We start from the raw sequence: 88,107 nt of genomic DNA, 5'->3' as shown, positions 1-88,107 counted from the left end.
GGTTAAGGCCCCCAGCTAGACCACTGGGTTGATAGGCCGGAGATGGAAGCCTTGTAAGGGGTGGAGTCGACCGGTACTAATAGGCCGAGGGCTTACAACAAACATGCTACGCATCCACTGTACGGTATCTGAGACACCGACCACGATCTGATGGTGGTTGGATTGTTTCATAGTGTTACGGCGGTCATAGCGGTGGGGAAACGCCCGGTCCCATCCCGAACCCGGAAGCTAAGCCCACCAGCGCCGATGGTACTGCACTCGTGAGGGTGTGGGAGAGTAGGACGCCGCCGGACTTTACATTCCCGAAAGGGCCTGTGGTGGGGCACGTACAACGTGCCCCAGACCACAGGCCCTTTCGGTGTCGGTAGTGTATGTCGCGGGTATCCCCGCACGCGGGAGGATCAACAGTGTCGGAGTTCGGGCGACGCGGCGGCACTGACCGCGGCGACAACGAGAGCGGCGGTCGCCGTCGCGACGGCGACCAGGACCGCGGCCACCGCGGCCAGGGCCGCGACACCCCCCGCGCCAACTCTTCGGACCGCGGCTACCGCCCCTCCCCGGACCGGGGTGGCTACCGAGCAGGCTCCGACCGCGACGGTTCCCGTTCCGGCTACCGCCCCCGCGACACCGGCGACCGCTCCCGCGATGACCGAGGCTCCCGCTCCGGCGGCTTCCGCTCGGACTCGAATCGCTCGGACTCCGATCGCGGTGGCTCCCGGTCGAGCTCCACCGGCGGCTACCGGTCCTCCGATCGTGGCGGCTCCGGCTCAGGTTCGTCCGGCGGTTACCGTTCCGGCTCCGACCGCGGTGGTTCCCGCTCGGGCTCGTCCGGCTATCGCTCTGATTCCGACCGCGGCGGTTCGCGCTCGGGCTCGTCCGGTGGGTTCCGTTCCGACTCCGACCGCGGTGGTTCGCGCTCGGGTTCGACCGGCGGCAACCGGGGTGGCTCCCGCTCGGATTCCGCGGGCGGCTACCGCTCCGATTCCGGCGGCTACCGCTCGAACTCGAACCGCTCGGACTCCGATCGCGGCGGCTTCCGCTCGCGCGACGACCGCCCGCGCGGCAAGTCCGACCGCGGCGGCGACTTCCGCGCGAACTCCGGCGGTTACAAGTCGGACTCCGACCGTGGCGGCTACCGTTCCGGCTCGACTCAGGGTCGCCGTGACGACCGCTCGGACTCGGGCCGCGGTGGCTTCCGCGACGATCGAGGAGACCGCGGCAGCTTCAGATCGGGCGGCGACTCCCGTACCCGCGACGACCGCGGCGGCTTCCGCGGGAACCGCGACGCTTCCGATCGCTCCGGGTCACGTGAAGGCCGCGGCGACTTCCGTTCTCGTGGTGACTCCGATCGCGGCAGCTTCCGTCCCCGTGACGATCGCGGCTCCGACCGCGGCGGTTTCCGCCCTCGTGACGACCGCCCCCGTGGCGATTCGGACCGCGGTGGCTTCCGCCCGCGCGATGACCGAGGCCCGCGCGGCGATTCCGATCGCGGCGGTTTCCGTCCTCGTGACGACCGTGGCCCGCGTGACTCCGGTGGCTTCCGTCCTCGTGACGACCGCCCCCGTGGCGATTCGGACCGCGGCGGTTTCCGCCCGCGCGACGATCGCGGCTCCGATCGCGGTGGTTTCCGGCCTCGCGATGACCGCTCGCGCGACGATCGCGGCGGTTTCCGTCCCCGTGACGACCGTGGCTCGCGTGACTCCGACCGAGGTGGCTTCCGCCCGCGTGACGGAGGTGGCTTCCGCTCGCGTGACGACCGCCCCCGTGGCGGCTTCCAATCCCGCGACGACCGTGGCTCCGACCGCTCGCGCGACGACCGCACTCGTGGTGGCTCCGACCGCGGCGGTTTTCGTCCCCGTGACGATCGCCCCGGTGGCGGCTCGGACCGTGGCGGTTTCCGCTCGCGTGACGGCGGCGAGCGCGGATCGTGGTCCCGCGACGCCGATCAGCAGGACGGCAAGGCCGACGCTCGGACTGACGCCCAGGCGGACGAGTTCCAGGTCGAGGACTTCCTGGCCGAGGGCAAGCAGGCCCGGTCCGAGGAAACCGCTTCCCGACCCGACGCTTCCGACCTGACCCGCTCCGCGAACTTCACCGAGGTCACCGCCACCGACCGCCGGACCACCCGCGACGACGACGCCCGTGACGGCGACGACCTTGCGCGCGACGGCCGGTCCGACCGTGGCGGCGACGCACACGGCAGGCCCGACGCCGATGACCGCGATGACGCCGACGACCGGGATGACCGGGACGGCGATGACCTCCGCCGTGGTGGTCAGGCCGAGCGCGATGGCACCGACCGTGGCGTCCGTGGGACCGATGCCCGGGACCGCGATGACCGCGACCGCGATGACCGCGACCGCGATGACCGCGACCGCGATGACCGCGACCGCGATGACCGCGACCGCGATGACCGCGACGGTGATGACGCCGGGCGCGGTGGCCGTGAACGCGGCGGGTCCGGCGGTCGGGATCGCGATGGTGACGACATCCGGTCCGGCGGCCGGGATGACCGGTACCGCCGGGACGAGCGCGGTGGCCGCGAGCGTGGTGCGGATGGCCGTGGCCGGGATGAGCGCCCCAGCCACCGGGACGAGCGTGACGACGCCGGGCGTGGTGACCGTGATCGGGATGACCGCGGCTTCCGGCGCGACGACCGCGAGGTGTCTCCCGTCGAGGGCGGCGGTCCGCGTGTGCCCGAGGGCGCCGACTACTCCGCGCTGGATGTCGAGGCGCGGGCCGGGTTGCGGAGCCTGCCCAAGTCGCTGGCCGAGCTGGTCGGCAAGCACCTGGTGGCGGCGGGCATGCTGATCGACGAGGAGCCCGAGCTGGCGCTGGCGCACGCGAGGTACGCCCGGGAGCGGGCGTCGCGGGTGGCCGTGGTGCGGGAGGCTGCCGGGCTGACCGCGTACCACGCGGGCGAGTGGTCCGAGGCGTTGTCCGAGCTGCGGGCCGTGCGCCGGATGAGCGGCGGCAACGCCCACATCGCCGTCATGGCCGACTGCGAGCGCGCCCTGGGCCGCCCGGAGCGCGCCCTCGAACTGGCCAAGGAAGCGGGCCGCGACCTGCCCACGGACGTCGCCGTCGAGCTGCGCATCGTCGCCGCGGGCGCCCGGCGCGACATGGGTCAGCTGGAGGCCGCCGTCGTCGGCCTCCAGGGCCCCGACCTGGACCCGAAGCGCCGCGACCCATGGAGCGCCCGCCTCTTCTACGCCTACGCCGACAACCTCGCCGCCGCGGGCCGCACCGAGGAATCCATCCAGTGGTTCCTGCACGCCGCCCAGGCCGACGACGACGAAGAGACCGACGCCGCCGAACGAGCCTTCGACCTCGGCGCCGACGAGTCCGAGGTCGCCGCCGCCCTCCCCGGCGAAACCCTGGAAATCGAGGACGCCCCGGCAGACGACGACTACTCCACTGTGGACACTCAAGCCGAGTCCACCGTGGAACCGTCGCCGAACTCCCCGGCAGAACCGGATTCCGCCGACACTCCGTCCACTGTCGAATCGCAGACCGAAGCGTCCACACCGGACGCAACCGATCGCCCCGATGCCTGACCGACTGCCCGGAGCCCGTACCGCCTTGCTGTCCCACCACGACAGCAAGGCGCCCCACGGCCTCCGGGCAGTCACCGTTCGGCCACTCAAGCCCGACACCACCACACCCCGGCGAGCCGTGCGCGGCGGGAGCCCCGGCAGACTCGATTGGACGGTGTGATGGCCGACCGCCTACTGGATGCCTACGACGCGCTGCTGTTCGACCTCGACGGCACCATCTACCGCGGCGGCCAGGTCATCCCCTCCGCCGTCGACGCCGTCCAAGCGGCCCGCGACAACCACACCACCATCCGCTTCGTCACCAACAACGCTTCCCGTTCCCCCAAGGAAGTGGCCACCCACCTCACGAACCTGGGCATCCACACGGACCCGGAGGAGGTCAGCACCAGCGCCCAAGCGGGCGCCGCGGTCCTGGCCGACAAGCTGCCCAAGGACACCGAGGTACTCGTCCTGGGCACCGCCGCCCTGGCCGCCGAGGTCACCGCCGTCGGCCTCACCCCGGTGCGCCGGACCGGCCCCGACACCAAGGCCGTCGTCCAGGGCCTCTCGCAGACCCTCGACTGGGCCGATCTCGCCGAAGCCGCGATCGCCATCCGCGCGGGCGCGTTCTGGGTCGCCTGCAACGTCGACCGGACCCTCCCCACCGAGCGCGGTCTCCTGCCGGGCAACGGTTCCCTCGTCCACGCCCTCAGGGTCGCCACCGACCACGAGCCCGTCGTGGCGGGGAAGCCCGCGATCCCGCTCATGGCCGAGTCCGTCAAGGCCGCGCACGCGCGCAAGCCCCTGGTCGTCGGCGACCGCCTGGACACCGACATCGAGGGTGCCGTCGCCGCCGGGATCGACTCGCTGCTCGTGCTCACCGGCGTCTCCACCGCCGCCGACCTGATCGACGCGGGCGAGCACGAGCGCCCCACCTACGTCGCCGCCGACGCGGGTGCCGTCACCCGGCCCGCGGCCGAGCTGGAGTTCGGGCCCAAGCCGGGCTGGGACCTCAGGGTCGACGGCGACCGGGTCGCGGTGCGCGGTGCAGGCGACCCGCTGGACCTGCTGCGTGCCCTGTGCGCCGTATGCTGGGCTGCCCCCGCCCGGCTCACCGTCACCGGGGAGCACGCCGCCCTGGGGGAGCTCGGACTCACCGGCTCGCGGTGAGCCCGCGCGGGCGCGCCGATCGGATAGCGTGGAGGAGTGCAGGTGGAGTTCACCCCCGTCCCCGGTCCGCCCCGGGAGCCCGCCCGGGACGAGGCGATCGCCGCGGCGGTCGCGGGTCTCGACGGGCTCGACGAGGTGCCGGTGGCCGAGCACGTGGCGCGGTTCGACGAGGTGCACGTGGCCCTGACGGCCGCGCTGGCCACCATCGACAAGGTCTGACGCGGTGCCCAGGAGGGCGCGGCTGGACGCCGAACTGGTCCGGCGGGGCCTGGCCCGGTCGCGTGAGCACGCCAGTGAGCTGATCGCGGACGGGCGGGTCACCGTGCGCGGCACCGTCGCCACCAAGCCCGCCACCGGGGTCGAGACCGACGCGCCGGTGGTGGTCCGGGAGCTGGTCGACGACCCGAACTGGGCCTCGCGCGGCGCGCACAAGGTCATCGGCGCGCTGGACGCGTTCGACGTCCCGGTCGACGGCAGGCGCTGCCTGGACGCGGGGGCCTCGACCGGCGGGTTCACCGACGTGCTGCTGCGGCGTGGCGCCCGGCAGGTGGTGGCCGCCGACGTCGGCCGCGGCCAGCTGGTGTGGCGGCTGCAGAACGATGAGCGCGTGGTCGTGCTGGACAAGACCAACGTCCGGTCGCTGACCCGCGAGGACATCGGCGGTCCCGTCGACCTCGTGGTGGCCGACCTGTCGTTCATCTCGCTGCGTCTCGTGCTGCCCGCGCTGGCTGCCTGCGCCGGTCGGGACGCCGACCTGCTGCCCATGGTCAAGCCGCAGTTCGAGGTCGGCAAGGAGCGGCTCGGCGCGGGCGGCGTGGTGCGCGACCCGGCGTTGCGGGTCGAGGTCGTCGCCCGGGTGCTCAAGGCCGCGGGCGAGCTGGGCCTGCGCGCGCACGGCGTGGTGGCCAGCCCGCTGCCCGGCCCCGCAGGCAACGTCGAGTACTTCGCCTGGCTGCGGCGGGGCGAACCCCTGCCGGACGACGAGGTGACGGCACTGGTGGAGTCCGCCGTGGAGGAGGGGCCGCGATGACCGCACCCAGGGAGATCCTGCTGGTCGTGCACACCGGCCGGGGCGCCAACCGGCGCGTCGCGGAGAAGGTGGCGAGCTGGTTCGCGGCCGCGGGCGTGCGGCTGCGGGTCCTTGAGGACGAGGCCCCGGACCTCGACCCGTCCTGCTACCGGCGGGTCGTGCCGCTGGGCCCGGACGCGGCGGCGGGCACGGAGCTGGTGTTCGTGCTCGGCGGCGACGGCACGCTGCTGCGCGCGGCCGAGCTGGCGCACCCGGTGGGAGTGCCGGTGCTGGGCGTCAACCTGGGCCGGGTCGGGTTCCTCGCCGAGGCCGAGTCGGACGCGCTGGCCGAGGCGGTCGAGCTGGTCGTGGAGCAGGGCTACCTGGTCGAGGACCGGATGACCGTGGACGTCACCGCGACCCTGGACGGGCAGGTGCTGGCCGACACGTGGGCGCTCAACGAGGCCAGCGTGGAGAAGAGCACCCGGGAGCGGATCCTGGACGTGACCATCGACGTGGACGGCCACCCGGTGTCGTCCTTCGGCTGCGACGGCGTGCTCTGCGCCACACCCACCGGGTCGACCGCGTACGCGTTCTCCGCGGGCGGGCCGATCGTGTGGCCGGACGTGCAGGCGCTGTTGGTGGTGCCGAGCAACGCGCACGCCATGTTCTCCCGGCCGCTGGTGGTGTCGCCGCGCTCGGTGGTGAGCGTGACGATCGACCCCGACGGCCAGCCCGGGGTCCTGTGCTGCGACGGCAGGCGCACCTACGAGACCCCGCCCGGCACGCACGTGGAGGTGCGCGGCGGCAGGCTGCCGCTGCGGCTGGCCCGGTTGCGTGACGATCCGTTCACCGACCGTCTTGTCGACAAGTTCGCGCTACCCGTGCACGGCTGGCGGTCGCGGTGATCCGGTGGGCGGGCGCTGACCGCTGTCGGCACCAGACGCTAGGGTGCGCCCTGTGCTAGCCGAGATGCGCATCCAGGACCTCGGCGTCATCGACGAGGCCACGTTGGAGCTCCACCGCGGCTTCACGGTGGTGACCGGGGAGACCGGTGCGGGCAAGACGATGGTCGTCACCGGGCTGCACCTGCTGTCCGGCGGCAGGGGCGAGGCGTCGCGGGTCCGCAGTGGCAAGACCAAGGCCGTGGTCGAGGGCCGGTTCGAGGGGCTGGACGGCTCCCCGGCCGCCCGGGTCGCCACCGAGGCCGGGGCCGAGCCGGAGGACGACGGGACGCTGATCGCGCTGCGCAGCGTCAGCACCGACGGCCGCTCCCGCGCGCACGTCGGCGGCCGCTCGGTGCCGGTGGGCGTGCTGTCCGACCTGGCCGAGCAGCTGATCGCGGTGCACGGGCAGAACGACCAGCTGCGGCTGATGCGCCCGGCGGAGCAGCGCGGCGTGCTCGACCGGTTCGCAGGCGCCGACGTGTCGGACGTGCTGGGCGAGTACCGGCAGGTCCGCGAGGAGTGGCTGGCGGTCGCGCACGAGCTGGCCGACCGCACCCGGCGGTCGAGGGAGCTGGCGCGCGAGGCGGAGATCCTGCGGCTGGGGCTGGAGGAGATCACCGCCGTCGACCCGCAGCCGGGCGAGGACACCGAGCTGGTCGACCAGGCCCGCAGGCTCGCCGACGCCGACCAGCTGCGCGAGGCCGCGACCGGCGCGGGCTACGCGGTGTCCGGCTCGCCGGACGGCGACCCGGACGCGCCCGGCGCGCTCGGCCTGATCGGCGAGGCACAGCGTCGGCTGGCGGCGTCCGAGGACGCGCGGCTGCGTGACCTCGAACCCCGGCTGGCCGAGGCCGCGGTGCTGCTGACGGACGTGGGCGCCGAGCTCACCGGCTATCTCGACGCGTTGGACGCCGACCCGGCCGCGCTGGAGCGGGTGCTGGCCCGCCAGGCCGAGCTGAAGTCGTTGACCCGCAAGTACGCGGCGGACGTGGACGGCGTACTGGCCTGGGCGCGCGACGCGGTCGACAAGCTCTCCGGGCTGGACACCTCCGAGGAGGCGCTCGGCGAGCTGGCCGCGCGCAAGTCCGCGCTGGCGGTCCGGCTCGCCGAGCTGGCCGCCCGGCTGAACACGGCGCGCGTGGAGGCGGCGGAGGACCTGGCGAAGGCGGTCACGGACGAGCTGGGCGGGCTGGCCATGGGGCAGTCCAGCGTGCAGATCTCGGTCCGCCCGCGGCAGGCCGAGCCCGACGACCCGTACGCGCTGGAGGTCGGCGGGCAGACCCTGCACGCCGGCCCGGACGGCGTGGACGACGTGGAGCTGCTGCTGGTCGCGCACGACGGGGCGCAGCCGCTGCCGGTGCACAAGGGCGCGTCCGGCGGTGAGCTGTCCCGGGTCATGCTGGCCATCGAGGTCGTGCTTGCCCACTCCGACCCGGTACCCACACTGGTGTTCGACGAGGTCGACGCGGGTGTCGGCGGCCGCGCGGCGGTGGAGATCGGGCGCCGACTCGCCCGGTTGGCGCGCAGCCACCAGGTGATCGTGGTGACCCACCTGGCGCAGGTGGCGGCGTTCGCGGACCGGCACCTGATCGTCGACAAGGGCATGCAGGGCGGCGTGACGCGCTCGGATGTCCGTGCGCTCAGCGATGAACAACGGGTGATCGAGCTCGCGCGCATGCTGGCGGGCATGGAATCGACGGAGACCGGCCGCGCCCACGCGGAGGAACTCCTGTCGTTGGCCGACGGCGAGAAGCACGACTGGGAACTGAGCGGCCGCCCCCGTCCGCGACGCAAGAAGCGGGGCCGCTGACCACAGCTTGATCTACACCGGTCGACGCACCGTGCTGCACTGTGCTCGGTCGGGTGAATCCTGGCCGCACTGGTCTGTTTGGACCAGTGCGGCGTGGCGAACGGACTAACCGCAGTGGTTTTGTCACCATCGGTGACATGAAGCTGCCCGGATTGCTCAGCCGCGCCCACCCACCGCAGCCCGGGGTCACCGGTATCGCCCGGGTCGACCGGCGGACCGGGGATCTGCTGCGCAGGCTCTCGCCCGGTGACATCGTCGTGCTCGACCAGCTCGATCTGGACCGCGCGACCGCCGACGCGCTGTTGCGGGCGGAGGTCGTCGGGGTGGTCAACGCGTCGCCGTCGATCTCGGGGCGGTTTCCGAACCTGGGGCCGGAGATCCTGGTGGACAACGGGATCCCGCTGATCGACGGGGTGGGGGCCGAGGCGCTGCGGGTGATCAAGGAGGGCAGCAGGCTGCGGCTGCACGAGGGCGGCGTGTACGCGGGCGACCGCGAGGTCGCCCGGGGGACCCGGCAGACGCCGGAGTCGGTGGCGGACCAGATGATCGAGGCAAAGGCGGGGATGTCCGCGCAGCTGGAGGCGTTCTCCGCCAACACCATCGAGTTCCTGCGCCGGGAGCGCACCATGATCCTCGACGGGCTGGGCGTGCCGGAGCTGCCGGTGCCGATGCGCGGCAGGCAGGTGCTGGTGGTCGCGCCGGGCAACGGGCACGCCGACGACCTGCGGGCGCTGCGGCGGTACATCGGCGAGCACCGGCCGGTGATCATCGGGGTGGAGACGGCGGCGGACACGCTGCGGCTGGCCGGGCACCGGCCGGATGTGATCGTCGGCGACCCGGACGGGATCTCCACCGAGACCCTGCGCGGCGGCGCGCAGCTCGTGCTGCCCGCGCACGGCGAGGCCCGCACGCCGGGCCTGTCGCGCGTGCAGGACCTGGGGATCCACGCGGTCCCGTTCGTCTCCTCCGGCAACTCCGAGGACCTGGCGCTGCTGCTGGCCGACACGCACGAGGCGAGCCTGGTGGTGACCGTCGGCTTCCAGGCCACGCTGCGCGAGTTCCTCGACCGCGGCCGCTCCGGCTCCAACCCGTCCACGTTCCTGACCCGGCTGCGGCTGGGCAGCAGGCTGGTGGACGGCAAGGCGGTGGCGACCCTGCACCGCAGCCGGGTGTCCGCGCTGGCGGTGACGCTGCTGGTCGCGGCGGCCGTGCTGGCGATCGTGGCGGCGGTGGCGGTGTCCGGCGTGGGCGCCGCCTACGGCGACTGGGTCACCGGTGTCGTGCGCTCCTGCTTGTCCTGGCTGAGGGGGCTGTTCGCGTGATCTCGCTGCGCTACCACATCATCACCGTCGCCGCGGTGTTCCTGGCGCTGGCCGTGGGCGTCGTGCTCGGGTCCACCACGCTGAGCCGGTCGCTGCTGTCCGGCCTCAACGACGAGAACACCGACCTCGGCCGCCAGGTCACCGAGCTGCAGGACGAGCGGACCGCGCTGGATGCCCGGCTGGACGCGGCGAACGCGTTCACCGGGGCGGTGGCGCCCGCGACCGTGCGCGGCGTGCTGGACAAGCGGACCGTCGTGCTGGTCACCACCGCCGACGCGCGCCCGGCCGACCGGGACGCGGTCCGGGCGCTGGTGGAGGCGGCGGGCGGCTCGGTCACCGGCGAGCTGCAGCTGACCGACGCGTTCGTCGACCCGTCCCGGGGCGACCAGCTCAAGGACATCGTGACCCGGCTGCTGCCCGCGGGCGTGCAGCTGCCCACCGTGTCCGACCCGGGCACGCTGGCAGGCGGGCTGCTCGGGCCGCTGCTGTTGATCAGCAAGGAGGACAACAAGCCGCAGGCCTCGCCGGAGGAGACGGCCGCCGCGCTGACCGGGCTGTCCGACGGCGGGTTCGTCAAGGCGGCGCCCGACCTGAAGCCCGCGCAGCTGGCCGTGGTGCTCACCGGCGGCGCCGCGACCGGACGCGGGGCGGGCGACCGGGCGGCGACCGTGGCCCGGTTCGCCGCCCAGGTGGACCGCTCCGGCGCGGGTACGGTGCTGGCGGGCGGCGCGGGCTCGGCGGACGGCACCGGCGCGGTGGGCGTGGTCCGCGCGGACACCGCCGCCACCTCGGTATTGTCCACTGTGGACGACGTGGACCTGCCTGCCGGTCGGGTGGCCGCGGTGCTGGCGCTGGCCGAGCAGGTGGACGGCAAGTCCGGGCAGTACGGGGCGGCGGGCAGCGCGCAGGCACCCGCGCCCGGCCCGCCGACGGGGTGAGCGGGCCGCCCGCACGGGTGACGTCGTCGCGGGTTGTCAGCGGGTCCGTCCACTAACGAGGGAAAGCGCCTCCCGGTCGGGTAAGGCCGGTCGTCGGGTAGTCATTTTCGGACGTGTCGAACCGATGTCGCCCGTGGCGGAAGTCCGTTTCCGCCTGGGAGGCAAGGGAGTTGGCCATGGGGCACAGCATCACCAGGATCAGCAGGGCCAGACTCGGCGTCGGCGCGCTCGCGGTGGTCGCCACCGCGGTGGCCGCGCTGGTCGTCGGCACCGCGCCCGCCTCGGCGCGGGCGTCGGTCGCCGGGGCCGCGTTCAACGGCTCCGCGTCGTACACCAAGGCGGGCGTGCAGGTCACCGTGGCGCCGCTCGCGCCGTGCTCGGTGGCCGGGCCGATCTCGGCCACCACCCCGGGGATCTCGGTCAACGGGGCCAAGTTCGGCAGCGGCTCGTCCAGCTGCACCACCACCGTGGTCGACCCGAACACCAGCACCACCCAGACGAAGTCCCACTCGGAGAACAGCCAGTTCGAGCTGTCCGCGCTGGTGCTGCTCGGCGGTGACCGGGTGCGCATCAACAACTACAAGGTCGACTGCGTCGCCGACGAGGACGGCACCACCGCGTCCTGGTCCATCGCCAGCACCTCCGGCCTCGGCACGTTGCCCCGGCCGGTGCCGCAGAACTACGTGCGCGAGCTGGACAACCTGATCGGCACCCCGCTCGCCACGATCACCTTCAACGAGATCAGCTTCCCCGGCGGCGAGGACGGCAGCATCGCGCTGACCCTGGCCCACGTCCGCTTCCTGCCCGCCTCCGGCATGTCGGGCGAGATCCTGGTCGGCAACACCGCCTGCGCGCCGACGCCCTGACGTCCGCACACCGGGCCCGGGGCCCCGCCGTGCCGCGCGCGACACGGCGGGGCCCCGCTGCGCCGGGGGTGGCGGGCGGCTGGTGTTAGCATGGAACCCCGTGGACCGGCGGTGTTTCCGCCGCCGACAGCGCGAATCGACCACGGGAGCCTCGTTGGTGCAGCACGCTCGGACGACCAAGCACGTCTTCGTCACCGGAGGCGTCGCCTCCTCCCTGGGCAAGGGGCTCACCGCCTCCAGCCTCGGCCAGTTGCTCACCTCCCGCGGCCTGCGGGTGACGATGCAGAAGCTCGACCCGTACCTCAACGTCGACCCGGGCACGATGAACCCGTTCCAGCACGGCGAGGTGTTCGTCACCGAGGACGGCGCCGAGACCGACCTGGACATCGGCCACTACGAGCGGTTCCTGGACCGCGAGCTGTCCGGCACGGCGAACGTGACCACCGGTCAGGTCTACTCGGCGGTCATCGCCAAGGAGCGCCGCGGCGAGTACCTGGGCGACACCGTGCAGGTCATCCCGCACATCACCGACGAGATCAAGGCCAGGATCCGGGCCATGGCCGAGCCGGACGGCACCGGCCGGGCACCGGACGTGGTGATCACCGAGGTCGGCGGCACGGTCGGCGACATCGAGTCGCTGCCGTTCCTGGAGGCCTGCCGCCAGGTCCGGCACGACGTCGGCCGGGACAACGTGTTCTTCCTGCACGTCTCGCTGGTCCCGTACCTGGCGCCGTCCGGCGAGCTGAAGACCAAGCCGACCCAGCACTCGGTGGCCGCGCTGCGCAACATCGGCATCCAGCCGGACGCCATCGTCTGCCGCGCCGACCGGGAGATCCCGGAGACGCTCAAGCGCAAGATCGCCCTGATGTGCGATGTGGACACCGAGGCCGTGGTCGCCGCCCCGGACGCCCCGTCCATCTACGACATCCCGCGGGTGCTGCACGGCGAGGGCCTGGACGCGTACGTGGTCCGCCGCCTCGGCCTGCCGTTCCGGGACGTGGACTGGAAGGTGTGGGGCAACCTGCTCGACCGGGTGCACAACCCGAAGGAGCGGGTCCGGGTCGCCCTGGTCGGCAAGTACGTCGACCTCCCGGACGCCTACCTGTCGGTCACCGAGGCGCTGCGCGCGGGCGGCTTCGCCCACCAGGCCAAGGTCGAGGTCGTCTGGGTGCCCTCCGACGACTGCGAGACCCCGGCGGGTGCCGCGGCCGCGCTGTCCGGCGTGGACGGTGTGCTGATCCCGGGCGGGTTCGGCGTGCGCGGCATCGAGGGCAAGATCGGCGCCATCACCCACGCGCGGGTCAACCGGATCCCGACCTTGGGCCTCTGCCTCGGCCTGCAGTGCATGGTGATCGAGACGGCGCGCAACCTGGCGGGCCTGGCCGACGCCAACTCGGCGGAGTTCGAGGGCGGCACCACGGCCGCGGTCATCAGCACCATGGCCGACCAGGAGGACGTCGTCGCGGGCGAACGCGACATGGGCGGCACGATGCGCCTTGGCTCCTACCCGGCGGTGCTGGCGAGCGGCTCGGTCGTCGCCTCGGTCTACGGCGAGCGCGAGGTGACCGAACGCCACCGCCACCGCTACGAGGTCAACAACGCCTTCCGCGACCGGCTGACCGCGGCGGGCGTGCGCTTCTCCGGCACCTCGCCGGACGGCCGTCTCGTGGAGTTCGTCGAACTGCCCGCCGAGACCCACCCGTTCTTCGTCGGCACCCAGGCCCATCCGGAGCTGAAGAGCCGCCCGACGCGCCCGCACCCGCTGTTCGCCGGGTTCATCCGCGCGGCCGTGGCCTATGTGCGCGCGGAGCGGCTGCCGGTGGAGCTGGACGAGCCGGTGGCGGTGGAGGCGTGAGCGGGCGGCACGAGTTCGACCTGGTGTCGTCGCGCGACATCCACGTCGGCCGGATCCTGGCCCTGCGGCTCGACCAGGTCCGGATGCCCGGGGGCGAGGTGGCCGCCCGCGAGGTCGTCGAGCACCTCGGGGCCGTCGCCGTCGTGGCGCTGGACGAGTCCGGGTCGGTGGTGTTGATCCACCAGTACCGGCATCCGGTGGGGGAGCGGTTGTGGGAGCTGCCCGCCGGGTTGATCGACCACGCGGGCGAGGACCCGGTGGCGGCTGCCCGGCGGGAGCTGGCCGAGGAGGTCGGGCTGGCCGCCGGGGAATGGTCGGTGCTGGTGGATCTGGCCGTGTCGCCCGGGTTCACCGACGAGGCCGTGCGGGTCTACCTGGCCCGGGGGCTGACCGAGGTCGAGCGGGTGCAGATGGGGGAGGAGGAGGCGGACCTGGTGATCGACCGGGTGCCGCTGTCCCGGGCGTTGGGGATGGTGCTGGGCGGGGAGATCGTGAACGCGGCGGCGGTGGCGGGGATTCTCGCCGCGTACGCGGTGGGGCAGGGGGAATCGGCGCGACCGGCGGACGCGCCATGGCCGGGACTGCCGACGGCGTTCTCCGGCCGAGGCGAATAACCGGCGAGGCGAACAACTCCGGGGCCCGACAGGTGACTCCGGCGGGGCTGGAGATCCGTCGCGCTGTTGGTGGTCGGGTGTCGGGGCAGGTCGCTAGGCTGCCGCCATGACGGGGTCGGATGTCGGCGGGGCGGTGCGCACCTACCTCGACCACCTCGCCGTGGAACGGGGAACCTCGCCCAACACCCTCGACGGCTACGCCAGGGACCTCCGCCGCTACCTCGACCACCTCGCCACCACCGCCACCACCCGGCTCCCCGAGATCACCGAACGGCACGTGGCCACCTTCCTCGCCGCACTCCGCGAGGGCGACCGGGACCACCCCCCGCTGGCCACCTCCTCGGCGGCCAGGGCGATGGTCGCCGTCCGTGGACTCCACCGCTTCGCCGTCCGCGAGGGGCTCGTGGAACACGACGTCGCCCGAGCGGTCAAACCCCCCACCCCGCCGAGGAAACTGCCCAAGGCCCTGCCCGTGGACGACGTCCTGGACCTGCTGGACACCCCGGTCGGCGACAGTCCGGGCGCGCTGCGCGACCGGGCGCTGCTGGAGGTCCTCTACTCCACCGGCGCCCGCATCTCCGAGGCCGTCGGTCTGGACCTCGACGACATCGACACCGTCGAGCGCACCGTCCTGCTCGACGGCAAGGGCGGCAAGCAGCGGCTCGTGCCGATCGGCCGTCCCGCGCTCGCCGCCGTGGACGCCTATCTCGTCCGGGCGCGGCCCGCGCTCGCGGCCAACGGGCGGGGCACGCCCGCGGTGTTCCTCAACGTGCGGGGCGGCAGGCTGTCGAGACAGAGCGCGTGGAACGTGCTGAAGGTGGCGGCCGAGCAGGCCGGGATCCGGGTTCCCGTGTCACCGCACACATTGCGGCACTCGTTCGCCACGCATCTGTTGGAGGGGGGCGCGGATGTGCGGGTGGTGCAGGAGCTGCTGGGGCACGCGTCGGTGACGACGACGCAGATCTACACGCTGGTCACGGTGACCACGCTGCGGGAGGTCTACGCCACCGCGCACCCGAGGGCGATCCGATAGCCGAACAATACTGCCGAGTCAACTGAATTAGCCTCGGCTGTCCCCTACGCTGACCGCCGGAGGTGCGCGATGGGTGAGGTGGACGAACCGGAGACCGGGCGGCTGGTGCTGGCGGAGGTGCTGCACGCCCTCAGCGACCCGACCCGGCTGGCGGTGGTCACGCAGCTCTCCGACGCCGGGGAGATGTCCTGCGGGAACCTGGCCGTGACGGTCGCCAAGTCGACGCTGTCGCAGCACCTGCGGGTGCTGCGGGAGGCCGGGGTCACGCACACCCGCCGGGACGGCAACCAGCGGTGGCTGTCGCTGCGCCGGGTCGACCTTGACCGGCGCTTCCCCGGCCTCCTCGACTCCGTGCTGGGCGCGCTGGTGCGAATAGACAGCTAGGCCGTTCGCGGCGCGCCGCGTTGGGCGCCACGCCGGGACCCGCTTACGCTGCGCCTGACAGGATCGCAGGCGACAAGGAGCCAGATCGCCATGTCGACACTTCCGCACGGGGGTGCGGTGGAGCTGAGCATCGCGCCGCGCGCCGCCGCCGACGACGACGAGGCGCCGGAGGAGGTCGGCGGGCAGGGCCCCACCGGTCGGCCCAAGCGGCACATCCCCGAGCCCGCGCTGCTGGAGCACCACGGCCCGGCCAGGGTGCTGGCCATGTGCAACCAGAAGGGCGGCGTCGGGAAGACCACGTCGACGATAAACCTGGGTGCCGCGCTGACCGAGTTCGGCCGCCGGGTGCTGCTGGTCGACTTCGACCCGCAGGGCGCGCTGTCGGTCGGCCTGGGCATCCCCGCCCACCAGCTCGACCGCACCATCTACAACGTGCTCATCGAGCGGTCCGTGGGCATCCAGGACGTGGTGATCCGCACCTGCGTGGAGAACATGGACCTGCTGCCCAGCAACATCGACCTGTCCGCGGCCGAGGTGCAGCTGGTCTCCGAGGTCGGCCGCGAGCACTCGCTGCTGCGCACCATCCGCCCCGTCCTCGACGAGTACGACTACATCCTGGTCGACTGCCAGCCCTCGCTCGGCCTGCTCACGGTGAACGCCCTGGCCGCCGCCGACGGCGTGCTGATCCCGCTGGAGTGCGAGTTCTTCAGCCTGCGCGGGGTGGCGCTGCTGATCGACACCATCGACAAGGTGCGCGACCGGCTCAACCCCAAGCTGGAGATCACCGGCATCCTGGCCACCATGTTCGACCCGCGCACCCTGCACTCCCGCGAGGTGATGGCCCGCGTCGTGGAGGCGTTCAAGGACACCGTGTTCGACACCGTCATCAACCGCACCGTCCGCTTCCCGGAGACCACGGTGGCCGGGGAGCCCATCACCACCTGGGCGCCGCGCTCGGCGGGGGCCAAGGCCTACCGCCAGCTCGCCCGCGAGGTGATCGCCCGGTGACCCGGTTGTTCGACCCGGTGCCGCAGGGCACGCCCCGGCAGAAGCACACCTCGAAGATCACCGTCTACGTCTCCGACGAGGAGCTGCTGGCCCTGGAACAGGCCCGGCTCACCCTGCGCGCGGGCTTCGGCATCGCCGTCGACCGCGGCCGCGTGGTGCGCGAGGCCGTCGCCATGGTGCTGGCCGACCTCGCCGAGCACGGCGCCGACTCGGTCCTGGTGCGCAGGCTGCGCCCGGACGGGCCGCAGTGACCGCGGTGGCCGAGTCGTCGTCGGAGGAACTGCGCGGGAGTGGCTTCACGGTTCGGTTGGCCAACTTCGAGGGCCCGTTCGACTTACTGCTGCAGCTGATCTCCCAGCACCAGATGGACGTCACCGAGGTCGCCCTGCACCAGGTGACCGACGACTTCATCGCGCACATCAAGTCCCTGGGCGACGACTGGAGCCTGGACGAGACCACCGAGTTCCTGGTCGTCGCGGCGACCCTGCTCGACCTGAAGGCGGCCCGGCTGCTGCCCGCGGGCGACGTCGAGGACGAGGACGACCTTGCCCTGCTGGAGGCGCGCGACCTGCTGTTCGCGCGGCTGCTGCAGTACCGGGCGTACAAGCAGGTCGCGGCCCTGTTCGGCGAGCTGGAGGCGGGCGCGCTGCGCCGCTACCCGCGGTCGGTGGCACTGGAGGAGCGCTACCAGCAGCTGCTGCCGGAGGTCATGCTCGGTGTCGACCCGGCCCGGTTCGCGCAGATCGCGGCGGCGGTGTTCCGGCCCAAACCGCCGCCGATGGTGTCGATCGACCACCTGCACATGGGCCGGGTGTCGGTCCGCGAGACGGCGGCGCTGCTGCGGGTGAAACTGGCCGAGATGGGCAGGGCCAGCTTCGGCGACCTGGTCGCCGACTGCGAGCACACGATCGAGATCGTCGCCCGGTTCCTGGCCCTGCTGGAGCTCTACCGGGAGGCGACCGTGCTGTTCGAACAGGCCGACCCGCTCGGCGAGCTGCACGTGGAGTGGACCGGCGGCTCGGTCGCCGACGCCGCCGCGACGACCCCGGTGGCCGACGCCGACGCCGACTACGGCTGACCCGCCGCGAACAGCGCAAACGACCCTGTGGACAGCCGGTTTGGCGGGCGCGGGCGACTCTGCGAACCTGTGCGGGCACACCACCGACGGACCTGGGACGGATCTTGCCATGAACGCTGAGGACGAGGACGCGGCGGGGAGCGCACCCTCGCCCCCCGACCCCGCCGAGTCGGCCGCTGTCGAGTCCGACGCCCCGGAACCCGGCGTGGCCGGGTCGGGTGCGGTGGCGGAGGCCGTCGTCGCCGAGGTCGTCGATGTCGAGTCGCGGGTCGCCGAGTTCGGTGTCGCCGAGTCCGGTGTCGCCGAGTCCGATGCCGTCGAGCCGGTCGCGTCGGAGTCCGGCGCGACCGAGGCGGATGCCCGGGAGCCGGGCGTGGGTGAGCCCGATGGGGGAGAGGCCGCGGAACCGGTCGCCGAGGGGGCGGGCGATGGTGCTGGGCAGGTGGGGGAGGACGAGGCCGGGGACCTGGTGGCGGCGGGGTCGTCGTTCCCCGATCTGACCGAGGACGTCGATCTCGACTCGGCGCTGGAGGCGTTGCTGCTGGTCGTGGACTCCCCGGCCGAGGAGGAGGTGCTCGCGGTCGCCGTCGAGCAGGAGGTCCGGCGGGTGCGCGAGGCGCTCAGGCGGATCTCCGCCCGCTACACCGAGCTGGGCAGCGGCATCGACCTGCGCCGGGTAGGCGAGGGCTGGCGGTTCTACACCCGTGACCGCTACGCCCCCGTGGTGGAGAAGCTGTTGCTCGACGGGCAGCGCGCCAAGCTGACCCGGGCCGCTTTGGAGACCCTGGCCGTCATCGCCTACCGTCAACCGGTCACCCGTTCACGGGTGGCGGCGGTGCGCGGGGTCAACGTCGACGGCGTGATCCGCACCCTGGTGGTGCGCGGCCTGATCGAGGAGACCGGTACCGACCCCGAGACCGGTGGGATCCTGTACCGGACGACCGAGTTGTTCCTGGAGCGGTTGGGGCTGGCCTCGCTGGAGGACCTGCCGCCGATCGCCCCGCTGTTGCCAGAAGTGGATGCGATTGACGATGTCAAGTAGCCCGGAGGGCGTCCGGCTGCAGAAGGTGCTCTCCACCGCGGGAGTCGCCTCGCGGCGGGCCGCCGAGGATCTGATCGACCAGGGCCGGGTGACCGTCGACGGCGAGGTCGTGCGCGAGCAGGGCAGACGCGTCGACCCGGACAGCGTGGTCATCCACGTGGACGGCGTGCGCGTGGTGGTCCGCGAGGACCGCGTGTACCTGGCGCTGAACAAGCCCGCCGGGGTGCACTCGACCATGGAGGACGACCGGGGCCGCCCGTGCGTGGGCGACTACGTGCGCGGCCGGGGCGACCGGCTCTACCACGTCGGTCGGCTCGACGCCGAGACCGAGGGCCTGCTGCTGTTCACCAACGACGGCGACCTGGCGCACCGGCTGATGCACCCGTCGTACCAGGTGCTCAAGACCTACCTGGCCGAGGTGTCCGGCCCGGTCGCCCGGGACGTGGGCAAGCGGTTGCGTGACGGCGTCACCCTGGAGGACGGCCCGGCCCGCGTCGACCGGTTCCGCATGGTCGACTCGTACGCGGGCAAGGCGCTGGTGGAGGTCGTGCTGCACGAGGGCCGCAAGCACATCGTCCGGCGGATGCTGGAGGAGGTCGGCCACCCGGTGCTCAAGCTGGTGCGCACGCAGATCGGCGAGGTGCGGCTGGGCAACCAGCGGCCGGGGTCGATGCGCGCGCTCAACCGCACCGAGGTCGGCACCCTGTACGCGGCCGTCGGCCTGTAGCGCGTGGTGCGGTGAGTGGCTGTGCGGTGGTGGGCGGTGCGGTGGCTGGTGGTCGCCGCGCTGCTCGCGGGGTGCTCGACGTCCGAACGGTTCACGCTGGGTGACCCGCCGCGCGGTGTGGATTTGCCCGAAGTGGCCGCCGTGTCCGATCTGACCTTCCCGGTGGACGCCGAGTTGCTGTCCGGTCGGTACTCGCGCTTCCAGGAGTGGCACCTTTCCGCGCGCGTGCGGGTGCGGTCGTTGTCCGACTTCCTGTCCGGCAACGGTTTGCCGGAGCCCGCGCCCGTGCAGGGCTCGTTCCGCAACCCGGCCAGCGACGCCGATCCCGACTGGCACCCGGACGCGGCCACCGCGGTCACCCCGGCCGATACGGACGTGCACCGACAGCTGCGGTTCGTCCCGGACGGTGCGTCCACTGTCGTGTATGTGCTAGTCGCCGACGTCTGATCATCGGTGCGGGCAGTATTGCGGTCATGACCGAGTGGGTTCGTCCGATCAAACGGGGCTGGGTGGTCCGCGGCGAGGTCCCCGGACCCGATGTGGACGAGTTCGCCGACGCCTACCGGGTGACCACCGCGCTGGCCCGGCCGGGCGCCGCCGACGGGACGCTGCTGGCCGTGCAGCACCCGCACCGCACCCCGGCCGCGCTGGCCGCGGGCCTCGACCTGCTGGACGCGCTGCCCGCCGCCCGCCGCACCCTGCGCGCGCTGGAACGCTCGGCGTACCGGCCGGTCGCCGACGTGATCGCGCCCTACCGGGTGGACGGCCCGGACGGGTCGGCGACCGGCATCCTGTGCATGGTCGACCCGGTCGCGGTCGGCGCGGACGGACTGTCCTGGGTCCGGCACAGCGAACAGGTCTACCCGGAGGTGGTCGCCGAACGCGCAATGGTCCTCACCGGACTCGGCTGCGCCACCAGCGCCGCCCTGCTGATCCCGGTCGCCGACGGCGAAACCCTCACCGCCACGGTCGACCAGTCCATCGCCGCCGCCGGTGCCCCCGTGGTATCCACTGTGGACACAAGCGGTCGCAGGCACAGCGTCTGGCTGCTCGGCCCCGGCCCCATCCGCGACGCCGTGCTGTCCGTCGTGTCCGCCCGCCCGCTGCTGGTCGCCGACGGCAACCACCGCGTCGCGGCCGCCGCCGCGGCCGAGCTCGGCGGCCTGCTGGCCCTGGTCACCGCGGGCCCCGGCCTCCGCGTCGGCGCGTACCACCGGGTCCTCACCGGCACCGGCCACACCGCCGACACCCTGACCACCGCTTGGCGCGCGGCAGGCCTCGACGTCCGCGACACGGTCGTCGAGCACCCGGCACCCGGGACCGTCATCGCCCGGACCGCCACCCGCACCCTGCTCGTCCCTCTCCCGCACTCCACCACGATCGACCACGCCGTCGTCGAGACACTCCTGCTGCACCAGGCCCTCGGCCTCGACCCGGAAGGCCCACACGTCCGCCCCCTCCCCGAGGGTCGCGACCCGGGCCCGGCCGTCGACGCCATCCTCCGCCTCGCCCCCGTCCCCCTCCCCGACATCCTCACCGTCCACGCCGCGGGCGGCCGGATGCCCCGCAAGAGCACCTACTTCACCCCGAAACCCCGCAGCGGCCTACTCCTCGCCGACCTCGACCGCTGACCGCCCACAAACCCGAACCTACGACTCGGGACCCCACACCACGAGCCCGAAACCCGCCCTGTGGACGAAAACCCCCACCCACCGGAAACTGTGGACAACCCCACCCACGCCCCCGAACCCCAACCATGATCAACCCCGCGACAGCCCCGCAACATAGCCCCCTCCCACCCAGGGGGGCGGGCCCCACAACAACACCGTACCGCCCGGCAAACCCTGTCAATAGGCCGGAAATCGGCCTGTGGAAAGGAAAAGCTACTCGGCGGGAACTGTGGACAACTCCGTCCCGGGCCCGGACCGCCGACCATGATCGAATCGCCGAAGCCGCGCAACGCAGCCCCCTCCCACCCAGGGGGGCGGGCCCCACAACAACACCGTACCGCCCGCCAAGCCCTGTCAATAGGCCGGAAATCGGCCTGTGGACAGGAAAAGCTACCGACGAGAAACCTGTGGACAACCCGCCCAGGGATCAGGCGGCAGCCGCACGGCGGTTGAACAACCCCATCACCGGCTCCACCACCCGAGCCGCGATCGGCCCCAGCACCGCCATCAGCAGCACATAGGCCGTCGCCAACGCCGCCAGCTGCTCGTCTACCGCCCCCGCCGTCACCGCCAACCCGGCGATCACGATCGAGAACTCCCCACGCGCCACCAACGCGGCCCCCGCCCGAGCCCGCCCCATCCGCGCCATGCCCTGCCGCCCCGCCGCGAACCAGCCCGTGGCGATCTTCGTCAGCGTCGTGATGACCGCCAACGCCACCGCGTACCCGAGCACCGGCGGGATCGAGCGCGGGTCGGTGTTCAGCCCGAACACCACGAAGAACACCGCCGCGAACAGGTCCCGCAGCGGCTCCAGCAGCTTCGTCGCGTTCTCCGCCGTCGAACCCGAGATGGCGATCCCCAGCAGGAACGCCCCCACCGCCGCCGACACCTGCAGCTGCGACGCAGCCCCCGCCACCAGCAGGGCCGCGCCCAGCACTCGCAGCAGGAAGACCTCCGGCTCCGGGCTGTCGACCACCATCGACACGTACCGCCCGAAGCGCAGGGCCACCACCAGCACCACCGTCACCGCCACCAACGCCACGCCCACCGCGGTCAAACCGCCGAGCAGGGTCGCGCCCGCCAGCAGGCCGGTGAGGATCGGCAGGTAGACCGCCATCGCCAGGTCCTCGAACACCAGGATCGACAGGATCACCGGCGTCTCCCGGTTGCCCAGCCGTCCCAGGTCGCCCAGCACCTTCGCCACGATTCCCGAGGACGAGATGTAGGTGACACCCGCCATCGCCAGCGCGCCGACCGGACCCCAGCCCAGCCACAGCGCCACCGCCGCGCCCGGGACCGCGTTCAACACCAGGTCGACCAGGCCCGCCACCCAGGACCGGCGCAGCCCCGTGACCAGCTCGGCCGCCGAGTACTCCAGGCCGAGCAGCAGCAGGAGCAGCACCACGCCGATCTCGCCCGCGATGTCGGTGAACCCCTCGATGCCTTCTAACGGCACCAGCCCCCCGGCGCCGAAGGCCAGGCCGCCGAGCAGGTAGAGCGGGATCGGGGACACGCCGATGCGCCAGGCGAGCCTGCCGAGCAGGCCGAGGCCGAAGAAGACGGCGCCGAGTTCGATGAGGGAGATGCCGGTACCGTGCAAGAGCTGACGTCCTGTCGGGTCAACCCCGGTCGAGCACGTCGGCGGCCTGGGCCAGACCGTCCGGGGTGCCGACCGTGATGAGCAGGTCACCGCCGCCCAGGGTGAAGTCCGGGCGCGGAGAGGGGTGGACGGTCCCGGCGCGCACCACGGCCACCACGGACACCGCGGTGCGCGTGCGCAGCGCGGTGTCGCCCAGCGTGCGGCCGTCGTACGGGGACCCGGGGGACAGCGGGAGCTGCCGGGTGTGCACGCCGGCGGCCTCCTCGCGCAGCTGGGCGACCAGGTGGGGGGCGCCCAGTAAGTTCGCCAGCGCGGCCGACTCCTCCACCGTCAGCGCGATGGAGGCCACGCACGCGTCGGTGTCGTCCTGCTTGGACACGATCAGGTCGACATGCCCGTCCCGGTGCGAGACCACGCCAATACGCCTGCCCGACCGGGACAGGAAGTCCTGCCGGGTGCCGATCCCCGGCAGTGGTGTCACCTCGACGTTCACCACACCACGGTAACAAGTCCGGCGACCCGCGTGTTCCGCCGACCTGTACCGACGCGGGTCAGTCCGTCGGTCGGGGGAACAGCGCGGACAGGCGCGGCAGCCGGGTGCCCAGCTCGCCGCGGTCGGCCAGGTCCCACTGCTCGTCCGCGGGCGCGGACACGGTGGGTAAGCCCAGCTCCTCCAGCCCGCACTCCTTCCCGGTGACCTCCTGGTGGGCCTCGTACGCGGCGTAGTCGAGGCTCTCCCACTCCGGCCAGTCCTGGTCGGACCACTCGCGCATCGGCCGGACGGCCAGCTCCCGCACCCGCGGCACGTCGGCCAGCGCGTCCGGCTCGGCGATCACCCGGTCGTAGGTCTCCCGGCCGAGGGTGAGCAGCCACAGCTGGAACGACCAGAACGTCTCCGGCGTGCACCAGCCCTCGTGGATCAGCCGGGCCGCGCCCCACATGGTCCAGGTGTCGGCGCGTAACCGGACCGCGGACAGCCTGCTCGCGAAGTCCGTGATCTGGGCGACCGGCAGCCGGGTCAGCTCCTCGGTGAGCCACTCGGCGCGCTCGTCGCGGTCGCCCGGTTGCTCCAGGGTGCGGCCGAGCAGCTGCCAGAACGCCTCGTCGGTCATGGGGTGATCATGGCAGCAACCACCGACAGCTCAGGTGAACAATCCGCGCGCGATGATCTCCCGTTGGACCTCGGAGGCACCCTCGTAGATGCGTGGCGCGCGGACCTCCCGGTAGAGGTGCTCCAGCAGGTGCCCACGTTCCAGGGCGCGCGCGCCGTGCACCTGGATGGCCACGTCCACGGCGAGCTGCGCGGTCTCGGTGGCGAACAGCTTGGCCATCGCGGACAGCTGACCGGTTCCGCCGTCCTGCTCGTCGTAGGCGATGGCGGCGTCGTGCACGAGCAGACGGGCTGCCTGCAGCCGGGTGGCGACGTCGGCCAGTCGGTGGGACACGCCCTGGAACGTCGACAGCGTCCGCCCGAACGCCTGCCGCGTGGTGACGTGCGCGACGGCGGCGTCCAGCGCGGCCTGCGCCATGCCCACGGCGAACGCGCCCACACTCGGCCGGAACATGTCCAGCGTCCGCATGGCGACCGCCCAGCCGCCGTCGACCTCGCCCAGCACCTGGTCACGGCCGACACGCACGCCGTCGAAGCGGAGCATGCCGATGGGATGCGGGGAGATGAGGTCGACGTGCTCGCCGTGGAGGCCGTCGGCGTCGCCGGGGACGACGAACGCGGTGATCCCGCGCGCGCCCGCGTGCGGGGTGGTGCGGGCGAAGACGGAGTAGACGTCGGCCTCGGGGGCGTTGGAGATGTAGGACTTCTCGCCGGTGAGCAGGTAACCGTCACCGTCCTCGCGGGCCTGGAGGGCGAGGTGGGCGGCATCGGATCCGGCGTCCGGCTCGGTGAGCGCGAACGCGGCGGCGGCGGTGCCGTCGGCGATCTTGGACAGCCAGGGGTTGTGCGGCTGGGTGAGCAGGATCGGGTAGGCGCCCAGGCCCTGCAGGGCGAAGGCGGTCTCGGCCTCGGTGTGGTGGCGGGCGAGGGCCTCGCGGATGAGGCAGAGGTCGAGGGCCTTGGCGCCGTGCTCGTGCCGGAAGAGGTGCGGGAGCAGGCCGTGGTCGGCCAGCGCGCGCAGGAGCGGGCGGTTGATCCGGCCGGGGGTGTGCTGGTGCGTCCTCAGTGGACCTTGGGCGAGGGATTCGGTGTGGTCGAGCAGGTGCAGGCACTCCGGTGACAGTCTCATCCACGGGTTCCTTCCCGGTAGTGCCATCCATCCACAGGCGCGTCTCTCGCTCTTGACCCGATGTCGTGGGCGGGTTACGCACGGGCTTGCGACGGCGGATTGTCCACAGGTTTCTCGTCGGTAGCCTTTCCTGTCCACAGGCCGATTTCCGGTCTATTGACAGGGCTTGGCGGGCGGTACGGTGTTGTTGTGGGGCCCGCCCCCCTGGGTGGGAGGGGGCTGCGTTGCGGGGCTGTCGCGGGGTTGATCATGGTCGGGTTGTGGGTTGTGGGTGAGGGTTGTCCACAGGTTTCTGGCGGGTAGCTCTTTTCATCCACAGGGCGGTTTCCGGGCTCTTGCCGGGGCCGGGGCGGTAGTACGGTCGTTCTTGCGGGGACTTGCCATCGTGTGACCTGGCCGGGTCTGCGGTGGTTCGTCCCGCGACGCCCTTCGGTGCCGTGGTGACCGTAGGGCCGCCAGGCCGGGACGATGCCGGGCGGGGACGAGGGGGTGGGTGGCGGGAGCAAAAGAACACAGTGGGTGGCGGGATCAAAAGAACACAGTGGGTGGCGGGAGCAAAAGAACACAGTGGGTGGCGGGATCACAAAGAACAAGGCGGCGGGATCAAACAACAGCACTGCCGACGAGTTCGATGAGGGCGGTGGTGTCGAAGAGGGCCTGGACGCCGATGAGGGCGACGGCGGGGTAGTGGCGGCCGAAGTGCTTGCGCCACAGCGGGCCCAGCTCGGTGAGGGCGGCGCGGTAGGCGGGCACGTCGGTGACGTAGATGGTCAGCGACACCAGGTGTTCCGGCCGGGCGCCCGCGGCGCGCAGGGCCGCGGTGACGTTGGCGGCGGCCTGGTCGAACTGTTCCGGCATGGTCGTGCCGACGATCGCGCCGGTGTGGTCCTGGGCGGTCTGGCCGCCCAGGTGCACCATGTGGCCGGGGGCGGCGACGACGGCGTGGGCGAAGCCGACGGGTGGGGCGAGGTCGGGGGCGGTCACGATCCGGTGCGGGGTCATCGGCCGGTCCAGACCGGGGCGCGGCCCGCCTGCCAGGCGGCGTAGAACTCGGTGTGGTCGGTGGACTTCATCAGCAGGGCCTGGGTGATGGCCTCCAGCTCGATCGCCGAGCCCAGGTCCATGTCCTGTTCGCGGGTCAGCAGGACCTTGGTGGCCGAGTAGGCCAGTGCCGGGCCGTCGGCCAGCCTGCGGGACAGCGCGGTGGTCGCGGTGTCGAGGTCGTCGACCAGCGTGCCGAGGCCGAGGTGTTCGGCGCGGGCGGCGTCGATCCGGTCGCCGAGGATCAGCAGTTCGGTGGCGCGGCCGAGGCCGATCAGCCGGGGCAGCAGGTAGGCCGAGCCCATGTCGGCGCCCGCCAGGCCGACCCGGGTGAACAGGAAGGCGAACGACGCGGTGGGCGCCAGCAGGCGGAAGTCGGCGGCCAGGGCGAGCACCGAGCCCGCGCCCGCGGCGACGCCGTTGATCGCGGCGAGTACCGGCAGCGGGCACTCGCGCAGGGCGCGGACGACGGCGCCGGTCATCCGGGTGAACTCCAGCAGCTCGGCCGGGGCCATCGCGCGCAGCTCGCCGATGATCTCCTCGACGTCGCCGCCGGAGCAGAACCCGCGACCGGAGCCGCGCAGTACCAACACCTTCGCGTCGCCCCGGTGCGGGAGTTCGGCGACGAGGTCGCGCAGGTCGGCGTAGACGGCGAAGGTGAGCGCGTTCAGCTTCTCCGGTCGGGTGAACGTCACGGTCGCCACGCCGTCGGTGACGTCGAGGTCGAAGTGGTCCCAGTGCGGGGTGATCCCCGCGGACGCGCGGAACGGGCTCATACGGCTCCTTCGGACATGGTCACCAGTGGGAGAACGCGGCTCCGGCGGCCTGTCGAGCGTCGCCGGAGCCGCAGGCCCCCGGTCACGGGAGGCCACCGCCGTCCAGCACCAGGGCCTGGCCGTTGATCGCGGCCGCCTCCGGGGCGGCCAGGAACGCCACCGCGAACGCCACCTCGGCGGGCTCCAGCAACCGGCCCAGCGGGGCCGCCGCGGCCAGCGCCGCCTCGACCTCGTCCGGTGGTTTGCCGGTGCGGTCCACGATGGCGGCGACCGACCCGGCGGTCATGTCCGTGCGAACATACGTCGGACACACGGCGTTCGCCGTTACCCCCGACCCCGCGACCTCGGCCGCCACCGCCCGGGTGAGCCCGACGGCGGCGTGCTTGGACGCGGAGTAGGCGGCGGTGTAGCGGTAACCGGCGCGTCCGGCCGTGGACGCCACGGTGACGATCCGGCCGAAGTCCCGTTCCACCATCCCGGGCAACACGGCCCGTGTGCACAGGAACGCTCCCAACGCGTTGACCTCGTGCATTTCCCGCCACTGCGCCACTGTCGTCCGCTTGAGGGGCGCAGCCGCGGACACACCCGCGCTGTTGACCAACACGTCCACCGGCCCCAGCTCCCGGAAGAACGCGGTCACCGCCGCCTCATCGGCCACGTCGAAATCCCCGCGCCCGGCGGCCACCACGTCGGCACCCCTGTCCCGGAACAACGCCACCACCGCCGCCCCTATCCCGCGCGTCCCGCCGGTGACGACCACTCGCCTGCTCACGGGGCCACCTCCAGTGCGCGCAGGGCCCGGCGGTCGAGTTTGCCGTTGGTGGTGCGGGGGAGCTCGTCGACGAAGACCACCCGTTCCGGTGTCTTGTGCGGGGACAGCCGATCCCGGACGTACTGCCGCAACGCGTCCGCATTTCCCTCGCCCGCCCGGACCACGAACGCGTACGGCCGCACCAACCCGGCGACCTCGTGTCCCACCACCGCGCACTCGACCACGTCGGGATGGCCGATCAGGCAGTGCTCGATCTCGCTCGGTGCCACCCAGATCCCGCTCACCTTCAACAGATCGTCCGCCCGTCCTCGATAGTGGAACCGTCCATCGGGATCGCGGCTCACCAGGTCACCCGTTCGCACGACGCCGCCCCCCGGGAAGGTGATCGTCGTCCGGTCCCGGTCGCCCACGTACTCCAGGGCCGCCGTGGCGCCGGTGAGTTCGAGCATGCCGGTGGTGTCGTCGGGCAGGTCCGCGCCGTCGGGGTCGACCACGCGGGCGGTGTAGCCGGGGACGAGCGTTCCCATGCTTCCCGGGCGAATCGCCCCCGGGCGGTTGGAGATGTAGATGTGGTACGCCTCCGACGACCCGATCCCCTCCACCACCTCGACCCCGAACGCCTTGTCCCACTTGCGGTGCAGCTCGGCGGGCAGCGCCTCGCCCGCCGACGTGCACAGCCGCAGGCAGCTCAGGTCCTGCGCGCCCGCGTCCGGGTGGGCGACCATCGCGGCCATCATCGTCGGCACGTTCACCAGTACCGTCGGCCGGTGCTCGGCGATCAACGAGAAGATCAGCTCGACCGTCGTGCGCCACGGGAACACCACCCCCGCCGCGCCGACGTCGAACGGGAACAGCGCGGTCAGGTCCCGCGCGTACCCGAAGAACAGCTTCGGCACCGGCAGCACCACATCCTCGCCGCTCAGCCCCAGCACATCCCGCCCGTACCACTGCGAGCTGAGCCCCGGCGTGCCTGCCAGGTGCGGGCAGGCCTTCGGCGCCCCCGTGCTACCCGTGGTGAACTTCCACAGCACCACGTCATCCGAACGGGTCTCGAAAGCGTCTAAAGTGGACGATGAGTGCCGGGCCAGCTCGTCCAGGTCGTGCTCGTCCGGATACAGGTAGATCCCCGCCGCGCCGACGACCAACACCGTCAGGTCGTCCGTCGCGGCCTCGCGTAACCGGTCCAGGGTGGTGGTGTCGGCGATGACAGCGGTTGCGCCGGTGTAGTCGAGGTAGTACGCGTAGTCCTTCGCCGTGAGGAACGTGTACACCTCGGCCGTCACCGCGCCGATCTTCTGCGCGGCGTACCAGGCGGCGACGAACTCCACTCCGTCGGACAGTGCCAACAGCACCCGGTCATGTGCGCGCACACCGACTTCCAGCAGTGCGTTGCCGATACGGTTGGTCAGCTCTGCCAGTTCTCCATATGTGACAGGACCGGCAGGGGTGAACAGGGCGGTCCGGTCCGGCCGGTTGCGGTCGAGGAAACGGGCGGCGAGGTTCAACGGCTCGTCGGGGCGCACCTTCTCTCCTCTCGTGCGGTCAGCTCACCTGGTCGTGGATGACGTCCAGTAGCAGGGCGGTGAGCGTGGCGAAGGTGGCGTGCCCCTCCTCGGCCGTGGCCTCGGCCGGGGCACCGCAGTAGGCGCGGTCCATACCCAGCGCGGTGAAGCTCGCGTGTCCGGCGGCCATCGCGGCGGGCATGTCCACCGACAGCGCGGGCAGGGCCGACATGGCCGTGGTGTCGACCAGATCAGGCCGGTCTGCCAGTACCAACGACGTCTCGTAGCGCCCCGCGTGACAGGACCCGGACCGGAACTCCTCGGTCAGCCTGCTCGCCACCGACCGCCGCACCAGGTCCAGGTAACCGGTCCGCACGCCCCGGGCCGCGAGCGTGTCGACGGCCCGGCGCAGTGTCGCGACCTGTCCCGGCTCGAAGTGGTTGTTCACGATCACCACATTCCGGAAACCCTGGGAGGCCAATGTCGAGCAGATCTCCACCACCAGCGCGTGCAGGGTGTCCGCGCCGATCCCGACCGCGCCCGCGAACCCGACACCGAACTCGGTCACCCCGTAGGGCAGCGGCGGCAGGATCAACACCCGCACGTCCGGACTGCCGGCCAGTCGTTCGGCGGCACGGGCGCACATCCCGGCGGAGATGATCGGGTCGGTCTCCAGCGGCGCGTGCGGCCCGTGCGGCTCGATCGCGCCCACCGGCAGCAGCAACACCGGCGTACGTGGCCCGGCCAGCAGCGCGGCGGCCTGGGCGGTGGTGAGTTCGGCGAAACGGTGCGTCACGGCGCCGCCTCGGCCAGGACACAGAGGTCCGCGCGCCCGGCGGCCACCACGGTGTTGATCTCGTCCAGCGTCGTCAGGTAGCCGCCGACCTGCGTCGGCACGCCCGCCTCCGCGCGCACGCGGTCCGACAGCGTGGTCAGGTAGCCGCGCCGGTACTCGGGCTGGAAGTCCGGCCGAGTGTGCCCTGCCCGCACGTGCACGAGATCGACGCCGTGCTCACGCAAGGCCCGCGCGAACGCGATGCCATCCGCCACGGTCGTCCCGCCGGGGGACCAGTCGGCCACCGTCAGCCGCACTGACAGCTTCCGTGGCCAGACAGCACGCACTGCGTCGAACACCGCCAACGGGAACGCGTGCCGGTCCCCCCACTCGTCCGTGCGGCGGTTGGTCAGCGGCGACAGGAACCCCGCCAGGAGGTTCCCGTCCGCCATATCGAGCTCCAGCACGTCCACGCCCGTCTGCGCTATCGCCGCCGCCGTGTCGCGGAACGCCTGGACAGTCCCCTCGATGCCGGTCAACTCCGTCGGCAGTTGCGCGAACGGCCCATACCGCACAGGGGAAGCAGCAACGATCGGCCAGGCCCGGTCAGCAGGCAACGGCACATCGGGCTGCTCGGTCGCGGCGCGCGCGCCCGCGTGTGTCAACCGCAATCCGAGCCGTGCCCCCGCGTCGTGCACTTTGTCCGCCAACGCGGCCCACTCGGCTTCATCGAACAACGGCGTCTCGACCGTGGAACGCCCCTGCCGAGTGGCCGCTACCGGCCCCGCCACGACAAGCCCGGTCCCCGCGCGCGCCCGATCCACGGCCGTGTCCACCGACGCCTCGGCAACCAACCGATTGGGCAGGTCGAGCGCGGCCAGCGGCGCGAACAACGGCGGCGGACCCACCGCGCCCGGAGCAGCGTTGTTCGCGAACCACGCGTCCACGCGCCGCACCAGACCCGGGTCGCGTTGCGCGAGGCCGGCGTGCGTGACCCGGCCGCTGCGCGTGAGCAGGTTGAACGAGAACTGCAACGGCGAGAACCCGGTGTAGTTCGCCGTGCGCTCGAAGTAGGCAGCACTATCGCCCGCCATGAGCTGGAACCGCTCTACCACCGGTTGCCGCTCCAGCTCGTACGCGGTCAACGCCGCGTCGAGATCCGTGTGCCGGGCCAGCGCGTCGGCCAGGGCGATCGCGTCCTCCATCGCCAGCTTCGTGCCCGAGCCGATGGAGAAGTGCGCGGTGTGCGCGGCGTCGCCCAGCAACACCAGGTTGCCCTGGTGCCAGCTCGGGCAGCGCACCAGCGGGAAGTCCAGCCACAGCGACCGGTTGGACCGCAGCCCGTGCCCGGCGAGGTCGTCGGCGAACAGCTCCTCGCAGAACGCGATGCTCTCCTCCTCCGACATCCTGTCCAGCCCCGCACGCCGCCACACCGGTTCCGCGCACTCCACGATCCACGTGCTCATGTGCTCGTCGAACGGGTAGGCGTGCGCCTGGAACAGGCCGAACTCGGTCTCCCGGAAGGCGAAGGTGAACGCGTCCAGCACCAGATCCGTCCCGAACCAGACGTACTTGCCGCCCTGCGGGACCACCTTCGCCGAGAAGTACCGCGCGCGTGTACGACTGTTCGAGCCGTCGGCGGCAACCCGCAGATCGGCCTCCGGCGGCTCATCCACCTCGGCACCGAATCGCAGCTCTGCGCCCAGTTCGGCGGCCCGCTGCTGGAGGATCGCCAGCAGGTTCCGGCGGGCGATCGCGGTGAACGAGTGGCCTCCCGCGCGGATCGTCTCGCCGCCGTGCCGGATATCCACTGTGGACCAGCGGGCCAGCGCGTCGGTGATCCGCTCGTGCGAGAGCCGGTCGGCGTCGCGCAGCTCGCCCAGGGTCTCCTCGGAGAGCACGACGCCCCAGCCGAACGTGGCGTCCGGGGCGTTGCGCTCGTACACGGTCACCTCGTGCCCCGCCTTGCGCAGCAGGATCGCGAGGTAGAGGCCGGACGGCCCGGCACCGGCGATGGCGACCCTCATGGCGCGAGCCTCGGGTCGCGGACCGGCTGAGCAGGTATTGGCTGGGCGGGGATCGGGAGCGCGCCCGGCGCGTGCGTGGAGCGGGGCGGCGCCAGGGGAGCGGAAGAGGTCAGCGCCTCGGTAAGCCTGTCCACATCGGAGAGAGAGGCCGTGGTGGGGAAGAGGATCAGGTTGTCGCAGCCTGCGTCGGCGTAACCACGTACCAGGTCGCGAACCGCGCGCACGGTGGTCAGCGCGCCTGCGGCGATCTTGTCCGCGAACGGGCCGGTGAACGCGTAGTAGTCCCGCAGGTACGCGCGGCCCTCCTCAGGTGACTCCAACGCGACATACGCCTGCCCCCACAGCTGCGGCTCACCCTGCCTGCCATGGTCCTGCCAGGCCGCACGGGCCTTGGCGGCCGCGGAGGCGAACGCGCGCGCCGGACCGCCGCCGTGCGCGTAACCGTCCGCGTGCCGGGCCATACGGGCGAACGCCGTGCCACTACCACCGCCGACCAGCAACGGGATGTCCCGACCGAACGCGGGCCCGGCCGGGCCGACCCCGGAGGCGGCCAGCTCGCCGCGCAGGTAGGCCAGCTGCCGGGACAGGGCGGCGCCGCGGGTGCGCGGGTCGACCTCGGCGGCGGCGTAGTCGTCGTGCCGGGCGCCGATGCCCAGGCCGAGTGTGCACCGCCCGCCGGACAGCGCGTGCACCGACAGTGCCTGCTTGGCCAGCATCGCCGGGGCCCGCAGCGGGCCGATCGCGATCATCGTGGCCAGGCCGACCCGGGTGGTGACGGCGGCCGCGGCGGACAGCGCGGCGAACGGGTCGACGCTGTCGTAACGCAGCCGGTCGAGCACGGCGACGGTGTCGAAGGGGCCGTCGTCGGCGCGGCGCGCCCAGTCGAGCAGGGCGGCCGCGCCGCCGGGGACGGTGTTGGGCAGGCCGAGTCCGATCCTCACCAGCGTCACACCCTCGGGCCGTGGGTTCACTGGGACGAGAAAAACGTTACGGTTGACCCGAGTGAGGTGTCAACTAAACTCACCCACGTGTTCGATCCCGCGCCGCAGGACCTCGTGCTCACCATTCTCGGCGCCCACCTGCGCCCCCGCGACCAGACCACGGTGTGGTCCGGCGGGCTGGTCGCGCTGCTCGGCGAGTTCGGCTTCACCCCGGGCGCCGCGCGCGTCGCGCTCACCCGCCTCGTCCAGCGCGACCTGCTGGAACGCGTGCGCGACGGGCGCATGGTGCACTACCGGATCACCCCGCGCGCGGCCGCCGTGCTGGCCGAGGGCGACCGGCGGATCTTCGGCCTGGGCACCCGCGACGGCCGCGCCGCGACCTGGACGGTGCTCTGGCACGCCATCCCCGAGGACCAGCGGGTCGCCCGCGCCCGGCTGGTGCGCAGGCTGCGGTTCCTCGGCTTCGGCCCGGTGCAGGACGGCACCTGGCTGGCCGCGCACGACCGGTCCGACGAGGTGGCCACGCTGCTGGCGGACCTGGGCGTGGCCGCGCACGCCGGGGTGCTCGTCGGACGGCCCGCCACCGTCCCCGACTTCGCCGACTTCGTCACCCGGGTGTGGGACCTGCCCGGTCTCGCGGCCCGCTACGGCGCGTTCGTGACCGCGTTCGCCGACCTGCCCGCCGACGCCGAACCCCCCACCGCGTTCGGCTTACGCGTGCGGCTGATGCACACCTACCGGCAGTTCGCGCTGCTCGACCCCGAACTGCCCGCGGACCTCGTGCCGCCCCCGGAGCACCGGGCCGCCGCCGTGGAACTGTTCCACAGCGCGTACCCCGCGCTCGCCGAGCCCGCCCAACGCCACTTCGACGCCGCCATGTGCCCGTGAGCGCGTCCCGTCTTGAGGAAGCGACCACCGTGACCGAACGCAACCTGGCCGATGCTCCGGCAAATACGACAGCAGCATTGACATACACCTCCTACCTCTCCCTGGACGACGTGCTCACCGCGCAGCATCCGCGTTCGGACGAGCACGACGAGCTGTTGTTCATCGTCATCCACCAGGTCTATGAACTGTGGTTCAAGCAGCTGCTGCACGAGCTGGCGCGTTTGCAGGAAGTGTTGTCCCATGGGGACACCGCGTTGGCGACGCGTACGCTGCGGCGGATTCTGACGGTGTTCAAGGTGATCGTGGCGCAGATCGACGTGCTGGAGACCATGACACCGCGCCAGTTCACGAGCTTCCGCGCGCGCCTTGACGCGTCGAGCGGGTTCCAGTCCTCGCAGTTCCGTGAGCTGGAGGCGGTTCTGGGGCGGCGGGACCGGCAGGCGTTCGCGCATTACCCGGAAGGGGGCGAGCAACGGGAGCGGATCGCCGCCGCGATGTCCCGACCGTCCCTGTTCGACTCGTTCCTGACTTACCTTGCCGCGCACGACTATCCGGTTCCGGTCGAGCTGTTGAAGCGTGATGTGGGCGAACACGCGGAGCCTTCGCCCGAGCTGCAACAGGTTCTGTTGTCGGTCTATGCCGATGATGGCGGGCCGTCCACGGTCGCGGAGTACTTGGTGGATCTCGACGAGGGTTTGCAGGAGTGGCGTTATCGGCACGTGAAGATGGTGGAGCGGACCATCGGCGGCAAGCCGGGAACGGGCGGGTCCGACGGCGCCGCGTACCTGCGGGGGACGTTGTTCAGCCCGGTGTTCCCCGACCTGTGGGCCGTGCGGAGTTCACTGTGAAGCCGGAGGAGTTGGCCGCGCAGTACACGCGGTTCCGGGTCGGTGAGCGGTTGTTGTTGACCGGGCACTCGCACCAGGCGTGGCCGGATGTGGCCCTGGAAGGGCAGATCGAGGCATTCGACGATGCCGCGCTCGCCGTGGACGACAAGTGGGGCCGGGCATTCGCCAAGGCAGGCCGGGTTCGTGCCGGGTTCGCGTCGTTGCTGGGCGAGCCGGGCGCGGATATCGCCCTGGGATCCAATACGCACGAACTCGTGGTGCGGTTTCTATCCGCTGTGGACATCACCGGCAGACCGCGATTGGTGACCACCGACGGCGAGTTCCACACATTGCGCAGACAGCTGGGTCGGCTGGCGGAGGAGTTCGTGCGGATCGTGCGGGTGCCCGCCGAGCCCGCGGACACGCTGGCCGAGCGGTTGGCGTCCGAAGTGGATGATCGGACGGCGGCGGTGCTGGTGTCGTCGGTGCTGTTCGAGACGTCCCGGATCGTGCCCGACCTGCCCGTGCTCGCCGAGGCCTGTGCGCGCACCGGGGCCGAGCTGCTGGTCGACGCCTACCACGCGCTCGGGGTCGCGCCATTCTCGATGGACGGCCTCGGCGACGCGTGGGTCGTGGGTGGCGGCTACAAATATCTGCAGCTGGGAGAGGGAAACTGCTTTCTGCGCCTGCCCCCGCACGCGCAGTCGCTTCGGCCTGTGATCACGGGCTGGTTCGCGGAATTCGACGCCCTGGCCGACGACCGCGATCCGACGCTGGTCGCCTATGGACCGGGCGGTACCCGGTTCGCCGGTTCCACCTACGACCCGACCAGCAACTACCGCGCCGCCCGGGTGCTGGATTTCTTCGTCGAGCAGGACCTGACACCGTCCCGATTGCGGGAGATCTCGTTGCGCCAAACAGGTTTGCTCGCCGACGCATTCGACGAACTCGACCTGCCCGACGAGATTCTCGCCCGTGATCGCGCTCCTCGGTCCGCTTTCGGTGGTTTCCTCTCGCTGCGGGGGCCGCGAGCCGGGGAATTCCAGCGGTCGTTGGCAGAACGGGGTGTGTTGACCGACAGTCGCGGCGAGTATCTGCGGTTCGGTCCGGCGCCCTATCTGCGGGACGATCAGCTGACGGATGCCGTGGCGGTGTTGGGAGAACTCGCGCGCTGACCGATCGGCGGGTCGTTCCGGGGCGAACTACGATCGCGGAGTGGCTGCGGAGAAGGAGGAGAGCACGCTCACGGTCGTGCTCGCCGGTTCGGTCAACCTGCTGATCGCCGTGTTGAAGCTGGTCGCGGGCCTGATCACCGGCTCGGCGGCGATGCTGTCCGAGTCGGCGCACTCGGTGGCCGACACGATCACCGAGATCCTGCTGCTGACCGCCCTGCGCGTGTCGCGCAAGCCCGCCGACCGCGCGCACCCGTTCGGCTACGGCAAGGCCCGCTACTTCTGGAGCCTGCTCGCCGCCGTCTCCATCTTCGCCTCTGGCGCGATGTTCGCCCTGTACGAGGGCGTGTCCACGATCTTCGGCGTGGCCGAGGAGCAGACCTCGCCGCTGGTGGCGTACCTGGTGCTGGCGGCCGCGTTCGCCCTGGAGTCGGTGTCCTGGACCCAGGCGCTGCGGCAGGTCCGCCGGGATGCCCGGGACCAGGGCCGGACGTTCCGGCGGCAGCTGCGCTACGGCGATGATCCGACCGCCACCACGGTGTTCTACGAGGACACCGCCGCATTGTCCGGACTGCTGATCGCGTTCGCGGGCGTCGGCCTGCACCAGCTGACCGGGTCCGCGGTGTGGGACGGCGTCGCGTCGGTGGTGATCGGCCTGCTGCTGGCCGTGGTCGCGTTCCTGCTCGGCCGCGCCAACGCGGCCCTGCTCATCGGTCGACAGGCCTCGCCCGGCCTGGTCTATGCCATCCGCGACCACCTGTCCGCCGCGCCGGAGGTCGACGCCGTCGTGGACCTGCAGACCATGCTCATCGGCACCGACAGCGTCCTCGTCTGCTCCCGCGTCGACTTCGACGATTCCCTCACGGCGGGCGAGCTGGAGCGCGTCTGCGTGCGGCTGGCAGGTGAGCTCCAGTCCGACTTCCACGACGTCACCGAGGTGTTCATCGAGCCGGTCCCCCGCTCGAACGAGGACCTCCGCGCTGCCGTACTGGACCGGTACGGCTCCCGCCCCGGGGGCTGACCCCGGAGTGCCTTTGCCGACCGCCCTGGTCCGCCCGCGCCGCCCTGCACCGCCGAGCGCGCCCGTTTGGTCGGATTCATCCGGGCTGTCCGGTCGGGGTACCCGGACGAATATCGGGGGACGGTAGTCCCGGTTTCCGGCAGCGCTCCGGTTTCCTCCGACGCCGACCGAATGAGTTCCGTCGCCTATGCCATTCGGGGCAGTCGAACCGACTTCCGCCCGCCGAAAAGAAGCACCCATTGCGGGCGCTCGTTTCGTCGTGCCAGCATTTCCGCGTCATTCCGGAGATCACCCCGACGGGTGACCCGAAGCCACACTCAACTCATTTCGGAGCCCGACAATGCGCACCGTTCCCCGCCTGGCCGCCGCCCTCGCACTCGCGGCCGCCGTCGGCACCACCCTCGCCGCCCCGGCCTCCGCCGCGCCCGCGAGAACCCCGCTGCACCCGGTCACCTTCACCACGAAACTCACCAGGACCACCGACGGCCTCACCGACATCATCTACTGCGGCGGCTACCTCACCAACCCGGCCCAGAGCAGCGGCGCCGTCCGAGTCGACGCACACGTGGAATGCACGGCCCCGGTGGACAACATCTACCTCTCGGCCGCCCTCTACCTCACCAACGGCGGCAACATCGCCGAACGCGTCGACAACTTCCCCAACGCCCAGTCGGCCGACCGGTTCGCCGTATACGGCTGCCCTGGCGTGGCACTGAGCTATTACGCGACCGGGGTGGCCGTCTTCACCAAGGCCGGTTACGGGAACTCGCCGCTCCGGCTGGTCGCGCAATCCCCGAACGTGACGGTCTCCTGCTGACGGAGATTTCCGGTTCCGGGGAATCCCCTTTCCCCGGAACCACTCCCACCCACCCCGCCACCCGCTACCCACCCCACCAAGATCATCCCCGACACGCGGCCCCTCCCACCCGGGGGCTGGCCCGCGCGTGAGCCTATCGACCCTGGTCAGGGGCCTGGAAGGGCTGCGCTCACGGCTGTGGATGAAATCGACGGCATGTGGATAACCCTCCGCCGGGCCCCGGCCCTGATGCCTGGGGCTCGACTTGTCCACAACCCCCGCGATTCATCCACAGCCCCGATGCCGGCTCTTCCGGAGCCCTGACCTGGGCGAATAGGCTCACGCGCGGGCCAGCCCCCGGGTGGGAGGGGCCGTGTGTCCGGGGATGATCTTGGTGGGTGGCCGGGGTGTGGTTGGTGGTGGCCGGGGACTGCGAGGCGGGTTGTCCACAGGTCGTCGGATTCGTCCACAGTCGGCGGCTGAGGGTTCGCCGGGCGTGGAGCCGGGTGGTTTGGTCGAAACGAGGCGGCGACCAGGCGGGCAGGGGTGATCTTGGCGGGGTGGTTGGAATGTCCATGTGGGACGGACCGGGTCAGGACGGGGTGACCAGGCCGGTGCGGTAGGCGATCACCACGGCCTGGGTGCGGTCGCGGGCTTCGATCTTGGCCAGGACGTGTTTGACGTGGGTCTTGGCCGTCGATTCGGCGATGTGCAGGGCCGTGGCGATCTCCACGTTGGACAGGCCCTCGGCGATGAGGCGCAGGACCTGGGTCTCCCGTTCGGTGAGGCGGGTGATGCGTGGGTCGTCCGCGATCTGTGGTGTGCGGCGGACGAAATGCTCGACCAGGTCCCGGGTCACGGCCGGGTCGAGGAGGGTGTCGCCGGATGCCACGGTTCGGACCGCGTCAATCAGGCGTTCCGGGGAGGCGCGTTTGAGCAGGAAACCGGCGGCGCCCGCGCGCAGGGCGCCCCACACGTAGTCGTCGTGGCGGAAGGTGGTGAGGACGAGGATCCGGGTGGTCGACAGGGTGGCGAGGCGGCGGGTGGCCTCGACGCCGTCGATGCCGGGCATGCGGACGTCCATGAGGACCACGTCGGGGTGGGTGGCGTGGGTGCGTTCGACGGCGCTGAGGCCGTCGCCGACCTCGTCGACCACCTCGATGTCGCCCGCGGTGCCCAGGACGACGCGGACGCCCGCGCGCATGAGGGCGTCGTCGTCGGCCAGCAGTACGCGGATCACCGGAGGGTCACGCGGACCTGGAATCCGCCGCCCGGGACCGGTCCGTGGGTCACCGCGCCGCCCAGGACGGCGGCGCGTTCGGCGATGCCGGTCAGGCCGCGGCCCGGCTGGTAGGCGCGCGCGCCGCGGCCGTTGTCGCGGATCTCGATCACCGTCCCGTCGGCCGAGTGCCGGACGGTGACGTGCGCCGACGTGGCGCGGCCGTGCTTGAGGGCGTTGGTCAGCGCCTCCTGCACGATCCGGTACGCCGCCAGCTCGACCGCGCCCGGCAGTTCCGGGGCGTCGATGTCCAGCGTGACGGCCATGTCCGCCTCCGCCATGCGCGCGGCCAGGCGTTCGAGGTCGGGGCCTGGGTCGTCGGGGCGGAGACCGCCGAGCACGCGGTCCAGCTCTTCCAACGCCTCGCGGCCGGTGCGCTCCACACCGGACAGCAGGGCGCGCGCCTGCTCGGGGTCGGTGTCCAGCACGAGCCTGCTCGCGCCCGCCTGCACGAGCATCACGTTGACAGTGTGCCCCACCAGGTCGTGCAACTCCCGCGCCATCCGCGCCCGCTCGTCCGCCGCGGCTGCCGCGCGAGTGAGTGCTGCCTCCACTGACTGTCGTTCCCGCGCCCGCGCGCTTGCGAAGCCGACAGCCCAGATCAGCAACCAGACGAAGACAGTGCCCACTGCGGCGGCCATCGGTACGGGCTCGCGGGCACTGAAGGCGAGTACGCCCGGTACTACGAGCGCGGGACCAACGAGCGCGCGTCGTGGAGTGGCATGCGCGCCGAGGTTGTAGAGGCCGATCAGGTTGGCGTACGGCACGAGTACGTTCGGCTCGCTCCACAGGCCCTGCGCCATCAACGCGGCCGAGCCGAGTAGGTAGCCGGCCATCGGGAGGCGCCTGCTCGCGGCCAGACCGATGGCGACGCCGACGTCGCAGGCGACCGAGCCGGGGGTGGTCGGACCGACGCTCAGGAGGGCCGTGCAGGCCACGGCGCCGAGGACGCCGTCGACCAGCCAGGAGGGTCCGACGCCCGTCACCCGGTGCCACAGCCGCTCGATCCGCACCGCGCCAGCCCACCACATGGGGCGAGTCGTCCACATCCCCCGGGGTTCGTCCACAGCCGACCGCCTTCCTCTTGCGTGACCGGGGACATGGGTCGCTGGTGCTGTCCTGGTCGAGTTGTCCACATGCTGGCGGATTCATCCACAGCCGCGTTTCGGTGTCTTCCGGAGCTCTGACCTGGTGCGATAGGCTCACGCGCGGGCCAGCCCCCGGGTGGGAGGGGCCGCGTGCCGGGGATGATCCTGGTCTGGGGTGGGTGGGTTGTGCACAGGGTGTGGAGGTTGTCCACAGGGGTGGGTTCGGGTTTGTCGGTGTGCCGGAATGGGGCGGTAGGGTCGGGTTCGAGGTCGGGGCGGGAACGGTTCTGGTGGGGGTCGGAGAGGCGCGGGTGGGCGCCGGTGGGGTACCGGCGCCCAGGTGCGTTGTCGGGTCAGGCGGGGATCGGGGTCGGGGAGCGTCGGGGGAGGGCGCGTAGCAGGCAGGCTGCGATCAGGAGCACGCCGAGGATTCCCAGGGCGGCCCAGGGCAGGGGCGGGTCGGTCCAGGGGCGGCCCGCGTAGGCCGTGGCGGTGATCGCGGTGAAGGTGGCCGCGTACCCGGTGGCGGCGGTGAGCATGGTCGTGAGGCGGGTGCGGACGGGCAGGGTGCCGTGGTCCAGCAGGATCGCGCAGGCCGCCAGCACCTGGATGCCGTGGATGCCGATCGCGTGGGCGAGTTTGGCGCTGCCCGCGGCGCCGAAGACCAGGTCTTCCGGGACGTGGCCGGTGGCGGCGACGACCGCGTCGCCCGCGGCGATGAGGTCGCGGCCGAGGTAGCCCGCGCCCGCCAGGCCGAGCAGGCCGGTGATGGTGGCGACCCGGGTGACCGGGGAGCCGCGGAACTCGCAGAGGGACCAGATCAGGAAGCCCGTGATGGCCAGGGCCACGACCATGACCGACATGCCCATGATGCTGAAGATGCCCGCGTCGAACTCCGTGCTCTCGTTGAAGTGCGACGGCACGCCGCGCCAGCGTTGCAGGGTGATCACGGTGACCTCGACGACCGAGGAGACGCCGAGCAGCACCGCGAGCACGCTGCCCCACCAGCGGCGGGGGAGGTTGCGCAGGATCCACACCGCCGACCACATCAGGGTGCCGAACGAGACGCCGAACACCACCGGTTTGCGCCAGCTGACCGAGCCGAGCCAGCTGCTGCCGTCCACGAGGAAGACCACCCCGTGCACCATCGCGGAGCCCAGCAACAACGCCCCGCACCACCACAGGAACCACTGCACCGCGCCCACCGGCCGGACCGCGGTCCACACCCATCGAAACACCGCTAACCCCCTCGTTGATGACTGTCAGGGGAAACGCTAGGTATCCGGGGCCGGGCGCTCGTCCCCCCGGCGAAGGGACCCGGTCTCCTCCCCGGGGATGAGCCGACCCCGAGGTCCACAGTGGAAGACCCGGTCGGGGGCGGTGCCCGAATTGCGCCGTTCGGCCGTAGCCGCCCCAGGGTCGCCCGCCTAGTTTGGTCCAGACCAAAGGGTCGAGTGTCGACCCGGCATCCGCGAGGGAGAACCGATGACGGCGAGAAAGTGGCGAGCGGCCGGGCTGCTCACCGGGATGGTCGTCGCCGCCGCGACCATCGCCGCGCCGCAGGCGCAGGCGCACGAGTCCCACCACGACAGGGCCAGGGTCGTCGGGTACTTCACCCAGTGGGGGATCTACGGGCGCAACTACAACGTCCGCGATCTGGTCACCAGCGGGACCGCCGCCCGGCTCACGCACCTGAACTACGCCTTCGGGTTCCTCGACGAGCAGGGCAAGTGCGTCAGCGCGGACGCCTGGGCCGACTACCAGAAGCCGTTCGCCGCCGAGCAGAGCGTGGACGGGGTCGCCGACGCGCCGGGACAGGCGCTCGCGGGCAACCTCAACCAGCTCAGGAAGCTCAAGAAGAAGTACCCGGACCTGCGCGTCTACATCTCCCTCGGCGGCTGGTCCGGCTCCAAGTACTTCTCCAACGCCGCGCTCACCCCGCAGTCGCGCGCCGACCACGTGAAGTCCTGCATCGACCAGTGGATCAAGGGCGACGTCGCCGGGCCGGGCGTGGCCGCGGGCATCTTCGACGGCATCGACCTCGACTGGGAGTGGCCGGGCAGCCCCGCCAACGACGGCAACGTCATCCGGCCGGAGGACAAGGGGAACTTCACCGAGCTGGTGAAGGAGTACCGCAAGCAGCTCGACCGGCTGCCGCGCCGCCAGCACGGCGACCTGACCGCGTTCCTGCCCGCGAACCCCAACCAGATCGACAAGGGGTTCGAGGTCTCGAAGGTCTTCCGCTACCTGACCTTCGGCACCCTGCAGGGCTACGACTACCACGGCTCGTGGGAGTCGACCACGAACGCGCAGTCCTCGCTGCGCACCCCCAAGGGCGACCCGACCCCGGCCCCCGGCTTCAGCTCCGAGACCGTGGTCGACGACTATCTCAAGCGTGGCGCCCCGCGCGACAAGCTCGTGCTCGGCGTGCCGTTCTTCGGCCGCGGCTGGACCGGCGTGACCAACGCGAACCACGGCCTGTTCCAGACCGCCACCGGCCCCGCGCCCGCCACCTACGAGGCCGGGACCGAGGACTACAAGGTGCTCAAGTCGAAGGTCGGCCAGTACAAGATCTACCGCGATGAGCGCGCCGGGCACGCCTGGCTGTTCGACGGCAGCACGTTCTGGACCTACGACGACCCGACCGAGATGCGGCGCAAGGCCCGCTACGTCAACGACCGCGACCTCGGCGGTGTGATGATCTGGTCGTTGGACGCCGACACCGCGGACGGCGAGCTGATCAAGGCACTGGCCCGCGAGCTGTCCTGTTAGGACGTTTCGGGATGACGCCGGTTCCGGGTGCTTTCCGCCAGGGACCGGCGTTTCCCGTAGTGGGAATTGGTGTGAACGGAGTCTTCTCCGCGCCCGCCCGCTGACTTACGGTTCCCCTACCCCGCAGGGAAAGGAACCCCGATGACCGTCTGCACCCCCCGGCGCCGCGCGTGAGCGGCTGGCCGGAACTGCGCTCGTCCCGGACCGTCCGCGCGGGGCACGCGCCCGGGACGGTCATCACCTGCGGGGTGACCGACACGGTCATCGCCGATGTGCCCGTGTCCGTGGTGTTCTTCTTCGACCGCGTGCTCGACGACGAGGTGCTCGCCGCGGGCCTGTCCCGCGCGCTGGCCGCCGTCCCCGCGTTCGCCGGGCGGCTGCGCACCGTCGGCGACCGGCTGGAGATCGTCTGCGACGACGCGGGCATCCCGCTGGAGACCTACGACCTGGACGACACGCTGCCCAAGGCGATCAGCCGGGTGACGCTGCCCAACGCCGGGTTCGTCGACCACGTCGCCTCCAACGCCGCGCGCCAGGGTGGGCTGCCGCTGTTGACCGTGCGGCTGACCAGGCTCGCCGACGGCACCTGCGCGCTGGGCTGCTCGTTCCACCACTCGGTCGGCGACCTGGCCAGCTTCATGCTGCTGGTGCGCGCCTGGTCGGCCGAGGTGGAGGGGGTGGACCGGCCGGAGATCACCACCCTGGTCGACCCGGACGCCTATCTGGACGAGTCCCTGCCCGAGACCGACTCCGGCCGTCCCGGTTTCCGCCTCCAGACCCCCGAGCAGGCCGCCCGGCTCACCGCCGAGATCGACGCCGCCCCCCGCGCCAACCGCACGGTCCAGGTGTTCTTCGGCGACGCCGAGATCGCCCGCCTGCGCGAGGAGGCGAGCACGGCCGCCTGCCGCAAGCTCTCGACCAACGACGTGCTGTGCGCGCACGTGGCCACCACCCTGCGCGGTCTGGACGGCGACACCGCCGAGAGCGCCGAGACCCGGAGCCTGGCCATGCCGGTCAACGTGCGGCGCTTCCTGGGCATCGACCCGGGCGTGGTCGGCAACCTGGTCAGCGAGATCTTCATAACCTCGCCCGCGGGCGCCGACACGGTCGCGGTGGCCACCCGGATCCGCGAGGCGGTGGAGGACTTCCCGCGCGCGCACCTGAACCTGCGCGCCAACCGGGCGTTCCTGGAGTCGATCGGGCGTGCCCGGCTGGGCGAGTGCATCCCGATCGGGTTCGACCCGGACCGCAAGACCATGACGATCACCAACTGGAGCCGGTTCGGCATCTACGACGTGGCGTTCCAGGGCGCCCGGCCGGTGTTCTTCAGTCCCACCTCGAACCTGCAGCTGCCCTGGGTGGCCTGGCTGGTGGAGGGGTTCGAGGGGCGCGGCATCCTGCTGACCGTCGCCGTCCCCGCCCGGTTGGCCAACCTGTTGCGCGGCCCCGCGGGCCGGGCGGCCCTGCACCGGTCGCGAGAGGCGGACGACCCCCTCCCCGAACTGGTGACGACGGTCCGCAAGCTGGCCTAGTGTTCGAACATGTGTTCGAACAATGTGCTAGTGTTCGAGGCGTGAAAGGGGATTCCAGGGGACGGTCCAGGGACGCCATGCCGAGGGACGCCATAGCCAGGTACTACCTGCCATGGCCCACTCCCGTCCAAGCCGCGCACAACACCGATCCCGTCGACCTGCCCGCGATCGGCCAGTGGGTCACCGCGCTCCGCCAACAGGGCCGGGTGGCCCCGGAGGTGACCTTCGCGGTCACCACGCACGGCGACACGCCCACCGGCGTGCTCGGCGACGGCTCCGGCCGGTACCCGCTGCCCGCCGACGGGTTCCTGGTCCTCGGGCATGCCGGGCTGTTCGTCGCCGACGCGCACACGTTCCACCGCCACTACTTCGACCCCTCGCCCCCCGACCGGGAGTGGGTGCACTAGCGGTTGTCACGAAGCGAACCGGTCCGCGCACTCGCGGACCGGTTCGGCCGTTCCAGGGCTCCGGGACTCCGGGGCTGCCGGATCTCAGGGCTGCTGGCTCTCGGGGCTACCGGATCAGGACTGTCGGATCTCAGGACTCCTGGGCGGCCTCGCGGGCGCGGGCCCGCCGCTTGCCCTCGTGCATCGCCTGCACGCGGGCCACCGGGATGGTCCGCCCCTCCGCCACCAGGTCCTCGGGCAGCGCCTGCGGGTCCGGCATCAGCTCCGCCCACAGGTCCCGCTCGCCCAGTGCCGCGAGCGCGGTGTGCAGGGTGAAGTCCCGGGGCGTCACGGTGGGCAGGTCGGCCCAGGGCACCGGGAACGACACCGGCGTGCCGGGCCGGATGCGCGGGCTGTACGCGGCCACGACGGTGGCGCCGTAGGCACGGGTCGAGTCGACGAACACCTTCCCGCCCCGGTCGTCCTTGATGTAGGCGGTGGTCGCCACGGACGGGTCGATCCGTTCCGCGCGGGCGGCCAGCGCGCGGGTCGCGGCGGCGACGTCGTCGTGGTCGGCGGGGGCGAGCGGCACGAGAATGTGCACTCCCTTGGCGCCGCTGGTTTTCACCGCGCCGGAAAGGCCGTCGTTCGCCAACGCCCGGCGGACCACATCGGCGGCCGCGACAACGGCGTCGAACCCGGCGCCCTCCGGCGGGTCGAGATCGAGTACCAAATGGGTCTGGTGGGCTTCGCCGAGCCGGGTCAGCGGCACGTGGTATTCGACCGCGCGCTGATTGCCGAACCAGAGCAGAGTGCGGCGGTCGTCGCACACGGCGTAGGCGATCTGCCGTTTGGAGCTTTCCGCCCACATCCGTTCGGTGCGCACCCATTCCGGCGTGTACTTGGGGACGTTCTTCTGCATGAACGGCCCTTGTCCCGGCCGGATCCGCTGCACCGACAGCGGCCGGTCGCGCAGGCCGGGCAGCATCCGCTCGCGCACCGCGTCCAGGTACTCGACCAGGTCCCGCTTGGTGGCCTCGGCGTCGTCGAACAGGGGCTGGTCGAGGTTGGTCAGCGACACTCCGTCGCGGACCTCGTCGCTGCTCACCCCGTCACTCTGCCACACGGGTGACATCCGCCATACCCGGTCGAGGCCGGTGCGCGCGCGGGTAGGGCATTCGGTCACTCGAAGGTGTTCTGGCGACAGGACATTCCTTGATCGCACAATGTACGTTCGGGAAACGGGTGCAAATTTCTTACATGATCGGGGGTTTGCCGGACGCCGCTGTCGGGTAAAGATAGCTTTTGCAGCTTTCTCTACCGCCGGGAGATGACATGCGCCGACCGACCAGCACCGTGGGTGTGCTGGACGTCGGCTGCTTCAGCGCGCATCTCCTCGTGGTCGACGCGGAACGGGGTTCCCCGCGCGACCCGGTGCATTCGCACAAGATCCGGCTGCGGCTGGACAAGAGCTACGACGATTCCGGCAGTCTCACCCGGGACGGTATCGAGGCGGTCGCAGGTGCGGTCGCCGCGATCCGCCGCCGGGCCGCCCGGGTCGGGGTGTCGCTGCCGGACGTCATCCCGTTCGCCACCTCCTCCATCCGCGACGCGGCCAACGCCGACGAGATCGTCCGCCAGGTCGCCCGCCGCACCGGCGTCACGCTGCGCCGGTTCACCGGCACCCAGGAGGCCCGGCTGGCCTACCTGGCCGCCCGCCGCTGGTTCGGCTGGTCGGCGGGCGCGCTGACGGTCCTGGACGTCGGCGGCGGCACGGTGGAGCTGGCGGCGGGCGACGCCGACCGACCGCTGGTCGCCCGCTCGCTGCCCTACGGCGCCCGCACGCTCACCGCGCTGGGCACCGACGCCGAGGGCCGCGCGGACCTGGAGCGGCTGATCCGGGCCGCGCTGCCTGCGGACGAGCTGGCCGTGCTGGTCGGCGGCCGCGCCATCGGCTGCTCGAAGGTGTTCCAGCAGCTGGCCCGGCTCGCCGACGCGCCCGCCCTGCGCGCGGCCGACCTGGACCGCTGGATCCCCCGGCTGGCCCGGCTCTCGGCCCGCCGCCGGGCCAAGCTGCCCGGCATCTCCCGGCACCGCGCCGAGCAGTCGCTGGCCGGGGCCGTGGCGGCCCGCGCGCTGATGGGCGTCACCGGCCACGACCGGGTGGAGATCAGCCCGTGGTCGACCAAGGAGGGCCTGCTGCTCACGCTGCTGGAACCCGGCCACCACGAGGCGATCGCGGGCGTCGCCTGAGCGGGGACGGCCCGACGTTTCACCCCCGGCACGCGAGGTATTACCAGCACATGAAGGAATCGCCGGTGGTCGAGGTGTGGGCCCTGACCGTGCCTGCCGAACCGGGGCACCTGCACCGCGCGCGGCACGCCCTGGCCGAGTGGCTCGTCCGGGTGGGGATCCCGGCCGACATCCGCGACGACGCGGTGTGGTCGGCGGACGAGGCGATGAGCAACGCCATCGCCAACGGTGAGCTGGGCGGCCCGGAGGCGTTGCGCGCCACCGTGTTGAGCCTGAGCGCGCACGTGGACGACGAGGTCGTCGTGGTGACCGTGGTCGACGAGAGCGGCTGGCGGGTGCCCGCGTCCGGGGTCGTGCTGGCCGGTCGGGGCATGGCGATCGTGCGGGCGCTGGCAGACCAGGTGAACCTGGCCGTGACCGATGGTCGGACGACGTTCACCGCCTGGTTCACCCGACCCTGAGACTCCGGGTCAGCGGTCCGCGAAGCGGTCCATGACCTCCTGCTTGCGCCGATGGAACTCGTCGCTGCCGGTGTGTCCGGAGTCCTCGACGACGATCAGCTCCGCGTCCGGCCAGGCCCTCGCCAGGTTCCAGGCCACCTCCACGGGCCCGCCCAGGTCGTGTCTGCCGTGCAGGATCACGCCCGGGATACCCGCGAGCCGGTGCGCCTCGCGCAGGATCTGGTCCTCTCCCAGAAACGCCGCCGCGCCCCAGTAGTGGGTCACCAGCCGGACCATCGCGCGCAGGTCGTCGCGCGGGCGGGCGCTGTAGGCGGCCGGGTCCCCGTTCGGTTCCAGGGAGATGACCGTGTCCTCCCAGGCGGTCCAGTCGTCGATCGCCTTCTCGCGCACCGCAGGGTCGGGGTCGTTCATGAGCCGCGCGTACGCGCCCGCGATGTTGTCGCCGTGGTCGCCCAGGGACTCCGGCACGCCCGCGCGGAATCGTTCCAGGGCCTCCGGGAAGAACCGGCCGACGCCGCCGGTGATCCACTCCACCTCGCGGCGGCACGTGGTGGTGGCGCCGGACAGCACGATCTCGCTGACCCGCGCCGGGTGCGCCTGCGCGTAGGCGAGCGCGAGCGTGGAACCCCAGGAGCCGCCGGACACCAGCCAGCGGTCGACACCCAGGTGCTCGCGGAGCAGCTCCATGTCGGCGATGAGGTGGTGGGTGGTGTTGTGCGCCAGATCGGTGGCCGGGTCGCTCGCGTGCGGGGTGCTGCGCCCGCAGCCGCGCTGGTCGTAGGAGATCACGCGGTAGCGCGCGGGGTCGAAGAACTCCGCGCTGCGAGGGTTGGCGCCGCTGCCGGGACCGCCGTGCACGACCAGCGCCGGTTTGCCCTGGGGATTCCCGACTTCCGACCAGTGGATCCGGTTGCCCTGGCCGACGTCGAGCATGCCTTCATTGTGGGGACTCGCATGGGTGTAGGGCATGTGGACGGTTGTATCAGTGATCGCTGAACGCGTGAACTCGTTTACGCCCGTCCGGGGTGTCGCCGAACAACCGGTCCGGTTCGGCCTCCTCGTGGTGGCGCGGACCGTGCCCGACGGGTTCGGTGCGCAGGCGGGGAACCGCGTAGGGGTGTTCGCTGGTTGTCCACGCCACCAACCGTTCCCGCACCAGACAACGCAGGTCGAACAACGTCGGCGCGTCCGCCGCGCTCATCAACGCCCGCACGCGGACCATGCCGTGCACCGCCTCGGTCACCTGCAGGACACACACCCGGCCGTCCCACAGTTCCGTGTTGTCCTCCACGATCCGCCGCAGCTCCGCGCGCATCCGGTCCACGGGCATCGCCCAGTCCACATCGAGTTCCACTGTGCCGAGTAGCGCGGCCTCGCGGCGGGTCCAGTTCTCGAACGGGTGGGACATGAACCGCGCGGTCGGGATCACCAGCCGCCGGTCGTCCCAGATGTGCACGACCAGGTAGGTGAGCGTGATGTCCTCGATCCGCCCCCACTCACCCTCCACGATGACCACGTCGTCCAACCGGATCGCGTCGCTGAACGCGATCTGCAGCCCGGCGAACACGTTGCCCAGCAGGGACTGCGCGGCCAACGCGGCGATCGCACCGATGACCCCCGCCGAGGCCAGCAGGCTGGTGCCCGCCGTGCGCGCCGCCGGGAACGTCATCAGCATCGCGGCGAACGCCAGCGCGGCGACCGCCGCCACGGTCACCCTGCGGACCAGGGTGATCTGGGTCTGCATGCGGCGCGCGTGCCGGTTGTCCCGCTCGTTCACCCGCAGCCGCGACAGCACAGTGTGCTCTACCGACACCAGAGTCCCGGCCAGCAGCCACGCGCCGGTGGCGATCAACGCCAACGACAGCAGGTGGTCGAGCGCGTGCGGCAGCACCTCCCGCACGGTCGACCACAGCACCACCGCCGCCATGAACCAGCGCAGCGGCGCGCGGGTGTGCTCCGACAGCGACGACAGCACCACCGCGCGTCTGCCCAGCCCGCGCACCGCGCGCAGGGCGAGCCGCTCGACCAGCAGGAACACCGCGTAGACCGCGAGCGCGGTCGCGGTCCGCGTCCAGGTCTCGGACACCGGGACCTCCCTCCGTCGCAGAGGGGCGTACCCGATGCGGGCCCGTGTACCGCGTGTCCGTGCGTGGGTTCACACGAGCGTGAGTCCCTCCAGCGCCAGCAGGTGGCGTTTGCGCGGCAGGCCGCCGCCGTAGCCGGTGAGCGAGCCGTCGGCGCCGATGACCCGGTGGCAGGGGATGACGATCGAGACCGGGTTGCGGCCGTTGGCCATGCCGACCGCGCGTGACCCGGTCGGGCGACCCAGCCGGTGGGCGAGCGAGCCGTAGGTGGTGGTGTGTCCCCACGGGATGGTGGTCAGTGCCGTCCACACCTCGCGCTGGAACGGTGTGCCGCGCGGCGCCAGCGGCAGGTCGAACTCGCGCAGCTCGCCCGCCAGGTAGGCGGCCAGCTGGGCCGCGACCGCGCGGAACGGGGCCGGGTCGGGCACCCAGTCGGCGCCGATGCCGGTGAAGTGCCGGTGGTCGAGGCCCATGTAGACGCCGGTCAGGGACGTGCCGTCGCCGGTCAGCAGCAGCTCGCCGATGACGGACCCGACGGTGGTGTAGCGGGTGGGACCGGGGCCGGGCTCGGCGAGCCGGACGGGGGTGGTCACTGGCTTCCTTTCGACAGATGGTTCAGACGGGCAGGATGTTGATGGGGTGGTCGCTCGTCGCCCACAGGTACTGCACGGCGTAGGCGCGCCAGGGCCGCCAGGCCGCCGCGCGGGCGGTGAGCCCGGCGGGGGTGGTGGGCAGGCCCAGGTGCTCGGCGGCGAGGCGGATGCCCAGGTCGTTGGCCAGGAACGCGTCGGGGTCGCCGAGCGCGCGCATGGCCACCGTCTCCACTGTCCACGGGCCGATGCCGGGCAGCGCGAGCAGGTCGTCGCGGGCGGCCTGCCGGTCGCCGCCGGGGGACAGGTCGATCCGGGGCAGCGCGGCGACCAGGCCGGTCAGGGTGGTGCGGCGGCTGCGCGGCAGGGCCAGCCGCTCGGGGTCCAGCTCGGCGAGCGCGGCCGTCTCCGGGAACAGGTGGGTCAGGCCGCCGCCGGGGTCGGCGACGGGCTCGCCGTGCGCCTCGACCAGCCTGCCCGCGTGCGTACGCGCGGCCTGGGTGGACACCTGCTGGCCGAGCACCGCGCGCACGGCCAGCTCCGCGCCGTCGACCGTGCGCGGCACCCGCCTGCCCGGGTTCTTGGCCACCAGCGCGGTCAGCGCCGGGTCCTGGGCCAGCAGCTCGTCCACCGCGACCGGGTCGGCGTCCAGGTCGAGCAGCCGCCTGCACCGGCTGATCGCCACCGACAGGTCCCGCAGGTCGGTCAGGGCGAGGTCGCAGCGGATGTGCTCGGGCAGCGGCCGCAGGCCCACCACGCCGTGCCCGTGCGGCAGGCGCAGGGTGCGGCGGTAGGCGCCGTCCCGCCACTCCTCGACCCCGGGCACGGCGGTGGCGGCGAGGTGGCCGAACAGGTTGTCCGGGCACAGCGGCGCCCGGAACGGCAGCCGCACGGACAGCTCGCCGATCGTCGGCCGGTCCCGGCCCGCCGAGCGTCTGCGCAGGTCGGTGGGGGAGAGGGCGAACACCTCGCGGACCGTGTCGTTGAACGTGCGGATGCTGCCGAACCCCGCGGCCATGGCCACCTCGGTCATCGGCAGCGCGCTGGTCTCGATCAGCACCCGGGCGGTCTGTGCGCGCTGGGCCCGCGCCAGGGCCAGCGGACCGGCGCCCAGCTCCGCGCGCAGCTGCCGCTCGACCTGGCGCACGCTGTAGCCCAGCCGGGCGGCCAGCGCGGGCACCCCGCCGTGGTCCACCACGCCGTCGGCGATCAGCCGCATGGCCCGGCCGACCAGGTCGGCGCGCTCGTTCCACTGCGGCGAGCCGGGCGTGGCATCCGGCCTGCACCGCTTGCACGCCCGGAAACCGGCCTGCTGCGCGGCGGCCGCGCTCGGGTAGAACCGCATGTTGTGCGGCTTGGGCGGCACCACGGGGCAGCTCGGCCTGCAGTAGATCCGGGTCGTGAGCACGGCGGTGAAGAACCAGCCGTCGAACCGCGCGTCCTTGGACTGGACGGCGCGGACGCACCGTTCGGTGTCGGAGTGCATGACGTCCAGCATCGCTCGCGCGGGCGGCCCGTACCAGCGAGAAAACGACACGATGGTCGACTCCCGGTGGGCGTCCGCTGCGAACGATGATCGCCGCGGGCCGGGAATACCCTTTCGGCCCAGTGGCATGACGCATTCCCGTCACACCCGGTCAGGCTTCGGCGGCGGTTCCCGAAATGGTTCCCGTCGTCGACCGCAATACCCGATGACAACGTGTGATCGAGGGTGTCACCGGATCGAGTACAGGGTTACGGAATGGGTAACAGGGGTCTGCCCGCCCCCGATGCGCGATGTGGTGAAGGGAGTCGCATGGACCGTGAGCGGGTTCTGCTAGCGCACCCGGGGATCCACGACGACGGCAATCCCGTCGCATTTCCGCCGTGGGGCGTGTTGTGCCTGGGTGCCGCGCTGCGCGCCGCCGGGCACGAGGTGCGCGCGCTCGACCTCAACGGCGCCGACCTCGCCGCGAGCCTGGACGCCGCGCTCGCGGACACCCGGCCCACGGTGGTCGGGCTGACCGCCAAGCAGGGCGTCGGCGCCCGCCGGTTCCGGGCCGCCGTCGACCACCTGACCGCGGTCGACCCGGACCTGCCCGTGGTCGCGGGCGGACCGCTGGTCAGCACGTTCCCCGACCCGGAAGCCCCGATCTGGCGCGGTGTGTCGGCGTTGTTCCGCGGCGACGGCGAGCAGGCGCTGGTGTCCTGGCTGGCCGCCCGCCCCCGGCCCGCCGGGCTCATCGAGGGACACGAGCCACCCGACCTGGACGAGGTCGGTGTGCCGAGCTGGTGGCCGGAGTTGTCCGACTACGTGAGTCCGGGCAGGTACTGGCCGAACATGGGCGTGCCCGGACTGCACGTCGCCTCCGCGCGTGGCTGCACTCGCCGCTGCACATTCTGCTATCTCAACGCCCAGTACCCGGGCGCGCGCTTCCGGTATGTGTCGGCGCCGAAACTGCACGTGGATCTGCACACGCTCAATGACGTCACCGGCGCACGTGGGTTCTACTTCGTAGACGATTGTTTCATCGACGCGAGACAGGTCCGGGTTCGCGACTTCTGCGCGCGCCAGATCGCCGAAGGCAGTCCATTCCGGTTCGGTTGCGACGCGCAGCTGACCGATCTGGACCGCTATCCGGACCTGCTCGCGACGATGCACCGGGCCGGGTTCCGCGCCCTCTACGTCGGCGTCGAGTCGGCCGCCGCGGCCACCCGCGGCAGGCTGGCCAAGGGGTCGCTGCGGCGGCCGCCTGCCGAGGTGCTCAACCGGGCCATGGACCTGGGGTTCGTGATCCGCGCCTCGATCGGCATCGGCTGGCCGGGGGAGGGCGCCGCGCAGGCCCGCGAGACCCTGGCGCTGATCGACGCCGTGCCCCGGCTCGCCTTCGACGCCTACCGCTACTACCCGCTGCCGCGCACGCCGCTCGGCGAGCGCGGCGCGGTCGCGGCGGGTCGCGCCCGGATGTCCGCGGCCGAGCTGAGCGCGACCGCCTTCCAGGACTACTCCGACCACAACGACGGTTACTCCGAGCTGCCGCGCCCCGAGTACGAGGCGCTGTGGTCGGAGCTGCGGGTGCGCGAGGACGCGCGCCTGGCCGCCTACTTCGCCCTGGGGCAGTGAGAGGACGCCTTGTCTGGCACCGTGTCCGCCGCACCGCGCGGGTTGCCCGCGGTCGTGCTGTCCGGAGTCCATAGTGGACCCAATCCGTCGCCGGGGCTGGGCCTGGCACGGTCGCTGAGGCTGGCGTGGCCGCGGCTGTGGCTCTCGGCGTTGGACTACTCGCCGCGCGCCACCGGCCTGAGCGCCACCGTGTTCGACCGCGTGCACATCAGACCCGGCTGGGACACCGCGGACCTGGCGGGGCTGTGCTCGGGTCTGGTGTCCATCGTGGAGTCCTCGGGGGCGGTGTTCCTGCCGGGACTGGACCTGGAGGCCGGACTGCTCGCCACCCACCACCCCGGACACCCCGCGCTGTTGCTGCCCCCCGCGGCCGCGTTCGCGCTCGTGGTCAAACCCGGGGTGGGTGCCGCGGAACTGCTCGGCCTGTCCGTGCCGGAGTACCGACGGGTCGGTGGGATCGAGGAAGCCGCGGAGTTCGCGGCCGCGCACGGCTGGCAGGTGTGGGTGAAGGGGTCGCGCTATCAGGCGGTATTCGCCACAACGCGCGTGGAGTTGTTCAACGCTCTGGGGCATATCCGCGCCACCTGGGGGGACGAGGACGTGTTGGTGCAACGGCACATCGCCGGAGTGGAGGAATCGGTGGTGTTCGCCGCGCTCGACGGTGAACTGCTGGGCGCGCGCGCCATGCGCAAGACGATGGTGACCGAGGAAGGCAAGACCTGGGCGGGAACCGTCGAACCGGTGCGGGCGGACGGACTGCGCCGCGTGACGGAGTTCGCGCGCGCCACGCGATGGACCGGCGGGGGAGAGGTCGAGATCGTGCGCGACACCCGGACCGGGGAGCGCTATCTGCTGGAGGTGAACCCGCGCTTCCCGGCATGGGTGCACGGCGCGACACTCACCGGCGCCAACCTGCCCGCCCGGCTCGTGGCCGCCGCGACCGGGATCACCCAGCAGGGCAAGGAGAAGGCGTACGCGAGCGGGTTCGTCCGGACCGTGGAGGAGATCCCGGTGACCCCGCGCACCGCCGCCGTGCTCACCGCCGCCGCCCGTGTGACACCGCCGGTGCCCGCCAGCGGGAAGCACCCGTCGGAGATGCCGGTCCTCGCCCGGCGGCTGGTCACCCCGGTCCCGCACGCGGAAACCGGCGAACCGGATGAAGAGACCGCGCGCGACGTCGCCGCCGCGCTGCCGGTCGACCCGGGCGTCTCACCCGCGCGCGTGCTGTTCCCGGGGGCGCTGCGCCGCGCGATGGACGTACTGACCGGCGTGTGCCAGGACGTCACGCACGCGACCGGCGTCCGCACCCGCTTCGCCTACTCGGTCAAGACGAACCCGGACCGGCGCGTCCTGGACACCGTGCTGCGGCGCGGCGCGCTGGTCGAGGTGATCTCCCAGTCCGAGGCCGCGTTCTGCGCGGACGCCGGGTTCCCGGCCGACCACGTGGTGCTCACCGGCCCGGCCAAGTGGTGGCGCTTCGACGGCGGCCCCACCAAGTTCGGCGCCGTGTTCTGCGACTCGCTCACCGACCTGGAGCGCACCGTCGACCTGGTCGGCCGCGGCCTGGTGCACACCGACGTGCTCGGCCTGCGGCTCGCCCCCAGCGACCTGACCTCCCGCTTCGGCGTCGACGTCACCCACCCGGTCACCTACCGGCGGGTCGCCGACGCGCTGCGTGCCGCCGCCGTGTCGCGCCTCGGCCTGCACTTCCACCACGCCGCCAGCCGCATCGGCCCCCGGGTGTGGCTGCGCGAGTTCACCGCGGCCATCACCGTCGCCGCCGACCTGTGCGCCCGCACCGACACCCGCGTGAGCTGCGTCGACCTGGGCGGCGGCTGGGTACCCGGCACCTCCCGCGCGGTGCTCGGCGGCCTGCTCGGCCGCGCCGCCCGGGTCGCGGTCCGCGAGCTGGGCCCGCTGGAGGAGATCCTGTTCGAGCCGGGGAAGTTCCTGGTGGAGCGGGCCATGGCGGTGTTCGCCACGGTCCTGGACGTGCGCGAGGACCCGTCCGGCCGGGCTGCCGTGGTGGACGCCTCGGTCGCCGAGCTGCCCGACTGGGTCACCCACCCGCACCGGGTGCTGTGGCGCCGCCGGGGCGGGTCCTGGCGGCGCCTTGGCCCCGGCGACGAGGTGATCCTGGGCAGGCTGTGCATGGAGCACGACCAGCCGCGCGAGGGCGTCGCCCTGCCCGCCGCGCTGGCCCCCGGGGACCACGTCCTGTTCCTGGACGCGGGCGCGTACGACGCGGGCATGAGCTACCGCTTCGGGGTGCGCCCGTGATCTCCCCAGCGCACCCGTCCGCTGTCACATTTACGCACCCACCCGCTGTTGTACCCACCCACCCACCTGCTGTTGTACCTACCCACCCACCTGCTGTTGTACCTACCCACCCACCTGCCCGCCTCACCACGCACCACTCCTGCCCGCCCTGCGCCGACGTCCGCTCCTGGCTGCTGGCGCACGACCGCGCCTGCGCCACCCCCGCCCGGCGGGCGGACGTCACGACCTTCGGCCTGGACTGGTTGTTCCGCTACTTCGCCTGGGGCCCCAACCCCTGGCCGCTGGCCTGGTGCGACATCCCCACCACCCGCACCCTGGACTGCGGCGTGCTCGCCTGTCTGGCCGCCGAGCTGCTCACCGAACGGGGCCTGCGCGTCGACCGCGTCCAACTGGTCGAACGCGCCGCGCCGGAGGAAACCACGCTCTGGCGCGCCCGTTGGCGCACGGCGGGATATCCGCACGACTGGATATTGTCCGACCACGAGGTCTACCACGAGGCGCTGCTGGTCCACGTCACCCCGGCCCCGGTGCTGTTCGACCCCACCGAGGCGAGCCCGGTCACCCGTCCACTGTGGATGCGCCGGGGTGAACGTTGGGAAACATGTCTTTGACACCACTGAATCGATCTGCCTGCCGTGGACGGTCCCATGTTGAGGACTTTCGCCCGTAGCCGATCCCGGCGCTCGGTCGGATCCGTCATGTCCGGCCGGGCGACCGGGGATGTCTTGCGCCATTCGGAGGTATCCCGCGCCGCACGACTTCTTCTACCGTGTCCCGCGTTCACAGGGTTCGACCCCGCAGACCGCCACCGAGCGGTACGACCGACAAGTACCAACCGGGCCGCGAGAGCGGCCTATGCCCAGACCCCTCTCGCGGCTCGGTTGGCACCGAGAGGTCCATTGTGGACACAAGCCGTCGCGGATGGTCCCGCCCGCCTTGTCGTGGACCGGTTCGGAGCAGTGCCCGGAATCCCTTCCACGCCTTTTTTCGATATTCTCCGGCCAATCGAGAACAGGGCTTCGGGGACGGATGAAAGCGTAGGCAGGCGTGCCGAGTGTCGTTTGCGTGGCGGCGGTCGGCCTGACTGTGTGTCCGCGTGGTGTGGCCCGGTGGGCCTGGGACGCGCTCTGCGTGGGGCGGTGGCGTTCGTTTATTGTCCCCCCTTTGGCTCGTGCAATGATCCACGGCCGTCACCGGCCCGGGTGAGACCGCTGGCGTCGACGGAGCGGAAGACGGTACGACTTTCCCGGGCCGCCCTCTCCGGGGCGGCGGACTTTCCCCGAGAGGTGAATCCGATGTCGCGTGTCCATATCCGGTTGACCGCCGTCGTCGCGGCCGTGGTCGCCGGGTTCGGTGTCGTGGTGCCGACCGCCAGTGCGGCGCCGGTTCGGCAAGCGTCGTTGCAGTGGGTGGCGTTCGGGGACTCCTATGCGGCGGGCGCGATCCCGGCCGCCGGGGTCGAGGTGTCCTCCGGCGGGCAGCGGGACGGGTGCGTGCGGACGGTGGGCTCGTACCCGGAGGTGTTGCGGCAGCGGTGGGAGGGCAAGTACGACCTCACCAACGTGAGCTGCGCGGGTGCCACGATCGCGAACGTGCTGGACGAGGAGCAGGTGCCGAACGGGTACAACCTGCCGTTCTTCGACGTGGTGGACCCCGACTACCCGTTCACGCCGGTGCCGCCGCAGATCAGCGCGCTGTCGGAGAGCACGAACCTGGTGACGGTGGGGATCGGCGGCAACACCTTCGGGTTCGCCGAGTTGCTGTATGCATGTTTGCAGTTGGGGGAGTGGGCGGACGAGGACGCGGACGCGCCGTGCAAGGACTACTTCACCAGCGGGGCCGACGGCGTGCCCACTGTGGACGAGCGGTTGACGCAGGTGAGTGAGCAGTTCGGCGAGCTGCTCGCGGCGATCCAGGCGAACGCGCCCGGGGCCAGGATCCTGGTGGTCGGCTACCCGAAGATCATCCCGGACGATCCGGGCACCTGCGTGCACGGCACCGACCCGGCGGCGTTGAAGAACTTCGCCACCGCGACCCGGCCGGACCTGGTGTGGCTGCGCACGGACGTGTTGGAGCGGCTCAACCTGGTGCTGGCGATGCAGGCGCAGGCGCACAGCGCGCGGTACGTCGACACCTACGCGATCAGCACCGGCCACGACGTGTGCCAGCCGGATGGCAAGAACTGGGTCGAGGGGATCACCGACCGGTCCGGCGGGTGGTCGCTGGTGCACCCGAACAGCCGAGGGCACGCCGCGATCGCGGACGCCATCCAGGCGGTCGCGGGTTCGTGACCGGCCCGGCGTCTTGACCGACGCGCGCGCCTGGCCGAATCCTGGACCCGGTCCTGGTGGTTCGGCGACAGGGGTGGTCGGGTGCGCGCGGTGGTGTTCGAGCGGTTCGGCGTGGATCCCCGGGTCGAGTCGGTGCCCGATCCGACCCCGTCGGCCAGGGGCGTGGTGATCCGGGTCGCGGCCACCGGCCTGTGCCGCAGCGACTGGCACGGCTGGATCGGCCACGACCCGGGCATCCGCCTGCCGCACGTCCCCGGCCACGAGCTGGCGGGCACGATCGCCGCGGTCGGCCCCGGCGTCACCCGCTGGCACGAGGGCGACCGGGTCACCGTCCCGTTCGTCTGCGCCTGCGGCCGGTGCGCGGCCTGCGCGGCGGGCGACCAGCAGGTGTGCGAGCGGCAGACCCAGCCCGGCTTCACCCACTGGGGCTCGTTCGCCGAGTACGTGGCGGTCGAGGACGCCGAGGTCAACCTGGTCGGCCTCACCGACGACATCTCCTTCACCACCGCCGCGGGCCTCGGCTGCCGCGTCGCCACCTCCTTCCGCGCGGTGATCGCCCAGGGCCGCGTCGCCCCCGGCGAATGGGTCGCCGTCCACGGCTGCGGCGGCGTCGGCCTCTCCGCCGTCGCGGTGGCCGTGGCGGCGGGCGCGCGCGTCGTGGCCGTGGACATCTCCCAGACCGCCCTGGACCTGGCCGCCACCCTCGGCGCCGTCTGCCTCAACCCGGTCACCACGGTCGACATCCCCACCGCCATCCACGACCTCACCGGCGGCGGCGCCCACCTGTCGCTGGACGCCCTGGGCAGCCCCGCCACCTGCGCCGCCTCGATCCTCTGCCTCCGTCGGCGCGGCAGGCACGTCCAGGTGGGCCTGCTCCCCACGGACCCACCGGTCCCGATGGCCCGCGTGATCGCCCACGAACTGGCCGTCCTCGGCAGCCACGGCATGCCCGCCCACGCCTACCCGGAACTGATGTCGATGGTCAGCGCGGGCACCCTCCGACCCGCCGACCTCATCACCCGCACCATCTCGTTGGACCAGGCGCCCTCGGCCCTGACGGCGATGGGCAACGCCCTGGGCACCGGCGTCACCATGATCACCTTGTAGCCTCGGGAGTCGTCCACGGCCCGGACCGGCACCCTCCGCTCCCTGCCCTGGGCCGGACCTCGGGGATCCCGGCCGGTTGTCCACAGGGCCGGGCGTCGTCGGCTTGTCCCGTCCCCGCGTGGCCTGGGAGAATGGAAATCCGGGGATCCCCCGAAGCCTGTCCACAGGCGGTCGAGCCATCCACAGCCGGGCCCCGCCGCTCGACAGCTACCGCGCCAGGTGCTCCGTCAGGAAAGCGATGCTCTCCGCGACCAGCGCGTCCACGTCCTCCACCCCCAGGAAGATGTGATCCGCCCCCACCACCGGCCGCAACGTCACCGACGTCCCGCTCTCCCGCAGCCGCCGCTCCAGCGCCTCGCTCTGCGCGAACCCCACCGTCGTATCCCCCGTCCCGTGCATCAGCAGAAACGGCGGCCCCACCCGATCCGCATACGTCACCGGACTCGCCGCCGCCGCCAACGCGGGCCACTCCGCGTCCGACCCGCCCACCAACTCCCGCTCCGGATTGGGCATACCAGGGTCCAACGGCCGCCCCGACGCGGCGATCAGTGCAAGGTCCGACACCCCATACCAGTCGACGACCACCGCAACACCGCTGTCGTCACCGGGCACACCTACCTCTCCCTCAAGCCGTCCAGGCCCGGTCAGTCCCACCAGCGCCGCGAGATGTCCACCGGCCGACTCCCCCCACACGCCGATCCGTGATCCGTCCACCCCCAGCAACCCGGCGAACTTCCGCACGTACCGCACCGCCGCCTTCACGTCGTGCAGCTGCGCCGGGAAGACAGCCTCCGCGCTGTGTCGGTAATCCACCGTCACCACCGCGAACCCCGCCCGCAACAGCCCCCCGAACAGTGAGTCCGCACTGACCGTCGGCGGTGGGAACCGGCGGTCCCCCTCCAGCCACGCGCCCCCGTGAATCCACACCACCACCGGAGGCGGCTCGGCAACGGCGGGCACGTGCACGTCCAGCAGCACAGGACGGTATCCGGGGTTCGCCGAGTACATGAGTCCGTCGAAGAACCGCGTGCCGTCCTCGGTCACGCGCGCGGGGGTGGGCGGCCGGTAGGGCGGTGGGGGCCAGATCAGGTCCATCGGAAGAACTCCTTGCCTCGACGGGGATCTGCCCTACAGTAGGAAGCCAACCGAGTAATCAGTAGGTTTGTTATGTTGACGTTACATTTCCCCCGCTCGATAGGGTGCCGACGTGGTTGCACGAGGGGACGCCCGGCGCGAGCGGATCATCGCGGTCGCGTTCCAGGAGTTCACCGCGTTCGGGTTCCGGGGCGCGTCGTTGGCGCGCATCGCGGACGGGGCCGGGATCACCCAGCCCGGTCTGCTCCACCACTTCCCGGGCAAGGCCGAGCTGTTGATCGCCGTGCTGCACGAGCGCGACCAACGCGACGGGCAGCGGATCGGGATAGACCTGGACGGGGTCACGCCCTGGCCCAGGCTGTTCGACGACCTGCGGGCGCTGGTCGACTTCAACTCGCGCGTGCCGGGGTTGGTGCAGCTGTTCACCGTGCTGAACGGCGAGGCGGTGACCGACGGCCACCCCGCGCGCGAGTGGGCGCGCGAGCGTTATCGGCGGCTGATAGAGCACGCGGACCGTTCGTTGCGGGCGGGTGTCGAGGCGGGCGAGCTGAAGGCCGACCTGGACACGCTCGCGTGCGCGCAGCGACTGTTCGCGGTGATGGACGGCCTGCAGCAGCAATGGCTGCTGGACCCCGACCGGGTGGACATGCCCCGGGCGTTCGGGGCGTTCCTGGCCGAGGTCGAACGGTCCGTGCGCGCCTGACCTCCCCGTTCACCGGGCCTTGCGTTCGTTGTCCACGACTTGTATACATCTGGCCTATGAGCAGTTCACGAGCGTCCGCGCAGGACCTCACCTACCAGTGGCTCAAGCAGCACATCGCCACACTGCCGCGCGACGACGGCACGTTCCTCACCGAGTCCGCGGTGGCCGAGGCGGCCGGGACCTCGCGCACCCCGGTCCGTGAGGCGCTGCTGCGCCTGGAGGCCGAGGGGTTTCTGCGGATCCTGCCCAAGAAGGGCGCGTTCGTCCCGCCCATCCCGGACGCCGAGGTGCGCGCGGTCATGGAGGCCCGCGAGCTGATCGAGGACTGGGCGGTGCGCCGGGTCGCCCCGCTCGCCGCGGACCTGCTTGACCGGCTCGACGGCCTGCTCGTCGAGCAGGAGGCGCTGGTCGGCGACCCGGTCGGGTTCATCGACCGCGACCGCGCGTTCCACCGCGCGATCGTCGGCCGTGCGGGCAACGCGGTCCTCGCAGACATCTACGAGACACTGCGCGAACGCCAGGTGCGCATGGGTCTGCGCGCGGTGTCGAACAACGCGGGCCGGTTCCGCACGGTGCTCGACGAGCACTCCGCGATCGTGGCCGCGTTGCGCACGGGGGACCCCGATCAGGCCAGTCGCGCGCTCGCCGCGCACCTCGCGGGCACGATGACCGCGCTTCGTCTGCCGGATGGGGGTGGCGCGTGAGAATCGCACTGATCCAGGTCGCCAGCCCGGCCGAGGAGACGCCCGCGCAGCGACGCGAACGGGTGGCCGCGATGGTCGCCGACGCACGCGGTGCGGACCTGGTTGTCCTGCCGGAACTGTGGGCCGTCGGCTATTTCGCCTTCGACGCGTACGAGCACGCGGCGGAGTCGCTGGAAGGGCCGACAGTCACCACCGCCCGCGAGTGGGCGCGCGCACTCAACGCGCATGTCCACCTGGGCAGCATCGTCGAGCGCGACGAGCGCGGCAGGCTCTTCAACACGGCGGTGTCAATCGCGCCGGACGGTTCCATCGCGCAGACCTACCGCAAAATCCACGTCTTCGGTTACGCCTCCCGGGAAGCACAGCTGCTCACCGCCGGGGACCGGGTCGCGGTGTCCGACACGGTCGGCCTGACCACCTGCTATGACCTGCGCTTCCCCGAGCTGTGGCGGTCGATGGTCGACCGCGGCGCGGAGACCGTCGTGGTCCCGGCCGCGTGGCCCGCCGCGCGCCGCGAACACTGGCGGCTGTTCACCTCCTGCCGCGCGGTCGAGGAGCAGGTGCTCGTCATCGCCTGCAACGCCGTCGGCACCCAGCACGGCACCGAGCTCGCGGGCACGAGCCGGATCGTGGACCCGTGGGGCACCGTGCTGGTCGAGGCGGGCACCGACGAGGGCGTCACCACCGCCGAGGTCGACCCCGCGGTCGTGGCCGCGACCCGGGCCGAGTTCCCGGTCCTGGCCGACCGCGTGCTGCCCATGCCGCTCGCGGGAGCCAGCCGATGACCCCGCTCAAGCTGCGCGTCCTGGGCACCGACGAGATGCTGACCGTCACCCCGGCCAGGCTCGTCGTCGCCGGGTACACCGCGCGCGACGAGGCCGTGGTCGCCGCGCACATCGCCGAGCTGGCCGCGATCGGCGTGCCGCCGCCCGCCACCGTGCCCGCCTTCTACGACCTCGACCCCGCCCTGCTCACCACCGACGCGGTGGCCGCGGTGTCCGGTCCGGCGACCTCCGGCGAGGTGGAGCCGGTGATCGTCCGGCACGCGGGCCGGTACTACCTGGCCGTCGGATCCGACCACACGGACCGCGAGCTGGAACGCGTCGACATCGCCGCGAGCAAGGCCGCGTGCGCGAAACCGCTGGGCGACAGCGTCGTCCACCTCGGCCCCGACCTGTCCACGGTGGAGTGGGACGGCCTGGCCGCGGACTCCAGCGTGGACGGCTGGCCCTACCAGCGCGGCTCCGTCGCCACCCTGCGCCACCCGGCCGACCTGGTCGCCAGGATGACCGCCGCGCTCGGGCCGGTCGACCGCGACCTGGTGCTGTTCTGCGGCACGTTGCCGCTGCTCACCGGCGAGTTCACGCCCGGCGCCTACTGGCGCGTGCACCTGGAGCTGCCCGCCGGTCCCGTGCTCACCCACGCCTACGAGACGAAGACGAGGAACCCATGACCCGAACCGGAGCCGACTACCTGGCCGCGCTCAAGGACGACCGCCGGGTCTTCCTGGACGGCGCGCCGGTCGGCGACATCGCGCACCACCCGGCGTTCGCGCCGGTGGCCGCGACCATCGCCGAGCTGTTCGACCGGGCCGCCGACCCCGCCGCCGGGTTCCTGCGCACGGACCCGGACACCGGCGCGACCGTCAACCGGCTGTTCGTCGCCCCGCGCAGCCGGGAAGACCTGACCGCGTTCCGCGAGTCCGCGACCGCGTGGGCCCGCCACACACACGGTTGGGTGGGACGCAGTCCCGACCACGTCGGCGCGTTCGCCGCCGCCTTCGCCGCGCACCCGGAGGCGTTCGACGAGCGATTCGCGGACAACGTCACCGCGTTCCGAGAGAGAGTCGCCCGCGACAGCCTCTACGTCTCGTACGCGATCATCCCGCCGCAGGTCTCCCGCGCGAGCACCGCGCACGACTGGGACGGCGACCTCATCCAGGTCGGCATCGCCGAGGAACGCGCCGACGGGATCGTGGTGCGCGGCGCGCAGATGCTGGCCACCGGCGGCGCGGTCGCGGACGAGATCTTCGTGTCCTGCATCAAGCCGCTCGGCCCGGAGGACACCGACTTCGCGCTCGGGTTCGTCGTCCCGGTGGGCGCCGCCGGTCTCAAGCTGTACTGCCGCCGCCCGTACGCGCCCGCCGCGACCAGCTCGTACGACTACCCGCTGACCACCCGCTACGACGAGACCGACGCGTTGCTGGTGTTCGAGGACGTGTTCATCCCGTGGGACCGCGTGTTCGTGCACCGGGACGTGGCCGGGCTGCGCAAGCAGTTCTTCGACACCGGCGCGCACGTGCTGGGCAACTGGCAGGCGCAGATCCGGTTCGCGGTCAAACTCCAGTTCCTCGCGGGCATCGCGCGCAAGGTCGCGGCGGTGAACCAGGTGGACCGGCTGCCGGGCGTGGTGGAGAAGCTGGGCGAGCTGGCGTCTCTCGCCTCACTGGTGGAGTCCGCCGTGCTCGCCGCCGAGTACACCAGCGAGCCTGACGCGCAAGGTCTATGGCGGCCCGGCGCGCGCGCCCTGTACGGGGCGATGGGGTTGCAGGCCGAGCTGTACCCGCGCGTGCTCGCGATCCTGCGCGACCTGGTCGGCGGGGGAGTGTTGCAGGTTCCGTCGAGCGTGGCGGATCTGACCAGTCCCGTCACCCGCCCCGACATCGACAGGTACGTGCAGAGCCCCGACACTCCCGCCGCCGAGCGGGTGAAGCTGTTCAAGCTCGCCTGGGACGCGGTCGGCAGCGAGTTCGCCGGACGCCACCACCAGTACGAGATGTTCTACGCGGGAGCCCCGTTCGTCGTGAAGGGCTACGCGTTCCGCAACTACGGGTTCGACGGACCCCTTGCCGAGGTCGAGGACTTCCTCGCCGGATACGGAGTGCCAGCGTGAAACCGGAACACGAGTTCTTCCCGGTCGCCGACGTCGAGTACACCGAGGCCCCGGGCGGCATCCCGGAGATCACCCAGCGGGTCCTCGCCGCCGACCCGGAGACCGGGTTCGCCACCCGCATCCTGCGCTACGCGCCCGGCGCCGATTCCAGTCCGTTGGGGGTGCAGCGGCACGACTTCTGGGAGGAGGTCTACATCCTGGAGGGGTCGTTCACCGACCTCACCCTGGGCGAGACCTTCACCCCGGGCATGTACGCCTGCCGCCCGCCGGGCATGGCGCACGGGCCGTGGCGCAGCGAGGAGGGCGTGGTCACCTTCGAGGTCCGCTACGGGCGGCAGGGGTGATCGCGACCGGTCTGGTCGACCCGGCGGCGATGCGGCGCACCATGGGCCGCTTCGCCACCGGGGTGGCCGTGGTGACCACCCGGGACCGGGACGGCGTGCCGCACGGCATGACCGTCAACTCGCTCACCTCGGTCTCGCTGGAACCACCGCTGCTGCTGGTGTGCCTGACCACGGGCGCGCGCAGCACCGACGCGATCACCGGCGCGGGCCGGTTCGTGGTCAACATCCTGTCCGCGCGCCAGGAACACCTCGCGATGCGCTTCGCCAAGCGCGGCGCCGACCACTTCGCCGGCCTGGAGGTCATCCAGGGGCATCACCGGGTGCCGGTCGTCCCGGAGGCGTTGGCGCACCTGGAATGCGAGGTGGAGCGGCATTTCGAGGCCGGTGACCACGTCGTGGTGATCGGGCACGTGCTGGCGACCTGTGAACGTCTGGGGGATCCGCTGGGGTTCCACGGCGGCCGCTTCGGCGACGTGGTCGACCGCGGGCACGAGCCCGTGTCCTGGTTCTTCTGATCCCCTCGAATACCGGTTTCGTGCTGCCGCGTGCCGCGGCGCCGTTTTCCCCGTCCCGGTGGGTTTTCCCGCCGGTTCCGTGACGCTGGGCCGATGCCCGCGCTCTCCTCCTGACCGATCGGGTGAACCGTGGCGGGATATCGCCCTGCCCTCAGGTCTCCACTTCCGGGCGCGTCTGCTCAGCAGCCCACACTTCACGACAGCGAGGTCCCCACCATGTCCGGATCCACCGCGCCGCCGGTGCTCCCGTCCCCGGAGCCGTTGACCGTCCCGATGGGCGACGGCGCCGTCCTGTCCGCCCTGCGCTACCCGGCGGGGACCGGACCGGCCCCGGTCGTCGTCCTGATCACCCCCTACCGCAAGGAGTCCATGCAGCACTTTCCGTTGCTGAACCTGATCCTGAGTACGGGCTGCCACGCGGTGGTCGCCGATGTGCGTGGGTTCGGCGGTTCCACCGGCCCCTACTACGGTGTGCTGTCCGAGCGTGAGATCACCGACGGCGTCGAACTGTTGGAGTGGATCGCGCAACAACCGTTCTGTGAGAACGGAACCGCGCTCGCGGGTGGGTCCTACTCCGGTATAAACCAGCTTCTCATCGCCGCGCGCCGCCCGAAGGGGCTGCGCTGTCTGGCACCGTGGATCGCGCCCACCGACACCTACCGCGACATGTGGAAGCGCGGCGGCATCCCGTCGCATACCGCGTGGGGCGCGCGGACACTCCTGTCGTCACAACACCGCGAGACCCGGCGCGAGGGTCTGCGGTACTTCTACCTCGGCCTGCTGGAGGAGGACCTCGACACCGCGCCCTTCCAGCAGGCCGATCTCAGCGCGATCGCCGCGCCCGCGCTGTTCCTCGGCGGCTGGACCGACTACTTCCTGCGCGGCTCCGTGCGCGGGTTCCAACAATGCGCCGCGCCGAAGCGGCTCGTGGTCGGCAACTGGAGCCACGAACCGTTCGTGCCGAAGGAACTCGGGGCGGAGCTGGCGGCCTGGTTCCGGCATTGGCTGTTCGGCGAGGGCCCGGATCCGACCCGTCCGGCGGCCAATGTGGCCCTGTCCCGGCTGGACTCCGACGAGTGGATCACGCTGCCGGGCCTGCCCGAACCCGAGTGGGCGCGGTGGTCACCGGTGCGTGAACCGGTGACCAGGCCGGTGTGCGTCGACCTCTCCTGCGCGCCGCCCGCCGGGCCGACCGACGTGTCCCTGATGGTCGACCTGTCCACCGACTCGGGCATGCGGCTGTGGGGCGAGTCGGTGACCTTCGACCTGCCGATCACCGAACCGACCCGGCTGCTGGGCCAGGTCGGGCTCACCCTGGTGTCCATAGTGGATAATCTCGTGTCCGGTGTCGACAACTGTGTCGACTTCGACCTGCACGCCCGTGTCTCGGTCGTCGACGTCGACGGGGCCGCGCGGCAGATCACCGAGGGGAGGCTGCGGGCCGCGCACCGGGCCCTCGACCTGGACCGCAGCACGGTGACCCCGGCCGGTGACGTCGCCATCCCCTGGCATCCGCACACCGCCGCCGACCCGGTACCCCCGGGCGAGCCGGTCACCCTGCACGTCGAGATCTACCCCGTGCACCTGCTCCTGCGACCGGGCGAGTCGCTGCGGCTGGGGCTCACCGCCGTGCGCGCCGACGAGTCGGCCGAGCCCGCGCGGATCACCCTGCTGCCCGACACCCTGGTTGTGCTGCCGGTCCTGGGAGCCCCCCGATGATCCGGCTGGTCGGCGGCAGGCTGCTGTGGTCGCTGCCGCTCCTGCTCGTCCTGTCCGCGCTCACCTTCGTCCTTGCCTGGCTCACCCCCGGCGACGCGGCGCGCACGATCCTGGGCACCAACACCGACCCGGTCGCGTATGCCCAGGTGCGCGCCCAGCTCGGCCTGGACCGGCCGCTGGTGGAGCAGTACTGGCACTGGCTGACCGGTCTGGTGCGCGGCGACCTGGGCACGTCGCTGTTCACCGCCCAACCGGTCACCGACATCGTCCAGGACCGCGTGGCGGTCACGCTGTCGCTGCTTGGGTTGTCCGCCTTGGTGATCGCGGTCATCGGTGCCGCCATCGGGCTGTTCGGGGCGGTGCGTGGCGGGTTCGTGGGCAGGGTGGTCGACGGGGTCTCGGTGCTGGGCATGAGCGTGCCCGCGCCGTGGCTGGGGTTGTTGTTGGTGGTCGTGTTCGCGGTGAACCTGGCGGTGTTCCCGGTGACCGGGTACGTGCCGTTCGGGGAGGCACCCGACCAGTGGGCACTGTCGCTGGTGTTGCCGGTCGTGTGTCTGTCCGTCGGAGGTATCGCTGTCATCGCCCGACAGGTCCGTGGCGCTATGGCGGACGTGCTGGGACGCCCGTACATCCGGGCTTTGCGCGCCAACGGGATGTCCACTCGGTCGGTGGTGTTCCGGCACGCGGCCAAGAACGCGGCACTACCGGTCGTCAACGTGTTCGGTGTGGTCCTGATCGGATTGCTGGGTGGATCCATCGTGGTGGAGCAGCTGTTCGCCCTGCCCGGTCTTGGACAGCTGACGGTAACCGCCACTGCCCAGCACGACCTACCGGTGCTGGAGGGCGTGGTGCTGTGCTTCACGGTCCTCGTGGTCGTGGTGAACCTGCTGACCGACCTGGTGTCCGGACGGCTCACCCCACGGACGGTGACCTCGTGAGGGTTCTGCGCGCGGTCGCGCGCCGCCCGCTCGGTGCGTTGTGCCTGGGTTGGTTGGTTCTGTTGGTGCTGGCTTGTGTGGCCGCCGATTGGTTGGCCCCCTACCCGCCGCTGGGCCAGGATCTCGCCGCCGTCTACAGCGGGCCGACCGGCGCGCACTGGTTGGGCACCGACCAGCTCGGGCGGGACGTGCTCAGCCGCGTCCTGCACGGCGGCCGCACCAGCCTGCTCGTGGTCGGGCTCGCGCTGGTCGTCCACACCGTGCTGGGCGTGCTGCTCGGACTGGTCGCGGGCTATCGGCGCGGCCTGCTCGACCGGGTCCTGAACCGGGTCAACGACCTGCTGTTGTCCGCGCCCGCCGTGGTGATCCTGCTGGTGGTGCTCGCCGTGTTCCCGCACGACGAGGCCGCCGCCATGGTCACCCTCGGCGTGTTGTCCTCGGCCGGGCTGGCCCGGGTCGTGCGGGCCTCGGCGATCCGGGTGCGGGACGAGCCGTTCGTGGCCGCCGCGACCGTCGCCGGGCTGGGTCCGGCGCGGGTGCTGGCGCGGCACGTGCTGCCCGCCGTGGCCGGGCCGGTGGTCTCGCTGGTGTCCCTGGTCGCGGGCTCGGCCCTGCTGGTGGAGGCGTCCCTGGGCTTCCTCGGCCTGGGCGTCCAGCCGCCGGAGCCGAGCTGGGGCGGGTTGATCCTGGACGCCTCGCAGGCCATCTACCGGCAGCCGTGGCTGCTGGTACCGACCGGCGGCGTGGTCGCCCTGACGGCCGTGGCGTGCGCGCTGCTCGGCGATGTCGTCCGGGCCGCGACCGACGATCGGGTCACCGGCGAGCAGCTGTCCTGGCGGCGGATGCGTACCCGCGTGGTCCCGGCAGCGCGTGAGCCGTCGGAACGTGACGCGGTGCTGTCGGTGCGTGGGCTGACTGTGCGGTTGGCCGATGGCACGGTCGTGGTCGACGGCGTCGGGTTCGACGTGGCGGCAGGGCAGGCGCTCGGGCTGGTGGGGGAGTCCGGGTGCGGTAAGACCATGGCCGTCTCCGGGGTGCTGCGGCTGCTACCACCGGGAGCGACCGTCAGCGCTACCGCCCTGTCCTTCGCCGGACAAGACCTGCTCGGGCTGAGCGAACGCGCGATGGGTGGTGTCCGAGGCAGTGGGATCGGATATATAGGCCAGGATCCGGTAGCCGGCCTGGACCCGTTGTTCACCGTCGGCGACCAGCTCGCGGAGACCGTCCGCAGACACACTCGCGCGAACCGCCGCATCACCCAGGCCCGGGTAGTGGAACTGCTGCGAGCAGTGCACCTGCCCGATCCGGCGGCGGTGATGGCGAAGTACCCGCATGAACTGTCCGGCGGCATGGCCCAACGGGTCTCGATCGCGCGTGCCCTGGCAGGTGAGCCCCGCCTGCTCATCGCCGACGAACCCACCACCGCGCTGGACGTGACCGTGCAGGCGGAGGTACTCGATCTCCTGCGGGAACTGCGCGACCGCACCGGCATGGCACTCGTCCTGGTCACCCACGACTGGGGCGTCGTCGCCGACACCTGCGACACGGCCGTGGTCATGTACGCGGGACAGGTCGTGGAGAGCACGGACGTGGAACAGGTCTTCGCCGCACCCCGCCACCCCTATACGGAAGCCCTGCTGGCGGCAAACCCCACTGCCGCCGAACCGAAAACCCGACTGCCGGTCCTACCGGGCGCGGTCCCCCCTCCCGGCCAGTGGCCCACCGGCTGCCGGTTCGCCCCCCGCTGCGCGTTCGCCACCGATGACTGCCCGAGCGGACCTGTCGAGTCCACTTCGGACGAAACTGGCGTCGTGTTCCGCTGCCTGCACCCCAGAAACCCAGTGGGAGCCCGCCGATGAGCCTGCTGGAGATCGAGAGGCTAGGGGTCCACTATCGCGACCACCAGGCGCTGATAGACGTATCGCTGCGGGTAATGCCGAACACGACCGTGGGCCTGGTAGGGGAGTCCGGCTCCGGTAAGACCACCCTGGGCAAGGCTGTGCTCGGACTGGTGCCGGTCAGTTCAGGGAGCGTGCGGCTTTCCGGGCAGGACATCACCCACCTGCGCGGTCGCGCCAGGCGGCAACTGAGCGCACAGATCCAGGTCGTCTTCCAGAACCCGTACCTGTCGTTCAACCCCGGCCGCACCATCGGACAGGCCGTGGCCGAGCCGCTCACCCGGGAACGGCCCGCCGACCTGGGGGAACGAGTCGGGGCCATGCTGGAGCGCGTCGGGCTCGACCGCTCCGCCGCCGACCGCTACCCGGCCCAGTTCTCCGGCGGACAGCTGCAACGCATCGCCATCGCCCGCGCGCTGATGCCCCGGCCGCGCCTGCTGATCTGCGACGAGGCGGTGAGCGCGTTGGACCTGTCGGTGCAGGCACACGTGCTCAACCTGCTCGCCGACCTGCAGGCCGAGCACGGCCTGTCGTACCTGTTCGTCACTCACGACCTGGCCGTCGTCCGGCACATCGCCGACGAGGTCGTCGTCCTGCGGCGCGGCCGGGTCGTCGAGTCCGGCCCGGTCGCCCAGGTCTGCGACACCCCGAACCACCCCTACACCCGCGCCCTGCTCGCGGCGGCCCCGGTGGCCGACCCGGCCGAGCAGGCCCGCCGTCGCGCGCTGCGGCGCGCCTCCCGTTCCGTCCAGGAAGGACTTGTCTCGTGAGAAGACTCGCGGTGGTGGCCATCGCGGCCGCCTTGGCCTGTGTCGTGCCCGCCTGTTCCCCGTCGTCGAAGGCGGCCGCCGACGACACGCTGGTGGTGGCGCTGCCCGCGCCGCCGGAGAGCCTGAACCCCGCCCTGAACGGTTCGGGCGGTCAGGGCATCGTCAACTGGCTCGGTTATGAACCGCTGATCCGCGCCAACTCCGATGGCAGCTTCGCACCCGCGCTGGCAACTGAGTGGGGATACGTCGGCACCGGCAATACCAGGTTCGAGATGACTATCCGGACCGGTGTGGTGTTCGCGGATGGCAGCCCGGTGGAGCCTGCGGACGTGGTGGCGACGCTCAAGTACTACCTGACCAGTCCCGGTCCGATGAAGCCGTTCCTGACCGGGATCACGAACGTGACGGCCGAGGGGCGGAAGGTCACGGTCAGCCTGTCCACGCCGAACCCGATCCTGCCGTATGTGTTCAGCCAGCTGGTGAACTGGGGCGACATCATCAGCCCGGCGGGCCGTTCGGCCCCGGACAAGCTCGCCGCCCAGACCTTCGGCGCCGGACCGTACACATTGGACACTGCGGGGACGGTGGCGGGCGACCACTACACGTTCGTGAAGAACCCGAGGTACTGGCAGCCGGAGCGGCAACGGTTCGCCAAGGTCGTGGTGCGGGTCATCCCGGACGCCAACTCGGCCACCCAGGCGCTGGTCAGCGGCCAGATCGACGTCGATCTCAACGCGACGGCGACCCTGGTGGCCCAGGCCAAGGGCGGCGGGGCGACCGTGCTGGAAGGCAACCCCGGGGTGCTCGCGCTGTATCTCATCGACCGGTCGGGTGAGGCCGCGCCCGCGATGGGTGATGTGCGGGTGCGGCAGGCGTTGAACCACGCGGTCGACCGACAGGCCATCGCGAACGCCCTGGGTGCGGGGTTCTCGCCCGCCGGGCAGATCGCGTCGGCGGGGACCGATGGTTACGACCCGGCGTTGGAGAACGTCTATCCGCACGATCCGGCGAAGGCGCGGCAGCTGCTGGCCGAGGCGGGGTATGCCAAGGGGTTCTCGTTCGAACTGGTGGACCTGTTGACGTTCGGGATGAACACGGCGTCGCAGGCGGTGTCGGCGCAGCTGGGAGAGGCGGGGGTGACTGCGAACATCCACACCGACGGCAATGACCTGAGCAAGTTCGTCGCGGACCTGACCTCGCGGAAGTTCGCGGGCGTGACGTTCCGGCTGACCACACCGCTCTACGCCAGCGCCCTGTTCAACATCACCGGCGGTGCCTCGCCGTTGAACCCGTTCCAGAGCAAGGATCCCGCCGTGGAGCAAGCGTTTGCCACCCTGGCCGCCGCACCGGCGGACCAGCAGGACGCGGCGGCGCGCGCGTTCAGCAAGGCTGTGGTGGACCGGGCCTGGTTCCTACCGGTGGCCACCGTGCAGAACTACGTGTTCGCCAAGGGCGTGGACGGGCTCGGAGCGTTCGCCCCCAACGGCGCCCTGGACGTTCTGGAGTGGCGACCGGCCAGGTGACTCAGGTGGCCTATAGGTCCGCGTCTTCCTTGAGCTTGCGCTGATGGGCCTGTTCGAGCTGGGAACTTCGCGCGAGCAGCATCAGGACGACGAACGAGAAAAGGAAGAGGACGGGGATGGCAGTGAGCACCAGCTCACCCTTGATGTTGTGCGTCGCCTCGAACGGGGCCGGGATGTCGATGTGGTCCCTTTGCAGGGACTCCGGGAGCAGCAGCGAAGTCTTGGTTTCCGCGTCGGCGTACACGTAGAGGGCTACGCCCACGAGAAGGAGGCTCATCGGGAGCATGGCCAGGTTCGTCGCCCACTTGACACCGCGTACGTACAGGACGCCGGAGGCCAGGAGGAGAATCCCGGCCAGCAGGTAGGGGATCCACAGCGTCGCGAGCGAGCAGCAGGCCGAGACGAAGATCAAGACGGCGCCCTCGGTCCTGGTGGGCAGGCGTCGTTGCCAGGCGTGGTGGTGGGCGGCGGCGGTCGCGGCCACGGCCGCCACCAGTCCCCAGTAGACGATCGACTCCCGGTGCGGGAAGTGCAGGGCGATCAGCCACAGGCCGCTCGCGACGGTGAGCAGCGATGGTGCCAGCCGGTGGTTTCGGATGAGGAGGGCGATGCCGGTGCTGCCCACGAGGCAGGCGGCGACGTAGAGCGCGATGCCGATGCCGACCCGGTCGGACGACGACCCGGCGAAGTCGGCGATGTCGTGCACGGAGAACCCGATGGCGACCAGCACCAGCACCGCCGCCGCGACCAGCCACTGGTGGTCGACCGTCTTCGGGGCCTCGGTGTCGCCGACCAGGGCAGGGGTTCCGGGTAACGCGGCCAGCTGGGGGAACAGATCCCCGTCCAGCGGGCCGGTCTGGGCGGATGTCGGGGCGGCGTGCGGGATCGTCCGGAACACCGGCCCGGTCGCCGATACCGGCTCCGGTTCGGGGGCCAGTGCGGCGGGCAGGACCGGCGCCATCGCGGCGGGTCCGGGTTCGGGCGTGGGTTCCGGGAGCGGGTCGCGGTCGGCGACGGCGAGGTGGTGGACGGCGAGGTGGTGGGCACCGAGGGCGACCGTGGTCTCCGGCTGGTCCAGGCTGATCGGCACCACGCCCAGCTCGGCCGCGATCACCTGGGCCACCAGCGGCACCCGGCTGGAGCCGCCGACCAGGAACACGCCCTTGATCCGCTGCGGGGACCGGCCCGCCGCGCGGATCGTGGCGGACAGGACGCCGACCGAGCGGCGGATCGGGTCGGCGATCAGGGACTCCAGCTCCCCACGCGTCACCATGATCTCGTCGAACGGCTCCGGCAGCGGGATCTCGGTGACCTGGTGCTGCGACAGCGCCTCCTTGGCCGCCGTCACCTCCTCCCGCAACGCCCGCTGCGCGCGGCGGTCCGCAGTGGTCTCCGGGTGGGCGATCCGCTGCCAGGCGGCCGGGTCGCGGCGGCCGAGCTGGGTGCCGATGTGGTCGAACAGGGCCTGGTCGATGTCCGCGCCGCCGAAGTCGGCCAGGCCGTCCTCGGCCAGCACCTGGAAACCGGTGGACGTCCGCTCGACCACGGCCACGTCGAACGTGCCCGAACCCAGGTCGTACACGGCCAGCGCGTCGCCGACGCCCAGCCCGGCCCGTTCGGCGGCGAAGTAGGCGGCGGCCGCGACCGGCTCCGGCACCAGCACGACCTCCGGCCAGCCTGCCCGGCGCGCGCTGTCGACGAGCACCGAGCGGCGGAACCGGCCCCAGCGCGCCGGGTGCGTGAGCCGGACAACGTCGATCGACGCGTCGCCGAGCTGCCTGCCGACCTCGCCCGCGACCCGCGCGTAGACGGCGGCGAACGCGTCCACCACGGTCACCTCGCGGTCGCCCAGCAGCAGCGTTCCGTCGTCCACGCGGCGCTTCGGCGTGCCCTCGAACCGGGCGGGATGGGTGCGGGCCCGGCGCACGGCCTCCCGGCCCACCACCAGACCGGACTCGGGTGCGGCGAACACCGCCGACGGCATGGTCACCGAGCCGTCGACCTCCACGACCCTGGGCCGCTCACCCGTGGCCGCGACCACCGCCACCGTGTTCGCCGAGCCAAGATCAACCGTCAACACTGTGCCCATTTTCTCCCGCCACCCGCCCCCTCATCCCCGCCCGGCATCGTCCCCGACCTGGCAACCGCCACACCGGCTCGACACCGGGAGCGTCGCGCAACGGACGTCAACCGCTACGACGGACTCGCGAAGTGTGGTCTAGCCGAACTCCTTGCGGACTTGGGGGAGGATTTCGGTGCCCAGGAGTTCGATGGCGGTCATGACCTTGTCGTGCGGGACGCCTGCCCAGTCCATCTGCATGGCGTAGCGGTCGGCGCCGACGAGCTTGCCCACGGTGATGATCCGGTCGGCGATCTCGTCCGGGCTGCCCGCGAAAATCGAGTTCGCGTCCTTGGTCCAGGCGTCGTACTCCGCGCGTGATGGCACTGTCCAGCCGCGAGCGCGCGCGCCGTACTTCATCGTCTCCAACCAGTACGGGTAGAAGTCCTCTTTGGCCGTCTGGGAATCCCGCCCGATCAGGCCGATCGCGCCCATCGTGACGTGCAACTCCTCGGGCGCGTGACCGCCTGCCTCGCCCGCGCGCCGGTAGAGATCGGTCAACGGCGCGAAGCGTTCGGGCTGTCCACCGATGACGGCGTAGACGACCGGGAGCCCGAGTAGGCCCGCGCGCACGGAGGACTGCGGGTTGCCGCCGGTGCCGATCGAGATCCGCAGGTGGTCCCGGTACGGGCGGGGCAGCACGTGCGCGTTCTCCAGCGGTGGACGGAAACGGCCCGACCAGGTGATCGGGTCCTCGCGGTCCAGGCGCAGCAGGAGGGCCAGCTTCTCCTCGAACAGGTCGTCGTAGTCCTCCAGGTTCGCCCCGAACAGCGGGAACGACTCGGTGAACGACCCGCGCCCGGCCAACAGCTCCGCGCGCCCCCGGCTGAGCTGGTCGAGCGTGGTGAACTGCTGGTAGAGGCGGACCGGGTCCTCGGTGCTCAACACCGTGACGGCGGTGCTGAGCGTGATCTGCGAGGTGACCGAGGCGGCGGCCGCCAGGACCGTGCCGGGGTTGGAGCTGGCGTAGTTGTCCAGGTGGTGCTCGCCAAGACCGTAGAAGGACAGCCCGACCTCGTCGGCCAGCCTGATCCGTTCCAGCGTGTTCGCCAACGCCTGTGCCACCGACAGCTGATCGCCGCTCGCCGGGTCCGGGTGCCGGTCCGCGAAGCTGTACACGCCGAGTTCCATGGTGCCTCCTGGGGAATCTGTCGACCGTCAACAAAACGGTCTTCGCCGGGATTCCCGCCGGAAATGATCAAACCGGTCACCCGCCCGACTCGCCCGTGACCCGATCACCGACAATCTGGGGGACCTGTCGAGAGGAGTCACCCATGCTGGCCCTGGTGGTGCGGTTCGAACTGCGGGACGACGCGGCGGCCGACGCCTTCGACGCACTGGTCGCCGAGACGGTCCCACGGGTCGTGGCCACCGAACCCGGCACGCTGGTCTACGCCGTGCACGAGGTCGAGAAGACCCCACTGGCCCGCGTGTTCTACGAGGTCTACGCAGACCGCGTGGCGTTCGATACACATGAGGAACAGGAACACACCCGGCGCTTCCTGCGCGAGCGAGAGCAGTACCTCACCGATGTACGAGTCGAGTTCCTGAGCGGCCCCACTGGCAAGGGCGTCTGAACAGGCCATCGCTGCTCACGGCAGCGCCTGTCTGCGGTCGGCCCGGGTCTGCGTCGGGTTATCCACAGGCAAGATCAGCTGCGCTCGCTCGGACCCTGTTTCCCCAGGTAGAATAGAAATTCGGGGGATCCCCTGCGGCTTATCCACAGTCGCGGAAACCATCCACAGCCGGGTCGAGCCGTCCGCGTGCCAGGGCCGTGTCGATGCCCCCGCAAGGCGCTGAACTGGGCCGACGAGCGCGCGACCGGCCGGAAGCGGAAGCCGTGTGTCCACTCTGGCCGGGGAGCCTGGCGGACCCACCCCCGCGTCGGGTTAAGGTGAGCCTAACTTAACCAACCAGGAGGGCCGTGCTCGTGGCGTTATCGACGCAGCCCCGTGTGCGCCGCCTGACCTGGCTGGTCCTGGCCCTCGCCGTCCTCGCCATCGTCTGCCTGCTCAGCATCGCCATCGGTTCCCGGTCCATCCCCCTCGACACCGCCTGGCGCGTCCTGACCGGCGCCCTCCCCGCCGGCGACGAGGCCACGATCATCTGGGACCGCCGCATCCCCCGGACCCTCATCGGCCTCATGGTCGGCGTGGCCCTGGGCGTCGCGGGTGCCCTGATGCAGTCGCTGACCCGCAACCCGCTGGCCGACCCGGCCCTTCTCGGCGTCGACATCGGTGCGTCGACGGCCGTTGTCGCGGCCATCGCGTTCTTCGGGATCACCGGTGTCGGCGGCTACATCTGGTTCGCGTTCCTCGGCGCCGCCGTCGCGTCCGTCGTCGTCTACGTGCTCGGGTCCACCGGCCGCGCGGTCACGCCGGAGCGCATGGTCCTGGCAGGCGCCGCGATCAGTGCCACGCTCGGTGCCTTCGTCGCCGCCACGCTCGTGCTCGATCCGGCCGCGTTCCAGCAGTTCCGGTTCTGGCAGATCGGCTCGCTCGACGGGCGTGATCTCGGTGTCGTGCTCTGGGTCCTGCCGTTCGTCCTCATCGGTCTGCTCGTCGCGGCCCTCCTGGCGAGTCCGCTCAACGCACTCGCGCTGGGTGACGAGACCGGGCGCGCGTTGGGTGTGAACCTCGGTCTTGTCCGCCTCGGCTGCGCGACAGCGATCACCCTTCTCTGCGGGGCGGCCACGGCTGCCGTGGGTCCGATCGCGTTCATCGGGTTGACCGTGCCGCACATGGCGCGCGCGCTCACCGGCCCCGACCAACGGTGGGTGCTCCCGTTCAGTGCCGTCCTGGCCCCGGTACTACTACTCGGTGCCGACGTCGTGGGGCGGGTGATCATCTCGCCGCGGGAGATGGAGGTCGGGATCATCACCGCGTTCGTGGGCGCGCCCGTGTTCATCGCGCTGTGCAGGCGGCGGAAGTTGGCTCACCTGTGACCAGGTCGGTGACCGGGACGCCCGTCCGCGCCGCCGGTGTCTCCTTCCGCGCCCACCCGCGCGGCGTGATCGTCGTGCTGGCGCTGCTGATCGCCGTCGCGGGCCTGGCCGTGCTGGCGTTGTTCACCGGCGACTTCCACCTGACCCTCGACCAGCTCGTCAACACCCTCAACGGCGAGGGCACCGGCGGTCAGGAGTACGTCGTCTACGACCTGCGCCTGCCCCGCCTGGCCGTCGCGATCCTGGTCGGTGCCGCGCTCGGCGTCAGCGGGGCGATCTTCCAGAGCCTGTCCCGCAACCCGTTGGGCAGCCCCGACCTGATCGGCTTCTCCAGCGGCTCGGCCACCGGCGCGATCCTCGTGCTGATCGTCTTCGGCGGCGGCGTCGCCCAGATCGCGCTCGGGTCGATCGTCGGCGGCATCGTCGCGGCCGTGCTCGTCTACGGGTTGGCCTACCGCACGGGTGTGCAGGGCTACCGGCTGATCCTGATCGGCATCGGCGTGACGGCCGTGCTCGGCTCGCTCAACACCTACATGCTCACCCGCGCCGGGCTGCGGCAGGCGCAGGCGGCGCAGGTGTGGCTGGTCGGCAGCCTCAACGGCCGCGGCTGGTCGGAGGTCGTGCCGATGGCGATCGCGTTGGGCGTGCTGCTGCCCGCGGCCGTCGTGCTTGGCCGGAAGCTGAACCTGCTGGAGATGGGCGACGAGACCGCCACCATGCTCGGCGTCCGGGTGGAGCCCGCCCGGTTGACGCTGGTCGTGGTGAGTGTCGCGTTGACCGCCGTGGCCACCGCCACCGCCGGGCCGATCACCTTCGTCGCGCTCGCCGCCCCACAGTTGGCCCGCAGGCTCGCGGGCTCGGCCGGTCCCGCACTACTACCCGCCGCGGCCATGGGGTCGGCGTTGTTGTTGGGCGGCGACGTGTTATCGCAACGGGTGTTCGGCCAGAACGCGCTGCCGGTGGGCGTCGCCACGGCCGCGCTCGGCGGTGTCTACCTCGCGTGGCTGCTGGCGTCCGAGTGGCGTCGGCGCTGAGCCGGTCACATTGACACTCGAACGGGCGACAAGTAAGGATTGCCTTACTTAAGTTCGGGTGGGATCGGGAGGGCTCCGGGGTGGATCTGCTGAGCGGCCTGCTGCGCCGCGAACGCCTGGTGCTCGGCGCCGGGCTGGCCGCCACCGTGGTCCAGCAGGCCGCGTTGCTCGCGCTGCCCTGGTGTGTCCAGCACGGACTCGACGAGGGCATCACGCCCGGCGACGCGGGCCGCACCGGGTTCTGGGCGGTCACCACCTGCCTGGTCGCCGCCGTCATGCTGGCCGCCGCGGTCGCGGGCAAGTGGTGGTCCAGCCTGGCCGCCAACCGGATCGCACACGCGCTGCGCGCCGACCTCGCCGCCCGCGCCGGGCTGCTCGACCGGGCCGCGATCGCCCCGTTCGGGCAGGGCGACCTGGCCATGCGGGTCACCCGGGACACCGAGATGATCACCGCCTGGGTGCAGGGGCTGACCCGCTGGGCCCGCGTCGCGGTGACGATCGCGCTGGTCCTGCCCGCCGTCGGCGCGCTCGACCCGCTGCTGCTGATCGTCCTGCTGGTCGCGATGCCGGTGTTGGGCCTGGTCAACGCGCAGTTCCCGCGCCGCTACCGCTCCGCGAACGAGCGGCTGTCGGCGGCGCACGGCGACCGCGCCGACGCCGTGGAGGACCTGCTGTCCGCGAGCGCCGCCGTGCGCGGCCTGGGCGGGGAGCGGGTGCTGGTGCGCAGGCACGACGAGGTCAGCGCCCGCGTCACCCGGCACACCCTGGGCGTCGCGCGGATCTCCGCCTGGTGGGTGTCCGCGCCGCCCGCGGTGCTGCGGCTGGCGGTCGCGGTCGGGCTCGCGGTCGGCGGCCTGGCCGCGATCGACGGCCGGATCACCGTGGGTGCGCTGGTGGCCTTCACCTCGTGGATGATCAACATGACGGTGGCCGTGACCGTCCTGGTGGACCTGCTGGTCAACCGCGGCCAGGCCCGGGTCGCGGCGGGCCGGGTCGCCGAGGTGCTGGCCGCGCGGCCGGTGGTCGCCGCGCCCGCGGACCCGCGCCCGCTGCCGGAGAGCGGGATGCTCGCCGCAGTGGGTGTTACCGCGGTCCGCGATGGTCGGACCGTGCTGGGACCGGTGGACGTGATCGCCGCGCCCGGTGAGCTGGTCGTCGTCACGGGACCCACCGGCTCCGGTAAGTCCGTCCTGGTGCGGTTGCTCTGCCGCCTGGACGATCCCGACCACGGAGAAGTCCACTTCGGCGGGATCGATCTCCGCATGGCAGACCCCACTGAGGTGTGGCGACGCATCGGCGTCGTGCCGCAACGTCCGGTAGTGCTGTCCGGCACGATCCGCGACAACATCACCCTCGACCGGGACGTGGACTTGGACCTGGTCCGTGAGGCCTGCCGCGTCGCCGCGCTCGACACCTTCGTGGAGTCCCTCCCGGACGGTTACGACACCGTCGTCGGTGAACGCGGCGAAACCCTCTCCGGCGGTCAGGTCCAACGGCTCGCGCTGGCCCGCGGACTCCTCGCCAAGCCCCCGGTCCTCGTCCTGGACGACGTCACCTCCGCCGTGGACGCCGACACCGAGGCGACGATCCTCGGCCGCCTGCGCGCCTGGTCGCCGGACACGGCCGTCGTGTTCGTCTCGCACCGGCCCGCGGTGGTCGCCGCCGCGGACCGCCTGATCCACCTGGCCGAACCGGCCACCCAGGACATGGAGACCATCCGTGGCTGAGGTCCGCGCGCTTTCGGAAGGCCCCGCCACGCACGGCGTGCTGCGCCGCTTCCGGCCGCACCTGCGCCCACACCGCCTGCGCATCGCCGCGGCTCTCGCCACCACCGCCGTCTCCACGGCCGCCGTCGTCGGGATCGCGCCGGTCATCGGGTCCGGCGTGGACGCGGTGCTGGGCAAGGACAAGAGCGGCCTGTGCACCGCCGTCATCGTCCTCATCGGACTAACCCTGGCCCGCCTTGTCCTCCTCGCCGCCGCCGAGCTCCAGCTCACGGCCGTGGGCGAGCGCGTCGTGAAACACCTGCGCGAACTGGTCGTCGATCGGCTCGCGGGCGCGCCGCTGCGGTTCCTGGAGGCGCACCGCACCGGCGACCTGCTGCGCCGCAGCACCGGCGAGGTGGCCGAGCTGGCCCAGTTCGTCCGCGCCAGCCTGCCCGACCTGCTCGGCGCGGTGATCTCGCTGAGCATGACCATCGTCGTGCTGCTGGCCTACTCCTGGCTGCTCACCCTGATCCTGCTCGTGCTCTTCGTCCCCGCCGTGGTCCTGGTCCTGCACTGGTTCGACAAGGACGCCGACGATGCGTTCGGCGACCAGGCCGCCGCGGAGGCCACCATGGCCGCGAGATTCACGGAGTTCGTCGCCGCGGGCGAGACCCTGCGGCTCGCGGGTGGGACCACCGCCCGGCTGGCCCGCTTCGGCCGTGCCAACGACGACGCCCGGCACGCGGCCAACCGGACGGTCGCGGTGCAGAACCGGCTCGAAGGCGTGACCCTGCTGGAGGGCCTGTCCACCGCGGCACTGCTCATGCTCGGCGTCTGGCTGGTCACCGCCGACCAGGTCAGCGTCGGCACGGTCGTCGTGTTCGTGCTGGCCACCCGTAACCTGTTCGAGGGCATGCTCAACCTCTCCGAGCTGCTCGCCGAGCTGCAGCTGGCCCGGGTCGGCCTCGCCCGCCTGCTCGACCTCCTCGCCGCCACCGAGAAACCCGCCGAACCGGCCGCGCGGGCCGTCCTGCCCGCCCGCGCCGAACTGTCCACTTCGGACCTCGGCTACGCCTACACGGCGGACGCCGACGTCCTGCACCGGATCTCCGTGTCGTTCGCCGAAGGTGACCGCGCGGGCCTGGTCGGCCAGACCGGATCCGGCAAGACCACTCTCGCCAAGCTGCTCAGCGGCCTCTACACGCCCGACCGCGGCGCCGTCCGCTACGGCGGCACCGACCTCGCCGACCTGGCCGATGCCGACCTGCGCGGCAGGCTCGTGCTGGTGCCGCAACAGGTCCACCTGGTCGAGGGCACCATCGCGGACAACCTCGCGCTGGCCCCCACCGACCCGACCCGCGCCGACATGGACGCCGCCGTGCGCGCGCTCGACCTGGACGACTGGGCCGCCGCGCTGCCCGACGGCCTGGACACCGCGGTCGGCAGGCGCGGCGACCGGCTCTCGGCGGGGGAGCGGCAGATCGTCGGCCTGGTGCGGGCGGCGCTGGTGGACCCGGCGGTGCTGATCCTGGACGAGGCCACCGCCGACATCGACCCGACGACCGCGGCCCGGCTGGAGCGCGCGCTGGACCGGCTGCACGCGGGCCGCACGCTGATCGTCATCGCGCACCGGGCGGCGACGATCGACCGGTTGCCCCGGGTCGTGCGGCTCGCCGAGGGAAGGGTGGTCTGATGCCGGTCGTCGAGCTGGGCGAGGTGTCGTTGTCCTACCACGACAAGGGAGCCGGTCACCCGGTCGTGATGCTCATGGGCATGGGCGGCTCCGGCCGGGTGTGGGAGCTGCACCAGCGGCCCGCGCTGCTCGCCGCCGGGTACCGGGTGGTCACCGTCGACAACCGGGGGATCCCGCCGACCTCGGACTGCGCCGACGGCATCACCGTGGCCGACATGGCCGCCGACGTCGTCGCCCTGGCCGGACACCTGGCCCTGGACCGGTTCTCCGTCGTCGGCACCTCGCTGGGCGGCCGGATCGCGATCGAGGTCGCCGCCGAACGCCCGGACCTGGTGGCCGCGTTGGTGGTCATGGCGACCCGCTCGCGGGCCGGGAAGCTGCACGAGGTGCTCGACGCGGGCGAACTGGAGTTCGCCGACGCGGGCGGCACCCTCCCGCCGCGCTACCACGCCGCGGTGACCGCGTTGCAGAACCTGTCCCCGCACACGCTCTTCGACGAGAACGCCGTCGGGGAATGGCTGGACATCCTGGAGTTCGCCACCCAGCCGCCCGGTCCGGGCGTGCGCGCCCAGATGGCCATCGGCGACGACCCCGATCTGCGGGCCGTGTGCGCCAGGGTCGCCGCGCGCTCGCTGGTGATCTCCTTCGCCGACGACCTGATCGCCCCGCCGCACCTGGTCCGGGAGCTGGCCGATTGGCTGCCCGGCGCCCGGTTCGCCGGGGTCGAGCGGACCGGCCACTTCGGATACCTGGAGCGCCCGGCCGCGGTCAACGACCTGCTCACCGGGTTTCTCGGCGAGTTGTGACCGACCCCGCACCCGGTCCGGCTGGCCCTTCTCCGGGCGTCCGAATTAGGTTAGCCTAACCAACAGTGCGACGCCCGACCCCGAGGAGCAGGACCGATGTCGACCAACCCCTTCGACGACGAGAACGGCACCTTCTACGCCCTCGTCAACGACGAAGGCCAGTACTCGCTGTGGCCGACCTTCGTCGAGGTGCCCGCGGGCTGGACGGTCGCGACCGGACCGGACACCCGCGCCGCCTGCCTCGCGCACGTCGAGGCCAACTGGACCGACATGCGCCCGCGCAGCCTCGCCGAGCGCATGGACCGCCAGGCGAGCGCCTGACCATGGGCACGCCCCGACTCGCCCGCCCCGCCCCGGCGGGCCGTGACTCGCTGCGGCCCTACCGGCTCACGGTGGCGCGCAAGCGGATCGTGACACCGCACCTGGCCCGGATCACCCTCACCGGCGCGGATCTCGCGCACTACACCGAGGTCGGTCCGGAACCGCGCTGCAAGGTGTTGCTGCCGCCCGCGCCCGGGGCCGAGGTGGTCGTGCCGGACACGGTCCCGTTCTGGGACGCGGTGCGCGCGCTGCCGGAGAGCCTGCGTCCGGTCGTGCGCACCTACACCGTCCGCGCGGCCCGGCCCGCGGACCGCGAGCTGGACATCGACTTCGTGCTGCACGGCGACAACGGCCCGGCCGCGCGCTGGGCCGCGGCCGCCCGGCCCGGCGACCCGGTGGGCGTCTACGGTTGCCTGAGCAGCTACGACCCGCCCGCCGACACCACCGGGCACCTGCTGGTCGGCGACGACACCTCGTTGCCCGCGATCGCGGGCATCACGGCCGCCCTGTCCGCCTCCGTGTCCGCGCGGGTGATCGTCGAGGTCGACGGCCCCGACGACGAACAGCCCCTGGAATCCGCCGCCGACCTCACCGTCACCTGGCTGCACCGCGCGGGTGCCGAGCCGGGTGACCCGGACCTGGTACTGGACGCGGTGCGCGCGCTGCCCGCGTTCGACCCGCGTACCTACGCCTGGGTCGCGGGCGAGTCGGCCATGGTGCAGGCCGTCCGGTCGACCCTGGTACTCGACCGAGACCTGACCAGACAGCGCGTCCACTTCAGCGGCTACTGGCGCCGCGGCAGCGCCGAGGACGACTGAACCCCGCCCCGGCGCGAGGAAACACCACCGTAGAACACGACCGGCAGGCCGATCGGCCCCCGGCGCGAGCCCGCACGTCCCCGGGGCTCCTGTGAAGGGTTGCGCACGTGCATCATCTCCCCCTGACGCCCGCCCAGCAGGCGCTGTGGTTCGCCCACCGGCTCGACGCGAGCGGCACGGCGTATCTCACCGCGGAGGCGGTGGAACTGCGCGGGGACGTGGACCTCGACACGTTCGTCCACGCACTGTCGCTTGTGGTCGCGGAGACGCCCGCGCTGGGGACGGTGTTCACTGCGGACGGTGCCGATGTGCGGCAGTCTCCCGGTGCGACAGAGGTACCGATACGGGTCATGGACCTGCGCGATTCGGACGATCCCATGGTCGCGGCGCGACAGTGGATCGACGCGGATCTCGCACAGCCGGTGGACCTGTCCGTCGGTCCACTTGCGGCGGAGGCGGTGTTCGTTCTCGGCTCGCGGCACTACCTGTGGTACCAGCGGGCGCACCACATCGTCCTTGACGGCTATGGGTTCTCGCTTGTCGCACGGCGACTGTCCGATGTCTACCGGGACCTGCGAGCCGGTGTGGACGTTCGACCGTGCCCGTTCGCGCGGTTGGCGGACTATGTGGCCGAGCAGGACGCCTACCGTTCATCCGATCGGTTCGCGGTGGACCGCTCGTGGTGGGCCGATCGTGTCGCGGATCTGCCCGACGTGGTCTCGTTGGCGCCGTCCTCCGGTGGGATTTCGGCCGGATTCCGCCGTGTGCGGGCGAGTCTGCCGGAGGTGCCGTCGTCGGATCCGTCGCTGGTGGCCGCTGCGGTGGGGCTGATGGTGCACCGGGTCGCGGGGGTCGACGAGGTGGTGCTGGGTCTGCCGATGATGGGACGGCTGGGCTCGGTGTCGGCACGGATCCCGACGACGGCGGTGAACGTGCTGCCGTTGCGAATCGCCGTGTCGCCGGGACAGTCCGTCGGTGAACTGCTGGCTGCGGTGCGCGCGGAGATCCGGGGGGTGAGTGCGCACCAGCGCTACCGGGGTGAGGATGTTCGTCGGGACGCGCATCTGCTGACCGGGCGGTTGGTGGGGCCGTGGGTGAACCTCAAGCCGTATCGGGAAGACCTGGACTTCGGTGGGCCCGAGGCGGTCGTGCACTACCTGTCGGCGGGGGCAGTGGAGGACCTGTCCTTCACGCTCTACGGCGGGCAGAACGGTGTGCCGCTGGAGATCGAGCTGGACGGTGATCCCGCGCGGTACTCGGAGGAGGAGCTCGCGGGGCACCTGCGGTCGTTCGTGACTGCGCTGACCGGGCTTCTCGCTGCCGCACCGGATACGCCGACCGGACGGTTGGGACTCGTTGACACTGTCCAGGCCGGTGTGGTCGGGACTGTGTCGACGACTCCCGCGCGCGGGTTGGTGGAACTGGTTGCCGAGCAGTGTGCTCGTACGCCGGATCGCGTGGCCGTGCAGGGAGTGACCTACCGCGAACTGGCGGAGCGCGTCGGCGGGCTGGCCGAGGTGTTACGAGAGAGAGGCGCCGGGCCGGAGACGGTTGTCGCGGTCGCCTTACCGCGCACGGTCGACCTTGTCGTGACGCTGTTGGCTGTCGCCGCGACCGGTGCCGCGTACCTGCCGCTCGATCCCGGCTTCCCCGCCGACCGCCTCGACTACATGCTCACCGACGCGCGGCCCGTGCTGCTGGTGACGGCACCGGGCGTGGTCAAGGTCGACGGTGTCCCGGTGCTGCACCTGGACGGTGTCGGCCGCGTGCCGCTGACGACCACGCCGGTCGATCCCGACCAGGCCGCGTACGTGCTGTACACCTCCGGGTCGACGGGCCGCCCGAAGGGCGTGGTCATCCCGTCCGGGGCGCTGGTGAACTTCCTGTTGGACATGGTCGACCGGTTCGCTCTCGCGCCGGACGACGTCCTGCTCGCGGTCACCACTGTCGGGTTCGACATCTCCGCCCTGGAGCTGTTCGTCCCACTGCTGTCCGGCGCGAGTGTGTGTCTCGTGGACGGTGACACCGCGCGCGACCCATCGTTGCTCGACACCGCGATCACCACCAGCGGCGCGACACACATGCAGGCCACACCATCACTCTGGCAGGCCCTGCTCGCCGCCCGCCCGGAGGCCGCTCGCGACCTACGCGCACTGGTCGGCGGCGAGGCACTGCCCACCGATCTCGCGGCCGATCTACTCGCGCGAACCCGTGGCGTCACGAACCTCTACGGCCCCACAGAGACCACCATCTGGTCTACCGCGCACGTCCTCACTGACGCGGACACACCTATCGGCCTCCCCATCGCCAACACGACCGTCTACGTACTCGACTCCGCCCTCCGCCCGGTTCCCGTGGGTACTGCCGGCGAGCTTTACATCGCGGGCGACGGCCTCGCGCGCGGCTACCACGCCCGACCGTCCCTCACCGCCGAACGCTTCACCGCGAACCCCTACGGCACGCCGGGTTCCCGCCTCTACCGCACCGGTGACCTCGCCCGCGTGCGCGTGGACGGGCTGCTGGAGGTACTGGGCCGGGTCGACCACCAGGTCAAGATCCGCGGCTTCCGCATCGAACTCGGCGAGATCGAGGCCGTCCTGGCCCGTCACGCGGATGTCGACCGCGCCGTCGTCATCGCCCACGGCACGTCACTGGCCGAGCAGCGCCTGGTGGCTTACGTCGTGCCTGCCATTCCCGACAACCTGACCGAGTGGGCACGCGCCGCACTACCGGACTACATGGTCCCGTCCGCTTTCGTCGCACTCGACCACATTCCGTCGACCCCCAACGGAAAGGTCGACCGCAATGCCCTCCCCGCCCCGGAACTCGTCGGCATGACCGGCGGCCGCGCCCCGCGCAACCCCCGCGAACGCGCCCTGTGCGACCTGGTCGGCGACGTCCTCGGCGCCCGAGCCCTCACCATCGATGACGACTTCTTCGCCCTGGGCGGGACCTCGCTGCTGGCCACCCGCCTCAGCGTGCGCGCCCGCGTCGAACTCGGCGTCGACCTGACGATCCGCACCATTTTCGACAACCCCACCGTCGCGGGCCTCGTCGACCACCTCACCGCCGCCGCCACGACCGACGGCCCTCGCGCGGGCGAGCGCCCCGCCCTGGTGCCACTGTCGTTCGCGCAACGGCGCCTGTGGTTCGTGCACGAACTCGACGGCCCGAACCCCACCTACAACATCCCGCTGGCCCTGACCTTCGACACCCCACCCGACACCGAGGCCCTCCGCCTGGCGGTGGCCGATGTCCTCGCCCGCCACGAAGTCCTGCGCACCACCGTGGCCACCGACCCCGACGGCTTCGCCTACCAGTCGATCCACCCGACCTCCACCTCGGACATCCCGACGTCGGTTGGGCCGGTCTTCGCGGTCGGTGGGTATGCGTCGGTGCCGGAAGCCGCACAGGCGCCGTTCGACCTGCGGGTGGATGCCCCGGTGCGGGTGCGGCTGCTCGGGAACGTGCTGGTCATCGTCCTGCACCACATCGCGGGCGACGAATGGTCCCTTGGCCCGCTCGTCTCGGACCTCGGCACCGCCTACACGGCCCGGCTGGCCGGTCGAGTCCCCGACTACGCGCCCCCCGCCCTGCAATACGCCGACTTCGCGGTGTGGCAGCGGGCTCTCCCGGAGACCGGTCTCGACTTCTGGACCGAGACCCTGCGCGGCCTGCCCGACGAGGTGACCGTCCCGACCGACCGCGCGCGTCCCAACCAGGCGACGCACCGGGGCACGACCGTGCCGCTCGAACTCCCGCCGGACCTGCACGCCACCGTCCGCGACATCGCCGCGTCGACCGGGACCAGCGTGTTCATGGTCCTGCACGCCGCCATCGCCGCCCTACTGTCCCGCACCGGCGCGGGCGACGACATCGTCCTCGGCACCCCCACCGCCGGTCGCGTCGACCCTGCCCTGGACCCGCTGGTCGGCTTCTTCGTCAACACCGTCCCGCTGCGCACCGACCTGTCCGGCACCCCGACGTTCCGCGAGCTGCTGTCCCGCGTGCGCGCCGCCGACCTCGCGGCCTTCGACCACCAGAACACGCCGTTCGACCGGCTGGTGGAAACCCTGGCACCGCGACGAACCGCCGCCCGGCACCCGCTGTTCCAGGTCCTCTTCGCCTACCACCCGGCCCTCCCCGTCCCGGACGGTTTCGCCGGGCTGACCGGCCGGGCCGAACTCGTGCACACCGACACGGCCAAGTTCGACCTGACCATCGACCTCGCCGAACGCCCCGACGGCAACGGCCTCACCGGCTTCGTCGAGTTCGCCACCGACCTCTACACCCGGCCGACGATCGACCGCCTCGCCACCCGACTGATCACCCTGCTGCGCGCCGCCACCGCCACCCCGGACACCCCGGTCGACCTCATCGACCTCCTGACCCCGGCCGAACGCCAGTCCGTCCTGTCCACCTGGCAAGGCCCCACGATCCCGCTGGCCCCGGCCACCGTCCCTTCCCTCTTCGCCACCCAGGCCGCAACGACTCCCGACGCGCTGGCCGTGGTGGTCGACGACGGCCCTTCCCTCACCTACGCCGAACTCGATTCCCGCGTCGCAACTCTCGCCGCAGAACTACACGCCCGTGGCGTCACCCCAGGCTCGATCGTCGGCGTCATGCTCGAACGCTCCGCCGCCCTCATCGTCTCCTTGCTCGCAATCCAACGTGCCGGCGCCGCCTATCTCCCTTTGGATCCCGAATACCCCGCCGACCGTCTGGCTTTCATGGTCTCCGACGCGGCCCCGGTCGTGATCATCTCCGCTCCCGGGTCCACTTGGCATGATCACCTTGTCCCGGTCGACCCGTACGGTGTCCCCAGTCATCCCGCGAATCCATCCACACCCCCCACCCCCTCCTCCGGCATGTCGCCCGGCGTGTCCCCCCTCGATCGGGGTGTTACCCCGAATCCATCCACACCCTCCTTCGCCCCCGACCGAATTTCGCCT

79 protein-coding genes and 2 rRNA genes are annotated in these 88,107 nt (G+C 71.8%); 58 read left to right on the top strand and 23 right to left on the bottom strand.

Features of this window, described 5'->3' with window-relative positions:
• Positions 1 to 101, top strand: a 23S ribosomal RNA gene (locus C503_RS0129915); the annotation flags it as partial.
• Between the two features lie 75 nt (positions 102 to 176).
• A 5S ribosomal RNA gene (gene rrf / locus C503_RS0129910) occupies positions 177 to 293 on the top strand.
• 1,011 nt (positions 294 to 1,304) lie between these two features.
• Here rrf and C503_RS0129905 read toward each other — a convergent pair.
• Positions 1,305 to 2,588 carry a hypothetical protein gene (locus tag C503_RS0129905; RefSeq protein ID WP_018685908.1) on the bottom strand — a complete coding sequence of 428 codons (1,284 nt, stop codon included), beginning with the start codon at positions 2,586 to 2,588 and terminating at the stop codon, positions 1,305 to 1,307.
• Between the two features lie 75 nt (positions 2,589 to 2,663).
• Between C503_RS0129905 and C503_RS0129900 the strand changes: the two genes are divergently transcribed.
• From C503_RS0129900 to C503_RS0129805, 20 genes are all read left to right on the top strand, one after another.
• The gene (locus C503_RS0129900) at positions 2,664 to 3,557 is read left to right on the top strand and encodes a tetratricopeptide repeat protein (RefSeq protein WP_156893615.1); all 894 of its coding nucleotides are present in this window, start codon (positions 2,664 to 2,666) and stop codon (positions 3,555 to 3,557) included.
• A 159-nt stretch (positions 3,558 to 3,716) separates the two neighbouring features.
• Entirely contained in the window at positions 3,717 to 4,706 is a 990-nt protein-coding gene (locus C503_RS0129895; protein ID WP_018685906.1) for an HAD-IIA family hydrolase, read from the top strand.
• Between the two features lie 42 nt (positions 4,707 to 4,748).
• Entirely contained in the window at positions 4,749 to 4,925 is a 177-nt protein-coding gene (locus C503_RS47005) for a hypothetical protein (protein ID WP_018685905.1), read from the top strand.
• Between the two features lie 4 nt (positions 4,926 to 4,929).
• The gene (locus C503_RS0129885; RefSeq protein ID WP_018685904.1) at positions 4,930 to 5,736 is read left to right on the top strand and encodes a TlyA family RNA methyltransferase; all 807 of its coding nucleotides are present in this window, start codon (positions 4,930 to 4,932) and stop codon (positions 5,734 to 5,736) included.
• Positions 5,733 to 6,623, top strand: coding sequence for an NAD kinase (locus tag C503_RS0129880; protein WP_018685903.1), 891 nt, complete (start codon positions 5,733 to 5,735; stop codon positions 6,621 to 6,623). Before C503_RS0129885 ends, C503_RS0129880 begins: the two co-directional genes overlap by 4 nt.
• Before the next feature lie 43 nt (positions 6,624 to 6,666).
• The gene (gene recN, locus C503_RS0129875) at positions 6,667 to 8,472 is read left to right on the top strand and encodes a DNA repair protein RecN (protein WP_156893614.1); all 1,806 of its coding nucleotides are present in this window, start codon (positions 6,667 to 6,669) and stop codon (positions 8,470 to 8,472) included.
• 137 nt (positions 8,473 to 8,609) lie between these two features.
• Positions 8,610 to 9,794: a putative cytokinetic ring protein SteA gene (gene steA, locus C503_RS0129870; protein WP_018685901.1), complete on the top strand. Its 1,185-nt coding sequence runs from the start codon at positions 8,610 to 8,612 to the stop codon at positions 9,792 to 9,794.
• Positions 9,791 to 10,732 (top strand): copper transporter, encoded by a 942-nt coding sequence (locus C503_RS0129865; RefSeq protein ID WP_018685900.1) that lies wholly within the window; start codon positions 9,791 to 9,793, stop codon positions 10,730 to 10,732. Before steA ends, C503_RS0129865 begins: the two co-directional genes overlap by 4 nt.
• 176 nt (positions 10,733 to 10,908) lie before the next feature.
• Positions 10,909 to 11,598, top strand: coding sequence for a hypothetical protein (locus C503_RS0129860; protein WP_018685899.1), 690 nt, complete (start codon positions 10,909 to 10,911; stop codon positions 11,596 to 11,598).
• Between the two features lie 157 nt (positions 11,599 to 11,755).
• Positions 11,756 to 13,453: a CTP synthase gene (locus C503_RS0129855; protein ID WP_018685898.1), complete on the top strand. Its 1,698-nt coding sequence runs from the start codon at positions 11,756 to 11,758 to the stop codon at positions 13,451 to 13,453.
• Positions 13,450 to 14,067 carry an NUDIX domain-containing protein gene (locus tag C503_RS0129850; protein ID WP_018685897.1) on the top strand — a complete coding sequence of 206 codons (618 nt, stop codon included), beginning with the start codon at positions 13,450 to 13,452 and terminating at the stop codon, positions 14,065 to 14,067. Before C503_RS0129855 ends, C503_RS0129850 begins: the two co-directional genes overlap by 4 nt.
• A gap of 106 nt (positions 14,068 to 14,173) precedes the next feature.
• Complete coding sequence (xerD, locus tag C503_RS0129845; RefSeq protein ID WP_018685896.1) at positions 14,174 to 15,100, top strand: site-specific tyrosine recombinase XerD; 927 nt, start codon at positions 14,174 to 14,176, stop codon at positions 15,098 to 15,100.
• Positions 15,101 to 15,169: 69 nt separating this feature from the next.
• Positions 15,170 to 15,484 carry an ArsR/SmtB family transcription factor gene (locus C503_RS0129840; RefSeq protein WP_018685895.1) on the top strand — a complete coding sequence of 105 codons (315 nt, stop codon included), beginning with the start codon at positions 15,170 to 15,172 and terminating at the stop codon, positions 15,482 to 15,484.
• A gap of 90 nt (positions 15,485 to 15,574) precedes the next feature.
• The gene (locus C503_RS0129835) at positions 15,575 to 16,492 is read left to right on the top strand and encodes a ParA family protein (RefSeq protein ID WP_018685894.1); all 918 of its coding nucleotides are present in this window, start codon (positions 15,575 to 15,577) and stop codon (positions 16,490 to 16,492) included.
• Positions 16,426 to 16,743 carry a hypothetical protein gene (locus C503_RS41355; RefSeq protein WP_051114968.1) on the top strand — a complete coding sequence of 106 codons (318 nt, stop codon included), beginning with the start codon at positions 16,426 to 16,428 and terminating at the stop codon, positions 16,741 to 16,743. The genes C503_RS0129835 and C503_RS41355 overlap by 67 nt, the downstream gene beginning before the upstream one ends.
• On the top strand, positions 16,740 to 17,570 hold the full coding sequence (locus C503_RS0129825) for a segregation and condensation protein A (RefSeq protein WP_018685892.1): 831 nt from the start codon (positions 16,740 to 16,742) through the stop codon (positions 17,568 to 17,570). The genes C503_RS41355 and C503_RS0129825 overlap by 4 nt, the downstream gene beginning before the upstream one ends.
• Positions 17,571 to 17,679: 109 nt before the next feature.
• The gene (gene scpB / locus C503_RS0129820) at positions 17,680 to 18,612 is read left to right on the top strand and encodes an SMC-Scp complex subunit ScpB (protein WP_018685891.1); all 933 of its coding nucleotides are present in this window, start codon (positions 17,680 to 17,682) and stop codon (positions 18,610 to 18,612) included.
• A complete protein-coding gene (locus C503_RS0129815; protein WP_033401189.1) occupies positions 18,602 to 19,339 on the top strand; it encodes a pseudouridine synthase in 738 nt (245 codons plus the stop codon). The genes scpB and C503_RS0129815 overlap by 11 nt, the downstream gene beginning before the upstream one ends.
• Positions 19,340 to 19,354: 15 nt before the next feature.
• Positions 19,355 to 19,786 (top strand): hypothetical protein, encoded by a 432-nt coding sequence (locus C503_RS0129810; protein ID WP_018685889.1) that lies wholly within the window; start codon positions 19,355 to 19,357, stop codon positions 19,784 to 19,786.
• A 26-nt stretch (positions 19,787 to 19,812) separates the two neighbouring features.
• Complete coding sequence (locus tag C503_RS0129805) at positions 19,813 to 20,970, top strand: DUF1015 family protein (RefSeq protein WP_018685888.1); 1,158 nt, start codon at positions 19,813 to 19,815, stop codon at positions 20,968 to 20,970.
• 466 nt (positions 20,971 to 21,436) lie between these two features.
• Here C503_RS0129805 and C503_RS0129800 read toward each other — a convergent pair whose 3' ends face one another.
• The 11 genes from C503_RS0129800 to C503_RS41350 form a co-directional block, all read right to left on the bottom strand.
• Positions 21,437 to 22,609 (bottom strand): cation:proton antiporter, encoded by a 1,173-nt coding sequence (locus tag C503_RS0129800; protein WP_018685887.1) that lies wholly within the window; start codon positions 22,607 to 22,609, stop codon positions 21,437 to 21,439.
• Positions 22,610 to 22,628: 19 nt separating this feature from the next.
• Positions 22,629 to 23,102, bottom strand: coding sequence for a cation:proton antiporter regulatory subunit (locus tag C503_RS0129795; RefSeq protein WP_026316830.1), 474 nt, complete (start codon positions 23,100 to 23,102; stop codon positions 22,629 to 22,631).
• 58 nt (positions 23,103 to 23,160) lie between these two features.
• A complete protein-coding gene (locus C503_RS0129790) occupies positions 23,161 to 23,721 on the bottom strand; it encodes a DUF4240 domain-containing protein (protein WP_018685885.1) in 561 nt (186 codons plus the stop codon).
• A 30-nt stretch (positions 23,722 to 23,751) separates the two neighbouring features.
• Positions 23,752 to 24,849, bottom strand: coding sequence for an acyl-CoA dehydrogenase family protein (locus tag C503_RS0129785; protein WP_018685884.1), 1,098 nt, complete (start codon positions 24,847 to 24,849; stop codon positions 23,752 to 23,754).
• Between the two features lie 603 nt (positions 24,850 to 25,452).
• Positions 25,453 to 25,851: a RidA family protein gene (locus C503_RS0129780; RefSeq protein WP_018685883.1), complete on the bottom strand. Its 399-nt coding sequence runs from the start codon at positions 25,849 to 25,851 to the stop codon at positions 25,453 to 25,455.
• Entirely contained in the window at positions 25,848 to 26,666 is an 819-nt protein-coding gene (locus C503_RS0129775; protein ID WP_018685882.1) for an enoyl-CoA hydratase family protein, read from the bottom strand. The genes C503_RS0129780 and C503_RS0129775 overlap by 4 nt, the downstream gene beginning before the upstream one ends.
• A gap of 82 nt (positions 26,667 to 26,748) precedes the next feature.
• Positions 26,749 to 27,438 carry an SDR family NAD(P)-dependent oxidoreductase gene (locus C503_RS0129770; RefSeq protein WP_026316829.1) on the bottom strand — a complete coding sequence of 230 codons (690 nt, stop codon included), beginning with the start codon at positions 27,436 to 27,438 and terminating at the stop codon, positions 26,749 to 26,751.
• A complete protein-coding gene (locus tag C503_RS0129765; protein WP_018685880.1) occupies positions 27,435 to 28,961 on the bottom strand; it encodes a benzoate-CoA ligase family protein in 1,527 nt (508 codons plus the stop codon). The genes C503_RS0129770 and C503_RS0129765 overlap by 4 nt, the downstream gene beginning before the upstream one ends.
• Positions 28,962 to 28,980: 19 nt before the next feature.
• Positions 28,981 to 29,736: a creatininase family protein gene (locus C503_RS0129760; RefSeq protein WP_018685879.1), complete on the bottom strand. Its 756-nt coding sequence runs from the start codon at positions 29,734 to 29,736 to the stop codon at positions 28,981 to 28,983.
• On the bottom strand, positions 29,733 to 31,742 hold the full coding sequence (locus C503_RS0129755; protein ID WP_018685878.1) for an FAD-dependent monooxygenase: 2,010 nt from the start codon (positions 31,740 to 31,742) through the stop codon (positions 29,733 to 29,735). Before C503_RS0129755 ends, C503_RS0129760 begins: the two co-directional genes overlap by 4 nt.
• Positions 31,739 to 32,683, bottom strand: a complete 945-nt coding sequence (locus tag C503_RS41350; RefSeq protein WP_156893613.1) for an LLM class flavin-dependent oxidoreductase — start codon at positions 32,681 to 32,683, stop codon at positions 31,739 to 31,741. Before C503_RS41350 ends, C503_RS0129755 begins: the two co-directional genes overlap by 4 nt.
• An 87-nt stretch (positions 32,684 to 32,770) precedes the next feature.
• Between C503_RS41350 and C503_RS0129745 the strand changes: the two genes are divergently transcribed.
• From C503_RS0129745 to C503_RS0129725, 5 genes are all read left to right on the top strand, one after another.
• A complete protein-coding gene (locus tag C503_RS0129745) occupies positions 32,771 to 33,571 on the top strand; it encodes a PaaX family transcriptional regulator (RefSeq protein ID WP_018685876.1) in 801 nt (266 codons plus the stop codon).
• A 29-nt stretch (positions 33,572 to 33,600) separates the two neighbouring features.
• The gene (locus tag C503_RS0129740; RefSeq protein ID WP_245572612.1) at positions 33,601 to 34,419 is read left to right on the top strand and encodes a tryptophan 2,3-dioxygenase; all 819 of its coding nucleotides are present in this window, start codon (positions 33,601 to 33,603) and stop codon (positions 34,417 to 34,419) included.
• Positions 34,416 to 35,573 (top strand): kynureninase/PvdN C-terminal domain-containing protein, encoded by a 1,158-nt coding sequence (locus C503_RS0129735; RefSeq protein WP_018685874.1) that lies wholly within the window; start codon positions 34,416 to 34,418, stop codon positions 35,571 to 35,573. The genes C503_RS0129740 and C503_RS0129735 overlap by 4 nt, the downstream gene beginning before the upstream one ends.
• A 40-nt stretch (positions 35,574 to 35,613) precedes the next feature.
• Positions 35,614 to 36,591, top strand: coding sequence for a cation diffusion facilitator family transporter (locus C503_RS0129730; RefSeq protein WP_018685873.1), 978 nt, complete (start codon positions 35,614 to 35,616; stop codon positions 36,589 to 36,591).
• A 340-nt stretch (positions 36,592 to 36,931) separates the two neighbouring features.
• Positions 36,932 to 37,408 (top strand): hypothetical protein, encoded by a 477-nt coding sequence (locus C503_RS0129725; RefSeq protein ID WP_018685872.1) that lies wholly within the window; start codon positions 36,932 to 36,934, stop codon positions 37,406 to 37,408.
• A gap of 571 nt (positions 37,409 to 37,979) precedes the next feature.
• Here C503_RS0129725 and C503_RS0129720 read toward each other — a convergent pair.
• The 3 genes from C503_RS0129720 to C503_RS41340 all read right to left on the bottom strand — a co-directional run bounded on the left by C503_RS0129720 (position 37,980) and on the right by C503_RS41340 (position 40,992).
• Positions 37,980 to 38,627, bottom strand: coding sequence for a response regulator (locus C503_RS0129720; RefSeq protein WP_018685871.1), 648 nt, complete (start codon positions 38,625 to 38,627; stop codon positions 37,980 to 37,982).
• On the bottom strand, positions 38,624 to 39,679 hold the full coding sequence (locus C503_RS41345; protein WP_169514625.1) for a sensor histidine kinase: 1,056 nt from the start codon (positions 39,677 to 39,679) through the stop codon (positions 38,624 to 38,626). Before C503_RS41345 ends, C503_RS0129720 begins: the two co-directional genes overlap by 4 nt.
• Positions 39,680 to 40,107: 428 nt before the next feature.
• Positions 40,108 to 40,992, bottom strand: a complete 885-nt coding sequence (locus C503_RS41340; RefSeq protein WP_156893611.1) for a hypothetical protein — start codon at positions 40,990 to 40,992, stop codon at positions 40,108 to 40,110.
• A 247-nt stretch (positions 40,993 to 41,239) separates the two neighbouring features.
• Between C503_RS41340 and C503_RS0129705 the strand changes: the two genes are divergently transcribed.
• The 3 genes from C503_RS0129705 (at position 41,240) to C503_RS0129695 (ending at position 44,465) form a co-directional block, all read left to right on the top strand.
• Positions 41,240 to 42,526 (top strand): glycoside hydrolase family 18 protein, encoded by a 1,287-nt coding sequence (locus C503_RS0129705; protein ID WP_018685868.1) that lies wholly within the window; start codon positions 41,240 to 41,242, stop codon positions 42,524 to 42,526.
• Positions 42,527 to 42,696: 170 nt separating this feature from the next.
• A complete protein-coding gene (locus C503_RS0129700; RefSeq protein WP_018685867.1) occupies positions 42,697 to 44,058 on the top strand; it encodes an acyltransferase in 1,362 nt (453 codons plus the stop codon).
• A gap of 77 nt (positions 44,059 to 44,135) precedes the next feature.
• Positions 44,136 to 44,465, top strand: coding sequence for a hypothetical protein (locus C503_RS0129695; protein WP_018685866.1), 330 nt, complete (start codon positions 44,136 to 44,138; stop codon positions 44,463 to 44,465).
• A 130-nt stretch (positions 44,466 to 44,595) separates the two neighbouring features.
• Here C503_RS0129695 and C503_RS0129690 read toward each other — a convergent pair whose 3' ends face one another.
• Entirely contained in the window at positions 44,596 to 45,552 is a 957-nt protein-coding gene (locus tag C503_RS0129690; RefSeq protein ID WP_026316828.1) for a DNA polymerase domain-containing protein, read from the bottom strand.
• Positions 45,553 to 45,779: 227 nt separating this feature from the next.
• Here C503_RS0129690 and C503_RS0129685 point away from each other — a divergent pair, with 227 nt between their 5' ends.
• Complete coding sequence (locus tag C503_RS0129685) at positions 45,780 to 46,697, top strand: Ppx/GppA phosphatase family protein (RefSeq protein WP_018685864.1); 918 nt, start codon at positions 45,780 to 45,782, stop codon at positions 46,695 to 46,697.
• Positions 46,698 to 46,747: 50 nt separating this feature from the next.
• On the top strand, positions 46,748 to 47,158 hold the full coding sequence (locus tag C503_RS0129680) for an ATP-binding protein (RefSeq protein WP_018685863.1): 411 nt from the start codon (positions 46,748 to 46,750) through the stop codon (positions 47,156 to 47,158).
• A gap of 9 nt (positions 47,159 to 47,167) precedes the next feature.
• On the opposite strand, the gene pip is transcribed toward C503_RS0129680, so the two are convergent.
• The 4 genes from pip to C503_RS0129660 all read right to left on the bottom strand — a co-directional run bounded on the left by pip (position 47,168) and on the right by C503_RS0129660 (position 51,318).
• Positions 47,168 to 48,127 carry a prolyl aminopeptidase gene (pip, locus tag C503_RS41335; protein WP_033401187.1) on the bottom strand — a complete coding sequence of 320 codons (960 nt, stop codon included), beginning with the start codon at positions 48,125 to 48,127 and terminating at the stop codon, positions 47,168 to 47,170.
• Positions 48,128 to 48,140: 13 nt separating this feature from the next.
• Complete coding sequence (locus C503_RS0129670; RefSeq protein ID WP_018685861.1) at positions 48,141 to 49,244, bottom strand: mechanosensitive ion channel family protein; 1,104 nt, start codon at positions 49,242 to 49,244, stop codon at positions 48,141 to 48,143.
• Between the two features lie 69 nt (positions 49,245 to 49,313).
• Positions 49,314 to 49,835 carry a methylated-DNA--[protein]-cysteine S-methyltransferase gene (locus tag C503_RS0129665; RefSeq protein ID WP_018685860.1) on the bottom strand — a complete coding sequence of 174 codons (522 nt, stop codon included), beginning with the start codon at positions 49,833 to 49,835 and terminating at the stop codon, positions 49,314 to 49,316.
• A 22-nt stretch (positions 49,836 to 49,857) separates the two neighbouring features.
• Positions 49,858 to 51,318 (bottom strand): DNA-3-methyladenine glycosylase 2 family protein, encoded by a 1,461-nt coding sequence (locus C503_RS0129660; RefSeq protein WP_026316827.1) that lies wholly within the window; start codon positions 51,316 to 51,318, stop codon positions 49,858 to 49,860.
• Between the two features lie 309 nt (positions 51,319 to 51,627).
• Here C503_RS0129660 and C503_RS0129655 point away from each other — a divergent pair, with 309 nt between their 5' ends.
• The 5 genes from C503_RS0129655 (at position 51,628) to C503_RS0129635 (ending at position 58,613) form a co-directional block, all read left to right on the top strand.
• Positions 51,628 to 52,935 (top strand): B12-binding domain-containing radical SAM protein, encoded by a 1,308-nt coding sequence (locus C503_RS0129655; protein ID WP_018685858.1) that lies wholly within the window; start codon positions 51,628 to 51,630, stop codon positions 52,933 to 52,935.
• A gap of 21 nt (positions 52,936 to 52,956) precedes the next feature.
• The gene (locus C503_RS43725; protein ID WP_018685857.1) at positions 52,957 to 55,215 is read left to right on the top strand and encodes an ATP-grasp domain-containing protein; all 2,259 of its coding nucleotides are present in this window, start codon (positions 52,957 to 52,959) and stop codon (positions 55,213 to 55,215) included.
• Positions 55,212 to 55,826, top strand: coding sequence for a hypothetical protein (locus C503_RS46340; RefSeq protein ID WP_156893610.1), 615 nt, complete (start codon positions 55,212 to 55,214; stop codon positions 55,824 to 55,826). Before C503_RS43725 ends, C503_RS46340 begins: the two co-directional genes overlap by 4 nt.
• 684 nt (positions 55,827 to 56,510) lie before the next feature.
• Positions 56,511 to 57,506: an SGNH/GDSL hydrolase family protein gene (locus C503_RS47000; RefSeq protein ID WP_018685855.1), complete on the top strand. Its 996-nt coding sequence runs from the start codon at positions 56,511 to 56,513 to the stop codon at positions 57,504 to 57,506.
• Positions 57,507 to 57,587: 81 nt separating this feature from the next.
• Positions 57,588 to 58,613: a zinc-dependent alcohol dehydrogenase family protein gene (locus C503_RS0129635; protein WP_018685854.1), complete on the top strand. Its 1,026-nt coding sequence runs from the start codon at positions 57,588 to 57,590 to the stop codon at positions 58,611 to 58,613.
• A 207-nt stretch (positions 58,614 to 58,820) separates the two neighbouring features.
• Here the strand turns inward: C503_RS0129635 and C503_RS0129630 are convergent, their stop codons facing one another.
• Positions 58,821 to 59,708, bottom strand: a complete 888-nt coding sequence (locus tag C503_RS0129630) for an alpha/beta hydrolase (protein ID WP_018685853.1) — start codon at positions 59,706 to 59,708, stop codon at positions 58,821 to 58,823.
• A 112-nt stretch (positions 59,709 to 59,820) separates the two neighbouring features.
• On the opposite strand from C503_RS0129630, the gene C503_RS0129625 reads away from it, so the two are divergent.
• The 12 genes from C503_RS0129625 (at position 59,821) to C503_RS0129570 (ending at position 71,714) form a co-directional block, all read left to right on the top strand.
• A complete protein-coding gene (locus C503_RS0129625) occupies positions 59,821 to 60,411 on the top strand; it encodes a TetR/AcrR family transcriptional regulator (protein ID WP_018685852.1) in 591 nt (196 codons plus the stop codon).
• Positions 60,412 to 60,467: 56 nt separating this feature from the next.
• Positions 60,468 to 61,115: a GntR family transcriptional regulator gene (locus C503_RS0129620; RefSeq protein WP_018685851.1), complete on the top strand. Its 648-nt coding sequence runs from the start codon at positions 60,468 to 60,470 to the stop codon at positions 61,113 to 61,115.
• The gene (locus tag C503_RS0129615; RefSeq protein WP_018685850.1) at positions 61,112 to 61,900 is read left to right on the top strand and encodes a carbon-nitrogen family hydrolase; all 789 of its coding nucleotides are present in this window, start codon (positions 61,112 to 61,114) and stop codon (positions 61,898 to 61,900) included. Before C503_RS0129620 ends, C503_RS0129615 begins: the two co-directional genes overlap by 4 nt.
• Positions 61,897 to 62,568 (top strand): DUF2848 family protein, encoded by a 672-nt coding sequence (locus C503_RS0129610; RefSeq protein WP_018685849.1) that lies wholly within the window; start codon positions 61,897 to 61,899, stop codon positions 62,566 to 62,568. The genes C503_RS0129615 and C503_RS0129610 overlap by 4 nt, the downstream gene beginning before the upstream one ends.
• On the top strand, positions 62,565 to 64,007 hold the full coding sequence (locus C503_RS0129605; RefSeq protein WP_018685848.1) for a 4-hydroxyphenylacetate 3-hydroxylase family protein: 1,443 nt from the start codon (positions 62,565 to 62,567) through the stop codon (positions 64,005 to 64,007). Before C503_RS0129610 ends, C503_RS0129605 begins: the two co-directional genes overlap by 4 nt.
• Positions 64,004 to 64,351 (top strand): cupin domain-containing protein, encoded by a 348-nt coding sequence (locus tag C503_RS0129600; RefSeq protein ID WP_018685847.1) that lies wholly within the window; start codon positions 64,004 to 64,006, stop codon positions 64,349 to 64,351. The genes C503_RS0129605 and C503_RS0129600 overlap by 4 nt, the downstream gene beginning before the upstream one ends.
• A complete protein-coding gene (locus C503_RS0129595; protein ID WP_018685846.1) occupies positions 64,348 to 64,866 on the top strand; it encodes a flavin reductase family protein in 519 nt (172 codons plus the stop codon). Before C503_RS0129600 ends, C503_RS0129595 begins: the two co-directional genes overlap by 4 nt.
• A 216-nt stretch (positions 64,867 to 65,082) precedes the next feature.
• Positions 65,083 to 66,585: a CocE/NonD family hydrolase gene (locus tag C503_RS0129590; protein ID WP_018685845.1), complete on the top strand. Its 1,503-nt coding sequence runs from the start codon at positions 65,083 to 65,085 to the stop codon at positions 66,583 to 66,585.
• On the top strand, positions 66,582 to 67,523 hold the full coding sequence (locus C503_RS0129585) for an ABC transporter permease (protein ID WP_018685844.1): 942 nt from the start codon (positions 66,582 to 66,584) through the stop codon (positions 67,521 to 67,523). Before C503_RS0129590 ends, C503_RS0129585 begins: the two co-directional genes overlap by 4 nt.
• Positions 67,520 to 69,382, top strand: coding sequence for a dipeptide/oligopeptide/nickel ABC transporter permease/ATP-binding protein (locus C503_RS0129580; protein ID WP_018685843.1), 1,863 nt, complete (start codon positions 67,520 to 67,522; stop codon positions 69,380 to 69,382). Before C503_RS0129585 ends, C503_RS0129580 begins: the two co-directional genes overlap by 4 nt.
• On the top strand, positions 69,379 to 70,191 hold the full coding sequence (locus C503_RS0129575; protein WP_018685842.1) for an ATP-binding cassette domain-containing protein: 813 nt from the start codon (positions 69,379 to 69,381) through the stop codon (positions 70,189 to 70,191). Before C503_RS0129580 ends, C503_RS0129575 begins: the two co-directional genes overlap by 4 nt.
• Positions 70,188 to 71,714, top strand: coding sequence for an ABC transporter substrate-binding protein (locus tag C503_RS0129570; RefSeq protein WP_018685841.1), 1,527 nt, complete (start codon positions 70,188 to 70,190; stop codon positions 71,712 to 71,714). The genes C503_RS0129575 and C503_RS0129570 overlap by 4 nt, the downstream gene beginning before the upstream one ends.
• A 10-nt stretch (positions 71,715 to 71,724) precedes the next feature.
• On the opposite strand, the gene C503_RS46335 is transcribed toward C503_RS0129570, so the two are convergent.
• Both C503_RS46335 and C503_RS0129560 read right to left on the bottom strand, forming a co-directional pair.
• Entirely contained in the window at positions 71,725 to 73,803 is a 2,079-nt protein-coding gene (locus tag C503_RS46335) for an Hsp70 family protein (RefSeq protein WP_051114963.1), read from the bottom strand.
• A gap of 129 nt (positions 73,804 to 73,932) precedes the next feature.
• Positions 73,933 to 74,964: an LLM class flavin-dependent oxidoreductase gene (locus C503_RS0129560; protein WP_018685840.1), complete on the bottom strand. Its 1,032-nt coding sequence runs from the start codon at positions 74,962 to 74,964 to the stop codon at positions 73,933 to 73,935.
• Between the two features lie 143 nt (positions 74,965 to 75,107).
• On the opposite strand from C503_RS0129560, the gene C503_RS0129555 reads away from it, so the two are divergent.
• From C503_RS0129555 to C503_RS41315, 9 genes are all read left to right on the top strand, one after another.
• Positions 75,108 to 75,410, top strand: coding sequence for a putative quinol monooxygenase (locus tag C503_RS0129555; RefSeq protein ID WP_018685839.1), 303 nt, complete (start codon positions 75,108 to 75,110; stop codon positions 75,408 to 75,410).
• 347 nt (positions 75,411 to 75,757) lie between these two features.
• Positions 75,758 to 76,777 (top strand): FecCD family ABC transporter permease, encoded by a 1,020-nt coding sequence (locus C503_RS0129550; RefSeq protein WP_156893609.1) that lies wholly within the window; start codon positions 75,758 to 75,760, stop codon positions 76,775 to 76,777.
• Complete coding sequence (locus C503_RS0129545; protein WP_018685837.1) at positions 76,774 to 77,811, top strand: FecCD family ABC transporter permease; 1,038 nt, start codon at positions 76,774 to 76,776, stop codon at positions 77,809 to 77,811. The genes C503_RS0129550 and C503_RS0129545 overlap by 4 nt, the downstream gene beginning before the upstream one ends.
• 80 nt (positions 77,812 to 77,891) lie before the next feature.
• Entirely contained in the window at positions 77,892 to 79,538 is a 1,647-nt protein-coding gene (locus C503_RS0129540; RefSeq protein ID WP_018685836.1) for an ABC transporter ATP-binding protein, read from the top strand.
• A complete protein-coding gene (locus tag C503_RS0129535; protein WP_018685835.1) occupies positions 79,531 to 81,210 on the top strand; it encodes an ABC transporter ATP-binding protein in 1,680 nt (559 codons plus the stop codon). The genes C503_RS0129540 and C503_RS0129535 overlap by 8 nt, the downstream gene beginning before the upstream one ends.
• On the top strand, positions 81,210 to 82,016 hold the full coding sequence (locus tag C503_RS0129530; protein WP_018685834.1) for an alpha/beta fold hydrolase: 807 nt from the start codon (positions 81,210 to 81,212) through the stop codon (positions 82,014 to 82,016). Before C503_RS0129535 ends, C503_RS0129530 begins: the two co-directional genes overlap by 1 nt.
• Positions 82,017 to 82,112: 96 nt before the next feature.
• A complete protein-coding gene (locus C503_RS0129525; protein WP_018685833.1) occupies positions 82,113 to 82,337 on the top strand; it encodes an MbtH family protein in 225 nt (74 codons plus the stop codon).
• 2 nt (positions 82,338 to 82,339) lie between these two features.
• Positions 82,340 to 83,155 (top strand): siderophore-interacting protein, encoded by an 816-nt coding sequence (locus C503_RS41320; RefSeq protein ID WP_018685832.1) that lies wholly within the window; start codon positions 82,340 to 82,342, stop codon positions 83,153 to 83,155.
• Between the two features lie 107 nt (positions 83,156 to 83,262).
• Positions 83,263 to 88,107, top strand: a 4,845-nt coding sequence (locus C503_RS41315; RefSeq protein ID WP_018685831.1) for a non-ribosomal peptide synthetase, incomplete at its 3' end; no start/stop codon positions are given.

The sequence above is a fragment of the Actinokineospora enzanensis DSM 44649 genome, assembly GCF_000374445.1.
GTDB lineage: Bacteria > Actinomycetota > Actinomycetes > Mycobacteriales > Pseudonocardiaceae > Actinokineospora > Actinokineospora enzanensis.
The sequence above is the reverse complement of the archived record's forward strand: the minus strand, read 5'-3'. Positions and strand labels throughout refer to the sequence as shown.

Coding starts and splice junctions, on each gene's coding strand:
- C503_RS0129530 (WP_018685834.1), top strand. CDS start 81,210: ATGCCGGTCGTCGAGCTGGGCGAGGTGTCGTTGTCCTACCACGACAAG.
- C503_RS0129790 (WP_018685885.1), bottom strand. CDS start 23,721: ATGACCGACGAGGCGTTCTGGCAGCTGCTCGGCCGCACCCTGGAGCAA.
- C503_RS0129880 (WP_018685903.1), top strand. CDS start 5,733: ATGACCGCACCCAGGGAGATCCTGCTGGTCGTGCACACCGGCCGGGGC.
- C503_RS0129630 (WP_018685853.1), bottom strand. CDS start 59,708: ATGGACCTGATCTGGCCCCCACCGCCCTACCGGCCGCCCACCCCCGCG.
- C503_RS0129805 (WP_018685888.1), top strand. CDS start 19,813: ATGACCGAGTGGGTTCGTCCGATCAAACGGGGCTGGGTGGTCCGCGGC.
- steA (WP_018685901.1), top strand. CDS start 8,610: ATGAAGCTGCCCGGATTGCTCAGCCGCGCCCACCCACCGCAGCCCGGG.
- C503_RS0129780 (WP_018685883.1), bottom strand. CDS start 25,851: ATGACCCCGCACCGGATCGTGACCGCCCCCGACCTCGCCCCACCCGTC.
- C503_RS0129685 (WP_018685864.1), top strand. CDS start 45,780: ATGCGCCGACCGACCAGCACCGTGGGTGTGCTGGACGTCGGCTGCTTC.
- C503_RS0129775 (WP_018685882.1), bottom strand. CDS start 26,666: ATGAGCCCGTTCCGCGCGTCCGCGGGGATCACCCCGCACTGGGACCAC.
- C503_RS0129840 (WP_018685895.1), top strand. CDS start 15,170: ATGGGTGAGGTGGACGAACCGGAGACCGGGCGGCTGGTGCTGGCGGAG.
- C503_RS0129590 (WP_018685845.1), top strand. CDS start 65,083: ATGTCCGGATCCACCGCGCCGCCGGTGCTCCCGTCCCCGGAGCCGTTG.
- C503_RS46335 (WP_051114963.1), bottom strand. CDS start 73,803: ATGGGCACAGTGTTGACGGTTGATCTTGGCTCGGCGAACACGGTGGCG.
- C503_RS0129610 (WP_018685849.1), top strand. CDS start 61,897: ATGACCCCGCTCAAGCTGCGCGTCCTGGGCACCGACGAGATGCTGACC.
- C503_RS0129605 (WP_018685848.1), top strand. CDS start 62,565: ATGACCCGAACCGGAGCCGACTACCTGGCCGCGCTCAAGGACGACCGC.
- C503_RS0129620 (WP_018685851.1), top strand. CDS start 60,468: ATGAGCAGTTCACGAGCGTCCGCGCAGGACCTCACCTACCAGTGGCTC.
- C503_RS0129585 (WP_018685844.1), top strand. CDS start 66,582: ATGATCCGGCTGGTCGGCGGCAGGCTGCTGTGGTCGCTGCCGCTCCTG.
- C503_RS41320 (WP_018685832.1), top strand. CDS start 82,340: ATGGGCACGCCCCGACTCGCCCGCCCCGCCCCGGCGGGCCGTGACTCG.
- C503_RS47000 (WP_018685855.1), top strand. CDS start 56,511: ATGTCGCGTGTCCATATCCGGTTGACCGCCGTCGTCGCGGCCGTGGTC.
- xerD (WP_018685896.1), top strand. CDS start 14,174: ATGACGGGGTCGGATGTCGGCGGGGCGGTGCGCACCTACCTCGACCAC.
- C503_RS0129705 (WP_018685868.1), top strand. CDS start 41,240: ATGACGGCGAGAAAGTGGCGAGCGGCCGGGCTGCTCACCGGGATGGTC.
- C503_RS0129655 (WP_018685858.1), top strand. CDS start 51,628: ATGGACCGTGAGCGGGTTCTGCTAGCGCACCCGGGGATCCACGACGAC.
- C503_RS0129575 (WP_018685842.1), top strand. CDS start 69,379: ATGAGCCTGCTGGAGATCGAGAGGCTAGGGGTCCACTATCGCGACCAC.
- C503_RS0129785 (WP_018685884.1), bottom strand. CDS start 24,849: ATGAGACTGTCACCGGAGTGCCTGCACCTGCTCGACCACACCGAATCC.
- C503_RS0129680 (WP_018685863.1), top strand. CDS start 46,748: ATGAAGGAATCGCCGGTGGTCGAGGTGTGGGCCCTGACCGTGCCTGCC.
- pip (WP_033401187.1), bottom strand. CDS start 48,127: ATGCCCTACACCCATGCGAGTCCCCACAATGAAGGCATGCTCGACGTC.
- scpB (WP_018685891.1), top strand. CDS start 17,680: ATGAACGCTGAGGACGAGGACGCGGCGGGGAGCGCACCCTCGCCCCCC.
- C503_RS0129725 (WP_018685872.1), top strand. CDS start 36,932: ATGCGCACCGTTCCCCGCCTGGCCGCCGCCCTCGCACTCGCGGCCGCC.
- C503_RS0129560 (WP_018685840.1), bottom strand. CDS start 74,964: ATGGAACTCGGCGTGTACAGCTTCGCGGACCGGCACCCGGACCCGGCG.
- C503_RS0129815 (WP_033401189.1), top strand. CDS start 18,602: ATGTCAAGTAGCCCGGAGGGCGTCCGGCTGCAGAAGGTGCTCTCCACC.
- C503_RS0129525 (WP_018685833.1), top strand. CDS start 82,113: ATGTCGACCAACCCCTTCGACGACGAGAACGGCACCTTCTACGCCCTC.
- C503_RS0129555 (WP_018685839.1), top strand. CDS start 75,108: ATGCTGGCCCTGGTGGTGCGGTTCGAACTGCGGGACGACGCGGCGGCC.
- C503_RS0129860 (WP_018685899.1), top strand. CDS start 10,909: ATGGGGCACAGCATCACCAGGATCAGCAGGGCCAGACTCGGCGTCGGC.
- C503_RS0129895 (WP_018685906.1), top strand. CDS start 3,717: ATGGCCGACCGCCTACTGGATGCCTACGACGCGCTGCTGTTCGACCTC.
- C503_RS0129695 (WP_018685866.1), top strand. CDS start 44,136: ATGCCGAGGGACGCCATAGCCAGGTACTACCTGCCATGGCCCACTCCC.
- C503_RS0129660 (WP_026316827.1), bottom strand. CDS start 51,318: ATGCACTCCGACACCGAACGGTGCGTCCGCGCCGTCCAGTCCAAGGAC.
- C503_RS0129835 (WP_018685894.1), top strand. CDS start 15,575: ATGTCGACACTTCCGCACGGGGGTGCGGTGGAGCTGAGCATCGCGCCG.
- C503_RS0129755 (WP_018685878.1), bottom strand. CDS start 31,742: ATGAGGGTCGCCATCGCCGGTGCCGGGCCGTCCGGCCTCTACCTCGCG.